Genomic DNA, 110,926 nt, shown 5'->3' on the forward strand with positions numbered 1-110,926 from the left:
CCACATGTGCTTCGTCACCGCCGGCATGGGCGGCGGTACTGGCACCGGTGCTGCTCCCGTCGTTGCCCGCGCCGCACGCGAAAAGGGCATCCTGACCGTCGGCGTCGTCACCAAGCCGTTCCACTTCGAAGGCCAGCGCCGCATGAAGACGGCCGACTACGGCATCGAAGAGTTGCAGAAGTGCGTCGACACGCTGATCGTCATCCCGAACCAGAACCTGTTCCGTCTCGCCAATGACAAGACGACCTTTGCGGACGCCTTCGCCATGGCCGACCAGGTGCTCTATTCGGGCGTTGCTTGCATCACCGACCTGATGGTCAAGGAAGGCCTGATCAACCTCGACTTCGCCGACGTCCGTTCGGTGATGCGCGAGATGGGCAAGGCGATGATGGGCACCGGCGAAGCTTCGGGCGAGGGCCGTGCGATGGCCGCCGCCGAGGCAGCTATCGCCAACCCGCTGCTCGACGAAACCTCGATGAAGGGTGCCAAGGGCCTGCTGATCTCGATCACCGGCGGCCGCGACCTGACCCTGTTCGAAGTCGACGAAGCCGCGACCCGCATCCGCGAAGAAGTCGACCAGGACGCCAACATCATCCTGGGCGCCACCTTCGACGAAGACCTCGAGGGCGTCATCCGCGTGTCGGTTGTCGCTACCGGCATCGACAAGTCGGCGGCTGACATGGCAGCTGCACCGCTGACCATCCGCCAGGCGCCAAAGCCTGCTCCGCGTGCCGTCGAGGCAGCTCGTCCTGTCCTGCAGGCCGCCCCGGTCGAGCAGCCGCGCATGGAAGTGCGCGCCAACGACCCGGTCGCCGAGGCCATCCGCCTTGCCGAAACCAATGCTGCAGCGATGGCACAGCCGCGTCCCGCCGCTCCGCAGGGCGAAGAGTTCCGCCCGCAGAGCAAGCTGTTTGCGGCTCCGCCTGCCCAGCCGCAGGCGCAGCAGTATCAGCCGCAGTTCCAGCAGCCCGCACCGCAGCCGGTGGCCCAGCCGCAGGTGGCACCCCAGCGTGAGATGATGCAGCCGGCCCAGGTTCAGCCGCGCATGCCGCGCGTCGAGGACTTTCCGCCGATGGTGAAGGCGGAGGTGGAAGCCAAGGCACAGCCGGCCGATCATCATGAGGACCGTGGTCCGATGGGCCTGCTCAAGCGCCTGACCAGCGGGCTTACCCGCCGCGAGGAAGAGCCGGCACGCCTGCAGCCCGCGCAGCCGCGCGAGCCCAAGCTACGCCAGCCGGCACCCGAGCAGCGCCGCATGACCAGCCAGGAATCGCAGCTCTACGCGCCGCGCCGCGGACAGCTCGACGAGCACGGCCGCCTGGCACCGCAGGCACGGACTCAGGAAGACGACCAACTGGAGATTCCGGCGTTCCTTCGCCGGCAAGCCAACTGATCTGTGAACGACCGGTAACACTGTTTGAAAGGCGGGCGTCTCGACGCCCGCCTTTTGATCTGAAAAGATCAGCCAAATCATTGACTTGACGGGGCGAGTCGAAGCGTCCCCGCAGTTACACAGAGTAAGAAACCGTGATTTGGAGTCTATCATCCGGAAGACTATCTTCGCGCCGACTAAGGTCGCTTGGGCGGGTATTGTGGGGATGAGGTCCCGTCTGGCGAAGATAAGAGCCGTGCGCCGTGGTGTGGCGAAGCGGACGTGGTGAGTACGGGCATATGGGGATCGACTTGCAGGACTATCAGACAACACTCAAATCGCGTGTAACGCTCTCGGGCATTGGCGTTCATAGCGGCAAGCCTGTAGCTATCCATTTCGCGCCGGCAGACGCGGATACGGGCGTGGTGTTTCAGGTTGCTGACCGAGAGTTCCGCGCAATTGTGTCAGAAGTGGGTGCGACCGACCTTTGCACCTTGCTGGGTGACCCCGCGGGCCTCCACGTAGCCACGATCGAACATCTGATGGCCGCCCTGTTCGGCCTCGGTATCGACAATCTCCTGATCGAAGTTGACGGCGCTGAAGTGCCGATCCTCGACGGCAGTGCCGCGCAGTTCGTCGAGGCTATCGACCAGGCCGGCATCGAAGTGCAGGGCGTCAAGCGCCGCTACATCCGCGTTCTCAAGCCGGTGCGAATCGAAAGCGGCGCCTCGTGGGCCGAGTTCCGCCCCTATGGCGGCACGCGATTCGAGGTCGAGATCGATTTCGAAAGCCCGGCGATCGGCCGCCAGTCCTTCGCATCCGACATCAACGACGATATTTTCCGCCGCGAAATTGCGCGCGCCCGGACCTTCGGCTTCATGAAGGACGTCGAGCGGCTGTGGGCTGCCGGCTACGCACTCGGCTCGTCGCTGGAGAATTCCGTGGTCATCGGCGACGACAACCACATCATCAATATGGAAGGCCTGCGCTTCTCCAACGAGTTCGTGCGCCACAAGACGCTCGACGCGATGGGCGACCTGGCCCTTGCCGGCGCGCGCTTCATCGGCTGCTTCCGCTCCTATCGCGGCGGCCACCGGCTGAACGCTGCGGCCCTGCGCCGCCTGCTTTCGGACCGTTCGGCCTTCGAGATCGTCGAGACGTCGCGCCGCGAGCGCGGGCGTTCGGCTGAACTTATCGCTGTCAGCGCCGCAGTCCACGCGCCCTGGACGCTCTGACGGCAGGCAATGCGCCGGAAGAGTGGTGTGACCTTGTTGCACCACTCGGCCGACTAAATGGCATGCGTCATTGCGTGCCACAAAATTGCGCGATTGGCGGCTGATAGCGTTGCCCGGCAAAGCCAGTTGTGATCTATGGCCATTGCCTAAAAGCGAAACAGCGCCAAAGGGGCGAAACTCTGTGATGTCATTGATACGAGCCGATCGATCGAAATTGCGCGTGAAGCCTCTGGTTGTGGCGCTTTCGCTCATCGCTCCGATGCTTGCACTCTCCGGCTGCATGTCGGGTGAAGCTGATGTGGATCTGGCGACCTATGTCGAGCAGACCGAACCGGCCGACGTGCTCTACAATCAGGGCCTCGCCAACCTCAACGCCGGGCGCCTCAAGGAAGCCAGCCGCAAGTTCGAAGCCGTCGACCGCCAGCACCCCTATTCGGAGTTTGCGCGCAAATCGATGGTCATGGGCGCCTTCGCCAGCTATCGCCAGGGCTCTTATGAAGAGGCGATCAACTCGGCCAAGCGCTACCTTGCGCTTTATCCCTCGACCGACGACGCGGCTTACGCCCAGTACATCATCGGCCTGAGCTATTTCCGCCAAATTCGCGACGTGACGCAGGATCAGAAGGAAGCCCGCCGCACCATCGAGGCGATGACCGAGGTGGTCCAGCGCTGGCCGGCGTCGGAATATGTCGACGACGCCAATGCCAAGATCCGCTTTGCCCGCGACCAGCTCGCCGGCAAGGAAATGCAGATCGGCCGCTATTATCTTGAACGCCGCGAATTCATCGCTTCGGCAAAGCGCTTCCGCAACGTGGTCGAGAACTACTCGAACACGCGCCACATCGAAGAAGCGCTCGCCCGCCTGGTCGAGACCTATTACGCGATGGGCCTGACCTCGGAAGCCCAGACGGCGGCAGCCGTGCTTGGCCAGAACTATCCTGACAGCCAGTGGTACAAGGATTCGTACAAGCTGCTGCAGTCCGGCGGCCTTGAGCCTCGCGAAAATGCCGGCTCCTGGATTTCCAAGGCCGGGAAGATGTTCTCCGGCGCCTGATCAACATTAGATGCTCTCGCGCCTGTCGATCCGCGATATCGTCCTGATCGAACGGCTGGACATCGATTTCACGCCCGGTCTGTCGGTGCTGACCGGTGAGACCGGCGCAGGCAAATCCATCCTTCTCGACGCATTGTCGCTCGCGCTTGGCGCGCGCGGCGATGCCTCGCTTGTCCGCCATGGTGCTGCCCAGGGGCAAGTGACGGCGGTATTCGACGTGCCACGCAACCATCCGGCGCGCACGCTGCTTGCTGACAATGCCATCGACGACGACGGCGACATCATCCTCAGGCGCGTGCAGACCGCCGACGGACGCACCCGCGTCTTCGTCAACGATCAGCCGTCCAGCGTGACATTGATGCGCGATGTCGGCCGCGCGCTGGTCGAGATTCATGGGCAGCACGACGACCGCGCGCTTGTCGACGGTGGCGCACACCGCGAGGTGCTCGATTCGTTTGGCGGCCATGTCGGCGAGGCGAGGGCGACCGCCGAGGCGTGGAAGATCTGGCGCGGGGCCGAAACGGAGCTGTCGCGCCATCGCGCCCGCGTCGAGGCCGCCGCGCGCGAGGCCGAATATCTGCGCGCTTCGGTGACGGAACTCAGCAAGCTCGACCCACAACCAGGGGAAGAAAGCGAACTCGCCGAACTGCGCGCCGCGATGATGCGCGTCGAAAAGATCGCTTCCGAAATCCAAGATGCCCAGGACGTGCTTTCGGGCTCGTCGTCGCCGCTGCCGCAGCTGGCCAGCCTGCTCAGGCGCCTGCAGCGCAAAGCCGGCGAGGTGCCCGGCCTGCTCGACGAGGTGGTGAAGTCGCTCGATGAGGCGATGATCTCGCTCGATGCGGCGCAATCGGGTGTCGATGCTGCGCTTCGTGCCACCGAGTATGATCCGCAGCGGCTGGAGAAGGCCGAAGAGCGGCTGTTTGCGCTGCGCGCCGCCGCACGCAAGCACAATGTTGCCGTCGACAATCTGGCGCAGCTGCGCGACACGATGGTCGCCGATCTGGCCGATCTCGACGCTGGCGAAGAGCGGCTGCAGTCGCTGGAGGCGCAAGCACGGACCAGCCGCGAAACCTTTGACCGCATCGCCTCCAGCCTGTCAGAGCTGCGCAAGACGGCCGCTGAAGGCCTGCGCAAGACCGTCATGGCCGAGCTGCCGGCACTGAAGCTCGAGCGTGCCGAGTTCCTCGTCGAGATATCGAGCGAAACCGACAACCGCATGCTCGAAGGCATCGACCAGGTCGAGTTCTGGGTCCGCACCAATCCAGGCACGCGGCCAGGACCGATGATGAAGGTCGCCTCGGGCGGCGAGCTGTCGCGCTTCCTGCTGGCACTGAAGGTTGCACTTGCCGATCGCGGCTCGGCGCCGACGCTGGTCTTTGACGAAATCGACACAGGCGTGGGCGGTGCTGTCGCCGACGCCATCGGCCAGCGCCTGGCGCGCCTCGCCAACCGTGTGCAAGTATTGTCGGTCACGCATGCGCCGCAGGTCGCCGCGCGGGCTGCGACACACTTCCTGATCTCCAAGAAGGGCAATGCCGACCGCGTTGCCACCGGCATTCACGAGATGGACCGCCCGGCCCGGCAGGAGGAGATTGCCCGCATGCTCTCCGGCGCCTCGATCACCGAAGAAGCCCGCGCCGCTGCCGAACGACTGCTGCGCGAGAACGTCGACGCGACGTCCTGACCAGCCCCACGGCAAAAGTCAGGAGCTTTCGCGATCCTGCTGATTTGCGTGGGCTTTCGGTGAAACCGGCTCCCGTCTCGCGGCGTCCTGATTTATGGTGGCCGCGCATTTCAGCCGGAGCCGCACCATGTCCGAGAAACCAGTCGATTCGCTGAGCGAGGCCGAAGCCACGGCGGAACTTGCGCGACTGGCCGAAGAAATCGCCGGCCATGACCTGCGCTATCATGCCGAGGACGCGCCGACGATCTCGGATGCTGACTACGATGCGCTGCGCCGGCGCAATCTTGCCATCGAACAGCGTTTTCCGGGCCTGGTGCGCGAGGATTCGCCATCGAAGTCGGTTGGTGCTGCAGTCTCGGAGAAGTTCGGCAAGGTTGCCCATGTCGTGCCGATGCTGTCGCTCGACAATGCTTTTGCCGACGAGGATGTCGGCGAGTTCGTCGGCCGCATCAGGCGTTTCCTCAGGCTTGGCGCTGACGAACCGGTGGTGATCACGGCCGAGCCCAAGATCGACGGCCTGTCATTGTCGATTCGCTACGAAGCCGGGCGTCTGGTGACGGCAGCGACGCGCGGCGACGGCCAGGTCGGCGAGAACGTCACCGCCAATGCGCGCACCATCGCCGACATTCCCAATGTGTTGTCGGGCGACTTCCCTGACGTGCTCGAAGTGCGCGGCGAGGTCTATATGAGCCACGCCGACTTCGCCGAACTCAACCGTCGCAACGAGGAGGCTGGCAAGCCGATCTTCGCCAATCCACGCAATGCGGCTGCCGGCTCGCTGCGCCAGCTCGACACTTCGATCACCGCCAGCCGGCCGCTGCGCTTTTTCGCCTATGCCTGGGGCGAGGTGAGCGAAATGCCGGCCGATACCCAGATGGGCATGGTCGCCGCCTTCGGACGCTTTGGCTTCAAGACCAATCCATTGATGAAGGTCTTCGACAGCGTCGAAGGGCTTTTGTCGCAGTACCGGATGATCGAGGCCAATCGCGCGACGCTCGGCTACGATATCGACGGTGTCGTTTACAAGGTCGACCGTCTCGACATGCAGCAACGGCTCGGCTTCGTCTCGCGTTCGCCGCGCTGGGCGATTGCGCACAAATTCCCGGCCGAAAAGGCGACGACCACACTTCTTGGCATCGACATCCAGGTCGGGCGCACCGGCTCGCTGACGCCGGTGGCGCGGCTGCAGCCGGTGACGGTGGGCGGGGTGGTGGTGACCAACGCCACGCTGCACAATGAGGATTACATCAGGGGCATCGGCAATAGCGGCCAGCCGATCCGCGAGGGCCGCGACATCCGCGTCGGCGACACGGTGATCGTCCAGCGGGCAGGGGATGTCATTCCGCAGATCCTCGACGTCGTCATGGAGAAGCGGCCGGCGGATGCGCAAGCCTATCTGTTCCCGACGCGCTGCCCGGCCTGCGACAGCCATGCCGTGCGCGAGGAGGGCGAAGTGGTGCGCCGCTGCACCGGCGGCCTGATCTGCCCGGCGCAAGCTGTGGAGCGGCTACGTCATTTCGTTTCGCGCAATGCCTTCGACATCGAAGGGTTGGGCGAAAAGCAGATCGAGTTCTTCTTCCACGCCGAAGATCCGGCCCTGCGGGTGCGCTCGCCAGCCGACATCTTCACGCTGAAACGCCGGCAAGAGGGCTCGTTGACCAAGCTCGAGAACATCGACGGTTTTGGGGCGACCTCGGCGCGCAAGCTGTTCGCCGCCATCGACGACCGTCGCCAGGTCGAATTCTCACGCTTCCTGTTTGCACTCGGCATCCGCCACATCGGCGAGACCAACGCCAAGCGGCTGGCCCGTCACTACATCAGTTTCGACGCGTTGCGTGCGGCGGGCACTGCTGCGGTGATGCCCGAAGGCAAGGGCGACAAGGGCAATGCCGCCTGGCAGGAGCTGACCGGCGTCAACGGCATCGGCACAATCGTTGCCGAAGCAGTGGTCGAGTTCTTCGCCGAGGAGCACAACCGCCAGGTGCTCGATGCACTGTTGGCCGAAGTGACCCCGCTCGACGAGGAACGCATTGGCGACGTGTCCTCACCGGTCTCCGGCAAGACGGTGGTCTTCACCGGTTCGCTGGAAAAGATGTCGCGCGACGAAGCCAAGGCGATGGCCGAAAAATTTGGTGCCAAGGTGGCTGGCTCGGTTTCCAAGAAGACGGATCTCGTGGTCGCCGGCCCGGGAGCCGGATCCAAGCTCAAGCTCGCCAGCGAACTCGGTATCGAGGTGATCGACGAGGACGGCTGGTTCGCTCTGGTCAAGGCGGGCTGACAGACTTCATGCGTGCAATTGCCATCGACTTTGAAACTGCCAACGAGCAGCGCAGCAGCCCGTGTTCCATCGGCCTTGCCTGGATCGAAGACGGCGCGGTCGTCCGCGTCGAGGAGCGGCTCATCAGGCCGAAGGACATGCGCTTTTCGCGCTTCAACATCGCGGTGCACGGCATCCGGCCCGAACATGTCGAGGACGCGGCCGAGTTTCCCGAGGTGATGGAGGAGTTCGAAGACGATCTCGGCGATACGCTGGTGATCGCCCACAATGCGTCCTTCGACATGAGCGTGCTGAGGGCGACCTATGCGCTGTATGGCACCGCCAGTCCTGACATCGACTACATCTGTACGCTCAAGATGGCAAAAAAGGTGTGGCAGGAGCTTGCCTCGCACCGGCTCAACGAGGTGTCGCGCCATATCGACTTCTCGTTCAGGCACCATAACGCGGCCGAGGATGCGCATGCCTGCGGCGAGGTGGCGCTGGCGGCTGCGCGCAAACTGAACGTCTCGGCGCTGCGTGACCTGCCGGTCAAACTCGACATGACGATGGGCAGGCTCCATGCCGGTGGCAATTCGCCTTGTTCGGTCAAGCGGCCGCCGAAGGCCAACAAGCGCTGATCGTTGGCTCAACCGAATTGATGTGACACGCCAAGCCGGCTGACTTATTCAGACCTCCGCGCAGGGCTATGGAGCCTTGGTCGAGCTGCCCCGCGTTTCGACCTGCATCGTGCATTCAAATAGTCAAAGTTCGATCTGGGGCCGATGCGCCACGGAGGCCAAATGTCTGATCGTCGAGGTGAATTCTGGCAAGGCGTGCGCTTGAGCGTGCCGGTGGTGGTCGCTTCGGCGCCCTTTGCCATCCTGTTCGGGGCGCTTGCCGTCGACAACGGTTTCTCCGTCACCGAGGCGACGCTGATGAGCGCCAGCATCTATGGCGGCGCCAGCCAGCTTGTCGGTATCGAGCTGTTCGGCCAGCATGTCGCGCCGTGGCTGGTGGTGCTGTCGATCTTCGCCGTCAACTTCCGCCATGTGCTCTATTCGGCCGCCGTGGGCAAGCGCATCGATCATTGGCCATTCCTGAAGCAGGCCATTGGCTATTTTTTCCTCGTCGATCCGCAATATGCCGAGGCCGAGCGTAAGGGCGAGAATGGCGAGGAAGTGACCTTCGCCTGGTATATGGGCATGGCGCTGCCGATCTATGTGTTCTGGGTCGCAGAAAGCGCACTCGGAGCGCTGTTCGGCCGGCTGATTCCCGATCCGCATGCCATCGGGCTCGATTTCTTGCTGCCGATCTATTTCCTCGGACTGGTGATGAGCTTCCGCAAGCGGCCGCGCTGGCTGCCGATCGTCGTTGCCAGCGCCGTCGCCTCGATGATCGCCTACAAGACCGTCGGCTCGCCCTGGCACGTTTCCATCGGCGCGCTGGCCGGCGTGCTGTTTGCCGCCGCCATGCCGATCCGTCCCAACGAGCCGGTCACATCGGACGAAACGGCGGAGGTGGTGTCGTGAGCACGACGCTTTGGATCATCATCGCCGGTGCGGTTGCGACTTATCTGACCCGTATCGGCGGCCACCTCGTCATTTCGCGCTTCGAGCGCATCCATCCGCGTGTCGAAGCGGGGCTCAATGCCGTGCCGGCTGCCGTTTTGACCACGCTGGTGGCACCCGCCGCGCTGTCGGCGGGCCCGGCTGAACTTGCAGCGCTTGCGGTTGCAGCCGTTGTTTCGCTGCGCGGCGGCCTGATGACGATGTTTCTGGCCGGTGCCGCCGTGCTGATCGCACTCAGGCATTTCATCGGTTGAGCCATCCCGCCGCCAGGGGCGGCGGGTCAGCCGCCGGTCAGGCGATCTGTGCCGTTGCCTTTTCCAGCCAGGCAAGCGTTTCGCCGTCGAGCATCGGCCCGATCTCGGCCAGCACACGGGCGTGATAGGCGTTGAGCCAATCGAGCTCCTCGCGGGTCAGCAGGTCGGCGCGCAGCAGGCGCTGGTCGAAGGGCGCCAGCGTCAGCGTCTCGAAGCCGTGCACGGCGATGTCGCCGCCGGGCAGTTCGGTGGTTGGCGTCACCAGGATCAGGTTTTCCAGCCTGATGCCGTAATGGCCTTCCTTGTAGTAGCCGGGCTCGTTGGACAGGATCATGCCGGCGAGCAGCTTTTCCATGCCGGTCTTGGCGATGCGCTGCGGGCCTTCGTGGACGGCGAGGTAGGAGCCGACGCCGTGGCCGGTGCCGTGGGCGTAGTCGAGCCCATGCTTCCACAAGGCTATGCGGGCAAGGGCATCGATGTCGGCGCCGCGGGCGCCGGCTGGAAAGCGTGCGGTTGAAATGGCGATCATGCCCTTGAGCACGAGCGTGAAGCGCTCGCGCATTTCCTCGGTCGGCTTGCCTACCGGCATCGTGCGGGTGATGTCGGTGGTGCCGTCCTGATATTGCGCGCCCGAATCGAGCAGGAACAATTCGCCGTCGCCGAGCATGCGGCTCGTCGCTTTTGACACGCGGTAATGCATGATCGCGCCATTGGGGCCGGCACCCGAGATGGTGTCGAATGACACGTCGCGCAGCGGCATCTGCGTTTCTTCGCCGGTCTGGCGGCGGCTTTCTTCCAGTTTCGCGACCACGGCGATCTCGTCGAGGCTGCCCGGCTGCTGCCGGTCGAGCCAGCACAGGAGCTTGGCGACCGCCGCGCCGTCGCGGCGATGGGCGGCCCGCGAGCCCGCGATCTCGGCGGCATTCTTGGTGGCGCGCGGCAGGCGTGCCGGGTCAGGTGCCTGAACCACGGTGCCGCCATTATCCTCGATCAGGGCGCGCAGCCTGTCGGCCGCCAGCACCGGGTCGAGCGCGATCCTCGCGCCTGATTTGGCGAGAGCGGCGACGGCTTCCTCAAGCTTGCCCGGTGCTTTGATGTCGGCGAGTTGGGTCAGATAGGCTTCTTCGGTGCGGCCCATCTTGCGCTTGTCCATGAACACCGCATGCGTGCCGTCTGCGGCCAGTATGGCGAAACCCAGGGCCAGCGGCGTGTGCGGCACGTCGCCGCCACGAATGTTGAACGCCCATGCCAGCGACGACGGGTCGGTCAGGATCGCATGGGTTGCGCCTTCGCCTTCGATTGCCCCGGCGAGCCGCTTGAGCTTGTCCTTGGCCAGTACGCCGGCAAAGGCCTCGGGATGGATTTCAACCGGGGCCAGCGGCGCGTCGGGCTGGTCCTCCCATATCGCGTCGATGGGGTTGCGGGCGAGGGGGACGAGCATGGCGCCGACCTTCTCGGCCGAGGCGGTGAGCGCCTTGACGTCGCCCATGGTGTGCAGCCAGGGGTCGAAGCCGAGCCGGGCGCCCTTGGGCAGGCTCTCCCTGATCCAGCTGGACGGGGGATTGTCGATCAGGCTTTCGACGGTGAAGATGTCGAGATCGACCTCGTCGCGTACCTGCAGCGTGTAGCGGCCGTCGACAAAGATGTAGGCGCTGCGGGCGAGCACGATGGCCACGCCGGCCGATCCGCTGAAGCCGGTCAGCCATCGCAAGCGATTCGAGCGCGGCGGGACGTATTCACCCTGATGCTCGTCGGCCCGGGGCACGACGAAGCCGTCGAGCCCGTTGTCCTTGAGCCATTGCCGGAGCAGCGCCACGCGCGGCTTGCCGACGGAGGGGTCGCCGGCGGAATCGAAGGACTGGAACATGGTGGTTTCCCGGAAACTGATTTCCGGCGAACCTATCGTCGCGCGCCCCCGCTGGCAACGCTGCCGGCTTGTGCCAGGGCGGTCAGTTCTTGAGGTGGATCGTCACCCAGCCTTCCCGATGGAAGGTTTCGACGTGGCGGAATTTGGCGGCGACATAGGCTTCGACCACGGCGTCGTGCTGGCGATCGAGGATGCCCGACAGCACCAGAGAACCATTGGCCGCCAGATGGTCTGCCATTTCAGGTGCGAGTTGCATCAGAGGCTGCGCCAGGATGTTGGCGACGATCAGATCGAACGGGCCGCGCGCAGCGAAGATCGGATCGTCGAAGCCTTCCGCCGTCGCCGTCTCGACGTGGTCGGCAGCGCCGTTGAGACGCACATTGGCGGCAGCGACTTCGGTTGCGACGGGGTCGATGTCGGTCGCCAGCACCGGGATCGGCGCCAGCTTGGCAACTGCAATGGCAAGCACGGCGCTGCCGGTGCCGAGGTCGAGCGCATTGGTCGGCTTTTCCTCGGCGACGACCTTTTCGATCATCTCGAGGCAGCCGGATGTGGTGCCGTGGTGGCCGGTGCCGAAGGCGAGGCCGGCCTCGATCTCGATGGCGATCTGGCCGGGGCGCACATCCTCGCGATCATGGCTGCCATGGACGATGAAGCGGCCGGCTTCGACCGGCCTCAGGCCTTCGAGCGACTTTGCCACCCAGTCGACGTCGGGCAGTATCTCGCGGCCAAGCGCGCCCGTGTGGCCGGCTTCAGCTGCGACTTCGGCCATGCGCCGGGCAATGTCGTCGACATCGCCGTCGGCATAAAGCGACACTTCGTGGATGTCGCGGTCCTCGTCGATCTCGATCACGGCGATCGGCCAGCCGTCTTCCTCGAAAGCGGTTTCGAGGGCGGCGAAGATGCGGTTGGCAGCTTCGCGGCCGGTGATGAGGTGCAGCCGTGTCTGGGTCATGTCAGGTCCGGAAGAGGAGGGTCAGCCTTCCTTGGCAAGCCGCTTGAGCTTGGCAAGTGCGGTCTCTGGGTTCTCCTCATAAGCGATCGTGCCGAAGAAATCACCATTGCTCTTGAGCAGCAGCACCGACGCCGTATGGTCCATGGTGTAGTCGCCGCCTTCGGTCGGAACCTTCTTGAAATAGATGCCGAAGGACTTGGCCATGGCGGCGATCTTGTCGGGCGAGCCGGTGATACCGGTGATGCGGTCGGAGACGTTGCTGACGTAGCTGTTCATGACCTCGGGCGTGTCGCGCTCGGGATCGACCGAGACGAAATAGGCGCGGAGGTTCTTGCCCTCGTCGCCCATCTGTTTGAGCAGGCCGTCGAGCTCAAACAGCGTGGTCGGACAGACTTCGGGGCAATGGGTGAAGCCGAAAAACACGGCACTCGGTTGGCCGCGGAAGGCAGCCTCGGTGATCTCGGCACCCTTCTGGTCGACGAGCACGAAAGGTGCGCCGAAGGCTTTGCCGCCGCTGATTTCCTGAATCCATTTTCCGCCGCCGGGTCCTTGAACCCAGTTGTAGCCCATCCAGCCAAAGCCCGTGGCCATCAGGAGCAGAATGCCGGCGAGGATCGTGCGCATGATCGATTGTGATTCCATAGTGATTGGCTTGCTTTTCAGAAGCACCACGACATGCCGGCGTCGACGAGCGACATGAAGATGCCGGCGCCCTTGTCCAGCCATGAGGCGAAGGCAAGGCCCGATGCGGCCGCAAACGCGCCAAGACCCAGCGCTACCCACGCGGTCGTCTTGAGCGATATGGGCTGAGCCTGTTTCATCAACCCTTCATAGCGCGGCGTGTGATTTGCCAAAAGGGACATGTTGACGCTCCCATTCGGCCACGAAACACCATTTCGCGAGCGCCATACTTCGCTGTTGCCTTGTATCATGCGATCGGCTGACCCAAGTGTTGGCGACTACACCATTCCAGGAGGCTTTCATGCGGCGTGCCCTTTCCATTCTTGCCACGACGGTTGCGCTTGGTGTCGTTACACCCGCCATGGCCCAGCAGGTCGGCGAGGTTGGCGTCGACTGGCTTGGCAATGACATCATCGTCGAGGCGATCAAGGACCCGAAGGTGGAGGGCGTGACCTGCCACGTCTCCTATTTCGACCGCGGTGTGATCGACCGGCTGCAGAAAGGCAACTGGTTCGAGAACCCTTCTGATTCAGCCATTTCCTGCCAGCAGACGGGGCCGATCAGCATCGGCGAGATCGACCTCGACCAGGAGGGCGAGGAGGTGTTCAAGCAGGGCATCAGCCTGATCTGGAAGGAGCAGGTGGTGAACCGCATCTACGACAAGAACAACGAGACGCTGATCTATCTCGCCCATTCGCGCCAGGTGCAGGACGGCTCGGCCAAGATGTCGATGACGACAGTGCCGCTCTATGGCCAGAACGTCGTCTGGACCAAGGGCAAGCCGCAATAGCTTGCGAGGTCGATGGCGCGGGCGTAAATCCCGCTGATGGACACACCTGCCGACCTTCGCTTCAAGGATGACGAGCCGCGCATCCACCCGACATCGGAGCTCAAGGGCTGCCGCCTTGGCCGGCATGTTGCTGTCGGCGAGCGCGTCGTGCTGCGCGAGGTGGTTGTCGGCGACTATTCCTATTTCGAGCGCCATGCCGAGGCGATCTACACCAGAATCGGCAAGTTCTGCTCGATCGCCGCCAACACGCGCATCAACGCGCTCGAGCATCCGATGGAGCGGCTGACCACGCACAAGGTGAGCTACCGGCCCAACGAATATTTCCGTTATCTCGGCGTCGACGGTGATTTTCGTGAGCGCCGCAGGGCAAAGCCGGTGACCATCGGCCATGACGTGTGGATCGGCCACGGCGCGGTGATCATGCCCGGACTGACCATCGGCAATGGCGCGGTGATCGGCGCGAATGCCGTGGTGACACGCGATGTCGGTGCTTACGAGATATTCGCCGGCGTTCCGGCCAAGCGGCTGAAGCTGCGTTTTCCACCCGAAATTTCGGCCCGTATCGAGGCGCTTGCCTGGTGGGACTGGCCGCCCGAACGGCTGTTCGAGGCGATCCCCGACATGCAGAGCCTGCCGATCGAGGCGTTCCTCGACCGCTGGGAGGCGCGCGAGGGCTAGCCACGCCGCTGTGCACCCGGCGGAACCCGAAGCGGGCGCCGATTGTTTCCTTTCGCCAGCCGAAGGGAAGTTCCGATGTTCGAGAGAGTTTTCACCAGGATTGCCAACAAAGTGGCTTATGCCGCCGGCCTGCCGCTGACCTTCCTCGGCTGCGGTCTGATCGTTCTCGCCTGGGCGGCCTCGGGCCCGGTCTTCGGCTTTTCCGACACCTGGCAGCTGGTGATCAACACCGGCACCACCATCATCACCTTCCTGATGGTGTTTTTGATCCAGAACACCCAGAACCGCGATGGCGCTGCGATTCAGGCCAAGCTCGACGAGCTGATCCGCGTCGGCAGGGCGCAGAACCACTTCATCGGCATCGAGCATCTGACCGAAACCGAAGTCGAGGAAATCCGCCGCAAATGCGAAGAGGCGGCCAAAAAGCACGATGCCAAGGCGAAGGCGTGAGCGCGGCGCGGCATATGCGGCGTGTGAGGTTTTGGGAACAAAAACGTAGGCTAGGCCATTCCTGTCTCTGGTGTGAATGCACGTTCCACGCAGCAGCTTTCGGCTGCCTTGGGCGGTTGACGATTTCCCCGGTCGGGGACAAGATTGTGGCGGGTAGGGTTTGGCGTAGCGTGACTGATTGGCTGGACATCCTCAGAGAGCAGGCCGAGACCGGCGCCGAGATGGCGCGCGAGGTTCCAGCGACGCTTGCCAATCCCGATATCAGCCGCGATCAGGTCAAGAAGCTGTTTGCCGCGCTCGAGCAGCAGGCCGAATTCGTCGAGAAATTGCGGCGGGTGCTCGAGGCCAATGATTTCGAGCCGGAGGTGCTGGTAGCGGCGGAAAAGCTGGAAGACCGCTATGCCGAACTGGCGGCATCAGCCGCCGAACGGCTGAAGGCGATGAGGAGCGGCAATGAACCGGTTCGGCGGCAGTAGGCTGCTCGCCGGAACCCCTCAATGAAAAACTGACACGTGCGTCTGACCGGCCAGTGTTTGACGCGCTGTGGCGCGACGCGCGCTAAGCCAAGTCCGCCGCCCCTGTGGCGTTTGGGCAATGCAGCCGTAGAGCAAGGTCCGAAGTTGCGTGTGCCAATCAGGCCGGCGGCGAGCCAATGTGAATGGCCTTCCTGACTTCGGCGCGGAAATCCGGCGTGTCGTGTTCGCCGTGTACGGCGACGGCATGCTGGACGGCCGCGTTGACCAGTTCGTCCTCGCTGTCGGCCGCGATCGCCACCGTGCATTTCATTTCGCTCGGGAATTCACGGCAATCAATATATCTGCGCATCGTCTTCGCCTCCCTGCGATCCATGAATTAGCGCAATCTAATGTTATTCCTGCGCATGCAAGGCAGCAACCGGTAAGTGGCGCGCCCGACAACGAGGCCCCTTGCCGCGAATGCCGGCAAGGGGCTTTGCATGCGCGCCTGCGCTCGCTGCTCAGCTTCGGAATGCGGCCGCGCGTTCGAACGCCCACTGCCGGAAGGTGCGGGGCAGGCAGCCGGTCAGCTGCTCGACGGCGGGCAGCACCTGATAGGCGCTTTCAGGCGTGTTGACGTGCCAATCCACCAGGAACTCGATGAACGGCTCGGGCGTGCCGAGCGCCCGCCACTTGGCGCGCGCCTCGGCTTCGGAGAGCTCGATGAGCCTGATCGCCTTGCCTGTCGTCTCGCCAAGAGCATCGACCTTGTCCTGCGGCGTCAGGGCCTCGGGGCCGGTCAGGGTGTAGCTCTTGCCGGCATGACCGACAGCGGTCAAAGCGTTGGCGATCGACGTGCCGATATCGGCCTCGTGGATCATCGCGCTCCGTGCCGGGCCGAACGCCCTGACAACGCCTTCCGCCGCCACCGACTGTGCCCATTGCAGGGCGTTGGTCATGAACTCGACCGGAATGAAGAAGTCGGTCCAGGCGAGGCCACTCTGCTGCAATGCCCGTTCCAGCGCGCCGGGTTCCTCGCCGCGGAACGACGTCACGCGCTCGATGCCGGCGGCCTTGGCCAAGGCGACGACGGCTTCGGGATTTTTCATGTGCGCGCCGGCATTGGCATCGTAGTTGATCAGGTGCAGAGCTTTGGCGCCGGCGAAGGCGGCTACAAGGCTGTTGGGGTCGCCGAAGTCGCCTGCTACGACCTCGACCCCTTCCGGCAGCCTGGCGCTGCCGGGGTTGCGGGTCATGGCACGGACGCTGGCTCCGCGCTCGGCCAGCTCGCGAATGATTGCTCCGCCAACATTGCCGGTCGCTCCGGTCACAAGAATTGTCATCTGCAAGGCTCCTTGATGCGTGATCTGGCGCATTTGGCTGGTGCCCGGAGATGTCGCCTGGCGGCCCAATGCGGGGTTGACGACGCTTCCCTACAAGTTCAAGTGAACTTGAAGTCAAGCGCTCGATTTGCTTTAGTGGCCGGATGGAACAGCTGCTGACGATCAACCAGATTTCGAGGCGCTCGGGCGTCGCTGCCTCGGCCTTGCGCTATTACGAAGAGCGCGGGCTGATCGCCTCCGAGCGCGCCGGATCGGGGCACCGGCGCTTTCCGCGCTGGGTGCTGAGGCGCATCGCCTTCATCGTCTTCGCGCAGCGGCTCGGCATGTCGCTGGAGGAGGTGGGGGCCGAGCTTGCGCGGCTGCCTTCCGACCATGTTCCGACGGGGCAGGACTGGTCGCAGCTGTCGCAGCGCTGGACGCACCGCATCGACGAACGCATCAACGAGCTCAAGCGGCTGAAGATAGGGCTCACCGAATGCATTAGCTGCGGCTGCCTGTCCCTGGAACGCTGCCAGCTGGTCAATCCTGACGACCGCGCCAGTCGGCTCGGGCCGGGGCCAAGGTACTGGGTGGGGAAAGGCGGGTGAGGGGGGTACGAGGCGGCCTCACGCTGCCGGTAGCCGGATCTCAAACCTTGCGCCCTTGTCGGCGCTGGAAAGACGGATCGTTCCGTCATGCGCACTGAGTAAAGCTGTCACGATGCCGAGGCCGAGACCGGTCCCTCCGCTTTCGCGTCGGGTGGTGAAAAACGGCTCGAAGATGCGATCGCGATTGTTGGGCGACACGCCGTGGCCGTCATCGATCGCAGCGATGGTGACCATTCCGTTCGAACTGCTGGCTTCCACGACAAAGTGGCTCGCGCCGTGGTGCAGCGAGTTGTCGACAAGATTGGAGAGGATTGCCGCACCGTTTTCGGGGGAAATGGCGATGCGAGTGTCGGCGCCGGACGCCACAGATATGTCGACACCATCGACTGGAGCGAGGTGGTCGAATATCTCAGCAAGCGACGTGCTCTGGCCGGACAAGGCTGGATTATCGGCGCGGGCCAGTTCGATCAGGCGGCGAACAAGTCGATTCAGCCTGTCGGTATCAGCGACTATGTTGTCGAGGAACCGCGTCTTGGTGGCAGGATCCATCTGGTCGCTTGCGTCGCGGAGCAATTCGGCAGCGCCCTGGATTGCCGTCAGGGGTGATTTCAACTCGTGCGAGACGTGGGTGGCGAAGGTGCGGATCGTTTCGTTTCGAATCTGTAGCTTGCGGGCCATGTCGAGGAAAGCTCTCGACAGCTCCGCCATCTCGCGCGTGCCGTGATGGGCGAGAGGGCGGATGGCACGGGTTTCGCCCTCGGCAATGCGGATCGTTCGCTCCATCAGGTCGTGCATCGGGCGGGTGATCGTGCGGATGAAGACAAAGGCGATCAGCAGTGTGACACCAATCACGAGGGCCGCTGCCGCAACGGCGCCATGCGAGAACATGGCGGGCTCGGCAGCAGGCGCGAAGCGCTCCTGGTAGAGCTGGAAGCAGAACAGCCCCAGCAGCGGCAGTGCCATGACGGTGGCCAAGATGGCCAGCACGACGAGGCTGATCGAAGGGCGCCACTTGTCCTTCAAGCGCCACACCGCCCGAGCCTGAAGCCTATGCCATGAACGGTCTCGATCACGTCCGTGCAACCTGCTACCGCAAATTTGGCGCGGATATTGCGGACATGGCTGTCGACGGTGCGATCCGAGATGTGGATGTGGGCGGCATGGCTGGCATCAATCAGCTGATTGCGGTTCAGCACATGTGTCGGTCTCGTCATGAGCGCCGTGACGATGGTGAACTCCGTTGAGGTGAGATCGATTTCCCGGTCGCCGAAATTGACCGTGTGCCGCGACCGCTCGAGCACAAGGTGGCCGTGACTTAGGCTTGCCGGGATAGGGACGCCCGGAGCAGCGGAGCGCGCACGACGAAGGATGACGTTGACGCGGGCCACCAGTTCCCTCGGGCTGAAGGGTTTGGTGACGTAGTCGTCGCCACCCATTTCGAGGCCGAGGATGCGGTCGATCTCCTCGTCGCGAGCCGACAGGAACAGAACTGGCACGTCGGAAATGCGCCGGAGCCGGCGGCATAGCTCGAGCCCGTCCATTTCGGGCAAGCCGACGTCGAGAACGATCAGGTCTGGCAATCTGCGCTCGACGCGCTCGAGTGCGGCCATGCCGTCGGCTACCGGCTCGGTCTCCATGCCGGCCTTGTCGAGGGCAAAGCAGATCACGTCGCGGATATGGGGATCGTCGTCGACGACGAGGATGTGGCGAGGCATCGTCGTCACTGCGGCGCTGCCGCTGCGCCAGGAAGCGGGGAGGACTGGCGGTTGAGATAGGCTGCCAGCCTGAAGTTGCGGAAGCTCCAGGCACGCCAGTTCTGCTGCTGGGCGCGGAACTGGTCCGCCTCGTAGTGGCGCGAGACGAGGCTGGTCCGCGCGGCCGTGCCCATGTCACCTGTGCGGTTGAGCATCATGTCAATTGCCGGGATTGCCTGAGGCCCAAGCGAGCGCAGATAAAACCAGTCCAATTCCGATCCTCCGTCCGACATTTCACGGCTGTGGCTGACATTGTAATGGGCGATGATTGCGGCGAAGTTGACAAAGCAACTGACGTAGAGAACCGCAGAAAGCGTCAGCATGTTGACACCCAGAAGCCATTCATTCGACTTTTCAAGCGCGATACGCGCCATGATCAGGAGGATGCCGGTGGCGACCAGCCCCATCCACACGAAGGCGGCGACGCGCCAGTAGGTCAGCGAATAGGCGCCGATGTAGAGGTCGAGCCGCAAGATGGACGAGATGACAAGGACGACGTTCTGCGCCGACCAGAGATAGACCAGGGCGCGGATGCGTCGATTGGCTGAGGTGGCGCTGCCAGGCCTGAGAGCAGCAAGCACGAAGATTGCGGCAAGCAGTGCGGTGACGATCAGCGCATAGGCTCCGCGATGGGCATAGGCGGCGTAGGTGAGGCCCGCGGGCAACTCCATGCCGCCCCACAGATAGGCGCCGTCGAGCACTGTCTGTAGGGCAAACAGGGTTGAACACGACCAGGGCGCGCAGGATCGCTGCTATGCCGAAGATCGCCTGCTCCACAGTGGTCGTCGGCCTGTCGTCCTTGTCGGGTACGGCGGTCCCCATGGTCGAGGACCTGCGGGACCATCGGGGCAATCTCGGCCGGAGGAAAGCCCAGACGAGCCCGACCACGATGAGCCAGAAGGAAAACCGCCAGATGTCGAGAAGGTCGAGAATGGCGCTCAGATCGATCAGCGATATCCAGTAGCCGATGACAGGGTTCGCGATGCCGAACAGCAAAGCGAACACTGCCCCCAGCGCGATTGCCAGCGTCCATGCCGCAAGATTGCCAAAGCGCAGACCCTTGCGGGGCCCGGCCGCTTTGCGCAAACGCGCGATGTCGAACCCCATGCTGAACGGGACCGTCACGAGAAAGCCGGCGATCCGCTTCAAAACGTTCGTCGGGCCGGATCGCAGGCGCGCGGAGATCGATAGCGCAAGGGCCGACAGGGCAAGGGTCGCGACGGTTGACGAAAGTGGAGTGACTTGTTCGGCAAGCGGGGCAAGGGCGACCACAGCGAGCGCCATCTTGGCCGCAAGCGATCGGGGATGCGGCGCCTTGGCGTGGAAGGCGATCGCGGCTGCGCCGACAAGGGCAGCGAAGATGAAGAAAGAGATGTTGATGGGCTGCCTGAACAGCAGAAAATCGGCCGCCGCCGTCAGCAGCAGGGCGGCGCCGACCTTGGTGGGGACGGCGGAGAGGGACTGGCTGAGGGTCATAGGCGGCGCCCGGCGCTGGAGGTCTGGTCTGTCGTCCGGGATGCGGCCGCAAAGGGCAGGACTGCTGCCTGTACGGACGGCGGACTTGGATCGGCCAGCCACCATGCTTCAGCGAGCAGCCGTCTGGGCAGTTGGCAGGGCGTGCGGAAGGTGGCGTTCGATGTCGTTTGCATGCGACATGTGTCGCCCTCAATCGGGCACGCATCGCGGCCCCAACGAGGAGATGTTCAGGAGTTTCTTGCAGATTTTGTGCAGGGGCCAAGTTGGCCTGTTGGAACCTTGGCGACCCTACAGTTCGCCCGGCTCGGAAACGGTGAACCTCACACCGCGTTCACAAACCCGTCCAGCACCTTCTTCTGGCCGGCCTTGTCGAAGTCGATGGTCAGCTTGTTGCCGTCGACGACCGATATGTTGCCGTTGCCGAACTTCTGGTGGAACACCCGGTCGCCAACTGAGAAGCGCGAGGGTTCGGTCGAAACCGACTTGGCGATCAGTTCGCCTTCGATCATGCGGCCCTTGACCGAGCCGCGGCCGGCGCCGAAGCCTGAATCGGTCTCGCCATAACCGATGCGCTCGACCGAATGGCCGGAGCGCGAGCCCCAGTTGCGGTCGGTGGCTTCGGTGCGGTTCTGCTGGGCGCGCTGCCAGCCCGGCGTGGCATAGGTGTTGGAGAAGGATTTTTCGCCAACGCTGTCGAAACGCGAGGCGCCGTAGGGGTTTTGGCGCCCGCCGCCATAACCGCCATAGGAATTGCCGGCGTCCGCCACTTCGACATGCGCCTCGGGCAGTTCGTCGAGGAAGCGCGAGGGGATCGTCGATTGCCACAGGCCGTGAATGCGGCGGTTGGAAACGAACCACAGATGGAGATTCTTTTTGGCGCGGGTGAGGCCGACATAAGCGAGGCGGCGCTCTTCCTCCAGGCCCGAGCGGCCGCCCTCGTCAAGCGCGCGCTGGTGCGGGAACAAGCCTTCCTCCCAGCCGGGCAGGAACACGGTCTCGAACTCCAGGCCCTTGGCCGAGTGCAGCGTCATGATGTTGACGGCGTCGAGCTCCTCGTTCTTGTCGGCGTCCATGACGAGCGCGACATGCTCGAGGAACGAGCGCAGCGACTCGTATTCCTCCATCGAGCGGATCAGCTCTTTCAGGTTCTCGAGCCGACCCGGCGCTTCGGCCGAGCGGTCGTTCTTCCACATGTCGGTGTAGCCGCTCTCTTCGAGAATGGTCTCGGCGAGTTCGTTGTGCGGCGTGTTGTCGAGGGCCTTTTGCCAGCGCTCGAAATTGGCCGCGACTTCGCGCAGGGCAGCGCGCGGCTTGGGCTTGAGCTCATCGCTTTCGGCGAGGTTGCGGGCGGCTTCGAGCATCGGCACGCCGAGCGCGCGCGCGGTGTCGTGGACCTGGCGGATGGCGGCTTCGCCGAGGCCGCGCTTGGGGGATGTTGACGATGCGTTCGAAGGCGAGGTCGTCGGCACCCTGGGCGACGACGCGGAAATAGGCCATGGCGTCGCGGATTTCCTGGCGCTCGTAAAAGCGCGGGCCGCCGACGACACGGTAGTTGACGCCAAGGGTGACGAAACGGTCTTCGAACTCGCGCATCTGGAACGAGGCGCGGACGAGGATCGCCATGTCATTGAGATTGTGCTTCTGGCGCTGCAGCTGTTCGATGGTCTCGCCGACAGCGCGGGCTTCCTCCTCGGAATCCCAGGCGGCGTGAACATTGACCTTGCCGTCCTCGGGATCGTTGCGATCGGTGAACAGCGTCTTGCCGAAGCGGCCCTCATTGTGGGCAATGAGATGGGAAGCGGCACCGAGGATATGGGCGGTCGAGCGGTAGTTGCGCTCCAGCCGGATGACGACGGCGCCGGGGAAGTCCTTGTCGAAGCGCAGGATGTTGTCGACCTCGGCGCCGCGCCAGCCATAGATCGACTGGTCGTCGTCGCCGACGCAGCAGACATTCTTCTGGCCGGGGCCACCGGTTTCCTGCGCAAGCAGGCGCAGCCACATGTATTGGGCGGTGTTGGTGTCCTGGTACTCGTCGACGAGGATGTATTTGAAGCGCTTGTGGTATTCCTTCAGCACATCGGGATAGGCACGGAAGATGCGGATCGGGTGGCACAAAAGGTCACCGAAATCGCAGGCGTTCAGCGTCTGCAGCCGGTCCTGATAAGCCTTGTAGAGCTCGCGGCCCTTGCCGTTGGCGAAGGCGCGCGCGTCGCCCTCGGGGATTTCCGCCGGGCCGAGGCCCTTGTTCTTCCAACCGTCGATCATCATGGCGAACTGGCGCGCCGGCCAGCGCTTGTCGTCGAGGCCCTCGGCCTGGATCAGCTGCTTGATCAGCCGGATGACGTCGTCGGTGTCCAAAATGGTGAAGTCGGAGCGCAGGCCAGCCAGTTCGGCATGGCGGCGCAGCATCTTGACGCCGATGGAGTGGAACGTGCCGAGCCACGGCATGCCCTCGACGGCTTCGCCGACAAGCACGCCGATGCGCTGCTTCATCTCGCGCGCCGCCTTGTTGGTGAAGGTGACGGCGAGGATCTGGCTGGGGTAGGCGCGGCCCTGGCTGAGGATATGGGCGATGCGGGTGGTGAGCACACGCGTCTTGCCGGTGCCGGCACCGGCGAGCACCAGAACGGGACCTTCGGTTGTTTCAACGGCGAGGCGCTGCTCGGGATTCAGGCCCTTGAGGTAATCGGCGGCGGCAGGCGCCTGGCGCGCGGCCATGGCACGCGCGGCGATACCGCTGGGCGCGGGCGCGCTGGCGGGCCGGGACGGCATTGCGCCGGGCTCGTCGAAGAAGGGCATGTCGTCCGGAAAGTCTGACATTTGCCCCGAATGTAGTGATTCGGGGCGGAAAGGCCAGAAGCGTCTCTGTTTTGTTCTGGTTTGTGCCGGGGAAAGAGGCGGTTTTGCGCGGGGCCTGCACCCGGACGGACATTCAGGGCGAGCCTGCCGATGAAGTTCTGACGGCTCTTTAACCGCTGTTTTGGTAGGGAAGCGGCGGTCTTGACCCAAAGGCGGCGGCAGGGCTAGCGTGGCTGACGGTTTGATGTGGCCGGCAGCCCGCGCCCCGACAAGGGGTTTGGCGAACACATCGGACGCTTCCGTCACCTGATCCCGAGGGATGGTGAGAGCATCGGCAATGCGGGCACTGATGGGATTTCTCGCCACAACCCGAGGATCGGAAGATCATGCGAACCTATCGTGACGCCAAGGCGATGGCGAAGGCCATGCGCGAAGCGCTTGCCCAAAAGAACCTCGATGTCAGCCACAGCGAAGCACTCGAGATCGTCGCCCGGCAGTTCGGCTTGGAGACGTGGAACATCCTGTCGCGCAAGCTGGACAAAGCGGAAGAGCCAACGGCCGGTGCTGTGAGCTTCACCCAGCCGGTACCGATCTTCCGCATCTTCGACGAGGACAAGGCGAGGGGTTTCTACGAAGGCTTCCTCGACTGCACTGTCGACTGGGAGCATCGCTTCCATCCCGGCGCGCCGCTCTACTGCCAGGTGTCGCGCGGTGGGTTGAAGCTGCATCTGTCGGAGCATTCGGGCGATGCCAGTCCCGGTGCTACGGCGGTCTGCTACCTGAAGGGCGTCGAGGCGTTCCAGAAGGGGCTGATCGCCAAGAACTACAAGTACAACCGGCCCGGTCTGCAGCATCAGGATTGGGGACTGGAGTGCGAGGTGATCGACCCGTTCGGCAACCGCATCCGCTTCATGGAAAGCCAGGACTGAACCGACGACGGCTTTCGCGGGCATCCCTGCACTGCGAGGCGCGCCGGGATGCTGCACCCTTTTCAGGCGAAGGACGACCGCATCAATGCCGGCATCGACGCCTACAAGGCAGCACTGGAGAAGGCGGGCAAGGAATTCCAACTGATCGTCTATGACGGTGCCCAGCACGCCTTCAACAATGACACATCGGAAGCGCGCTACGACAAGGAGACGGCGGATCAGGCCTGGGACCGGACGGTCGCCTTCATAAGGAGAAGCTGGCCTGAGCGGACAGCCGCTTGATGAGCCATGGGAGCCCGCGCCTGACGGCGGCGCGGGCTTTTTCGCCTCAATACCCTAGAGCCCGAAATGGCCCTTCAGCGCCGGTACCGCGTCGACCAGGCCGCTGACCGCCTTCGGACCGGCTGCGCCTTTGGCCTCCAGAAGCAGGGTTTCACCGGCCTGCTCGATCTGGGTCATGTCGAGGCCGAGCGAACGCAACTGCGCGATGCCGTTGACCATGGCGCCAGCCTTTTCGCCGAACGAGGCGCCGAGCAGCGAGGTCAGCGAGCCGACGAGGCCGCCGGTGCCGCTTGCGCCAGCCATGACATCGTAGCTGTGGGCAAGCTCGTCGGCGCCGGCGATCTTGGTGAAGATGCCAGCACTGGCGACGCCGCCCGACTCATGCTCGAGCACCGAAAAGATGGTGCCGACGGCCTTTTCGGCGACCGCCGGATCAAGCTTCAGCCTTGATGAGACGGTATTGACAATATCCTGAGCATTCATCGCGCGTCTCTCCTCAGCCCTGGGCCTTCAGCTTGGTGTTGCACTGGCTCCAGAACTGCGGCCACTTGGCGCCTGCGGGCAGGGTGCCGGCCTGCTTTTCGCTCTGCCATTCGATCGAGCACTCATGGATGCGCTGGCGGAAGGCGACTTCGCCCGCGGTCAGCGGCTTGCCATTGGCCGATTTCGTCGCCATCGCCGACTTGACCGAGGCGAGGTTCGGTTCGGGCGGCGCAGCGCTCGCATCTTCGTTGTCGTTCTTGATGCTGGCGCTGCAGTTCGAAAGGAATGCCGACCATTTCTGGCCATTGAGTGTGCCGGCGGCCTTTGCCGCCTGGTATTGCGAACTGCAGATCTGCTGGGTGGTCTGGTGGCCGGCTGTTGTGCCTGAGACGGCCGCGGCGGTCCTGGTGGTCTTGGGGTTGGCGGGCGCCAGCGCCGACGCCTGCTTGGCCTTGGTGGCGGGCACCGTTGCCGGTGCGGCGGTGTTGTTCATCGCTGCGCTGCATTTGGACAGGAATTGCGGCCACTTCTGACCATTCAGCGTGTTGGCGGTCTTGGCGGCCTGGTACTGCTCGCTGCAGGCCTTGGTTGTTGATTGTGCGGCCGTCGCACTGGCAGCGAAGCCGGGCGTGGCTAATGCCATGAAGGCGGCACTCGCCACGCCGACTGCGCAGCCAAGAACAGTTCTGGGTTGGATCATTGTCTCGTCCTCCTTGCGGACACAGCTACGCCCTCTCGGAACGAACCACTCGTCCCGACCAGAACGTGCTCATCGAGGCATCGGAATGCGCCAGTGGATCGTCGAACGGCTCGGCGAAGACGCTGCAAGCATGGCGAGGCCAGCGTGGGTTAGCTTGGCCCCGATTGTGGCGGCACTATCGAGACCGCATCACCTGACGAAAATTTAAGATTCGGGAAAGTTCGGCGTAAGGATTCAAGCCACGCCGCGCTTGGAGCGGGCTTGGCGCAAGATGACGCGCCAGCGCAGCATCTCGATCGGAATCGGCCCGTTGTTGTTGGCGATCTGGAACAACTCGTTATTGATGTTACGGAGCGAACGCCAGAAATCATAGTCGCTGATGCGGGGGTCGCAGGCGAGCTTGTTGGCCGTCGCTTCGATGTCAGTGTGCATGCCTTGCCTCAAGCCGTCCGGTGCCCGCCGCCGCGACTCAACTTCGCTGCGTGGGATTGTCGGGGCCAGGGTGCAGCCGATCAACGAACCTCAGGCTGTGATGCAGGTTATGAACAGGTAAGGTTAATCGCCTGTGGCCTGGTGGCCACTATGCCGGCCTGCGTTTGATGCCGATCGCGCGGCCGGCGCGCTCGGGCATCGGCAGTTCGGCGTGGGCCGCGCGCATCGCAGCGAGGGCGGCCGTGATGTCTTCGGGGAAGGGCGCGACCTTGGGGCCGTTCATGTCGACATGGAGCGACAGGGTCTCCGACGTCGCCGACAGCCAGCCGTCGACGTGATGCAGTTCCTGGTAGACCCGGAAGCGTTTCTCGTCGTGGTCGAGCAGGTGGAAGGTGGCGGTGACCTTGTCGCCGAGATGCAGCTCCCTGACGTAGCAGACATGGATCTCGGCGGTGTAGGTGGTGAGCTTGCGGTCGCGGGCGTAGGCAGCGCCCATGCCGAGCAGGTCGAGCGCTTCCTCGCCGCCGCGGTCGAACAGCACGTTGTAGTAGGCCATGTTCATGTGGCCGTTGTAGTCGAGCCAGGCTTGCTCGACCTCCATGACGCGCGAGACGAACGGGACTGGCATGCGTGAACCTCTTCGCGTTGGCCTTTGGTGGCGCTGGACAAACCGCCAAGTGTGGCAGATTACCCGAGCATAAGGTGCCGGCAAGGCGCCAGGCTGTTCCAAACGCGGAGGAAAACATGGCTCTGAGCGACCTGAAGGCGATGGCGCGGAACGAGGCGGGTATCGCGGCGGCGCTGGGTATCCTCAAGCAGCGGTTCGGCGAGCGCTTCCAGACCGGGCAGTCGATCCGCGAGCAGCATGGCCACACCACCACCTATCTGCCCAACCAGGCGCCCGACGGCGTGGTGTTTGCCGAAAGCACTGCCGACGTTCAGGATGTGGTGCGGGTCTGTGCTGCGCATCGCGTGCCGGTCATCGCCTTTGGCACCGGCACCTCGCTCGAAGGCCATGTGAATGCGCCGGCGGGCGGCATTTCGGTCGACACTTCGCGCATGGACAAGGTGGTATCGGTCAATGCTGACGATCTCGACTGCACGGTCGAGTCGGGCGTGACGCGCGAGGCGCTGAACAATTATCTGCGGGACACCGGCCTGTTCTTCCCGATCGATCCTGGCGCTAATGCCAGCCTGGGCGGGATGGCGGCGACGCGGGCCTCGGGCACCAATGCGGTGCGCTACGGCACGATGCGCGAGAACGTGCTGTCGCTCAGGGCTGTGATGGCCGACGGCAGCGAGGTGACGACCTCGCATCGCGCACGGAAAAGCTCGGCCGGCTATGACCTGACCAGGCTTCTGGTCGGATCGGAAGGTACGCTCGGCATCATCACCGAAGTGGCGCTCAAGCTGCAAGGCATTCCGCAGGCGATTTCGGGCGGCGTCTGCCCGTTCCCGACAGTCGAGGCGGCGTGCCAGGCAGTCATCACGACCATCCAGATGGGCATTCCGGTGGCGCGGATCGAGCTGGTCAACGCGCTGCAGATGCGGGCGATGAAGATCTATTCCAAGCTCGACTACCCCGAAAGCCCGTGCCTGTTTCTCGAATTTCATGGTTCGGATGCCAGCGTTGCCGAGCAGGCGGAAAGCTTTGGCGAGATCGCTGCCGAATATGGCGGCGGGCCGTTCCTGTGGACCAAGGTGGCGGAGGAGCGGGCGAAGCTGTGGAAGGCGCGCCACGATGCCTACTGGGCGTCGCAGACACTGCGGCCGGGGGCACGGGCGCTGTCGACCGACGCCTGCGTGCCGATCTCCAGGCTGGCCGAATGCATCGCCGAAACCGAGGCCGACATCGAGCGGTTGGGGTTGGTAGCTCCCATTGTCGGCCATGTCGGCGACGGCAATTTCCACACGCTGGTGCTGATGGACCCGAACGATCCGGCCGACATCGGCCGCGCCGAGGAGTTCGTGAAGCGGCTGGCCGAGCGGGCGATATCCATGGATGGCACCTCGACCGGCGAGCATGGCATCGGCCAGGGCAAGATGGGGCTGATGCAGCGTGAGCACGGCCACGGCGTTTCGGTGATGCGGGCGATCAAGGCCGCGCTCGATCCGCTGAATATTCTCAACCCGGGCAAGGTCTTGCCTGCGGCAGAGTAGGCGTTGACTGGCAGGGGCGGTGCTGCTAGTTCGGCGCCGTCCAACAAGGGATCTTATGCGCAGAGACTTCAATCGCTGAAACGTCGGCCCAGTGCTGGCGGAGGCCGAGAGGCAATGCGTCGGCCCGAAAATCGGAACCGATTTTCGGAAAGCACGATGCATCGGTTTTGGCTTTAGAGCGTCCTTTGCGCGTCCGTTCGGACGCGCGGCGCTCCGTGCGGGCGCTTGCGCGCCTTTCTCTGATACGTAAGTTCCTAGGATCATTCCATGACACTCGCTCACGGCGCGACCATCCGCGCCTATTCCAACACGACCGATCGCAACCGCCTGGCCGACATCTGGCTCGAGGCTTCGCGGATCGGGCATCCGTTCCTGACCGAAACGGATCTGACCGAACAACTGGCCAAGGTGCGGGACATCTACCTGCCGCAGGCGGAGAACTGGGTGGCCGAGATCGACGGCCGACCGGCCGGCTTCATCGGCCTGATCGACAGCTTCATCGGCGGGCTGTTCGTCGACCCGGCAGCCCATGGCCATGGCTTCGGCAAGGCGCTTGTGTTGCACGCGGCGAAGCTGAAGGGCTCGCTCGACGTCGAGGTCTATGCCGACAACGAAGCGGCGGTTGCCTTCTACAATCGCATCGGCTTTGCCGAAACGCTCAGGCACGATCAGGACGACGAGGGGCGTCCGCTCAAGGTAATCCGGATGCGCCGCCCGGCATAAGCTCGGCTTGACCCCGCCCTGGTTCGGGCGGACAGTCCGGTTGCCCAGGCTTTGGGCAACCGGACTGTGAAAGGCGAGGACCAGAACATGGCGGTTTCCAGGAAGCAGGAAGAACGCGCTCTCAATGAAGACGAGTGGAAGCTGGTGCAGAATTCGCACCATCCGGTGGTGCAGGAGCTGTCAGATGCCGAGCTGCGCGACCTGTTGAAGGCGGTGCGCGAACGGCGCGACCGGGCGCAAGGCGAGGCCAATCGCAAGCGCCGCGAGATGCGCGGCAAGGCAGCCGCAAAAGGCGCACAGCCAGCAACCAAGGATCACGGCACCAAAGCAAAGCTCGGCGTGCTGGCGATGAGCATGCGGCGCCTCAACGGCGAGCACGAGCGGCGGCGCCAACTGGCAGCCCGCATCGACCTCGTCGAGAACGCGCGCCGCGCCTTGGCGCTGAGCAAGGAAAAGAAGCCGGCGCGCGGCGCCGATTTCAACACGCGGCAGGCGCATCTCGGCATGCGGGCGGTGGAGAACAGCAGGGCCAAGAGCCTTGTCAGGTCGATGGAGCGCGGGCGCCTGCGCAAGGCAGCGGCCGTAGCCCAGGCCAAGCGCGACGCGAAATAGAGCGATTCAGGTGAGGCCGGCCTGCAAATGGCCGATACCTGCGCTTCCGGTACTCACGTAGCTGAATGTACGCTCCGTTCCGGTTCTCGGTATCCGCCATTTTCGGCTCGGCCTGGCCTGAATCTTTGCGCCTTCGTTGGGCCGCATGCAGCGACCGGCGAGGAAAGTCGGGCTGATGCGGTGTGACCGTTTTTCACGGGACAGGGCGCGCACAGCGTTGACGTGCTGCAGCGCACAGCCCAACATGCCACCAAATGACCACGCTCCTGCGCTAGTCGCCTGGGCCGCATGAAAAGATTTGCCCCGAGGCAATGCTCGCTCGCCTGTTTGTAATATTTGGTGGACTGTTCGTACTGGCGCTGTGTGCGGCGCTGGTGGGGCCGTATTTTGTCGACTGGTCGGGCTACAAGGCCGAGTTCGAGCGCGAGGCGAGCGCCATACTTGGCCGCAAGGTTTCGGTTCAGGGCGAGGTGACGGCGCGGATCCTGCCATTTCCCTCGGTGACCTTCTCCGACGTGACCGTTGGCGGTGGCACCGGCGGCAACAATGCGATGACCGTCGAAACGTTCTCGATGGATGCCGAACTGGCGCCGCTGCTGAGCGGCGAGTTCCTGATCTATGACATGCGGCTGGTGCGGCCGAAGGCGATCATCGACGTCGCCGCCGACGGGGTTGTCGACTGGGCGATCCGCCCATCGGCGCCGTTCGATGCCAAACAGATCTCGATCGAAAAGCTGACTGTTACCGAAGGACAGGTGCGGCTGCGCCACGCCGCGAGCGGGCGCGACCATCTGCTGTCGGAGATCAACACGTCGGTGTCGGCCAAGTCGCTGTCCGGTCCGTGGCGGGTTGACGGTTCCTTGCGCATCGACGGCATGAAGACACAGCTGTCGGCCTCGACCGGCTCGGTCGACCCGACCGGCCAGATGCGGCTCAGGGTGCGTGCCACCCCGGAGCGCTATGGCTTCGTGCTGGAAAGCGATGGCAATGCCTCGATGGACAAGGGCAGGGCGCTTTATGCCGGCGGCTTCAGCATCATCGAGACCCAGCCGGAGCCTGTGGCAGCCAAGGACAGCGAAAAGCCGAAGACGCCGGCAATATCCGTCGAGCCGGGCTTCCGGCTGAAGGGCAAGTTCGCGCTCGATCACGCCAGGCTCGGCGTCGAGGAATTCCGCTTCGAAAGCGGACCGCTGGAAGATCCCTATACCGCCGATGGTACGGCCGAGGTCGATCTCGGCGGCCAGCCACATTTTGCGATCACCGCCAACGGCGCGCAAGTGCGTTTCGACGAAGCGGTTGGCGGCGAAAAGGCCGGGGCGGGCTTTTCGGTTTCCGAGCGCCTGGCCGCCCTGGAAAAAGTGCTGGTCGAGCTGCCGCGCCCGACAATCCCCGGCACTGTCGACGTCGACCTTCCGGCGGTCGTTGCCGGCGACACCACCGTGCGCGAGGTCAAGCTTTCGGCGGAACCGGGCGAAGGCGGCTGGAGGCTGAAATCGCTGGCTGCGACGCTGCCCGGCCGTACGCGGCTCGAGGCCGATGGCTTCCTGCGCACCGAAGACAATCTGGGCTTTGACGGGCAGATGCTGCTGGCCGTGGGGCAGCCTTCGGGGTTTGCCGCCTGGATGGCCAAGGATGTCGACGAGGCGGTGCGCAAGCTGCCGGCGGCCGGTTTCAAGGCCAAGGTCAAGCTGACACGCGAACAGCAGACATTCGACGGCATCGAACTGATCCTCGGCAAGGCCAGGTTCACCGGTGAACTGGACAGCATGTTGCCCGACGACGCACGAGCGTCGGTGACGATGAAGCTCGACGGCGGCGAACTCGACCTCGAAGGCCTACGCGCCTTCGCCTCGCTGTTTGTCACCGACCAGGGCGCCAACCGCTTCGCTGATGCCGACCTCGATCTTGCGGTGAAGGCCGGACCGGTCAATTTTGCCGGCCTCAGCGCCGACACCGTCGATACCGCGCTGCGGCTGCGCGAGGGCGTGCTGGAGATCGACAAGCTGTCCGTCGCCGGGCTCGCCGGCGCATCGCTGAGCGCCACCGGGCGGATCAAGGATTTTCCCACGGCACCAACGGGCAATCTCGATGCCTCGGTGGTGGCGGTCGATCTGGCACCGCTGGTCGCCCTGGCAACCGCACAGGCGCCTGACAACAAGCTGCTGGCCGCACTTGCCTCACGTGCTGCGGCCTATCCGGGCCTGTTGGCCGATGCGCGGATCGATTTCGTTGCAAGTGCTGTCGAAAATGGCGACGGAACGACCGGGATCGCGCTGAGCGGGCAAGGCGAGGCCGGCGGTTCGGATCTGCTGGCGACGCTGTCGGCGCAGGCGATACCGGGCGCGCTTGCAAGCTCGCAACTGAAACTCGATTTTTCCGCCCGTAACGAAGACGGCACCAGCCTGCTGGCGCTGGCCGGGTTACCTGTGTTGCCGCTCGGCATGACCGGGCCGGCCGAACTTACGCTGACAGCGAAAGGTGCGGTGCAAAACGGCCTGGAAGTGAGCGCCAACCTCAAGGGCGACGACGCTTCGGCGGGTTTCACCGGCACGGTGGCGCTGCGCGACGGCATTCCGAGCCTCAAGGGCCGGGCGACGCTGCAGGCCGCCGACCTTGAGCCGTGGCTGATGACCTCCGGGGTTGCGTTGCCGGGCATGGGCACGGGCACGCAAGTGGAGCTTGCTGCCGATGCCAGCCTGGCCAATGGGGCTCTTGCGCTCGACAGGCTCGACGGCACTGTCAATCAAGGGGCTGTGGTCGGCAACCTCAAGGCCGAGCTGGACGAGGGGCTGCCGCATCTCAGCGGTTCGCTGACGCTCGATGAGCTGGACCTCGGGCCGTTTGCCGAAATGACGCTGGGCGCTGCGGCGCTGGAAAGCGAAAACGGGGCATGGCCGACAGCGGCCTTTGCGCCGAAACCCGTCGTTCCGTTCAGCGCCGACCTCGAAATCATCGCCGCCACGCTTCTGGCGGAACCGCTGGCGACAGCCAATGACGCGGTGCTGGCGTTGCAGATCGACGGTCAGGCGCTCAGGCTTTCCAATATCAAGGCCAAGCTGTTTGGCGGCGACCTTGGCGGGCTTGTCGAACTCAAGAACAATGATGGCACGGCGCTGATTTCTGGCCAGCTGAAGCTCGATGGTGCCGATGTCGCGGCGATTCCGGCGGCGGGCGAAGTCAGCGGCAAGGGCAATTTCTCGGCGACGCTGTCGGGCAGCGGCAAATCTATCGAAGGGCTTGTGGCGTCGCTGTCCGGCTCGGGCACGGCCGATGTCGGCGGGCTGACCTTGCCCGGTTTCAACCCCGACGCCTTCGCGCCGCTCATCGCCAGGGCTGACGCGCTGGGCCGCGACATCAATGCTGCGCGCGTCGCCGAATTCGCGCCCGAGATCGCGGGCGAGGGCAGCTTTGTTGCCGACAAGGCCGACATCGCCTTCACCATTGCCGGTGGCATCCTGCGCGCGCCGCCGCTGACGCTGAAGAACCCCGCGGCGACGCTGAATGCCGATTTGCGCGCCGATCTCAATGCCGGTGTCGTCGCGGCCAGCGGTTCGATCGCCTATGCACCCGGCAAGGAACAACTGGTGGGGTCGGAACCGATGATGAACTTCCAGCTCGAAGGCGAGCCGGGAGCAACGGTCCAGCTGTTCGACAGTGCGCCAATGGCGCAGTTCCTGACGCAGCGCGCCCTGGAAAAGGAGCAGGCCCGCGTCGAGGCGATGCAGGCGGTGCTGCTGGAAAAGCAACGATTGCGCCGCGAGACGCGCTACTTCGCGGCAGTCCAGGCCGAGCGCGAGCGGATCGCCGAAGAGGCGCGGCTCGCCGAGGAAGCGCGGATCAGGGCCGAGGAAGAAGCTAAGGCAAGGGCCGAGGCCGAAAGGCTGAGGGCCGAAGAAGAGCGGCGCGCCGCAGAGGCTGCAGCAAAGGCCCAGGCCGAAGCGGACAGGCAAAGGGCGGTGGAGCAGGCCGAAAAGGCCAGGCTGGCGCAAGAGAAGGCGCAGCTGGCAGCCGAACAAAAAGCGAGGCTCGACGCCGAGGAAAAGGCGCGGATTGCCGCTGAAAAGGCGAGACACGAAGCCGAAACGGCGAAGCCCGCGCCGGTGTCCGAGATCGAACGGGTGCCGTTGCCCGATGCTCGGCCGATGGCGGTGCCGGGTGAGGCGACCCCGGCAGAACCTGCGCCAGCGCCGGCCGAAGCTCCGGTGAAAAAGAAGATCGAACCGCTCAGTCTCGATGATTTCTTCAAATCGTTGCAGAGCCAGTAGGCGAGCTACGCTACTGGCTTGGCCGTCGCTAGCTTCGCTTGCTCCAGCACAAACAGCCTGAGCGCCGACGACAGATTGGCCTCGCGTGGGCGCAGGGCGTCGACCTCGGCGACGAGCGCGGCAAGGGTCATGCCGCGTGCTGCTGATATGGCGACGAGGTCGTCATAGAAGGGCTTTTCCAGCGAATAGCTGGTGCGGTGGCCGCGGATCGTCACCGAGCGCTTCTCGACTAGGCTCACCGGTCGGATGTCTCGGGCTCGCGGCGATGGCCGTCGACGAACTTGTCATTGCGCTCCGTGGCCAGCTGATCGCGCTGCTTCTCGGCCTTGGTGCGGCCGTGCAGGGCGCGATTCTGGTCGGCCAGCGTTTCGCGCCCGGCGCGCGCCTTTTGCTTCTTGAACTGGCGGAGATTGACGATGTCGGCCATGCGACCTCGCCTGGGGCTATTTCTTGCGGAAAGCGTCGAGTGAGACGACGTCGGCGCCCTTGCCGTGGGCCGGCTCTTCGACGGCTTCCTTTTCGGCCGCGCCGGTCTTCTTCTTCGGTGCGGGCTTGCGCTCGGCCGGCTTGACCACGGCAATCGGCTCGGGCTTGGCCGGAACTTCCTCGAGGGCCGGCGCTGCCTCGGCCTTGACCTCGAATTCGAGCTCGAAATTGACCGAAGGATCGTAGAAGCCGCGCACGGCGGAGAAGGGGATTTCGAGCTTTTCCGGCACGTCGGAGAAAGACAGGCCAACCTCGAAGCCGGTGTCGGTGACCTTGAGGTCCCAGTACTGGAACTGGATGACGATCGTCATCTGCTCGGGATAACGCTCATGCAGGCGCGAGGAGATGCGCACGCCCGGCGCGCCGGTCATGAAGGTGATGAAGAAATGGTGGTTGCCCGGCAGGCCTGTGCGCGCGACTTCCGCCAGGACCTTGCGCATGACGCCACGCAGTGCCTCCTGGGCGAGAATGTCGTAGCGGATCTGGTCTTCGGCCATATGTAGATGCGGGTCCGATTGAATCGTCTTCCTACCTGTAATCAAGCTTGAGGCCGGCGTAAACCGGATATAGCGCCGTATTTGAGGATTGGGATTCCAGCTTGCGTGCGCCTGAAACGCGGGAGCGGAAAAGGACGTCCTTCCAGCCCAATTTATGCCGGGCGTGCCTTGCCATAGGCGCGCAGGAAGCAGCGGACGGCGTTGGTTGCGGCAGCGCGCAATTGCTCTTCGGAGACGGTGTCGCCGAAGATCATCGCCATCTGCAGATCGGCATTGACCAGCGCCAGGAACTGGCGTGCGGCGACGTCGGGATCATCGAGGTCAAGCCAGCCGGCAAGGGCAAGGCGGGCGAATCGCGCGGCAAGTGCAGCCCAGGTCTTGGCCGGGCCATGCTCGCGCCAGCCGGCAAACAATGCGGGGTAGCGCTCGCCTTCGGTCTGCAAAAGCTTGCGCAGGAACTTGCCGTCGCGGTTGCACAGGCAGTTCTGGTTGAGCCGCACGGCAAATTCGACCAGTTCCGCCTCCAGGTCGACCGGCTTGTCGGGGAAGGTGGCGAGGGTTTCGAAGACGCCCGCATTGATGCGTTCGGTGATTTCCCGGACTACCGCGACCAGCAGGTTCTCCTTATCACCATGATGATTGTAGACGGTCTGGCGCGACACGCCGGCTTCCGCGGCGATGAGGTCGATGTTGGCGCCGGCGAAGCCTTCACGACAGAACACGCATGCTGCGGCATCGAGGATCGAGTGACGCTTGGCGGTGTGGCTGCGGGCGACTGCAATGTCAGGAGCGATGGCAGGTGTCATGGAATTTTTATATACAGGTGATTGACGATTTGGACAAGTCTGTCTAAAAATATTGACGCAACGTTGGGCGCCGGTTCGGGAGGAGTTCGGAATCTCGGCTTGCCAAACGTCCTTGGATTACACGTCGCCGTGTTTTCACGGTGGAAACCAGATCCGAAAGAATCGAAAGCCATGACACCCCAATTCCTCCGCGTCGCGGTCGTCCTCGGCCTTTTGTCGGCCATCGGCCCGTTTGCCATCGACATGTATCTCCCGGCGCTGCCGACCATTGGCGCCGACCTCAACGCTGGCACTGCCGCCGTGCAGATGAGCCTGCTCGTCTTCTTCTTGGCCATGGGGCTGGCGCAGATCGTCGTCGGCCCGATCTCCGACATGATCGGCCGCAAGGCGCCGCTCTATATCGGCCTGGTGCTGTTTGCCATCGGCGGCGTGGGTGCAGCACTTGCGCCCAACATCGAATGGCTGATCTTCTTCCGTGTCGTCCAGGGCCTCGGGGCATCTGCCGGCATGGTGGTGCCGCGCGCCATCGTGCGTGACCTGCACACCGGCACCGAAGCGGCACGGCTGATGTCACTACTGATGCTGGTGTTTTCGGTGTCGCCGATCCTGGCGCCGCTGACCGGTTCGCTGGTCATTGAGGGCTTTGGCTGGCGCGCCGTGTTCTGGGTCGTGACCGCTGCCGCGGTGCTTGCCCTGGTTCTGTTGTCGACGTCGCTCAAGGAAACGCGGCCCGTCGAACATCGCGCCGAAAGCTCGGTGCGCAGTGCGCTGAGTGGCTATCGCTTCCTGCTCGGTGACCGCAACTTCCTCGGCCTGACCTTCATCGGCGGCTTCGGTATCGCCAGCTTCTTCGTCTATCTCGCCAACTCGTCGTTCATCCTGATCGACCATTACGGCCTGTCGCCATCGGTCTACAGCGTGTTCTTCTCGATCAATGCGGTCGCCTTCATCGGCATGTCGCAGCTGACCGGTTTGCTGACCGAGCGCTTCGGTTTGCAGCGCGTGGTGCGGGTGGCGGTGGTCGGTTACGCCACGATGATGGTCATACTGCTTGCCGTCTTCGCCTCCGGCATCGATCGCCTCGACGTGCTCGCCGTGCTGCTGTTCATCGGCTACGGCTTCCTTGGTCTCGTCATCCCGACGACCTCGGTCCTGGCGATGGAAGAGCATGGCGAGATCGCCGGCACGGCATCGGCGTTGATGGGCACGCTGCACTTCGCCACTGGCGCTGTCGCCATGGCGGTCGCCGGCCTGTTCTTCGACGGCACGCCTTTGCCGATGGTGTTCGGCATCACCATTTCGGCGGTCATCGCATTTGTGCTCGCCCAGCTGACTCTTGGCCGCAGACGCGAAGTGGCCGTCGAAGCGCCAGCGGAGTGAATTTTTGGCCGAGGCCGGGCATATGTCCGGCCTCGCTCATTCGTGCTCACGCCATGGTGAGCCATTGTGCGCGCAATGTCGCCGCCGCTTCATACAGCCTTGATATCGTTTGTTTACTCTCGACTGATACAGTCTGATCCAGACCCCTGGACGTAGAGCCACGACACCCGAGGCGGCTGAGAAACTTGCAATTCATTCCTTCCGCCTTGCTGCTTTTGTTTGCAGCGACGTTTTTCTGCATCTGGCTGCTCGAGCGCCGGCGCCAGCATTTGCTACTGTTTTCGCTGGCCTTCCTGACGATCAGTGTGGCGACCGTCGCGCAGCTGGCGCTGTGGCCGGCTGATATCGGCTACAATACGATCGTCACCGCATCGCTCTATTCGGCTGGGCCGCTGTTTCTCGTTGAAGGCGTGCTTGCGCGCTCGGGCAAGTCGATGCCGCTGGTCGAGCATGCCGCCTGCTTCGCCGGCATCGTCGCGGTTCTCGCCTATTTCTACTACGTTCAGGACGATCTGCAGGTCAGGGTCTATGTGCTCAATTTCGGTATGGGCTGTATCTTCCTGAGCGGCGTGTGGAAACTCAGGCATCTGGTGCGTGGCAGCATTGTCGACCGCGCGATGCTGTGGCTGCTGTTTGGTCTGGCGCTGACCTTCTTCGCCCGGACCTTGCTGACGGGCGGTTCGGTTCCCACCAACAACATTGAAGCGTTCTTCGAATCCGAGTTCTGGATCTGGGCACAGTTCGCCATGTCGGTTCTCGGCGTGGCGATGGGCCTTGCCCTGGTCGTGGTGGCCAGCGCCGACGTCATCCTGGCACTGAAGGCCGAGCGCGACAGCGATCCGCTGACCGGGCTGCTCAATCGCCGCGGCTTGCAAGGCAAGATGCAACGATTGCTGGCGGGAGGCCGGCGCAGGCAGTTGAGCATCGTTGCCTGCGACATCGACCGGTTCAAGACGATCAACGACCGCTTCGGCCATGCCGCAGGCGACGTCGTGCTGTCGACCATTGCCGGCATCATCAGGGCGAAGCTGCGGGCGGGCGACATCGCGGCACGCACGGGTGGCGAAGAATTCGTCATCGTCATGACGGACGCTTCGGTCGACGACGCCTTCAGCTTGACCGAAAGGCTGCGCCGCGAGATCGCGAACGTGCGCTTTGCCGACATGCCTAAGGATTTCGCGGTGACCTGCAGTTTCGGCATTGCCCAGTTCCATCCTGGGGAAGGGCTCTGGGACGCCATCGGCCGCGCCGACAAGGTACTTTATGCCGCCAAGCGCGCCGGCCGCAATCGCACCTTTGCCGAAGGGCTGCAGTTGCCGAGCGCGGCCTGATTCGTCAGGTCATGTGCCAAGGGCGTTGTCGAGTATGTAGGCCAGCCGTTCTTCGACAGGGGCCTTGGGAAGCTCGACGAGATCGTAGCCGCAGGCGGCGTAGGTTTCGACCATGCTGGCATGCGTGCGCCGGGCCTCATCCTCATCCTGCTTGCGCTCGTTGTCCTGGGCGAAGATCTCGGGCCAATGCGGCAGGACGAACACCTTGCGGTTGTAGCGGAATTCCTCGGCGGCCTTTTCGACATGCGCGGGTACCTTAAGGCCAATGAGCCTGAGATAGCCGATGACGTCGGGGACGCCGCGATCGAAAAAGACGGGGCCGGGCGAAGCTGCGGCGAAGGCGTGCGAGCGCATCTCCCACGACAGCATGAGTTCGGCGAAAAGCGCGCGGTCGTGCCAGGGCAGGGCGATGCCTGAAATCGCTACCTGATCCCTGATGATGCCGCGGCCGGCCTCGACGGAGGTGGCGAAGCCGGCTGCAGCGAGGCTTTCAATCAATGTGGTCTTGCCCGAACCGGGACCACCGGTGAGCACGAAAAAGCGGTTGGAATCTCTGGACATGAAGCGTCTCCTGAAGAAACGGGAGCGGCCACGGCAAGCCGACGCCGCGCAGGTTCGATGACCACAGCGGCCCTTGTGCGTCCATTCAGATGCACGGGGCTTGCTCGAAACCTGACATGGCAAAGCCAGCGTAAGCCGGCAGCCGATTGTTTGGGGGAGGAGAGAAGTGGAGGTTTCTGTTGCCAGGTACCTCCGAACCCCGCCTAGAAGTGCGAACCTCTAGGGCTTAATTTGAAGCTATCGCACAGCTTACGCTGCGAGACGTGCTTCCGCATAGTTGTCGTTTGCAACTACAAGTTTAGCCCGATAACGGTGGTACTATGCCGGGCAAAAGTCCGATCTTTACACCCTCGTCGATCCTATTTCGCCCCCAGCAAAAACCGTCGTTCAATGGCACGGCAGCTTTTGGTGGAGGCGCCGGGTACCGCCCCCGGGTCCGAATGGCTTATTTCATCGGCAGTTTATCGCCATAGTCAGTCAAGCTGACGACCCGAATATAGGGAGGCCGGGTGAAAAAGGAAAGCCAGGAACGGCGAGTCATAACAGCCTTTCGCAACAGATTTATGAGGCCACGCGAACAGGCAGGGTTGACTCGCGCGATGCGCGAACCGAAGCTCCGGCCGCTGGGGATGTCCGTGATGCACCTGAACCGGTCAATGCCCGGGCCCCTGCGGGAGATGAGATCAATTCGTCGACGAGGGGAATTCCTATGACCGACTATCTTGCAGACGTGAAGAAGTACGATGCCGGCGCCAAGGAAGAGGTGGTGACCAAGATCGTCAAGCACCTGGGCATCGCGCTCCGGAACCGCGATTCTTCACTTGTCTCGTGCACCGATCCCAAAGAACTCGACCGCGTCAAAGCCGGCTGGATTGCCAAGAAGCTCGGCGTCGAGGACGCAAAGAAGGCGGACGGCGCACTGGAAAAGGTCTGCAAGGCGATGTCGGCCGACAACACCAAGAACCGCGTCACCTTCTATTATCTGGTGGCGAAGGAACTGGGCAAGCTCGGGTCGCTCTAAGCAGCGCTGAAAACGTCGATTGTCTCGACGCCGGGCCAGTGCCCGGCGTTGGCATTTTTGGGTATTGCCTGTGCGCTGGGGCAGACTGGGCGGTGCTTTCGTTGCCTGTGATGGCATTGGTCCGCTATGATCGGTGGCCCTCCGAATCGAGCCCGACCGATGCGCCAGTATCTCGACCTCCTCAGCCACGTCCTTGAAAACGGCAGCGATCGCGGTGACCGCACCGGCACCGGCACGCGCTCGGTGTTCGGCCATCAGCTCCGTTTCGACCTGGCCCAGGGCTTTCCTGTTCTCACCACCAAGAAGCTGCATCTCAAATCGATCATCTATGAGCTGTTGTGGTTCCTCGCCGGCGACACCAACATCAAGTACCTCAACGACAATGGGGTGACGATCTGGGACGAGTGGGCTGACGAGAACGGCGACCTCGGTCCGGTCTATGGCAAGCAGTGGCGCTCGTGGCCGACGCGCGACGGTGGCGAGATCGACCAGATCGAAATCCTGCTCCACCAGATCCGCAAGAACCCGAATTCGCGCCGGCTGATCGTCTCAGCATGGAATCCGGAAGAGGTCGACGCCATGGCGCTGCCGCCATGCCACTGCCTGTTCCAGTTCTATGTCTCCGACGGCAGATTGTCGTGCCAGCTCTACCAGCGCTCGGCCGACATCTTCCTCGGCGTGCCGTTCAACATCGCGTCTTACGCGCTTTTGACGATGATGGTGGCGCAGGTCACGGGGCTCAAGCCCGGCGACTTCGTCCATACGCTTGGCGACGCGCATATCTACCACAATCATTTCGACCAGGCGCGTGAGCAACTGACCCGCACACCGAAGGCGCTGCCGACGATGTGGATCAACCCCGAGGTGAAGGACCTGTTTGCCTTCCGCTTCGAGGATTTCCGGCTCGAGAACTACGTCGCCGACGCCACGATCCGCGCGCCGATCGCGGTTTGACAGGCAAGCCTCTTAGAGGTCGCGCAGCAGTTCCGTCGCCTTGGCCTGACCGACGTTGCGGGTCAACAGAACGGCTGCGGCAATCGATGCCAGCAATAGCACCAGCACCAATGCCAGATAGGTTGCCGGGATAGCCAAGGCTTCCGGTGCCGGGTCGAAGACGCCGGTCAGCAGCTTGACCAGCATCCAGGCAATCGTGAGGCCGGAGAGCAGGCCGAATACGAGCCCGCCAGCAGCCACCAAAAGGCCTTCGCCCCACAGGAATGCCGCCAGCTGATGCGGTTTTGCCCCGATTGCCGACAGGATCGCGAAACTGCGACGCCGGTCGAGGAAGCCGAGCCCGAGCATCAGGCCGGCGGCCGCAACCGCCATGCCAAGCGCGAAGGCGAGTTCGATCGCGGTGAGGCCGGACAGATCGACCGCGGTCAGGCTGGAGCCGATGATATGGGCGGCCGAACCGACATCCTTGACCTGTAACGCCGGATCGTCGGCCAGTGCTGCCGAGGCGGCGCGGGCGAGGGCCGTTGGATCGCCTTTCGCCCGCATCAGCACATATTCGCTGGTGTCCGAGCCGGTCATCCTGGCGATATAGGCGGCATTGGCGACGAGGAACGAGTCCTTCGGTGCGGTGGGGAACTCGCGCGTCACGCCGATGAAGATGAATGGCACTGGATGATACTGATGGTCGGCGGTGTTCAGCAACCGCAGCTTGATCGTGTCGCCGAGCGAGAGCTGGAAATCCTGTACGGTTTCTTGCGACACAAGAACGCCATTCGGCGTTTCGGCAAGGGTGGCAAGCATGTTAGCCGCCTTGCCACCGGCGAAATAGGCGTCGGGGAAATCGGTCGCGTCGTCGATAGCCACCGGGTCGATGCCGTAGAGATCCTGCAGGTCGGCGCCGACATAGGCAAAACGGTGCTGCATCGGGGCGACAGCGACCACGTTGGGCAGCGCGGCGAGCTGCGCAAGCCTGGCGCCGGCGGGGTTGGGGGCGGTGCCGAAGATGGTGACATCGGAACCGTTGGTCAGTTCGGCGTCGACGCGGGCCTGGGCGTTGTAGGTGGTGTTGAAAATCGCTGTCGAGACGGCAAAGGAGATGGCAAGTGCGGTCATCGCGATGCCATAGGTGATCCGCCTCGACTGATGCGAAAGAGCTGCCGCTACGACAGTCGAAAGCTTGCCCGCCACCGGTCGAAGCAGACGTTTCAGCACTGCGCCATTACCGCCGATGATCCGCGCCGAGATGCGGATCGCCAGCAGCGCCGAGCCGATCCAGAACAGGGCAGGCGCGATGAAGGCGTTATAGTCGACCGAAGTGGCGGCGACGCCCTCGGGCGCCAGCACGACCTGGTAGCCGGTGCCGGCTGACTGCCAGAAAAACAACAGCGCGCCGGCAAGCAGCACGACATCGAGCCAAAGGCGTTGCCACAGCGGGGTGCCTGCGCGCCCGACGGTGCGCCGCGACGCACTGACGCTCAGGCCGTGGCTGTCGCGCCAGGCTGGATAGAGGAAGGCAGCGAGTGCGAGCAGGAGGCCGACCGCGACCGACAGCCCAACGGCCGAAACGCCGAGCCGGGCGTCTCCGTCAAAGCGCAGCCTCGCGAAAAGTTGTGCCATGACCAGACCGAGCGTTATCCCGACCGCCGCAACCAGCAGCGCTTCGGCCGAGGTGAGCAACAGGATGCGGCGCACGCTTGCCCCACGCACCCTGAGCAGGGCCTGTTCCGCCCGGCGGTGACCCGCGCCGGCCGAGGCAACCGCGAAGGTCAACAGGCAGGCAAGAGCTATGCCGGGCACGCCGAGAAACAAGAACAGCACAGCCGCGTATAGCGAATCGCCGCGTACCGCATCGAGGCGCGCGCCAAGATTGTTGGCCACCAGCGCCTGTCCTGCCACAGCGGCTTCAAGGTTTCGGGCGGCACCTGTCACCATTGTCCATGCGTCGGCCGGGCTCGTGGGCAGATGGCCATGGTCCAGCTTGACGTGAAGCTGCGTGCGCGTCGTATCGGGCCGCACCGCCTGCTGCGGCGCAAATATCCGCTGCCACTCGGCGACCGGCAGGATGAGCACATTGTCGGGCGGCGCCTGCGGGGCTGCCTGCGGCGGCAGGCCTATGCCCTGAAACAGCGCGTCGGCATCGGGCAGCTCGACTACCCCATCGAGCCTGACCGTGACCGGCGGCAGCCCCACCGGCTGTATGGTGATAACGTCGCCGGGAACGACATGCAGGTTGGCGGCTGTCTGCTGTGCGGCCAACACGCCGCTTGCGCTGCCAGACAGCAGCCGGACTTCTTGCGGAAAATCCGTGAGGTAGCCTTCGTCGAAGGCGATCACCTTGCCGGGGCCGGTCGTTTGTACCGTACCGCTGGTGCTGGCTTCGAGCCGGTCCATGCCGGCATAAAGTACCTGTCTCATGGCAGAGACAGGGGCGGATTTACCAACGGCGTCGCGGATCGCGGCGTGATCGGCGCCGGGCACCGCCTCGACCTGCCAGTCGATCGGCACGCCAGATGCCGCGCGGCGCGTCATCGAGCTGCTGCTTTGAGCAAGGAAGGTCGACAAAGCGGCAAGCAGCGCGACGGTTACCGCGATGCCTGCCGCAACACCTAAAAGGCGTCCGTAACGCCGGCGCAGGAGGCCAACAAGCCAGAGGCGGTTCACGCGCGCCTCCGTTGTGGCTCAGCGGGATGCGAAAGCCGGCCACGATTGATCTCCCAGCGCAGGCTCATGCGTTCCGCCACCGCCTCGTCATGGGTGGCAATGATCAGCGCGGCACGGGCGTTGCGGATGAAATCCACGGTGAGATCGATGAAATGCTGTGCGGTGGCACTGTCGAGCTGGCCGGTCGGCTCATCGGCGAGCACCAGGCGTGGGCCGGTGACGAGCGCGCGCGCCATGGCGACCCGTTGGGCCTGACCACCGGAAAGCTCTTCGGGCAGCTTTTGGGCTAGCTCCGACAGCTCGAGCCGTTGAAGCACCGAAGCCGCCTTGGCATCGACATCGTCGCTGCTTTCCATCAGGACCAGCGGCAGGCCGACATTCTGCAAGACCGTCAGTGCCGGAAACAGGCTGGGCGTCTGGAACACGAACGCCAACTTGCCAGGCCGCAGCGCCTCGCGAGGGCCGAGTGCCGGCCACATGATGGTGCCGGTTGATGGCGAGTCGAGCCCACCCAATAGATGCAGCAGCGTCGTCTTGCCGCTGCCCGAGGCACCGACGAGCGCGATGCGGTCGCCTGCATCGATCCGGCAGCTGATATCATCAAGAACCAAAAGCTTGTCACGCGCGCCGTCGGCGAAGCGTCTGGAGATGCCGGATGCGACGACGAGCGGGTCAACCATTGTCGATCCGCCCATCGGCAAGCCGGATGACACGGTCGGCGCGCGCGGCAAGTGCCGCACTATGTGTCGCGATCAGTGTCGCCTTGCCGGCCACCCGCCTAGCCTCGAAATGCTCGAGCAGGCGCTGCTCGGCGTCCCGGTCGATCTCCGCCGTCGGTTCGTCGGCGATCAGCAGAGGTGGATCGGCAGCGAGTGCCGCCGCAAGGCCCGCGCGGGCGGTTTCACCGCCTGAGAGTTGCGACGGATAGCTTCGTGCACGCTCCGAAAGTCCGACCGCCTGCAGCAGCTCGTCGAGCCGCCGCTGATCTCTCTTGTTTGCCAGAAGCATCGACAGCCAGATGTTTTCCCGGACACTCAGGTGCTGGAAGAGATTGCCGGACTGCAACAGGATGCCGAAATTTGCTGCTCTGATCGTCGCACGCTCGGCTTCCGGCCGGCGCGTCAAGCGCTGGTCGCCGATCGTGACGTAGCCACCGTCAGGCTCGTCGAGACCGGTGAGGCAGGCCAGAAGCGTCGATTTTCCGCTGCCCGATGGACCGACCACCGAAACCATCTCGCCTGCCGACACAGTCAGGCTGATGCCGCGCAGCGCGGCCGTTTCGTCGTTGCCGAGATGGTAGAAGCGGTAGAGTTCGTGCGCTGCAAGGATGCTCATCTCAGCGCCACTGGAACGATTCCGACATCAGCTTCCACTGGTCGACATTGTCGGCGCCGAGCGGTGCGTAAAGCTCGAGCGCGATGAGCTTGCCTGCCCTGAAATAGAGGTAACGCTGGTTTTCGAGGCGGACCTGTTTGGAGGTCACCTGGTTGGGCTCCGAGTTCGAACTGTAGTCAATGCGAATGACATTGCCTGCCGGCAGCTTGACCGGCTTGACGCCATCGATCTTCACCGCGCGTTCCTGCTTTTCCATCTGGGGCAGATAATCTGTGCGCACGCTGGCGACCGTGGGCTGCACGTCGGTATCGGATAGCGTGACTACGACACCGTCGAGCTTGTCGACAAAACGCGCCCCGGTCGGCATGTCGGTTCGCGCCCAGCCCTCAGGCACCTTGAGCGTGTACCCGTCCTTGGAGCTGTAGTCGATGAAGACCTGACTGTCAGGGATATCGCCCGGAGGGTTCTTTTCGGCCTGAACCGCCTTTTCCGCGGCGATGGCGGGGGGCAAGGCGGCAAGGGTGCAGGCCGCCGTCGCGAACGACGCGAGCAGGCTCGACAGGATCGCGGTCCGAAGCATATCGAGAACACCTCACGTTTCGACGGCGGCCACCGCCCAATACAAGATGGCATGGTGAGATTACGGGCGCCTGGCCGCGCCAATACGCTTTGGTATGGTTGTTGTGTCTTGTCGGCAGCAATCTGGCGGTATCTTCCCGAATATGGACTAAGAGCTGGCGATAAAATAAAATGGAATCAGTGCGGTGCAGCCAGTTGTACGCCATATTTTGGTGACGATCCCTGCGAGGCGGAAGTGGTTGCGAGAGGCGACAGCAGATGGATGTAGCGATCTACGTGGCGATTGCCGAAAACGGCGTGATCGGGCGCGACAACGGGCTGCCGTGGAAGCTGTCGACGGACATGCAGCGCTTCAAGGCCGACACGATGGGCAAGCCGATCGTCATGGGGCGCAAGACCTGGGAGAGCTTTCCGAAGAGACCGCTTCCTGGCCGGCTCAACATCGTGATCACCCGCGACCCGGCATACCGGGCCGACGGCGCTGAAACTGTGCAGTCGGTCGAGGACGCCATCATTTTGGCGACCGCCAAGGGCCGCTGCATGCCCGGCGTCGGTGAAATCTGCGTGATCGGCGGTGGCGAGATCTATCGCCAGGCACTGCCCTTGGCCGACCGGCTGCATGTCACCCATGTCATGGCATCGCCCGACGGCGACACACGCTTTCCCGCGATCGATCCGTATATCTGGGCGGTCAAAAGCTTGGAGGAATTTCCTGCCGGCGAAAAAGACAGCCATGCGACACGCTATACGGTTTACGAGAAGCGCCGCGACGTGCATTGAGGGCGCAGCTTCATACATATGTAGTGAAATTCGAGGCACTTACGGCTCATCGCGTTGAAAGCGCTTGCTCGCATCCCTATAGATGGTGTCAGTAATTGCGCGGCCGTCTCAGGCGCGGCCGCCATAGTTCGCAGTTGAAAGGACATTCATGCCCTGGAACAATCAAAGTGGAGGCGGCGGCGGTGGCCCATGGGGTGGCGGCGGCGGCAATGGCGGTGGTGGTGGCCCCTGGGGCCAGGGACCGCGCCCGAGCGGACCGCAAGGTTCGCCTCCCGATCTCGAGGACATCATTCGCCGGGGCCAGGACAAGCTGAAGCGCGCGCTTCCGGGTGGCGGTGGCTCGAGCGCCATGCTGTTCGGCCTTATCGGCGCTGGCCTGATCGCGTTTTGGGCATTCCAGTCGGTTTACACCGTGCAGCCTGACGAACTCGCCGTCGAACTGCGTTTCGGCAAGCCGAAGCAGGAATTGTCGCAGCCGGGTCTGCATTTCCATTGGTGGCCGATCGAAACCGTCGAGAAGGTCAATACGGCTGAAAAGCTTGTCGACATCGGCGAAGTCCGCGGCAACACGTCGTCGGGCCTGATGCTTTCGGGCGACCAGAACATTGTCGACGTGAAGTTCTCCGTCGCCTATCAGGTCTCGAACCCGCAGGCCTATCTGTTCAATGTCTCCGAACCTGACATCATGGTTCGCCAGATCGCCGAAAGCGCCATGCGCGAAGTGGTCGGACGCCGGCCCGCGCAGGACATCTTCCGCGACGACCGCCAGGGCATTGCCGCCGGCGTGCGCGACATCATCCAGGCAACGCTCGACGAATATGGCGCGGGCCTTTCGGTCAACGCGATTTCGATCGAGGACGCCGCACCGCCGCGGGAAGTGGCCGACGCCTTCGACGAAGTGCAGCGTGCAGAACAGGACGAAGACCGCTTCGTTGAGGAATCCAACCAGTATTCCAACCAGAAGCTCGGCCAGGCGCGCGGTGAAGCGGCTCAGATCCGCGAAGACGCGGCTGCCTACAAGAACCGTGTTGTCCAGGAAGCCGAAGGTGAGGCCCAGCGCTTCATCTCGGTCTATGACGAATATGCCAAGGCGCCCGACGTGACCCGCAAGCGCCTCTATCTCGAAACGATGGAAAAGGTGCTTCAGGGCTCCGGCAAGGTGATCGTCGAGCAAGGCAGCGGCCAGGGTGTGGTGCCCTATCTGCCACTGCCTGAACTGCAGAAGCGCGCTCCGGCGGCGGGAGGCAACTAATGTCCAATCGTCTTCCCATCTTCGGCGTCTTCGCCGCCATCATCCTGTTCCTGATCTGGTCGTCGATCTTCGTGGTCAACGAACGCCAGCAGGCAATCGTGCTGCGCTTCGGCGAGATCGTCGACGTCAAGACCCAGCCCGGCATCTACTTCAAGGCGCCGTTCTCGATGTTCGAAGCCGACAACGTGCAGGTCATCGAGGACCGCGTCATGCGGCTCGACCTCGACGACATCCGCGTCCAGGTTTCGGGCGGCAAGTTCTACGACGTCGATGCCTTCATCGCCTATCGCATCAACGATGCACGCAAGTTCCGCTCGACGGTGTCGGGTAGCGTGGAACTGGCCGAACAGCGGCTGCGTACCCGTTTCGACGCGGCCTTGCGCCGGGTCTACGGCGTGCGTGGCTTCGAATCGGCGCTCTCGGAAGAGCGTGCTGCGATGATGCGCGAGGTTCGCGACCAGTTGCAGCCGGACGCGACGTCGCTTGGCCTCGAGATCCAGGATGTCCGCATCCGCCGTACCGATCTCACCCAGGAAGTGTCGCAGCAGACCTTCGACCGAATGAAGGCCGAACGTCTGGCCGAAGCCGAAAGGCTGAGGGCACGCGGCCGCGAAGCGGCACAGCGTATCCGCGCCCGTGCCGATCGCGAAGTGGTCGAGACGGTTGCAGAAGCGCAGAAGGAATCGGAAATCCTGCGCGGTGAAGGTGAAGCCCAGCGCTCCGCCGTGTTCGCCAACGCCTTCAACCGCGATCCCGAGTTCTTCGACTTCTACCGTTCGATGAGCGCTTACGGCACCGCGTTGAATGCTGACGGCACGACCATGGTGCTGTCGCCGGAATCGGAGTTCTTCCGCTACTTCCGCAGCCCGGACAGCAACAAGCCAACGCCGGCGCCTGCCGCCGGCGCCCCCGCCGCCAGCAACTAAGCAGTGCGGGATTTTATCGTCGCCATGGGCCTGGTTCTCGTCATCGAGGGCCTGGTCTATGGCGGCTTTCCTTCCGCGGCCAAGAAGATGGCCGCCCAGGCAGCCGAAATGCCCGAAGCGTTGCTCAGGATCGTCGGCCTTGCCGCGATTGTCATCGGCGTCGGCATCGTCTGGCTCATCCGGGGATAACGGACGATTTATTCCGTGCCGGTAGCAATGGCCGCAAACAGGCCTTATTTGTTTTCATCATGACGCTTCGCGTTCGGACGGCCCGGCGCGATCAATGCCCTGACAGCCCCGGGAGGCTTCCCTGATGATTTCCACGCCCCTTTTGCGCGCCATGCGAAAGGCCTCTCTGGCCGCCACCACAGCGCTGATGATCGGTGCCGCGGTCGCACCGTCCTTCGTCACACCAGCCCTGGCGCAAGGCCCCGAGTTCGGTCGCCAACCTTGCCGAGGGCCTGCTCGGCGCTGTCGTCAACATCTCGACCTCGCAAACCGTCAAGGGCAGTGGGGGGGAGGGCGAAAACGCCGTTCCGATGCCGCAGCTGCCCGAGGGCTCGCCATTCCAGGATTTCTTCGATGAGTTCTTCAAGAACCGCGAAGGCCAGAACAATGGCGGCGCGCAGAAGGTGCAGTCGCTGGGCTCGGGCTTCGTCGTCGATGCCGAACAAGGCATCGTTGTCACCAACAACCACGTCATTGCCGACGCCGACGAGATCGAGGTCAATTTTTCCGACGGCTCGAAGCTCAAGGCCGAGCTGGTCGGTACCGACACCAAGACCGATATCGCCGTTCTCAAGATCGACGCCAAGGCCAAGAAGCTGACGGCGGTGAAGTTCGGCGATTCCAACAAGATGCGGATCGGCGACTGGGTGATGGCGATCGGCAACCCGTTCGGCCTTGGCGGCACGGTGACCGTCGGCATCATTTCGGCGCGCAATCGCGATATCAATTCCGGCCCCTATGACGACTTCATCCAGACCGATGCCGCAATCAATCGCGGCAATTCGGGCGGACCGCTGTTCAACATGGAAGGCGAGGTCATCGGCATCAACACGGCGATCATCTCGCCGTCGGGCGGTTCGATCGGCATCGGCTTTTCGATTCCGTCCGAGATCGCATCGGGGGTGGTCGACCAGCTGAAACAGTTCGGCGAGACCCGCCGCGGCTGGCTCGGCGTGCGCATTCAGCCGGTGACCGACGATATCGCCGAGAGCCTGGGCATGGCCACCGCCAAGGGTGCGCTGATTGCCGGCATCATCAAGGGTGGGCCGGTCGACAAGGGCGAGATTCTGCCCGGCGACGTGGTCATCAAGTTCGACGGCAAGGACATCGTCGAGATGCGCGACCTGCCGCGCATCGTCGCCGAAAGCCCTGTCGGCAAGGCTGTCGATGTGGTGATCGTGCGCAAGGGCGTCGAGCAGACCGTCAAGGTGACGCTCGGCAGGCTCGAGGATGGCGAGAAGCTGGCCGAAGGCGAGGACGCCAAGCCGGAAGAAGGTGCCGACCAGGGCGCCGAGGTTGCGGCCGCAAGCGTCCTTGGCATGACCATCGGTGAGCTCAACGACGACGCCCGTGCCAAGTTCGGCATCGCCGCCGAAGTGTCGGGCGCTGTGGTGACAGCGGTGGCCAAGGATTCGGCCGCGGCCGAACGCGGCATCGTTGCCGGCGAGGTGATCACCGAGATCGCCCAGGAATCGGTGTCGACGCCAAAAGAGGTGATGGACCGGATCGCCGCCCTCAAGGAACAGGGCCGCAAGAACGCGCTGTTGATGCTTGCGTCCAAGACCGGCGAGCTGAGGTTCGTGACGATCCGGATGGATTGAGTCCGGAAACTCCGACAAGCCTCAGAGATAAGAAAAAGGCGGCTAGTTGGCCGCCTTTTTCTGTTGCCATTCGGCTTGTGACAGCCGGTAGAAAACGTGGCGCTTCAGTTCCGGATGGGTGTCGGGAACGCGTGGATGGTCGAAGTCACGGGACGGATCCGGCTGCATGCCGAGCCGCTGCATGACGGCTGTGGAGCGGTGGTTGTTCGAAACCGCGAAGGACACAACCTCTTTTTCGCCGACGATCTCGAAGGCGTAAGCGAGCCAGGCCGCCGCCGCCTCGGTGACGTAGCCCTTGCCCCAATATTCCGGGGCGAGGCGCCAGCCGATTTCCAGCGTGCCCTGGGGGATGAATGGCTCGAGGTCGGTGCGCAGGATGCCGACAAAGCCGATGCATTCGCCTGTTGCTGCGATTTCAGCCGCCGCAAAGCCAAAACCGTCGTGGTCGATGATGCCGCGCAGTTTGTCGAACAGCGCGTCGCTCTCCGCGCGGGTGCGGCGCATGCCGAAGAACTCCATCACCTGCTCGTCCGAATTGATGCGGTGGAAGAGGTCGCGGTCGCGTTCTTGCCAATTGCGCAGGATCAGACGTTCGGTGCGGATCGGGTTCATCTTGAAAAGTCGGCGTGGCTGTAGCCCTGGAGGTAGAGCAGGGCGGTGAGGTCGGCATTGTCGATGCGGATTTTTGCCTCGGCGGCCACCGACGGCTTGGCGTGCAGGGCTACGCCCGAGCCGGCGAGGCGGATCATGTCGAGATCGTTGGCGCCGTCGCCGACCGCGACGGCATCGGCCGCCGTGAGGCCGAGGCGCGCGGAAATCTCGTTCAGCGCGTCCGCTTTGGCGGCGCGGCCGAGGATCGGCTCCGCGACCTTGCCGGTGAGGCGGCCATTGGCCTCGATCAGATGGTTGGCGCGGTTTTCGTCGAAGCCGAATTTGGCCGCGATGCGCGAGGTGAAGACGTCGAAGCCGCCCGAGACAAGGGCCGTGTAAGCGCCATGCGCCTTCATGGTGCGGACCAGCGTCAAACCGCCGGAAGCCAGCGTCAGCCTGCTGTCGATGATGCTGTCGATGACCGAGGCATCGAGGCCGGCAAGAAGCGCCACGCGCTCGCGCAGGGCCGGCTCGAAGGCGATCTCGCCGTTCATCGAACGGGCGGTGATGTCGGCGACGCGATCCTTGACGCCGATCTCGTCGGCGAGCTCGTCGATGCATTCCTGGTCGATCATGGTCGAATCCATGTCAGCGATCAGGATCTTTTTCCTACGTTCAGCGTTGTCCTGGACGGCGAAATCGATGGCCTCGCCGGCAAGGGCTGAGGCGAGTGCCGCATGCGCGTCGTCGGCGGAAAGTCCCGTTGGCAGCGCGATGTCGCAGGCGACAGCCTCGGCCAGCCACACAATGGCGCTTGCGCCAAGGGCGCGGCAGGCCTTATCGGCAAGGGACGGAGCCAGCAGAGCGCGGTCCGGATGGGAAATCAGCGTGGCGATCAGCGGCATCGAAAATTCCGGAACTGGCGAGGGGCGCATCAAGAACGCGACCCTGATAGCCGGGCCGACCGCCAGCGGCAAGTCGGCGCTGGCGCTCAAGCTTGCCGAGCGCGACGGTGGGGTCATCGTCAATGCCGATTCGATGCAGGTCTATGGTGTGCTCAACGTGCTGACGGCGCGGCCTGCTACCGACGACCTGGCGCGGGCGCGTCACTTCCTCTACGGCCATGTTTCTCCGGCGACCGCCTACTCGACCGGCACATGGTTGCGCGACGTTGCCGTGCTGGCCGACAGCGGGATATTTGGCGAAAAGTCACCGATCTTTGTCGGTGGCACCGGGCTCTATTTCCGGGCGCTGGCCGAAGGCATTTCGGAAATGCCCGAAATTCCCATCGAGATCCGCGACCGCTGGCGCTGGCGCCTCAACGAGGAAGGCGCGCCAAGGCTGCACCGCGTGCTGATGAGCGTCGACAGCACAGTCGCCATGCGGCTCAAGGCCAGCGACGGCCAGCGCATCGTGCGTGCGCTGGAGGTGCTGGAGGCATCGGGCCGCTCGATCCTGAAATGGCAGGCCGACAAGGGCCACCCGATGATCGACCTCGCCACGGCGCGTTTCATCGTCATCGAGCCGGAGCGCGAGCTGCTGATCAAGCGCATCGACCAGCGCTTCGATAGGATGATCGAATTGGGCGCGCTGGACGAGGTCAAGGAGATCACGGCGATGCGCATCGGGGCGGACCTGCCGGCGATGAAGGCGATCGGCGTGCGCGAACTGGCGGCGGCGATGGCCGGCGAGATGAGTTTTGACGAGGCGATCGAGCGGGCCAAGATCGCAACGCGTCAATATTCCAAGCGGCAATCGACCTGGTTCCGCAACCAGTTCGGGCCGGAGTGGCAACGGATTGGCGGCGAGGCCGGGCGGACTTCCGAGGGGGCTGATGCATAGGAAGTGCAGACCTGGATTAACCGTCCGTAAGGCGCGGCATGACATAACGCCAGCTGGGGTTCCACTAGGATCATCATGCGCTTTCACCGGGCTGAAGCGGCGTTTTTCATCTTCAGTGCGCTGATCTTGTCGGCAGCGCTGGGGATTTTCTATGCCTGGAGCCAGATCCAGGGGGCGGCCGAGGCACTTTATACGCCCGGCTGGCTCCAGAGCGTCGAGGCGGTCGAGCGACTGCTGTTCATGATCGCGCTGCTGTTGAGCGGCACGCTGGTCTACGGCGCGTTCTTCATCTTCCCGCAGATCCGTACCCAGGTGAAGGAAGGCGGCGAGTTGCGCGAGATGACGGCGTCGCTGAGCGAGCGTTCGCGCAACCTTGAGCAGGCAGCACTCACCGACGGCCTGACCGGCATGCAGAACCGGCGCTATTTCGATGATGCGCTCAAGGAATATCTCGGCGAATTCCGCCGCATCGACAGGCCGGTCGGGCTGATGATCCTTGACCTCGACCACTTCAAGCAGGTCAACGACACCTATGGCCACGACGCCGGCGACGAGGTTCTACGTTCGGTCGCCAAGTGCCTGAAGAGCATGACGCGCTATCACGACGTGGTGGCGCGCCTCGGCGGCGAGGAGTTCGCCATCGTTGCACCCAACATGGACATCGAGCTTTTGCAGCGCTTTGCCGAACGCATGCGCAAGGCGATCGCCGGCATGGCGATCGAGACGGGCGGCGCGCAGCTCAATGTGACGTCGAGCTTCGGCCTCGCTTTGTGGGACCGCGAGGAAACCGCCGAAGAGTTCTATCGCCGCGCCGACAAGCAGCTCTATGAAGCCAAGCGGCAGGGCCGCAACCGCGTTTGCGCGTGAAATCCTATCGCTGAACTCGTAATGCCGGCCGCCTGACGTGGCTTTCTCCGCTTCCGGTGCTCACGGACTTGTTGTCCGCTCCGCTCCGGTTCTCGAAACCCACGCCATTCGGCACGGCCTGACGAATTCCCCGATAGGAATAGGCGCGGCGGAGCCGTTAGAGAAAGCTTTCCAGGCTCGCCAGTAAACGTTTCGGCGCTTCCAGCTGTGGCATGTGGCCGACATCGGGGATCGTTTCGAAACCTGCCTGCGGCATAAGCGCGTGAAGGGCCTTCGCCCGCTCAAGCGGGATCCAGGGATCGTCTTCTCCCCAGATGATCGTCACCGGGCAGCGCACCTTTCCGAACAGGGGTTCTATCTCCGCCGTGTAACGCTCGTCGGCCTGGGCAAACTGCCTGTAAAAGCTGGCGGCTCCGTCGTCCGTCAACCATGGCTCGACCAGGCCGTAGATGTCGTCGTCGGCGACAGCGCCGACCAGTGCGCCCCTGATGTAGGCCTCCACCAGCGCCCGGTGGATGTGGGCGGGCAGACCCTGGAAGGCCTCGACATGCCTGCCCATGTGATCGAAGAATGCCGAGCCCCAGGGACGCATCGCCACGACGTTCATCAAGACGTAGCGGTCGTAGTCGCAGCCAAGCAGAAGATGCGCTCGCAAGGTGGTGGCGCCACCGAAGTCGTGGGCAATGACTGACGGGCGCACGAGCCGCCAGTGCGCGAGCATCTCGGCGAAAATCTCGCCCTGGACATCGAGCGAAGTCCGCTGCGCGGCGGCTTTGTCCGATTGCCCGTAGCCTGGCATGTCGTACCAGTGCACTCGGTATCGCCGCGCCAGATCAGGGATGATCCGGTGCCAGGAGAAGGACGACCAAGGCCAGCCATGCGCGAGCACGAGATCGGGGCCATCGCCGGCGTGGCCGGCGCTTATGCGGCCGGCGCTCGTCGAGACCGTTTCGGAGAGTGTCCAATCGCCCATGCGCTTTTCTCCACGGTGTGCCGAGCTCTCATGGTTGCCGCAGCGGCGGCAGATGTCATGGCTCAGCGCCGGATGGCGACTGCGCCAGACTGCGACGGAATTCACCTACCATTGGGCTTGGCTCGAACTTGCCGCTGGACGTCATCGCCGAACGACGCAACACTGATCCTGCCGTCGTCTAAATGGCTGCGGCCGCATCAGGGCAGAGGAGGACGCGGAATGGACGATTCAGACCGGTGGCGAAGCATGGCGAGCGCGCCAAGGGACGGAAGCCGGATCCTGGTCACCGTGCGGCCGTCCGAACAGGGGCCGGCGGAGGTCGACGTGGCCTATTGGGCCCGGCCCGATGCATTTGGCATCGAAGGCTGGCGCGCCGGGGATTCCTATCCGGGTTGCATCATCGGCTATGCCGATCCGGAGCTGAAATGCTGGATGCCGCTGCCGAAAGCCAACCTGAGCAAGAATTCTCCGGAGATGCCCACGCCCTGGGAAGGCGAGGACGAGGAACAGCTGGACGGGTCCGGCATCTGAGGGCTGGCGTGCAGGCGGCGCGCCGATGACGCGTCCTCATGCTGGGGCTGGCCGCACGCCAAGGCGGCGTCGGTCGGCTTGCATTTTCGGCTCGATCTGACCTGGCCAACTCCGGCTGTGAACCTGTTCAGCCCTGCGGTGGGCGACCACCGAAGGTCGACGGGCGCAGGCCAAAGCGGGTGTCGAAATCGTCGTCGGGCTGCGGCTTGGCCGGTGGCTTGCGGTAGTCCGTGTCGCCGGCTTGGCGCTGGGCGTCGACGATCTCGGCAAAGCCGAGGGCGGCGGCCTGCGGCTTGGGTACGTTGCGCAGGCGCTCGACCACGGCGACCAGATCGACGTCGTCGCCATTGCCGGTCGGTGCTTCGGTGGCCCGCTTGCCGGTGCCGGGGATGAGTTCGTCCGACAGCTTTTCGAATTTCAGCCGCATGGTGGTGGCGACACCTTCGCCAAAGGCGATGGCCTCGCGCTGGCCCATCGACGACAGGAATGAAAGCGTCGAGGCCGAGGAGTCGGCGATGGCCGAGCGAATGATCGCCTGGTCCTGCTCATTGGCGAGGCGCATGGCGAAGACCGTCGAGCATTGCGACAGGATGGTCGGGTCGAGCTCGCCCGGGCGCTGGGTGACGACGCCGAGATAGCAGCCATATTTGCGGCCTTCCTTGGCGATCCGCGACAGCGCGTGCCGGGTCGGCGCGAAGCCGAGCCGATGGTCGGCCGGCATGTAGCGGTGGGCTTCCTCGCACAGCAAAAGCAGCTTGAGGCGGCCTTCGCTCCACAAAGCGAGGTCGAAGGCGAGGCGGGCGAGCACCGAGCAGACCGAATTGACCACTTCCGAGGGCATGCCGGCCATCTCGAAGCAAGTGACCGGGCGGCCCAGCGTCGGCACGCGGAAGATGTTGCCGATGGTTTCGTGGATGGTGTCTTCGATCAGCCTGGAATGGAACATGAAGCGGTAGCGCGGATCGGCAAGTGCCGACTCGATGCGTGTCCTGAGCGACTTCAGGATCGGCCGTTCGTTCTTCGATTCGAGCAGGCCCATGCGTTCGTCGATCTGCTTGATCAGGTCGGCCATGCGGTAAGGCACCGGCGTGTCGGCGGTCAGCGCGTCGACGCCACGGCGCAGGAAGGCGCCGCCTTGCGGGCTGCGGTAGAGGTTCTTGGCGGCCGGGATGAGGTCGCGCAGCACGTCGATCTCGTCGGCGTCGGTCTCGCGGCCGCGAAACAGCACCTCGGCGAATTCCTCGAGGCGAAACAGCCAGAACGGCAGGTCGAGCGTGTTGGAGTCGACCTTGACGCAATATTCAGGCAGCGACGCCGCGAATTCGTTGTGCGGGTCCATGATCAGCACGCGCAGGTCGGGGCGGGCGGCGATCGCCTTGCGCAGCAACAGCGAGACGGCGGTCGACTTGCCGACGCCGGTGGTGCCGACGACAGCGAAGTGGCGGGCGAGTGTCTCGTCGATGGCGATGCAGGCGTCGATGGTATCGTCCTGCGACAGTTGGCCAATAGTGACGGTGCGGCGGCCGGCAAGATCGTAGACCGCCTGCAGGTCGCGACTGCGGATGCGATGGGCGACAGCGCCGATATAGGGATAAGCGGTGATGCCGCGGTCGAACACCGGGTGGCTGTCGGGGCCTGCATCGCGGACCTCGCCGATCAGCTCGACATTGACCTCGATGGGGTTGTCGCCCTCGCTGCTCCAGGATCGGTCGGACTTGGCGATGGAGTAGACAAGGCCGATCGTGCGGGTTTCGCCGAGGTTGATGCAGATCATGCGACCGACGGTCCACAGACCGCTCGCATCCGCGATGCCGCCTTCGGCATAGGCGCTGATGACCGCGCGGGCACCGTCGCATTGAACGACATGGCCAAGGATGCGGGCGTCGTCCTGCTTGGGGTCGCGCCGCTCCTGCGAGGTGGTTTCGCCGCCTTCGGCCTGACGTTCGAAGTACATCGCAGTAAATCCCCTAGTTCTGACCAGACAATAGCCCAATGCCGTTAAGGTCGCGTGATGGTGGATGGTGTAGCGATGGTTAAGCGCAACGATCGAATTGGCGCTTTTTGCCCGCTGCCTGACGTTGCGGAAAATTTGCCGCCGCCCGGTTGACAGCGCGCCGTCTCGCGCACTAACGTCCGCGCCCATGAATACGACACTCATTCTCGTAGTAGGATCGCGCATGGGCAAGACGGTGTAACCGTCGGGCGAAATCCCCCATGCGCGAATGTGAAGGCTCCCTCGGGGGCCTTTTTTATTGCCCGAAACAGGACTAAACGAGCAGCAACCGCCGAGAACGGCGAAGGAAAGACGGGACGGACCGATGAGCGGACATAGTGACAGCGGACGACGCGAAATGACCGGCGCCGAGATGGTGGTGCAGGCGCTGAAGGACAATGGCGTCAAGCATCTCTTCGGCTATCCCGGCGGCGCCGTCCTTCCGATCTATGACGAGTTGTTCCAGCAGGACGACGTCCAGCACATTCTGGTGCGCCACGAGCAGGGCGCGGGCCATGCCGCCGAAGGTTACGCGCGTTCGACCGGCAAGGCCGGCGTGATGCTGGTGACGTCGGGGCCGGGTGCCACCAATGCGGTGACGCCCTTGCAGGATGCGCTGATGGATTCGATCCCGCTGGTGTGCATCACCGGCCAGGTGCCGACCTCGCTGATTGGCTCGGATGCTTTCCAGGAATGCGACACCGTCGGCATCACCCGTCCCTGCACCAAGCACAACTGGCTGGTGAAGGACGTCAACGATCTTGCCCGCATCATCCATGAGGCGTTCCATGTCGCCACCACCGGCCGTCCGGGCCCGGTGGTTGTCGACATCCCCAAGGACGTGCAGTTCGCGCGGGGCATCTACACGCCGCCGCAGACAGCACCGCGCACCTCCTATCAGCCCAAGGTCCAGGGCGACCTGGAGAAGGTCAAGGAAGCCGTCGCGCTGATGGCCGAGGCCAAGCGGCCGGTCATCTATTCGGGTGGCGGCGTGGTCAATTCCGGCCCCGAGGCCAGCCATCTGCTGCGCGAGCTTGTCGATCTCACCGGTTTTCCGATCACCTCGACGCTGATGGGCCTGGGTGCCTATCCGAAATCGGGCAAGAACTGGCTCGGCATGCTGGGCATGCACGGCAGCTATGAAGCCAACATGGCGATGCATGACTGCGACGTCATGATCTGCATCGGCGCACGCTTCGACGACCGTATCACCGGTCGCCTCAATGCGTTTTCGCCCAACTCCAAGAAGATCCACATCGACATCGACCCGTCGTCGATCAACAAGAACGTGCGCGCCGACGTGCCGATCCTCGGCGATGTCGGCCGTGTGCTCGAAGACATGGTTCGGTTGTGGCGGGCGACCGCCAAGGCCGACAAGAAGACGCTGTACCCATGGTGGGAGCAGATCGCCAAGTCGGCGCGCGCGCGACAGCTTCGCCTACAAGCACAACAGCGACGTGATCATGCCGCAATATGCGGTGCAGCGCCTGTATGAGCTGACCAAACATCTCGACACCTACATCACGACAGAGGTCGGCCAGCACCAGATGTGGGCGGCGCAGCATTACGGTTTCGAGAAGCCAAACCGCTGGATGACCTCAGGTGGCCTCGGCACGATGGGCTACGGCCTGCCGGCGGCGCTGGGCGTGCAGATCGCGCATCCTGAATCGCTGGTCATCGACATCGCAGGCGACGCCTCGGTGCAGATGTGCATCCAGGAGATGAGCTGTGCTGTGCAGTATGACGCGCCGATCAAGGTCTTCATCCTGAACAACCAGTATATGGGCATGGTGCGCCAGTGGCAGCAGCTGCTGCATGGCAACCGGCTGTCGCATTCCTACACCGAAGCGATGCCCGACTTCGTCAAGCTGGCGGAAGCCTATGGCGGCCATGGCATTCGCTGCGACAAGCCCGACGAGCTCGACGACGCGATCAAGGAGATGATTTCGGTGAAGAAGCCGGTGATCTTCGACTGCCGCGTGGCAACCCTCGCCAACTGCTTCCCGATGATCCCGTCGGGCAAGGCGCATAATGAGATGCTGCTGCCTGATGAAGCGACCGACGAGGCGGTGGCCAACGCCATCGACGCCAAGGGCCGTGAACTGGTCTGACCGAACCGCGTGCGGCCTTCATGCAAGGCCGCACAATCAACGAGTTGGCGCAATCGCCTGAGATCGAGATTCATCTTATGAACGCACAGCTACAGCCCACCGGTTCGGCCTATTTCATCGCCAAGGAAACCGAAAAGCCGGAAAACCACACGCTATCGGTGCTGGTCGACAACGAGCCGGGCGTGCTTGCCCGCGTCATCGGCCTGTTTTCCGGCCGCGGCTACAACATCGAAAGCCTGACCGTCTCGGAAACCGAGCACGAGAAGCATCTGTCGCGCATCACCATCGTGACGCGCGGCACACCGCATGTGCTCGAGCAGATCAAGCACCAGCTCGAGCGCATCGTGCCGGTGCATCGCGTCGTCGACCTGACCGTGACGGCGCAGGAACTGGGCACCGGTGGTGCGCTGGAGCGCGAGCTGGCGCTGGTCAAGGTTTCGGGCACCGGCGACGCCCGCGTCGAGGCGCTGCGCCTGGCCGACGCCTTCCGCGCCAAGGTGATCGACGCCAACACCGAACACTTCATCTTCGAGCTGACCGGCAAGGTGTCGAAGATCGAGCAGTTCATCGCCATCATGAAGCCGCTCGGCCTCGTCGAAGTCTGCCGCACTGGCGTGGCGGCGATGAACCGTGGCCCGCAGGGGATGTGAGGACAGGACACGGCTCCCTGGCCTCGCCGTCGTTGTGGCGGGGCCGTCGCCGGCATCCTGGGTTGAGGTGATTGCAAGAACGTCCGGGCGGTGTAGTTTCCGGGCGTTCAAGCTCAATTCCCCGGCCTCAAGATGAACGACCTGACCGACCCAAACCTCTGGAACAAGATTGCCAGTTACGACTTCGACGATCCGCAAGCCGAAGCTCCGTTCTCGGTGCGGTTGGCCCGGGAAAATGGCTGGACTCCGGGGCGTGCGAAGGCGGCGATCGATCAATACAGGCGCTTCATCTACCTGGTCTGTATTTCGGACGACGTGCTCAGTCCGTCGCCCGACATTGACAAGGTCTGGCACCTGCACCTGACCTACACCAAGGACTACTGGAAGCGCTTCTGCGACGAGACGTTGGGGCAGGAGGTTCATCACTATCCGAGCCGAGGGGCGAGCGAGAGCCAGGGAGCCCTGCGCGATGCCTACGCCCGGACCCTTGAATTGCTGTCCGAGGAGTTTGGCGAGGCCCCAGTTGCTGCCGTGTGGCCTGGTGTGGACGCCAGGGAGCTGGCTGTCGTGACCGGGGCGCTCGGACCAGGATCCGCAGTCTTGCCAGCGGCGGAGATCGTCTTCGGGATCGCCTTGATCCTGGTCGTCATCGGGGTCTCGCTGCTCTGGAGCCTTGGGCTGATCGGAAAAGAGATAGGCGTGGGCCTCTGCGTGGCAGGCCTCATCGCCGCGGCGTCGCTTCTGCCGATCAGGCGTTGGCGCCGGCGCAGGTCTGGGGCCAGCGATAGCGGTGGCTGCGGCGGCGGTGGCAGCAGTAGCGACGGCGGAGACGGTGGCGGTTGCGGCGGCGGCGATTGAGGGACGCACCGGCGTACAAACGGCAAAACAAGGCAATCCATGCCTTCGCTGGCCCAGCGGCCTGGGTAAAGTGGACGTTGCTGATATGCCGACATAAGGTCAGTTATGCTGACATAATAAATTAGAGGGTTGGAACGGTGAGTTACGACGCATTCCTCGCATTGCTGGTCTATGCGTTCGTGACCTCGATCACGCCAGGGCCGAACAATTTCATGCTGCTGGCCTCGGGCGTGAATTTCGGCTTCGTCAAAACCATCCCGCATATGCTCGGCATCGGTTTTGGCTTCCTGTCGTTGCTGCTTGGGGTCGGCTTCGGGCTGGGCGCGGTGCTGACGGCGTTTCCGGGGCTGCATTTGGTGCTCAAGATCACGGGCGGGGCCTATCTGCTCTATCTCGCCTGGCGCATCGGCATGTCGCGCTCGCTCGGCAAGGACGGGGATGCGAAGGCGCGGCCGATGAGCTTTCTCGAGGCGTCCGCCTTCCAGTGGATCAATCCGAAGGCCTGGGTGATGGCGGTCACTGCGATGGCGCTTTACACCAGCACCGAAGCGCCGTTCCTGTCGGTGCTGATCATCTCGGGCGCCTTTGCCCTGGTGAACCTGCCAAGCGTGTCGACCTGGGCCGGCTTCGGCATGGCGCTGCGCGGCTTTCTCGCCGATCCGGTGCGGCTGAAATGGTTCAACATCGCCATGGGCGTGCTTTTGGCGGCGACGCTGTGGCCAATGCTGAAATAGTCAGAACAGCTCGATCGCCGGCCGCGTCAGCATCAGCCAGAAGATGGCAATGACGCTGAAGAAGGCCGGGAAACCGCAGATGAACCAGATGCGGTAGAGCCTGAAATAGCGCGCCGGCAAGGCCTTGCCGGTGGCGGCGGCGGAGCGGGCGAGATTGCGCAGCTTGATCTGGATAAACACGACCGGCAGCCAGAACAGGCCGGTCAGCACATAGAGTGCGAGTGACAGGACGATCCAGCGCTCGGTGAGCGGCCAGCCAACCTCGTATGCCAACCAGGCGCCTGATATCGGCTGCAGGATGACCGCGGTGGCGGTGAAGACCGTGTCGGCGATGACCACCGTGCCGGCGACATGGGCAATTGTCGCGGGATCGCGGGTGCGATGCGCCATGACCATGAAGAAGGCGATGCCGGCACCGGTGCCGAATAGCACGGCGGCGCCAAGGACATGGGCGAGGCGGAGAAGCTCTTCCACGGCTCAACGCTCGTCCAGAATTGCAAGAGCCACCAATGCAAGCACAATCGACGGCAGGACCTTGACCAATGGGCCGAGCGGATCCGCCCACAGACTTGGCGACAGAACGGTCGCGGCAGCCAGATAAGCGATGGACAGGGCGACCATGCCGTTCAGCGCCGGTCTGGCATAACGGCGCGTGGCAACGCCGAGGCCCAGGGCAATGTCGGCAAGGCCGGTGACAAGGGTGATAGAAGTGGCGAGGGCCTTGGGTGTGCCGGCGGCGACAAGATGCGCCGCCGAGGCGTCGAAGCGCAGCAGCGCCACGGTGCCCGACAGCAGCCAGAACAGGCAAAGCGTTGCAAACACCAGCGGCTTGAGCAGATAGAGCCGGGCGAACCAGAGGTCCTGCACGCCGGCGGGATATGCGGCCAGCGTTTCGTCGAGGGAACGCAAGCTTCGGCCAGAGCCGGTCGCATGGCCCGTGACCCCGCCGGCCGCGACTTCCAGTGCGGTCGAGCGCAATGGCGAGCGCCAGCCGAGCCGGCCAAAAAGATCGGCAGCACCCGAGGTGAGGCGGGCAAGGATACCGGGGAGGGCAAGCACGGGCGTCGGTGCAAGGCCCAGCCATTGGCGGTGGATGGCGACGGCGGCGGCAAGCGACAGCGTTTGCGGGACGGCGAGGTCGAGATCGCTGCCGGCGGGGATGTTGCCTGATAAAGCGTCGAACACGGTGTCGGCGACATCGTCGAGCGAAACGAACTGCATCTGGCTCTCACCAAAGACCAGCGGGGTGACGAGCGGAAATGCCGCCAGCGCGCGCAGCAATGCCGAACCGCCATGAGCCGTGCGGCCGATGACCACGGCAGGGCGGAGGATGACGAAGGGCTGGCCGGAATCCCGCAGTGCTGCGTCGGCCTGCCTTTTGGTGGCGAAAAATAGGTTTTCGCCGGCCGCGCCATCAGTGCGCGCCGAAATCTGGACGAACATGCGCAGCGATGAGCTGGCGGCCCGGTACAGCGCGCTCATGGCGCTGAACTGAACGGCGGCGACGTCGTCACGCGGACCGTCCTGCAACGCGCCGGCGCAATTGACCACGGCGTCGATGCCCGACAGCAGGGAGCGCCAGTCATCCGGCCGCGACAGGCCGGCGATATCGGCCTTGACCCAGGCGATGTCGGGATAGCGGCGCGCAGCGATTGTTGTGTCGCGCGCCAGCGCCACAACCGAAAGCCCGCGCGTGGAAAGCGACCTAGCCACCGCCGTGCCGATAAAGCCATTGCCGCCGAGAATCAGAACCCGCATGCCGCGACGATAGCCAGCGTGTGGGTTGTGGCGCAAATGCCGCCTGGCCCAAGGCCCGTGGCTTGCGCGGTCGAGTTGACGGACATAGCCTTGCACCATGTCGCACGATCATCCCCACGACCACCATCACGACAACGAACTCGACCCCATGGCGGCGCGGGTGAGGGCGCTGGAAACGATCCTGACCCGCAAGGGGCTGATCGACCCGGCAGCGATCGATGTCATCGTCGACACCTACGAGACCAAGATCGGGCCGCGCAACGGCGCTGCCGTGGTGGCGAAAGCGTGGAGCGATCCTGCATTCGCCGACTGGCTGAAACGCGATGCCACGGCAGCGATCGCCTCGCTCGGCTTCACCGGTCGCCAGGGCGAGCACATGCAGGTCGTGTTCAACACCGACGAGACGCACAATCTCGTCGTCTGCACCTTGTGCTCCTGTTACCCGTGGTCGGTGCTTGGCTTGCCACCTGTCTGGTATAAGGCTCCGCCATATCGTTCGCGCGCGGTGATCGATCCGCGCGGCGTGCTGCAAGAGTTCGGGCTGGTGCTACCTAAGGACAAGAAGATCAGGGTCTGGGATTCGACGGCCGAGCTGCGCTACCTCGTCGTGCCGCAGCGGCCACAGGGCACCGACGGATGGAGCGAGGAGCGGCTCACCGACCTTGTGACGCGCGATTCGATGATCGGTACAGGCCTTGCCAGGGAGGCGGCATGAACGGCCCGCATGATCTTGGCGGCCAGATGGGGTTCGGCCCGGTCGCGCCGGAGAAGGACGAGCCTTATTTCCACGGCGAGTGGGAGAAGCGTGCGCTTGGCGTGACGTTATGCTCGGGGGCAATGGGTGGCTGGAACATCGACGAAAGCCGGCATGCACGCGAGAGCCTGCACCCGGCCGATTACTATGCGTCGAGCTACTACGAGATCTGGATCAAGGCACTGGAGATGCTGCTTGAGCGGCACAACTTTGTCACCGCGAGAGATCTCGCGGCGGGCGACGCCGTCGATTCGGCAGCCGAACCGAAGCGGGTGCTGAAAGCTGAAAACGTGCCGGCGGTGCTGGCCAAGGGCGGGCCATGCGACAGGCCGGTTGCCGCGCCGGCCCGCTTCGCCGTCGGTCAACATGTGCGGACGAGAAACGTCCACCCCACCGGCCATACGCGGCTGCCGCGTTATGCTCGCGGCAAGGAGGGTATCATCGACGCGGTGCGCCAAGGTTTTGTCTTTCCCGACAGCAATGCACATGGCCAGGGCGAAAACCCACAATGGGTTTACACGGTGGTGTTCTCCGCTGGTGAATTGTGGGGCGAGGGCGCGGACCCGGCGCTCGAGGTCAGTATCGATGCCTGGGAGAGCTATCTTGAGCCGGCCTGACGTGCCCGCCGGGATGGACGAGCCGGTGTTCTCGGAGCCGTGGCAGGCCGAGGCCTTCGCCATGGTGGTGGCGTTGCATGAGCGCGGCCTGTTCACCTGGGCGGAATGGGCCGAGCGGTTGTCAGCCGAGGTGAAGCGGCCGGAAGCGGCGCCCGACGGCAGTGACTACTACGAGCGTTGGCTTGCGGCACTCGAACGGCTGCTGGCCGAGAAGGGCTTTGCCGGGCGCGATGAGGTCGATGCGGTTGTTGCCGCCTGGCAGCGTGCCGCGCATGCGACGCCGCACGGCAAGGCGATCCTGCTGGAGAACGATCCGGAAGCAGGCCGCCGCTAGCCTTGATCCGAACGACGTCATTCCGTCAGTCCGACCAGCAACTCGCGGTAGTTGTCAAAAACCAGATCCGGCCCCCTGGCGCGCAATGAAGCGCCCGTATTGTAGCCGAAGGTGACGACTCCAGCCGCAATTCCGGCACTTCGAGCCGCCTCGATGTCACGGACCTCGTCGCCGATGGCGATGACACGCCGTTTGTCGATTCCGAGGTGCTTGATGACAGACCTGAATTTGGCATTCTTGCCCCAAAGGGACGCCCCACAAGCGAAGTGGCTGACATGGGCCGCGGCTGGCCCAAGTGTGCGGCGAATGGTGTCCTCGCCATTGGAGCTGACAATGGCGATCGCGATGTCGCGCCCGGCCAAGGCAGCGAACATCGGTTCGACGCCAGGGAATAGCGGGACTGCTTCGCGGGCCTGTGCGCTGAGCTTGCGCATATGCATTGCGATGGCTGGTATCTTCCACATTGGAACGCCCAGGCGGGCAACGATCTCGCGGGTTCCAAGAGCACGCAATTCGTCGATCTCGCTCGGCGAAGCCTCTCGAAAGCCGAACTGCCGCGCGGTTTGATTGAGTGTTGAGCAGAACCAGGGAAAGCTGTCGGCCAGCGTTCCGTCGAAATCGAATATTGCGAGCAAATAGGCAGACATAGGACACCGTCGCTTGTTGCGCGGTCATGCCTTCGGTCCGCGCGGACGTCAATCCATCACGAGGCCGGCGACGGATGGCGGAAAAGGGCTTTGCCGATAGGACGAGGTCAATGTGATGACCTCGGACTCGCAGCCGCAGGCAACGCCGCATGGCCAGCCGATCTTGCTGGAGGGGGGATCGAGCTCGTTACTTAGAGTTGCCGTTCCATCCTGTGCACAAGATGCGTTTTTTCACCGAGCTTGAAATCGGGAATGCTTGCGAGCAGACGAAAACCCTCGCGCTGCCAAAAGGCGCGGCCACGTGTGTTTTCATCCAGCACCGCGATCAGAAGCCGTCTTGCCTGCCGTGTTCGCGCGATGCTCGTCATGTGTTCGACAAAAATGCGACCAAGGCCCATTCCGCGGCTGTTTGCGGCTATCAGCAGCAGCCCGATATAGGCATCGTCAGCTTCGGGGTATCCAAAGGCCAGGTCGGAAATCGCGACGAGCAGGCCGTCGGGCTGGAACAGCCCAAGCTTTTGCGATTTCGCGACATCGGCACCGGGCGGGCAATCGGCGAAGAATTCGGCAACTGTCTCGTCATTCGGCACCAGACCCGTTTCCATCGCCACAAAATCGGCGGCACTGTCGTACAGGTCGCGGACTGCCTGGGCATCGTCGCGCTGAACCAGCTGGCGAATTTGCGCAATCTCAAAATCAGACGGCACGGAAAGTTCCTTTGACAGGTCTAAAGGCACGAGAGGGTCGCGAAACCAGCACACCCAATCACGAAGCTGGGCAAGCTGGCAGTTGGCAAGCTCCTGTTAACCCAAATCCCTTGCCCTTCGCAGCCGAATCCTGTCAGTCAACCGCATGGAATTCTCTCCTCAGCAGGACGATGCGCTGCAGGCCGTGGCGCGCTGGCTCAAATCCGGAAAGCCGCAGCTTTTCCGGCTGTTCGGTTATGCCGGCACCGGCAAGACGACGCTTGCGCGCTATTTCGCCGAGCATGTCGATGGCCAGGTGCAGTTCGCCGCCTTCACCGGCAAGGCAGCGCAAGTGCTGCGCTCGAAGGGCGCGACCAACGCCCGCACCATCCATTCGCTGATCTACCGGCCAAAGGGCGAAGAGGCGATTGCCGACGAGACGACCGGCAAGACCTCGATGTCGCCGACCTTTTCGCTCAATCGCCAGAGCCCGATCGCCAAGGCCAAGCTGGTCGTCATCGACGAATGCTCGATGGTTGACGAACAACTCGGCCGCGATCTGTTGACCTTTGGCACGCCAGTGCTGGTGCTGGGCGACCCGGCTCAGTTGCCGCCGATTTCGGGCGGCGGTTTCTTCACCGAGCACGAGCCGGATTTCCTGTTGACCGAGATCCACCGCCAGGCGCGCGACAACCCGATCCTGAGGCTGGCGCTCGACGTGCGCGAGGGGCGCGAGTTCATGCGCGGCGACTATGGCACGGCCCAGGTGATCGGCAAGGAAGACGTCAATCAGGACCTGGTGCTCGACGCTGACCAGGTGCTTGTCGGCACCAACCGGACGCGCAAGCGCTACAATCAGCGGCTGCGTGAGCTCAAGGGCTTCACGGCGGGTTATCCGCAGGCCGGCGACAAGCTGGTGTGCCTGCGCAACGATCCGGCCAAGGGCCTGCTCAACGGCTCGTTGTGGAAAGTGATGACCTCGTCGCGCGAGACGGTGAAGCCCGGCATCAATCTGCTGGTCTCGCCGGAAGAGGACGATCCTGATCGCGGCGTCGCCAAGATCAAGCTGCTGAAGCAGGTGTTCGAAAGCCCCGACGAAGAAATCCCGTGGGGGACCAAGAAGCGCTACGACGATTTCGACTATGGCTACGCGCTGACGGTGCACAAGGCGCAGGGTTCGCAGTGGAACAATGTCGTGCTGTTCGACGAGAGCTGGGCGTTCAAGGATACGCGCCAGCGCTGGCTTTATACGGCGATCACGCGCGCGGCCGAGCGCCTGACCATCGTACGCTGAGCGTTTCAGCTGGCCTGACCTGAAACCCGGTGGGCTTGCTCGCCGTCAGACCACGATCTCGAAAAGCACTGCGGTCGCGTCGTCCGAGACCTTGAAGCGCGGGAATTGCTGGCCGTCGGGGTCCTCGACCTGCTCGATGTGGCGAAGCTCCTGCAACAGCGGGGCAAGGCCGGTGTCCGCTGCGGCGCGGACGAATTCAGCGATGTCGTAGCGGCCATACTGGTCGACAAGGGCAGCGAAGCCGTCGGAGCACAGCAGGCCCCTTACAGGCACGGTAGCTGTAAGCTGCTCGGTGACGAGATGATCGGCAGCAGCAGGCTCAGTCCCCAGCGTCCAGACAGAACCGCCGGGGCGGTTATAAGCGGCACGGCGCCGTCGCAGCTCCTCGCGCACCACGGGCGCGTCGGCGAGCGCCTGATGGGTGGCGAAGCCGCCTGAAAGAGCGATGGCCGTGCGGGCGCCGTCGCGTTCGTTGGCATAGGCGGCCTTGATGGCGCTGGTTTCAAGTACCGTACCATCCGCATCGAGCAGGAACAGCCGGCAGTCGCCCAGACCATGCGTGACGAGTGTATCGCCTTCGACCCGAACCATCTGGAAGCTGGCGATCGGCAAATTCCATGGCTCGATCGGCAAGGCGTTGGCCGCCTCATGCACGACATTGGCGGCGCGCTGGTTGAGTTCGCGCACGACATCCGTGACCGAGCGGCCGTTGCGGACCAGTTCTTCGAAGGTGCTTTGGGCAAAACGGGCGAGCCAGGCGGCGTCCGAACCGTGCAGGCCAACAATGCTGGTGCCGCCGAGGCCGGTGGCGCCGTCGATAACGAAGGCGCAGGTGGCGTTGCCACCGGCACTGTCCTCATTCGGGCGCGAAGGTGAGCCGGGGGCGGTGATCGAATCGATGATGCGGATATTGGGCATGATTGCAGCTGTCTGGCGCGTGGCCGTGACCGGAGTGTGACCACAGCCTATTCGATCGGGCTTGCGCCAAGCCATTGCCATGCCTTGGCCTCGTCGGCATCGGCGAAATGCTTCGTTTCGATCGCAGTGAGCGGGGCAAACAGGCCGACCACCGGTCCCATCCAGGCGGGGCCGCCAACCAGCGCATAGCGTCTGATATGATGCAGCGCCTTCATCTTGCCCTTGAAGGTCATCGGGTCGAACAGGGCTGACCAGTCGAAGCCGTCATAACCGCTGGCGCGCAGCAGAACGTCGATCTTGTCGTGGCCTTCATAGGCGGCGTCGAGCAGGCCATAAGCGTTTTCGATGTCGGCCTGGGTGAAATGGCCGACGATCTCGAAGGCGAAGACCTCGTCGTTGTCGGTGTCGATGCGCCGGAAGGGCGGCGGGGCATCCATTGATTTCATTGGCGTGTCCTCGTTGGCTGCAGCAGCTTCAAGCTGTGCATGATCCTTTCCGACAATCGAATTCGATTGTCGGGTCATGCACAAACGGCGTCGACACTGGAACACATAAAAGCGCTCTCTGTTCCCGCCCAAGCCGTGATAGGTGGCATGTGTCGTTCTTGCTGTGAGTTGCCGATGCCTGCCAAGCTGTCCGTAAACGTCAATGCAATCGCCATGTTGCGCAACCGGCGCGATCTGCCCTGGCCGAGCGTGACCGGTCTGGGCCGCATCGCGCTTGCCGCCGGCGCGCACGGACTGACGGTGCATCCGCGCCCCGACCAGCGCCATATCCGCTTCTCCGACGTGCCCGAGATACGGGCGCTGATCGATGACGAATTTCCCAAGGCCGAGTTCAATATCGAGGGCTATCCGAGTGAAGACTTCCTCGAGCTGGTCGAAAAGCACCAGCCGGAACAGGTGACGCTGGTGCCGGACGATCCGTCGCAGGCAACGTCCGACCATGGCTGGGACTTCGTCGGGCAAGCCAGGCTGCTCAAGCCGGCGGTGGCGCGCCTGAAGAGAGGCGGCTTCCGGGTTTCGCTGTTTGCCGACGCCGATCCTGCCGCGATGAGTGCCGCGCGCGATACCGGCGCTGATCGGATCGAGCTGTTCACCGGACCTTATGGCGCTTGCTTCGATGATTCGGCAAAAGCTGCCAAGGAGTTGGAAAAGCTTGAAAAAACAGCCGAGGCGGCGCTCGCCGCGGGCTTGGCCGTCAATGCCGGGCATGACCTCGTTGTCGACAATCTGCCGCTGTTGATGAAGCGCATCCCGAAACTGGCGGAAGTTTCGATTGGCCACGGGCTGACGGCCGATGCGCTGGAGCATGGCATGGCTGGTACAATTAGGCGCTATCTCAAGGCCTGCGGGTGGTAATATCCCTGTCAGTCATGCGTTGCCTGCATGGGCGGAACATTAGCTGCCGCAAAACAGCTGTTGCTTTTGCAACATGGCAAGCGTAGAGCCCCGCGGCTTCACGGAGAGTCGTTTATGACCGATGCCGGCGCTGACAAAGCGGGAACAAGCGGGCAGGCGGTCCAGACGGGCGGCCACTCGCAGGATATGAGACTGCTTGTGATCGGCGCGCTCGGCGTCGTCTTCGGCGACATCGGCACGAGCCCGATCTACGCATTTCGCGAGGCGCTGGTGGCGTCGGCAGGCGGCCAGGTCGCTTCGCGCGAGGACATCCTTGGTGTCTTGTCGCTCATCATCTGGGCGCTGACGATCATCGTCACCATCAAATATGTCATGTTCGTGCTCAGGGCGCACAACAGGGGCGAGGGCGGGACGCTGTCGCTGATGGCGCTGGCGCGGCGTAGCCTGCCCAAGCGTTCTGGCATCATCCTGGCGCTCGGCATGGTTGGCGCGGCGCTGTTTTACGGCGACGCGGTGATCACACCGGCGATCTCGGTGCTTTCGGCCGTCGAGGGCATGAACGTCGTCACGCCTGCGTTCCAGCCCTATGTCGTGCCTTTGACGCTGGTGATCCTGGCAGCACTGTTTTCGGTGCAGCGCTTCGGCAGCGGTAGTGTGGCGATCGTGTTCGGGCCGATCACGCTGGTCTGGTTCCTGGCCATCGGCTATTCGGGCATCGTCCATATCGCCGACGATCCGGAAATCCTTTGGGCAGTCAACCCGATCTACATCGTCGAGTTCCTCACCAATCAGCCGGAAGTGTCGTTCGTCACCATCGGCGCTATCTTCCTTGCCGTCACCGGTGCCGAGGCGTTGTATGCCGATCTCGGCCATTTCGGCCGCCGGCCTATCGTGCTGGCCTGGCTGTGCATCGTCTTTCCGTGCCTGCTGCTCAACTATGTCGGCCAGGGCGCGTTCGTGCTCAGCCATAACGGCACTGTCGGCCATCCGTTCTTCGAGATGAACGAGGGCTGGATGCTGGTGCCGATGGTGGTGCTGGCAACCGCAGCCACGGTCATCGCCAGCCAGGCGGTGATCACCGGGGCCTATTCGCTGACGCGCCAGGCAGTGCAGCTCAACATGCTGCCGCGGCTGGTGATCCAGCACACCTCGGAGACGACGCTGGGCCAGATCTACATGCCGCGCGTCAACCTGCTGCTGGCGCTGGTGGTCATGCTTTTGGTCGTTGGTTTTGGCGAATCGAGCAAGCTGGCTTCGGCCTATGGCATCTCGGTGACCGGCAACATGCTGGTGACGACGCTGCTGCTGTCGGTGGTGATGCTGCGCATCTGGCGCTGGCCGGTTGCCGTCGTTGTGTTCGCGATCGCGGTTTTCGGCCTGATCGACATTGGCTTCTTCGCCTCCAACATCGTCAAGGTGTTCGAAGGTGGCTGGGCGTCGCTGGCCGTTGCTTTCACCATCGTGCTGGTCATGTGGACCTGGGTTCGCGGCAGCCGATACCTGTTCGACAAGACGCGCAAGAACGAGATCCCACTCGACTTCCTCGCCAGCAGCCTGATCAAGAAGAAGCCGCATCTGGTGCCCGGCACGGCGGTGTTCCTGACCAGCGATCCAGACAGCGCGCCGACGGCGCTGATGCACAGCCTCAAGCACTACAAGGTGCTGCATGAGCAGAACGTCATCCTGTCGGTGGTGACCGCGCAGCAGCCGATCGTGCCAGACAGCGAGCGCGTGAAGATGGAGCAGGTCAACGAGCTGTTCATGCGGGTGAAGCTGAAGTTCGGCTACATGGAACAGCCCAACATTCCCAAGGCGCTGGCCATTTGCCGCAAGCAGGGCTGGAAATTCGACATCATGACGACGTCGTTCTTCCTGTCGCGGCGTTCGCTGAAGGCGTCGCCCAATTCCGGCATGCCGGTGTGGCAGGACAGGCTGTTCATCGGCCTGGCGCGCACGGCGGCGGACGCGACCGAGTACTTCCAGATCCCGACCGGACGCGTGGTCGAGGTCGGCACGCAGGTGTCGATCTAGGCCTGGTTCAAAGCCCCAGGGACGATGTGAAGCATTGCCAATGCGCGGGCCCATCCGTGAACCTGTATTGCGGAGGGATGGGCAGATGACCGGTCGAAAACTTCATGTCGCAATCGCCGGTGCCGGACCGGCCGGGCTGGCAGCGGCACTGTACCTCAAGCGTGACGGTCACCGCGTCACCGTCTATGAACGGTTTGCCGAACCGAAGCCGCTGGGATCGGGGCTGATCCTGCAGCCGACGGGCCTTACCGTCCTCGACGATCTCGGCTTGTTCGACGAAATCTCAAAGCTTGGCAGCAGGATCGACCGGCTGCACGGCACTGACGCCGAAAGCGGGCGCACAGTGCTCGACGTGCGTTACGATGCGCAACCGGGCGGACGCTTTGGTATCGCCGTGCATCGCGCCGCCTTGTTCGGCGTGCTCTATCGGGCTGCTCAGCGTGAAGGCATCGAAATCGTCACTGAGGCCGAACTTGACGCGGTTGAGCTCGGTCAGCAAACGCGGCTTGTCGATGCCAAGGGGCGCGGCCTTGGGGCGTTCGACCTCGTCATCGACGCCAGCGGCGCGCGCTCGACACTGCGCCGCAACGCGGGCTTCACCACGGAATCCAAGCCACTCGCCTATGGCGCGTTCTGGGCCTCGCTTGACTGGCGTGGGGCAGGTTTTGACGAGCATGCGCTGACGCAACGCTATCGTCGCGCCAGCGTGATGATCGGGGTGCTGCCGATCGGTCGCGCCGAGGCGGACGGGCGCAAGATGGCGGCGTTCTTCTGGAGCCTGAAGCCGGCCGATGCCGAGCCCGTGCAAAGCCAAGGGCTGACTGCCTGGAAGGCCGAGGTGGCAAGGCTTTGGCCGGAATGCCAGACCTATCTCGACCAGATCGCGGATTTCGACCAACTGACGCTGGCCCGCTACGGCCACCACACCCTGGCGCAACCGGCGGCGCGGGGCTTTGCCGTCATCGGCGATGCTGCCCATTCGACCAGCCCGCAACTGGGGCAGGGCGCCAACATGGCCTTGCTGGATGCTGCCGCGCTTGCCCATGCCTTGCGGCAGGCAAGCGACGTCGATGCAGCACTTGCGGCTTATGTCCGCGCCCGGCGCCGGCATGTCAGGCTGTTCCAGATGCTGTCGCTGGCCTTCACGCCGTTCTACCAGTCGGATTCGGTGCTGCTGCCGGTCCTGCGTGACCGGCTGGTGGCGACGGTGGCCAAGCTGCCGCCGGCACCGCAGTTGCTGGCCTCGATCGTTGCCGGCACGCTGATCGATCCGTTCGCCTCAGCCGGTCTCACGGAGGCGGACTGGACGGCGCAGGGCGAAGAAAGGCCTGCCCGGATCCCGGCTTGAGCCATGCTGCGGTTGTGGCTACGTTGCGTCACATTCAACCGAGGAGCGTGCGATGCCGGGACTTATGCTGCGTGGAATTCGAAAGGCCGTGGCAGGGTTGGCCCTGCTTGCCCTCGGCTGCATGCCGGTGCTGGCCGATGCGACGGTTCCGACCGCCGACATCGAAGGTTCCGCCGACAACGCGCTTGCGAAGCGCTACGAAGGCTCGTTCATCGTCTACCACCAGAAGCTCGACTACACCGATTTCAGCGTGCCGCTGGCGCCGCTGAAGGCTGATCCCGATCCGGACAAGCGCGACAAGAACAACAACCGGCTGTTCAAACCGGAGAAGGCGGAAGAGGTCGAAGGTTCGCTCACCCGCCTGTTTTATGTGCTGCCCGACGGTCGTTCGCCGCTCGAAGTGCTGCGCAACTACCAGGACGTGGTGCAGGCGGCGGGCGGCGAGGTGGTGTTCGAATGCAAGAAGGAGGAATGCGGCGGCGACGCCTCGCGCTCGGCTTCCAGCGGCGGCGGCGACATGAGCCTGATGATGAACTTCTTCTACGACAGCGACCTTGGCGTCGAGGCATTTTCGAACGCTGCCTGCGTGGCGTCGTCTGGCGTTGCCGACCAGCGCTACTTCACCGCCAAGGTGCCGCGCGACGGCGGCGACGCCTATGTCACGGTGCAGACCTTTCAGTTGCTCGATGACCTCTACTGCAAGGAGTTGAATGCGCGCACGATCGCCATCGTGCATGTGCTGGAGCCCAAGGCGCGCGACAAGAAGATGGTGTTGGTGGAAGCAGCCAAGATGGCTGACTCATTGTCGACGAGCGGCGGCATTTCGCTCTACGGCATCTTTTTCGATACCGACAAGGCCGACATCAAGCCCGAATCCGAGCCAACGCTGAAGGAGATCGCCAAGCTCCTGGGCGACAACCCGGCACTGGCCGTCGCCGTGGTCGGGCACACCGACAACCAAGGCAAGTTCGACTACAATATCGACCTGTCCAATCGCCGGGCGGCTGCGGTGAAGGCGGCGCTGGTTTCGCAGTTCGGCATCGATGGCGGACGCCTGACGGCGGCGGGCGCCGGCATGATGGCGCCGGTCGCCAGCAACGACAACGATGAGGGCCGGGCCAAGAACCGGCGCGTGGCGTTGGTCAAGCTGAACTGATCTGCGGGGCGGGAGCACCGCGACCGAACGGCGGCCGATTGAGGGGGATGAATGGGGACCGATGATCAACCGGCGCGACCCAGGTTGCGCGGCCTGCACCGCGCGTCGGCGCTTTTTATCGCGCTGTTTGTGCTGTTGCACATGACCAATCATCTCGCCGGCTTGGGCGGGCAAGAGACCCATATCGCCTTCATGGCCGAGGCGCGGCAGTTCTACCGGCAGCCATTTGTCGAAGTGGTGCTGGTTTGCCTCCTCCTGTGGCAGGTCGGCAGCGGGTTGGTCATGCTGGTGCGTGGCTGGGCCGGGCGCAAGGGCGCAGTTGCCTGGCTGCAGGCCGGATCAGGCGGCTGTCTCGCGTTTTTCCTGATCAACCACGTCGCAGCCGTCATCGCCGGACGAACGGTCCTTGGCCTCGATACCGACTTCCGCTTTGCCGCTGCCGGCTTCTTTGTGCCGCCCTGGCACTGGTTCTTCGCGCCGTACTACTTTCTCGGCGTGCTGGCACTTTTCGTTCATGTCGGCTGCGCGGCCTATTGGAGCTTTCTGGCAAGCCGCCCCGCACTCGGGGCAACCTTGCTTGGCGGCCTTGCCGGGGTAGGTGCGCTGTTTGCGACGCTGATCGTGCTGGCGCTGTCCGGCGTGTTGTATCCTGTCGCCATTCCACCGCGCTATCTCGCAACCTATGGGCAGTAGGCAGCTGTTGGGCCGGATCAGGGGATGATCCGGCGCTGGCGCAGCTCGCTGAAGGTGCGCATGAACATCTCTTCGGTGTCGACGAAGTCGTGAAAGCCGAAGCGGCGCGCCTTGCTGCCATCGCTGAAGAAATCATAGTCCCAACTGAAGACGAAGTCGGCGAAACGCCATGACGACACGTCGCTGTAAGGTGTGTCGGCCAACCCGTGCCGGGCTTTCATCTTGTCCCACAGCGGCTGCTTGTCGGCCATGATTGTATCGAGCGACATCGGCAAAGGCGGTGCCGTGTCGAGGCCGAAGCTTGAGGCGATCTTCGGCCACATCTCGTTCCAGCGAAACAGGTCGCCATTGGTGACGTTGAAAGCCTGGTTGGCGCAGCGTTCGTCTGTTGCCGCCCACACCGTGGCCCGTGCCAGCAAGCCGGCGTCGGTCATCTCGATGATCTTGTCATAAGCGCCTGGCTTGCCGGGAAAGCGCAGTGGCAGGCCGAGTTCCCTGGACATCGAGGCATAGACGGCAATCGCGATCGCCAGGTTCATCGGATTGCCCAGTGCCTGGCCGATGACAACCGAAGGGCGCAGCGCCGACCAGCTCCAGCTTTTGCCTTTCTGCCTGTCTTGCAGAAGGTCCTGCTGGTCGATGTTGAACTCCGGCGGCATGTGGTTGGCGTCGGTCTCGCGTGCCGGTGTCTTGAACGGCCCAAGATGCGCGCCATAGACCTTGTAGCCCTGCATCAGGCTGATGTGGCGCAGGTTCCTGGCGATCGGCTCGACCGTATCGACGACGTTGCGCAGCATGGCGACATTGGGCTCGACAAGCTCCGCCCAATTCGGCCGGTCCTGATAGGCGGCATAGAAGATGTGAGTGACCTCAGTCAGGCCGCCCAGCTTTTCCCCGACGTCCTTATGATCCAGCAGGTCGACCGCGATATGGCGGATCTGACCCTGGTTCGCGCCGCCGCGTCGCGACAGTCCGATCATGTTCCAGTTTCCGAGCGTGGCCAGGTGGCTGGCCAGATTGCTGCCGATGACGCCATGGGCGCCGACGATAAGTGCTGTGTTGTGTTTCATCATCCAAATCTCCGTGTGACAGCTGATATGGACGCGGCATACAGGATGAAATAGATGTCTCTGAAGCGAAGGATTTATGACTTGAAGTCACAATGATGCGGGTGGACGTCAATCGCTTCGGCGAAATGGAAGTGTTTGCCCGGGCGGTGGAGTGCGGCGGATTTTCGGCGGCGGCGCGCGCGCTGGCAATGTCGCCGTCGGCTGTCAGCAAGCTGGTTTCGCGGCTGGAAAGCCGGCTTGGCGTGCGACTGGTCAATCGCTCGACGCGCCGCCTGCAACTGACGCCGGAAGGCTGCGCCTTTTATGAGCGCTGTGTCGTCATCCTTGCCGACCTCAGGGAGGCCGAGCAGTGCGCGGCAGCCGGCGAAGCGCCACGCGGACGGCTGCGCATCAACGCCAACGTGCCCTTCGGCACGCATTTCCTGTTGCCGCTGCTGCCCCGGTTCCTGGCCCGATATCCTGATATTTCGGTCGACGTCGCCTTGTCCGACACGGTTGTCGACCTGCTGGAAGCGCGGGCAGACGTGGCGATCCGGGCCGGGCCGATGAAGAGTTCCAGCCTTGTCGCGCGCAAGCTCGGCGCGACCCGCATGACGATCGTCGGCGCGCCAGCCTATTTCGCGACGCGGACAATGCCGCGCAGCGCCGATGACCTGGCACAGCATAATCTTCTCGGGCCGTCCTATGTTCGCAGCATGCCGGGATGGCCAGTTGTCCAGGACGGCATCGTTGTCGAGGTCATGCCGACCGGCAATGCGCAGGCCAGTGATGGCGAGGCATTGAGCATTGGCGCTGGCCGGGCTTGGGCTTGCGCGAATGGCGGCGTTCCAGGTGCGCGACGATCTGGCGGCCGGCAGACTGGTCGCCGTGCTCGAAGACGCCAATCCCGGCGACCTTGAAGACGTCCACGCTGTTTTTCTGGGCAGCGGCGGCCCGGTGCCGGCACGGGTCAGGGCGCTGCTCGATTTCCTGGTCGAGACCGTCGATCTCGGTGGTTCCGGGCGCGGCTGAGCGCGTTCAGCGCGGATTCGGCTACACGACATATGGGCCGGCTTCTAAAGCTTCAGGCAATTGTCCAGGGCGACAATCGTCGCACGAGCGAACTTAGCCATTGCGAGGTCAATAATTTTGCGGCATAAGCCGAACCGTAACGTACGGTACGGCTTGTTTGAAACGAGCCGGCGTGACGTGGCAGGCCGGGAACGATGTTGCAGACAACCACCGAGATGATGGAAGGCGAGGGGCCGACGGCGCGTCAGCAGGACGTGCTCGATGCGGTGCTGCGCCTGCTCGTCGAGGAGGGCGACAGGCTGACGATGACCGCCGTTGCGCGGCGGGCTAGCTGCTCCAAGGAAACGCTGTACAAATGGTTCGGTGACCGCGACGGCCTGCTGACCGCGACCGTGCAGTGGCAAGCCTCGAAAGTGCGGGTGCCGCCGGTCGACCGCAAGGGTCTCGACCTCGTTTCGCTGACTTCGAGCCTCAAGCGTTTTGCCTCTGACTGGCTGCGGGTGATTTCCAGCGACACGTCGATCGCGCTCAACCGGGTGGCGGTCGTGCATGCCGGATCGGACAAGCGCGATCTCGGCGCCATCGTGCTCGAACGCGGCCGCTTCGCGCTCGGCCGGCGGCTGAAGCCGGTGCTCGAAGCCGGCCGCGAGGCGGGGCTTCTCGAATTCGACGACGCCGAAACGGCGTTCCGGACCTTTTTCGGGCTGGTTGCCCGGGACGTGCAGATCCGTCTGCTGCTCGGCGACCGGCTGGATCTGACTGATGCGGAGATCGACGGCGACGCCGCGCGCGCAACGCAGCAGTTTCTTGCTCTTCATGGAGCGAAAACCGGGCCGAAGGCCCTCTGACTTACAACCGGGAAGGAACCCACCAATGCGTGTCTATTACGATCGTGATGCCGATCTCAACCTGATCAAGGGCAAGAAGGTCGCCATCATCGGCTACGGCAGCCAGGGCCGCGCGCACGCGCTCAACCTCAAGGATTCGGGCGCCAAGGAACTCGTCGTCGGCCTCAAGGCCGGTTCGGCGACCGCCAAGAAGGTCGAGGCCGACGGCCTCAAGGTGATGACGGTTGCGGAAGCCGCCAAGTGGGCCGACCTGATGATGATGGCGACGCCTGACGAACTGCAGGCCGACATCTATCGCGACGAGATCGCGCCGCACATCCGCGACGGCGCAGCGATCGCCTTCGCGCACGGCCTCAATGTGCATTTCGGCCTGATCGAGCCGAAGAAGACCGTCGACGTGATCATGGTCGCGCCGAAGGGTCCGGGCCACACCGTGCGCGGCGAATACCAGAAGGGCGGCGGCGTGCCGTGCCTGGTCGCCGTTCACCAGGACGCTTCGGGCAACGCGCTCGACCTCGGCCTGTCCTACGCCTGTGGCGTTGGTGGCGGCCGTTCGGGCATCATCGAGACCAACTTCAAAGAAGAGTGCGAAACCGATCTGTTCGGCGAGCAGGTCGTTCTCTGCGGCGGTCTTGTCGAGCTGATCCGCGCCGGCTTCGAGACGCTGGTCGAAGGCGGCTATGCCCCTGAGATGGCCTATTTCGAGTGCCTGCACGAAGTGAAGCTGATCGTCGACCTGATCTATGAAGGCGGCATCGCCAACATGAACTACTCGATTTCCAACACCGCAGAGTGGGGCGAATACGTCTCGGGTCCACGCATCATCACCGCCGAGACCAAGGCCGAGATGAAGCGCGTTCTGAAGGACATTCAGACCGGCAAGTTCACCTCCGACTGGATGCAGGAATACCGTTCGGGCGCTGCTCGCTTCAAGGGCATCCGCCGCATGAACGACAGCCACCAGATCGAAGAAGTCGGCGCCAAGCTGCGCGCGATGATGCCCTGGATCGCCAAGAACCAGCTGGTCGACAAGACCAAGAACTAAGAGCGATCCACGGTTTTTCTTCTGCGCGCCCTCCGGCTCTGCCCTGCGGGCGCGCGGGAGATCGCCAAGAACCGGCAGGTCGACAAGGCGAGGAGTTAAGAAGTCCATCCCAACTCTACCCTGCCGGCCGCAGCCTTCTCCGCTTCCGGTGCTCGCGGACTTGGTGTCCGCTCCGCTCCGGTTCTCGAAGGCCACGCCATCCAGCGCGGCAGCGTGAATTGGCGCTAGACTTCTACGGCGTTCGAAGCGGGATGAATCAAAAAAGCCGGCGGAGCGATCTGTCGGCTTTTTTCATGCGACGGGGTTTGTCAGCCGTAATGCCAGTGAGGCTTGGGTTCGGTGCCTTCGAACTGGACGCCGATACGGTCGGTCTTGCGCCAGCGCACGATGCATCGATAGGCGATGCCGTCGACAGGCACATAAAGCAGGAACTGGTCGGGAACGCGGCTTTCGAGCGCGATTTTGATCTCAGCGCCGTTCAGATGCATGTTGCGGATGGTGCAGCGGATCTCCGAATTGGTGATCCCGGTCAGGATCGCCGCGCCCTTGAGGACGCGGTTGCGACGCTCCCGGCGCAGTTCTGTTTCGGCGATCTCGGCGTTGTCGACAGTCATGCATTCTCAACCCAGAATAGAAAATCCTCCCGGTATTCTTCGTTCTACACATCATATGTAAACAACAGCTTGTTGTGGCGGAAAGCCGTTGTTTAGCTGTTCATTGCATTTGATAGAAAAACGGCGCCGCTCGCGCGACGCCGTTTCCGTTGTTTTCGATCCTGCCTCAGCTATAGGGCGACCAGCATTGCCGGCGCGGGCCGTTATAGGGCTGGAAGGTGTTGTCCCAAGCCCGATACGTGCGATAGCGGTCGTAGCACCACTGGACGTGCGCCGAACCTCCGCCACGATAGACGCGGCGCGGCTGGACATAGCGTGGCTGGTAGTAGCGCGGCTCGTAGTAACGGTAGGCCGGAATGCCGAAATTCAGGTAGATGCCGGTGCCGAAATGGCGCCGATGCGGGCGGTGGCGCCAGCGCCAGTCGTCGCTCCAGCGATCACTGCGCCAGTTGTTGTGGCGCCAGTTGTCGCCACGCCAGTTTTCCCGGCGCCAATCGTCACCGCGCCATCCGTCGCGTCGGCCGTAGCATCCGCTTCCTGGCGGGCAGAAATGGCTCTGGGCGGGGATGATGTTCTGCGTCGCCTGCGGAACAACCGATGGCATCTGACCCACGCTGGCTGGCGAAGCTGACGCAGCCAGCGGCAGGCCGGTGACAAGACCAAGCGCGACAAGCCCGGAACGTGCAAGGGATGAGAGGTTCATGATCGTCTCCTGATGTCCGAATCCCAAAGGCTCCATGCCCCCAAATTTCGATGGAGATCAGGCATATTCTGCCTTTCTGCCTGAACGGGAAATGAACGCACGCGGTTCCCCGCGGACTTGCACCTGGGCTCTTGTGTTTGCCCCGACATGAAGGCAATGCTCGCGACATGTCGCTGCGCCTTGCCACCTTCAATGTCGAGAACCTGATGAACAGGTTCGATTATTCCGGCTATCGCAATCAGCTCAACGAGGATCGAACGCTCGCTTTGTTCGAGATCCACAGCGAGGCCGAGTACCGGTTGCTCGAGCAGGCACGCGCCATCGCGCATGCCGACGACATGCGCCAGCTGACGGCGCTGGCGATCGCCGAGACCCGCGCCGACATCATCTGCCTGCAGGAAGTCGACAACATCGAGGCGCTGAAGGCCTTCGAATACGGCTATCTGTTCAAGATGGTGGGGCAGGGCTACCAGCACAAATACACCACCTCAGGCAATGATTTCGCGTGGCATCGACGTCGCGGTGATGATGCGGGCGGAAACATCGCACGGCGAGCCGATCGAGTTCGTGCGCATGACCAGCCACGCGCATGTCACCTTCGAGGAGTTTGGCCTGCACACGCCTGAGCTTGCGGGACTTGGCCAGGAGCCGTTCGAGCGCATTTTCCGGCGCGACTGCCTGGAGATCGACGTCAAGATCGGCGGCAAGCCGCTGACCATCTATTCGGTGCATTTCAAGTCGATGGGCTCGCCGCGCAACGGGCTGAATGGACGTGATGCGACGATGCCGGTGCGTGTCGCCGAGGCCAAGGCTGTCAGGCGGATCATCGAGGACCGGTTCGGCAAGGACCATACGGGCGAGAAACGCTGGGTGATCTGCGGCGACATGAATGACTATCGCCAGCGGCTGGTGATCGGTGGCGACGCCTATCAGGGCTACAATTTCACCGTCGCCAACGAGACCGCCTCTTGTCTCGATGTCTTCCTGGGCGACGGCTTTGCCGAAAACATCGTCGAACGACGCCCCGAGATGGAGCGCTGGACGCTCTATCACACACGCGGGCCGCTCGAGCGGCATCTGTGCCAGCTCGACTACATCCTGTTGTCGCCGGCGCTGGCCCGGACCAATGCGCAGGCCATGCCTGACATCGTCCGACGTGGCCAGCCCTGGCGCACCATCTTCCCGCCCGGCCAGGAGGTGGAACGTTATCCGCGCGCCGGCTGGGACCGGCCCAAGGCTTCCGACCACTGCCCGGTGGCCGTGACGCTTGGCATCACCTGAGAGATTTCCTTGGCATTCGACATTCCGCGTAACCAGATCCTGCCGGTCGACGTTGTCGACGTGCGCCTCGATCCCGAGCCGCATCCGTTCGAGCGCGACAATGGCGAGGCCATCGCCGCCAACTGGACGGCCGAAAAGGCGCTGAGGCCGGCGGTTTTCGACGGCACGGTGGTGCTGCTGTCGGAACTTTCCTATGCGGCGAACCGACTGACCGGGCGCTGCCACGCTATCCGCTTCTCAACCTTCATGCTGTGGCGCAAGCTCAAGGCGGTGACGAGCGCCGAGCATGCCTTCGCGCACGCCATGCTGATCTCGAGCGACAATGCTCTGGTGGCGATCCGCATGGGCGCGCATACGGCCAATGCCGGCAAGGTCTACTTCGCCGCCGGCTCGTTCGAGCCGGAAGATTTTCGCGATGGGCTTGTCGACCTCGATTACAACATGGCGCGCGAGGTGCGTGAGGAAACTGGCCTCGATCTTGGCCAGACCAGCCGCGAGGAGCGCTGCTATGCGCTGTCGGTCGAAAGCGGCACGGTGATCGTGCGCTGTTATCGCGCTGCCGAGACGGCTGATGAACTCGCCGAGCGCATCAAGCGTTTCGTGGCGGGCGATCCGGACCCCGAGATCGAAGGGCCGGTGGTCATCCGCGACATGCACGATCTGCCGGAAGGACTGATGCCGCATATGCGTCCGCTGGTGGAATGGCATTTTTCCAAGAGCTGACTTTGCCGCGGTTCGCGGCAGAGAAGTATTGCCGGAAGTCCTTGCTTGCCTGATGCCGCTAAGTCACAAGTTGGCGCAGGTTTATCTGCGGCACTTCGGGGGGGATTCGATGGTCAGGCTTTTTTCGCGTGCGCATTTCTTGTCCGGCGCTGTCGCGCTGGCTTTGTTTCAGAGTAGCACTGCCGGTGCGCTCGACAGCACTGCTGCCGCCAAGGTTGTCGTGACTCCCCTGGCGTCGACGACGGTGACCGCCAACGGACAGCCGATCGTGTTGCCGAACAAGAATGTCCAGGTGCTGGTCTCTTCCTTCGAGATCCCGCCCGGGGCGTCGTTGCCGGTGCACATGCACCCGTCGGCGCGTTATGCCTATGTGCTCGAGGGCCAGTTGCAGGTGACCAATATCGAAACCGGCAAGAGCACCAGCTACAACAAGGGCGACTTCATCATCGAGATGATCGGTACGTGGCATCAGGGCGCAAATGTCGGTGCCGAGCCTGTCAAGCTGCTGGTCATCGACCAGGTCGAGGAAGGCACGGCAAACACGCTGCTGAAGAAATAAGTCCGGGCTATTCGTGCCTGAGCGCCTCGATCGGGTCGAGGCGCGCCCCGCGCAAGGCCGGGAAGAAGCCGAATACCATGCCGATGAGGGCCGAGAAGCCGACGGCAAGCAGCACCACCGCAAGGCTTGGCGCAAACGGAATCGACAGTGCCAGCGAGGCAGCACCGGCGAGCGCCAGACCGATGGCGATGCCGATCAGCCCGCCGAGCAGCGACAGCACCGTTGCCTCGACCAGGAACTGGATCAGGATGTGCTTTTCATGCGCGCCGATGGCGAGGCGGATGCCGATCTCGCGGGTGCGCTCGGTAACCGACACCAGCATGATGTTCATGATGCCGATGCCGCCGACAAGCAGGCTGACGCCGGCGACCGCGCCGAGCATGCCGGTCATCGTCGTGGTGGCGCTGGCCATCGCATCGGCGATCTGGGTCATGTCACGGACCGAAAAATCGTCCTCGCGATCGGCGGTGACCCTCCTGACGTCGCGCATGATGTCTTCGATGCGGGTCTGAACCACCTGTGTGGGCGTGGCATCGTCGGCGGCGACGTAGATCGTCTCGATGTCGCGGTTGCCGGCGATGCGGCGCTGGAAGGCCTGGAGCGGCATCAGCACGACATTGTCCTGGTCCTGGCCAAAGCCGGAGTAACCCTTGGCTTCAAGCAGGCCGACAATCTTGCAGCTGACGCGACCGATGCGGATGACGGCACCGTCGGGATCGCCTGAGCCGAAGAGCTGCTGGCGCACCGTTTCACCGATCAGGCAGACATTGATGCCGCCGCGCACCTCGGACTCGCTGAACGGCCGGCCCGAGGTGACCTTCCAGTCGCGGGCGTCGAGATAGGCGTTGTCGGTGCCGGTGATGGACGAGGTCAGGCTTTCGGTGCCGAAGACGACGCGCACCTGTTTCTGCGACGCAGGCGAGACGGCACGCACACCTTCGAGATGGGCGGTCAGGGCCGCGACCTCCTTTTCGCCCAGCTGCCGGATCGTCTGCTGCGGCCCCGATCCGGGTGCTGCGGGGCGACCGGCGCGGACGATCAAAAGGTTGCTGCCGAGCTGCGAGATGTCGGCCTTGACCTTCGCGGTGGTGCCGCTGCCGATGGTCAGCATGGCGATGACGGCAGCAACGCCGATGACGATGCCAAGAAGCGTCAGGAACGAGCGCAGCGCGTTGCGGCGGACCGAGCGAAGGGCGAGGCGGACGGTTTCCCAGATCATCGCTATGCCGCCTCGAGCGTCTTGGTGTCGGAGGCGATATGGCCGTCGCGAAAGGCGATGGTGCGGCCGGCATAGGCGGCAATGTCGGCCTCATGGGTGACCATGACGATGGAGAGGCCGGCATCCTCGTTGAGGCGGGTCAGCAACTCCATGATCTCGTGGCTGCGGGCGGTGTCGAGATTGCCGGTCGGCTCATCGGCGACGAGAAGGGTGGGGCGGGTGACAACGGCACGCGCGATCGCCACGCGCTGCTGCTGGCCACCGGACAGTTCGGCGGGCGTGTGGTGCTCGCGGCCTTCCAGGCCGACCTCGGCAAGCGCCTTCATGGCAAGCGCGCGCCGTTCATGGGCGGGTACCCCGCGATAGATCAACGGCAACTCGACATTCTCAGCCGCCGTGGTGCGGGGCAGCAGATTGTAGCCCTGGAAAACGAAGCCGACATAGAGGTTGCGCAGCATGGCGCGCCGGTTGCGATCGAGCCGGCCGGCGTCGGTGCCCATGAAGCCGTAGCGGCCCGAAGTCGGCGTATCGAGGCAACCGACGATGTTCATTGCCGTCGACTTGCCGGAACCCGACGGACCCATGATGGCGACGAACTCGCCCTGACTGATCGCCAGATCGATGCCGGCCAGGGCGCGCACCTCGGCCTCACCCTGGCCATAGGTCTTCCAGACCTTGTCGAAGACGATGAGCGGCGCGGTATCCATGACCCTGCTCAATTGGCTCTGGCGGAAGACGAGGCGGTGATGACCGCATCGCCAGCTGCAAGCCCGGAGGTGATCTCTGTGCGGTCGCCGTCGGTCGAGCCGGCCTTGACCCGTACGGCAACCGGCGCGCCTTTCTTGAGCACGTAAAGCGTGCGCGAGCCGTCGGCGGGGGTGGAGGCGGGGCGGCTGCGGTCGGTCGGTCCGCGGTTGGGGCGACCGAGGAACAGGTTCTGCAGGCTGAAGCCGCCGCCACGGGCAACCGGCGTCGGCCGGTAGCGGAAGGCGGTGGCCGGCACGGTGAGCACGCCCTTGGCTTCGCGGGTGACGATCGACACAGTGGCGGTCATGCCCGGGCGCAACAACAGCTCGTCATTGCCGACGTCGAGCCAGGCATTGTAGGTGACAACGCCATCCGTGGTGACCGATGCATAGGCAATGTCGCGGATGGTGGCATCGAAGCTGCGGTCGGGGAAGGCGTCGACGGTGAAGCGGGCGTTCTGGCCCTTTGCCACCGAACCGATGTCGGCTTCGTCGACGGCTGCCTTGAGCTCCATCTGGGACAGATCGGCGGCGAGCACGAACAGCACAGGCGCTTGCATGGACGACGCCACCGTCTGGCCCGGGTTGACCGAGCGCGTCAGCACGACGCCGTCGATGGGGGCGTAGATGGTGCTCTTGGCAAGGTCGGCTTGCTGCAGCTTGAGGTCAGCCTGGGCGATGGCGAGGTTGGCCTCGGCCATGTCGAGCGCGCTCTGGGCCCGGTCACGCTCGGCGGTGGCGGCTTCGAGCGCCTGGGTGGTGGCCATGCCCCGCTTCGTCAGCTCCTCGGCGCGGGTGAGCGCCTGGGCATTCTGGGACAGTGTGGTGCGCGTGTCCTCGACCTTGGCGGCGGCCGCCTTGGCCGAAGCCTGGGCACGCTCGATCTGGGCCGAAAGCCGGGTCGTGTCGAGGGAGGCAAGCACGTCGCCCTTCTTGACCTGCTGGTTTTCAACGACCGCGACCGAACGGACCACGCCCGACAGCTCGCTCGAAATGTCGACCTGGGTGAGGGGCTGCAAATTGCCTGTCGCCGACACCGCGACGGTCAGGTCGCCGATTTCGGCGGTTTGGGTGGTGTAGACCATCCGCTCCGAAGGTGCGGCAAACCAGGAATAGCCGGCATAGGCGCCGGCCGCGGCGACAAGCGCCACAAGCAGCCACAGCCAGCTTCGGCGCCGGCGGGTGGCGCGGCCCTTGCCGTCGAGGCCGAGTGCCACCTCTATCGATAGCGTGCTCGCCTGTTGCGGGCGATTTGCAAGCTGGTCCAAGCCAGACCCCTTCAATGGTCCCAGAAAATCCGCCCAGAGCCTGCTCTAAGCTATTTGATCAAGCATGATCTTGTCTGAAACCGGGATGCCAGTTTGACGATCATGCTTTAAAATCACAGATCGGCTGTGTGGTCTCGGAATTCAAATTAAATTTCGCTCATGTTGCCGACGTCAGAAGGAGCAAACATGACGGGCGGACGCAAGTATTTTATCTATGACGTCTTCACTGAGGACAGGCTGGCCGGCAATCCACTTGCCGTGGTCGTCGATGCCAAGGGGCTGAGTACGGCGGATATGCAGGCCATCGCCAGGGAGTTCAACCTGTCGGAGACATCCTTCGTGCTGCTGCCGGAGAACCCGAAGCACAAGGCGAGGGTGCGCATCTTCACGCCCGACTATGAGATGCCGTTTGCCGGCCATCCGACGGTCGGCACGGCGATTGCGCTGACCGAGATGGCGCAAGGCAACGATCTCGCCGGCATCTTCGTGCTGGAGGAGAATATCGGCCTGGTGCGCTGTGCGGTGAACAAGGTCGGCGACGGCCTGTTCGCCGAATTCGACCTGCCGAAGCTGCCGGAGCCGATGCCGCTTGCCGCAACCGCCGATGCCGTTGCCGCAGCCCTTGGCCTTGCACCGCATGAGATCGGCTTTGAGAACCACCGTGTGTCGTTGTGGTCGGCCGGCGTGCCCTACATCACCGTGCCGGTGGCCGACATCAAGGCCGCAGCCCGAATCCGCTTCGACAACGAGGCGTGGTTCACCTTTTCGCCGCGCAAGAGCGATGCGGCGGTTGCCAGCGCCTATGTCTATTGCCGCGAGACGGTGGGGCACGACAACGCCTTCCACGCCCGCATGATCGTGCCGGGCAGCCCATCCTATGAAGATCCGGCAACGGGATCGGCAGCCGCCGCCTTTGCCGGCGCGATCATGGAGTTTGACAGGCCGACCGAAGGCGCGCAGCGATTCTGGATCGAGCAGGGAATCGAAATGGGCCGGCCTTCCAGAATCAGGCTGGAACTCGAGGTCTCAGGCGGCAATCTGGTCTCGGCGCGTATTGGCGGACATGCGGTGAGGGCGGCCGAAGGCATTCTGCTGGTCTGACACAAGCTATTTTTGCCGACTGAAAGAAAAAGCAGCCGGTGGGGTGGACAGCGCAAAATGCCTTGGCTATATGCCGGCCACGGTCGGTTCGCCGGTCGGTGTGGGTGCGTAGCTCAGTTGGTAGAGCAGCTGACTCTTAATCAGCGGGTCACAGGTTCGATCCCTGTCGCACCCACCACTTCTCTCCCTTCCCATTGCTGAAATTGATGGCCTGCACACATCGCATTGGCGCGGATGTTCGCGGTTCCTTTGTGGATGCGCGGCTGGGACAGCGATTTACACAGGCTTCTGAGCGTCTGTTTCGCTTGCCGGCTCTTTCTTGCCGATCATGGGTGGACAGCGCCAAATGGTATGGCTATATGCCGGCCACGGTCGTTGAAACGGCTATGTGGGTGCGTAGCTCAGTTGGTAGAGCAGCTGACTCTTAATCAGCGGGTCACAGGTTCGATCCCTGTCGCACCCACCACTAATTTTTCATAGATTACAATCTTCTGTGATCGCTGCTTCAAATAAGGGGTTGCAACAGAGGGATGGCTGCTTCCAACGTGAGGTCGTCCCAGGTTGGCCAGGAAACAACTGTGCCTCTTGTTCGTCATGAATCTGCAGCAACTGCGGGTTTCGCTTGCTTGTGCTTTAAGCAACGCAAGTGGCGCTCTCCTTGTGCGATCTGGATTCCAGACCATGAGCGCCTTCGCCACGACGGGCTCCGCCATTTCAAGTTTGGGTCGAAATGAATGGACGCCCTGCATCGAAAAGCGCGCAGGAGTTGAGTAAGGATGCCTTTTAATTCGATCATTCTTAACAAAGGCGTGCCAAAGGCGCGACCATTGGAAGGAAAAATGTGGGCAAAAAAATCGTACAGACAAGCATCTCAATGCTATTGTAGAAACGCAGAATCGAGTTGCTGGCACAAAGGCGACCGCGTATTCCGAAATCCGGAACGGAATGTTTGAGGGTTATTCTCGAATGAAACCTGTAATCATTTTTGGCGCTGGAGATATAGCCGAGGTTGTCGACTATCTGTTCAGAGAGACGCTCGGGCGAACGGTGGCCGGGTTTACCGTCGACAGGGAGTTTGTGAGCAGCGAGGCAGTATTCGGCAAGCCGCTAGTTCCGTTCGACGAAGTGACCGCTCGCTTTCCTCCCGACCAATTTGATGGGTTCGTAGCACTATCCTACAATCGCATGAACGTACTGCGAGCACAAAAAGTGGAGGCTATGCGTTCGGAAGGCTACGCTTTGACAAGCTATGTTAGTCCGCGTGCCACCGTCCTTACAGACAAAATCGGCATGAACTGCCTGATCTTCGAAGATAATACTTTGCAGCCGTTTTGCCAGATAGGCGACAACGTGACACTATGGAGTGGCAACCATATTGGCCATCACTCTGTTATTGAAGACAATGTGTTTATTTCATCTCACGTAGTCATCTCTGGCGGCGTGAGGGTAGGGAGAAACAGCTTTATTGGTGTGAACTCCACTGTGGTCGACCACATTGAAATCGCACCATTCACCTTGCTCGGGGCTGGTTGCCTTGTTCAGCAAAGCACGGATCCTGAAGGTGTCTATGCGCCCTCTGCTGCGATTGAAAAACGCAAGGTTCCCTCAACGCGTCTTCGTAACATTTGACCATGGACTATAAGGCGAGACAGATTTGGCGTCCGCTTGGTCGCGTTGTCGAGCCGCTACCCGCTGGCGATTGGTGGGTCAGCCATGCCAGCTATCCGACTGTTCTCAAGTGTGTTGACGGCTCGTTGGTGGTCTATTTCTCGGTCAGGGATGCGGCCAACAGATCGTCACTGGCTTGTGTCAATCTGTCTATAGATGGCGACCGGTTTACAATTGAAGGCACGGCCCGCGGTCCGTTGCTTATGCCTGGTCCGCGCGGCAGTTTCGATGCAGATGGAGTCACGGCCACTTCATTCATACAGGATGGTGACCGACTGCTTGCATATTACTTAGGGTGGACCGTTGGGGTCTCTGTTCCCTTCACTAACACGATCGGCGTCGCCGAAGCGCAAGCCGACGGCAGCTTCGCGCGCCTGTATGCTGCTCCGATCGTCGGGAGAAGTCTGCAAAACCCCTTCACGCTGGGCTATCCTTGGGTCGTAAGAACTCAGCGTGGATTTGAAATGTTCTTTGGGACGCACCTTTGCTGGGGAGCGAAAGGTCTTGCCATGAGCCACGTTATCAAACGGGCCGTCTCAACGGATGGCATCTATTGGGAGCAGGAAGAGGGGGTGGTTGTGCCGCTGGCTGGAGCGGATGATCCTGCGGAGTTTGCTATTTCACGCCCGACCGTGATGCCTGAGTCTGACGGTACGATTTCTATGTGGTATGCCCGTCGGAGGCCGCATTATTGCATTGGATATGCCACCTCGTCAGATCAGGGGCTGACTTGGCAGCGAAGAGACGAGCTTGTGACCATAGCCGGCACTCCAGAACCTTGGGAATCCCATGAGAGAACTTACCCCTGCGTGTTCGATCTCAAAGGGGAGCGATACATGCTCTACAATGGAAATGGCTATGGTCGCACCGGTTTTGGCTTGGCGAGGCTGGAAAACTAGTGGAGCTGTAGGTATGGCGGGCCCTCTGTCATCGTTGAAGACGCAATTTTGAGCCATAACCTAGAGAGTTCTGCATGGAGCGTGTGAATTTCAATGTCCCGACCTTAGTCGGCAAAGAAATCGATTATGTTATCGAGGCGGTGCAGGCTAGGCATCTCTCTGGGAACGGTTTGTTTTCAAAGCGCTGCCAAAGTATGATCAGCGAAGTGGTCGGCGGCGGGAAAGTTCTCCTGACCCATTCTTGCACAGCGGCTCTGGAGATGGCCGCTATCCTCTCAAATGTTGGGGATGGCGACGAAATCATAATGCCATCCTATACGTTCACTAGCACTGCCAATGCCTTTGTGCTGCGTGGAGCTAGGCCTGTCTTCATCGATATCAGGGAAGACACTCTGAATATGGACGAAACACTAATTCAGCAGGCGATCACCTCGAAAACCAAGGCGATCTGCGTTGTTCACTATGCTGGCGTCTCCTGCGACATGGACGTCATCATGGAGGTTGCCGAGCGGCACGGACTAATTGTAATCGAAGACGCCGCGCAGGCCTATCACGCCACGTGGCGTGGGAGGCCTCTTGGAAGCTTTGGCCATTTTGCGGCGCTGAGTTTTCACGAGACAAAGAATATCATTTCCGGCGAAGGTGGTGCACTTATCGTCAATGATCCCAAGGCTTGGGAGCGGGCGGAGATCATCTGGGAAAAGGGCACAAATCGTGCCAGCTTTTACCGTGGTGAGGTTTCGAAGTATACTTGGGTGGACGTTGGTTCTTCATTCTTGCCGAACGAACTGACCGCCGCATTCCTGTGCGCACAACTTGAAAACAGCCTGGATATCACCGAACGGCGCTTGGCGGCATGGCGGCGCTATCATGCATCTTTCGAACTGCTTGAAGCCAAGGGCGCGCTACGTCGCCCGATTGTCCCACAGGCAGCTGGTGCTAACGGACATATCTACTACACCCTTTGCAACGAGGGTGCCGACCGCGACGCCGTTCTTCGGCAGATTGCCGCATACAACGTTTCAGCTGTCATTCATTATGTTCCGTTGCATTCCGCGCCAGCGGGCGTCAGCTTCGGCCGCACTGCAGGCCCGATGACGAAGACCGATGCTCTTTCGGCGCGGTTGATCCGCGTACCCCTTCATCCCGGTATTACTCTGGAACAGCAGGACGCGGTCTTCAGCGCCGTCAGCGCTGCGCTGGCATGATCTGCCTAGTCCACTAGCTGAAAGAACAATCGCTTGAGTCGAACGGTCGTTATCACTCAGTCGAACTACATTCCTTGGCGCGGCTACTTCGACATGCTTCGCCTCGCGGATCAGGTCGTGCTTTTGGACAGTGTCCAGTACACCCGGCGTGATTGGCGCAATCGCAATAAGATTAAGACGCCACAAGGGGCTAGCTGGCTCAGTATTTCCGTCGAGGTAAAGGGCAGGTACAACGAGTCGATCGACCAAATCCGCATTGCCGACATGACGTGGGCACAGAACCACCGGCGGGCAATCTCGCTCGCTTATCGTCGAGCACCGCATTTCGGTGCACAAGGCCAGTGGGTTGACGATTTGCTTGCCAGAGTAGCCTACGAAACGCGCCTGACCGATGTGAACGAAACACTAATTCGTGCGATTTGCGAGAAGCTAAAGATTGGTACCAGTATTTGTAGGTGTACCGACCTGCTGTCGTTGGAAACGATGGCAGGTATGGACCCGTCTGAACGGCTGGCAGCTTTGGCCGAACGTGCGGGCGCTACGCGATATATCAGCGGACCTGCGGCGAAAGCCTATCTCGACCACGAGGCCTTTAACAAACGCGGTATTGAGGTAGGCTGGATGGACTATTCTGGTTATCCGCCATATCCGCAGCTTTGGGGTGATTTCGAGCCGGCAGTGAGCATTCTCGACCTCATTCTCAACACTGGGGATGATGCAACCCACTATCTTGAAAAGACTATCTCATGAATCTGTGTGTTCGTCCCCGGGCACGAGGTGGGGACCCGCGATGACCCAGTTTCCAAGGGAAGCGATCCTCGCTGAAGCCAGTTCGTACTACACTGCCAAGTTGGCCCAGCACGGCGCGACGCCGCAGGGTGTGGATTGGAATGGCGAATTGTCACATCACGTCCGCCATCACCAATTCCTTCGGCTCCTTGCCCCCGATCCGGCAGCTTCTGTGCTGGATTTGGGCTGCGGTTATGGCGATTTCCTGGTTTTCCTTCGGCAGAGCGGGCACAACGGACAGTTCATCGGATATGACGTTTCGTCAGCGATGATCGCGGAAGCCGAGCGGTTGCATGGTATTGGCGAAGACCGTCTATGGCATGTGGGCGCGGAGCCCACCGAACCAGCAGACTATGCCACCGCAAGTGGTATCTTGAATGTAAAAGGAGAAATTCCGACGGCTGAATGGGATGCATATGTGCGCGACACGATGCTCTTGCTCGGGCGTTCGTCACGTCGGGGATTTGCCGCCAATATGCTTAGCCTGTCGAGCGATCCAGAGAAGCGTCGCAGCAATCTGCACTATGTAGATCCGACCGAGATGCTGCGATTCTGCATGCAGCACTTTGGACGTTCTGTCGCACTCTTGCAGGACTACGGCCTATATGAGTTTACGATCATCGTTCGTCATACGTGACAACCCATCTGGCAGATCGACCAGAGAGAGGTGTTGCAGGATGTGGACTACAACGCGCCCACAATACAGATCGACTTGGTTGAGGAATGGAGCGTCTTCTCTGCCGGAGTAGCGAGTGTCTTGTAGGAACAGAATTGATGCAAAGATTGGAAGACAATCAATGAATGCAGTAACGCCAATGCCACGCTATGGCATACGTGAGCAGATACAATCGGAAACGGCTCTGGACACGGCCAGTGAATCCTTAAGGCTTCTCGGGTATGCGATTGTCGACGGCGGCTATGATGCGGGCCAGCTTGCACGCTTTTCTGACGCATTCGACGGTGCTCTGGCCAAGCTCTATGCCAAATACGGCCTCGAAGCTCTGGCGGCGATGGACGAGCAAAACACGATACGCATATTGATGCAGATGGACCCACTATTTCTTGAGCTCGCCATGAATGCGAATGTTCTTGAAATATGCAAACGGCTGATTGGCGGCACCATTGTCCTCAATCAGCAGAATGGTGTGGTCAATCCACCTCTTGGCGCGCGCTATAACCAAGGTGCCTATCATCGAGATCTACCGTATCAGCATTTCGTTTCGACGCGACCGCTCGCCATCAATGCGCTGTTTTGCCTTGACCAGTTCACGACAGATAATGGCGCCACATTTGTCGTGCCTGCATCACACAAGCAGGAGGCATTTCCTTCAGACCTAAGCCTGCCGGGCTTCCAGGTGCAGGTCGCCGCTCCGGCGGGGTCTTTCATCGTGCTTGACTGCATGGTGTATCATGTCGGAGGTGTCAACCGCACAGCCAAACCGCGTCGGGCTGTTAACCACGTCTATACTATCCCGTTGATCAAGCAGCAAATCTCGTTGCCAACGGCCCTCGGTGAGGACTTCACGCAAGACCGTGCGACACGCAGTCTACTTGGCTATGATTTTCAAGTGCCAATCGATGTGGAGCATTACTATGGTAGCCGCCAGAGATAAGATGCGCCTCCGGCCATGCGCTTGTTTTAGGGCTTGATTCGCCAGACAGCGATGGTGCCGACCTTGAGTGAAGTGGTAGCGCCGTTCTTATCCCACGAAGGCATTTCTGTCTGCTGCGTCACATAGAAGCCGATGCCATTCCGCTTAAGTCTCTGCCGCGCGTCAGCCGCATTGGCTAGGCGGTGAATGGCGTCGAGCTCTGCCAGCCGGGCATTGACCATTTCCACGCGCGGAGATCCGGAAAGACGATAAAGCCCAACCCGCGAAAGATAGGCAGGAACACCGCTGACAGCCATCATCACGGTTGGGATATCGAACAGCTGTTCCTGCAGTGGTATGTTTGCTACCGCAATACTCTCTCCGCGCTGGCCTTCGCGTCCGATCCAACGAGCGGCTTCAATGACGCCGGGCATGACTTGGAGGTGGTCATAGGACGTCCCCCAGGCGAAGCGGCTGATCTTGGCACTGGGCATCCACAAGGCGGTCGAAACAAGTGCAAGGCAAGCGGCGATAGCTGCGGGGAGCGCTGAAATAGTTGGGCGACAGAGCTGAACCGCGAATTTGGCAGTCCAGATCATCGTCAGAACAAAAACCAGCACGAAGGCTCTCTGGCGAAAATCGCTGTAGTCGCCATGAAAGGGAGTGGGCGCCAGTGTCATCATGATACAGGCGTATGGGAGAAGCGTAACGGGAAGGAGGTCCGCTTCCTCCAGCTTGTCGCGCCGTGCGGCCATAAGAAGAAGCCCGGCCACGAAGGTTAGCAACCAGATTCCGGCCATTCCGCCCAACGCCAGAAGCAGGCCGAATGGCAGAGCTTGCACCGGCCCCAGTGTTTGCATGAGGTAAGGATACAACCCGTCGTAGTTTGTCGGCCCGGCCTGTGTGTGCAGGCTTTCGATGAAGCGCAGCAAAAAGGTGCGATAGCCCAGAACGGTGGTTTCCGGACGGGAAATCCAAAGAAGCGCCGTCGGCAAAGCAAGGATGCCTAGCCCTATAAGTGGCCAGCGGAAGCGCCGTAGCGGAGGTGGCAGGCAGGCGACGACGACCACGGCAAACGGCACCACCAGCCATATGAAGATATGGGCACGCAGCAGGAAAGTGCTGGCAAGAAGACCGAGCGCAAGGGCAAGCCGGGAAAGCCCGGCATGACGGCTCCAGTCGACAAGGAGGGCAGCTGCAGCAAGTCCGGCCGGCAGAGCATAGAGCGTGCCGGGCGAGGTTTCCATCATCCAGTGAAACGAAAAGAACCCCTGCTTGAGGCCATAGGCAGCCGCATCCGGGACCAGCGCAAAAAGAGCAAGTGCCAAGGCGCCGCCGGCAAGTCCCGCCAATGTTCGACCAAGCGCGAAGACGCTAAGGCTAGTAAGGAAAATGCCGACCGGGAGCCAGAAGGCGGCGATCACGTCGACCGGACTAAAGCCGAACAGCCGTACGATCAGGCCCGGCAGCGCGTAGCTTACGAAGTGATAGAAAGTCGGCGCAGTATCGACCAGCCCGGACAGTCCGCGGCCGACCATACGCGGATCGCCGAATTCGCCAATGGTGCCCGCATGGATAAAGATGTCGAGCCAAAGCCGTAACTGATCGTGGGCGAGCAAGGCATACCGAGCGGAGCTGTCGAGTGACCAGATGAGGGAGAAACCCGCGGCTGCCGCCATTGAGAAATACCATGCGGGCGTCCGATCGACTTGGGGCGGGGCATCGGTGCTGGCTGAATATCCGGCAACGCCGGCCACGAGCAATGCTGCCGGCAAAAGGATCGGAATGTTCATGAGGTAGACCGGAAGGGCGAGTGCATAAGCTACCACGACCATGCCAATCAGGAGCTGCAGATCGACGCTGAGCGACACGTGCAGAAGGGCGGCAACAAGCCGACCCCAGCCGATAGCGACAATCATCAGGCAGATCGTTGCGAGGCCCAGCAAAGGGCCTCCGTTGAAGGCTACGACCAGCCCTCCGAGGGCGGATAGGATTATTGCGGTAGGCAGGGAATTTCTCCTATGCCAACATCACTGCTCGATGCTCGGCCCCCCTGGTGATGCGCCGCTGGACAGGAATCGGAAGCTAAAATCACTTGGACCGTCCTTGGGGATGACCGAGGCGTGTAGTCAGTCCTATCGAGGATGTCGAGCCCGTGACGGCCGACATGGATGTATCCACAGTTTTAGCGCGGCCCCGACGTCTAATACCAGCTTGGGTGTAGCCTCGATTTTGGTATTCTGACATTGCAAATCGCAGCCTTGCCCAAAATTTGGGCTTGCTTGCAATGTGCTGCACGACTGGAGATATGGGCTATCTCCTGCGTTGCTCCCAAGGCAGCTAAAAAGGCATGTTTCCTCGGTGAGGAGCTCAGAAGTTTCTAAGGCAATTTGGCGTGATCTCACAAGTTTGACATTTGAGGCTCTTCTTTAGATGGTTTCGTCAATAGCTCGGCATTTAATAGACTCTACCTTTGGAAAAAATTGGACATGAGGAAAGTCCTGTACGGTGTACCTAGTTCGAACATAATCCTTGATGTGAAGTTTGTCGTGTTGTTGGCCGTTCTGGGGTCAGTTTTCGTTTGCGGCCTTGTTCAGGTGCACCCGCCCGTCGGCTGGGTCGATCCTGGTCTCTACATACATTGGTTCCTGACGCCTGAACGTAACATCTCTTTTCCGGGAGCCGATTATCATGGATCCCGCCTGCCATTTATCTTGCCTGGAGCGTTTCTTTATTCGGTGTTTGATGCCGTTACGGCGCAGGCCCTGCTGGTTGCGCTCTTCTACGTGTCGGGATTGGTTGCTATCTACACCCTTGCTGCGTCGCTATTGAAGACACATGCGGCCCGTCTTGGTGTCACCTTGTTCTTTGCGTTCAATCCGCTGTGGATTGCCGCTTTCGCCCGTGGCTATGTCGATGGACCGGCTATGGCGATCGGTCTTGCTGCTTTGTCTTGTCTAATGCAGCGCCGTCCTTCTCGGCCGCGCATCACCCTCATGGTATCGGGGGCACTGCTACTGGCTGCCATCTGTCTTCATCCGCTCGGCGGCGGCATTGCCGGGCTGACAGCCGTGCCGATCCTTTTGCTCCGCGCAAGGAGTATCAAACAATGGGTGCTTGAGCAGGTTTTCATGCTCGCCGGTGCATGCGCGGCATTCCTGGCGCTGGGTGTGGGCGGCACGTTGCTGGGCTTGCCGTTCTTCTTTCCCAGCATGTCCATGTCTGCCATTCAGAAGGCGTTTGAAGGCCAGGGCGACAGCTTCTTGCTGCCGTGGCTTGAGTGGGCTCCGGGCGCCAGCCGTCTTGTCATACTACCGTTGATCGTTCTTTCGGGTGTCGCAGCGATCACATCGAGGCAGGCAGGTTGGTCGGTCGGCCCGTCTGACCGCCTGGCCGGCCGCCGGATGGTGGCCGCAGTCCTCACGCCGAGCGTTCTGCTCGCGCTTTTGGTTCTGAATTCAGTTTTCTTTCTACAATACTCATTTTATGCGAGTTACTTCTTTCTGCCGCTGATCCCTGGCGGCATTCTGCTCGCCCATCGTATCGAGGTAGCTGAGCCGGACGCGTTCGACCGATTGCTTCCCGCCATAACCGCAGTTGGCGTCCTCTTCATCCTTGCGGGGCAGCAATTTCGGCTGGTATGGCGCGACATGTCCTCTGTACCCGTTGCTGTTTGGGGCGTTCTTGCCATCCTCATCCTGATGTTGCTGGTGGTTGTCATGATGGGCAGGAGCCGTGCCACCTTATTGCTGGCTGTCGGCATTCTCGGCTTGGCGGGCGCTACAAATCGCGATACAGCGACAGTGTTCAGCCTTGCCGATGCGCCTGATCTAAAGGCGCATCATGACGCACTTGGCCAGATGCAGGCGTGGCTGGGGCAGTCGAAAGTGACTGCCGGACCTTATCTCATCTGGTTCGACCGCGAGGGTTTTGCCAAAGTGCGAAACCTTACCGATCGTGATTTTTATCCGCTCGTTTTCGCAGGGCAGAAATCCAACTTAAACATGCTGGATTCTCTGGCGGCAACTCTTGGATGGGATGCCGCCGCTATCGGTTTCGATATGCCCCATCTCCAAGATCTGGCAATGGTCTCTGGCTCGCACTTCGTGTTGAGAGGCGTCCCTTTTGTGGCAAATTATGTCCACCTGATAACGTTTTGTCCCGAGCTGTCTGCCTGTGAAGAGGGAGTGGCTTCTCTGCAGGATGTTGGCGTCATCACCAGTTCAACCAAAAGCCTGGAAATCAATGTTGTCGGGGTGCCGCGTGTTGTGATTGCGTTGACGGCCCTGAAACCAAGTCCGCAGCCGACGCTCAGGCGAGTACGTGAGGTCCTCGAAGAATTGTTTTTGTCGGGGCCGAATGCAGAGGTGTTTCGCACCAGGCAGGTGACAATAAACAAGATATCCAATTTGGAGTGCGATGGTGGACCTGAGCATATGGTCTGCAGTTTTCGATTTGAACTGAGCACGTTGGAACGCAGAACTGCTCAGCTTGTTTTTCGAAGAGAGGGCCTTGTATGGACACGCATCTGAATGCGGAGCTGGTAGCGATGAGGGTGAAAATTGAGCGACGAAGCAGCTTGCTCCTTTCGGAAATGCCAACTATTTCCATGCTTTCTTTGTAGGTGCCTTGGTGTCGATTCAGCAGGGCCTTGGGTGGTGGAACTCAAATGGTGAACGAGCGGCATCGTTTTGACGTACCGAATGGTTGATGCCTTTCGGCGTTTATGGCTGGTTGTAATTGCGGTTTTAGCCGTCGCTTTTACCTTTTATCAGTTTGACTTGCCCGCTTTGGCAAAGGTCCTGCCAACGATTCCTTTTGGCTTCCTGTTGTTGCTTATGTCCGTGGTGACCTTGAGCGTTTTTGCGGTGTGTTGCGTGCGTTGGATAGCCATAAGTCAGCTTCCGTGGAGCCTTTCGGTTTTTGCCAGGGTTTATTGCTATATCTCCTTCGTGATAGGTGCTTCGATCGTTACCCCGTTTCAGCTGGGAGAGTTGCTGAAGATCAAATTCGCTCATCAATCAGGTTTGAAACTGGGCAAGTCGGCGGTCAACATCGCCCTTGAGCGTATTCTTGATCTTGCGACCATAGCAGCCTTGGGAGCTGCGGGTTTCATACATCTGCATACGGGGTCGGTGCCTCTGTCAATCGGCGCCGTGGTGGCACTTATCGCGGCAGGACTCATGGCACCGATGATGTTGCAAGCGTATGTCGGGCGGCTTGGCGAAACGCCGTGGGGAGCCCGGATGCGGGCGTTGGTTGGAGAAAGTCTGCCGATCGGAAGGCTTGCGATCGTAGGTTTGGCGACGATCCTAAAATGGGGCCTTACGCTAGTAGCCTGGGTACTGATTGTTCGCACGGTTTATGTTGACTTCTCTATCTGGCAGGGAGCGTTTCTTGTTGGCGCCGTGACTATGATCTCCATACTGTCCATGGTTCCAGGAGGTGTCGGGGTTCAAGAGTTATCTGTTCGTGCCATCCTTGTCGGAATGGGCGCAGAGCCATCGCAAGCGGAAGCTGCTGCGATCATACTGAGGCTGTTCACGCCTGTGATGGTTTTTCTTGGCCTTGCACACCTTCCATTCCTTTATCGAAAATCTGATCCTACTGGAGGGAAAGAGCCTCATGGCTGAAAAAGCGGGCATCTTCTCAATTCTGCGCCATCCGCTCGTCTATGAGACGGTTCAGCAAATATTTCAGGCTGAGCGTAATCGTCGATGGTTTGCAAAGACATACGTGAGGGCTAAGCCTGGCGACCGTTTGCTGGACATTGGTTGTGGCCCTGCTCATCTTGTGGAGCATCTTCCGGAGGTGGACTATATTGGCTGGGAGCCGAATCCTGCCTATGTCGAAACGGCCAGAAAAAAATATGGAACTCGTGGAAGTTTCAATGTTGGTTATTTTGGCGAAGCAGAGGCGTCTGCGTTGGGAAGCGTCGACGTTGCTGTTGTAAGTGCGGTACTACACCATCTTGACGACTCTCAAGCCAGAGAGCTTTTTACTTTACTTAGAAGAGTAGTAAAGCCTGGTGGTCGCGTGGTGACATTGGACCCATCTTTTCGCGACAGGCAAAATCCAATCGCGCGGTTTTTGGTGCGTCTCGATAGGGGGATGCATCCGCGTTATCCCGATGCTTACATGTCGTTAGCATCTCACGCATTTACCCAAGTTGGTGGCGATCTAGTAGACCAGCGCTTTCCACCTTACACTTTCTGGTTAATGACGGCGAGTTGAAGATCTTTGGTGTGAATCGTCAGGTGTTGTTTCTGATTTTCAAATTGATATCTACCTTTTTCATTGTTTTGGAGAATGTATTGGTTGCACTTATGGTGCGATGCTTGTGCGAAACGACAAAAATTAACGGCGGCGGCTCGCGGAGTTGCTAATGTCAAAGCCTGTTCTGTCGATCGTTTCCACGCTCTACCTCTCCGCCCCCTTTCTTGCCGACTTCATCGAGCGTGCTTGTAAGGCGGCGGCTGAAATGGGCGAGGCATACGAGCTCATTTTGGTGGACGACGGATCTCCAGACGAGTCATTGCAGATCGCTATAGACGCGTCTCGCACAAATCCGAACATCCGCGTGATCGAGCTATCGCGCAATTTCGGCCATCATGCGGCCATCCTAAGTGGCCTCGGCTTTGCTCAGGGTGAGCATGTATTCTTGGTCGATTCCGATCTTGAGGAACCGCCAGAGCTCTTGCTCCGGTTTGCTACGGTGATGCGAGAAACCGATGCGGACGTCGTGTATGGCTACCATGAGCAGAGGACAGGGTCGCGCTGGAGGCAAGTTACCAGTGGCACGTTCTGGCGTATCTTCAATGCGCTGTCGGAAAGCCAGACTCAGGAAAACATCTGCCACGTGCGCCTGATGAAGCGGGATTATCTCGATGCGCTGCTGTCGCTGCGGGAGCGCAATCTCTTCCTTGGTGGCCTTTATTCTTGGGCGGGTTTCAAGCAGGTCCCAGTCCAAGTCGATCGCCAAATCAACCGTCCGGTATCCACTTACAATATTTCGCGACGAATCGATCTGGCGGTCCGCTCAATCGTTGCATTTTCCACTCGCCCATTGAAACTGATCTTCATACTTGGTTCCAGTATTGCGCTGCTATCGATGCTGGTGGCGCTGGCTTTCCTTCTTCTAAAGATCTATTGGGGTGACAGGATGTTGCTTGGATTTTCCTCGATCATCATTTCGATCTGGTTCTTGGGCGGGCTTACAATCATGTCGCTCGGCATTATCGGCCTGTACATCGGCCAGATTTATGTGGAAACGAAAGCGCGCCCCCGAGCCATCATTCGCAGAGTCTATCAGCGCGATCCTTCGTCGAGACCATAGGCATCCCAATTTGTGTAGCAAGCCACCAAAACGAATTGCCTGGGCGGTGAGCGGTCAGGGGCGGGGATGCATCGCAGTACAGGCCGCCATCGACCGCGGCTTGATCGACGCAGAGATCGGTCTGATCGTCACGGATCGCCCATCGTCCATTGCCGATTTTGCTCGAGCGAGGGACATACCCTGCGTTCTCATAGAGCCCGATGTTGTGCCCTTTCACCCGAATCTTCTCGATGTTCTGGCAACGCACCGTTGCGAATGGATGGGGCTGACGTTCAACAGATTGTTGTCTGAGGCTGTGCTCGACGCGTTCGGAGGCCGAATCTTCAATGTTCATTTCTCTTTGCTACCAATGTATCCAGGCTTTGGCGCCCGTACGAAGACGCTGACAGCTGGCATGCGCATGACGGCCGCGACAATTCACCTGATCGATGCCAACCCCGACAATGGCATCATCCTGGCGCAGGCGGCGTGCGCAGTGACTGCTTCTGACACGCCCCCCACGCTTGGCTTGCGCATGTTCGAAGCCGTTCTACCGCAGCTGCTCCAAGTGGTGCGCTCGATCGCTTCAGATGAGCTGACTTTTGAGCGCGGGGCCGGGCTAACATGGCCCAGGGCGCATATTGCGCCCAGTGCCCCGACCTATGTCTTCCCATTGATAGACGCTGATCTGGAACAGTTTGCCGCCAACTTCTGCCGCAACCTCCAGCTCTAGTGTCCAATTCATTTTGCCATAAGTATGCAGCCGTCTTTGGTACAAAAACTTGGCTAGCGGCACGGTCAGGTTTCTGTTTCCTAGCAAAGGTAGCAGCCTTCATCTGTCACATGTGTCGGCAGGTCTCTCTTGCGAGTCGAGAATGTCGATCAATGTGATGTTGAAGTCGAAAGATCGGCTATTGTAGGTCTTAGTGTCATGCACGCGGCATTGGATGCCGGCCTGCCCGAGCGCCCTAATGGCCGCCTCGCGCTTTGCCGCATCCTGCTCGATAACGACCATCGTAACATTCTTGCCGAGAAGCATTGGCGTCGGCTTTATGGATTGCCCCAGCTTGAGTTCGGCCATGAACAGTGCACGATCCCAAAGACGAAGCGATGCCAGCGTGTCGTAGAAGGTCAAGGCCATCTGGGCGTCGCCGAAGCGCAGGTGCCGCGCAAGTTCTGCCGAACGTCCGTCTCGTGTGGAGAACTCCGCGCGATCGAACCAAAATATCGGCTCCCGGCCGTCGAGGGCCTTCGAATTGATCAGCGAACGGACAAAAACTGCTCCAAGGTAGTATTCGGCATTGTCGATCGTATTTTCTAGGCGGTAAAGCGTCCGCGTGTCCTTGTTGATGGCCAGTGAAAGCCCACTCAACGACAGAAGTACGATCAGCATAACAGCCGGGAACGCGGCCAGGCGGCGCAGCGGTGTTAGTATCAAAAGGCACACAACAATGCCGAAAGAGGTGAGGGGCAGGAGGTCTATATTGAGGCTCTTCGGCGCTAGTGCCTGCCAGATTGCAGGAGCGAACCAGCACGAGCCCGCCATGATTGCCGTTGCTGTGATCGCGATCGCTAGGCGAAGTTTCCTGCTCGCTGGCAGCAGTATCGCCGCGATTGCACCGCTGCTGATGGCGATGCCTGGTAGAGCCAAGCCGGCATAAAAGGCCGACTGAGTGACGCTGCCGTCGAACACCAAATCGAACGTAGGAAGCAACGCTGCAGAGGCACAGGATATCAGCATTGCCGCCACATTGAGCCGGCGTTGTTCCGTTCCGGCGCGCGTGACTACGAGAACGACAAGCAACATGGCATTGACGAAACCGGGCAGAAGGCGGGTAGTGACAGGCAGCCAGTCCACAATCTGGATGCGGTAGTTGGCGCCGATTCCGGAAACTGATGCATTAACAATCCAACTCAGCGATAGGAAGGCACTGGCGCCAAAGCCGATCTGATAAAGAACGACGACGAAGAAAGTCCATGTCAGCGCTGCTCCGACAAGACCACCGGCGACGAAGGCAACGGGCCGCGAGACAACGTCGGACCATTTGAGAAATATGAAAAACAGGATGATCAGGCCCACTGGAGCAGCCGCAAGCGTGTGCGCAAGGATAGCGAGCGTCGAAAAGATGCCGGCAATCACCAGCCAGATGAATCGTTGTGAGGCGCCCCAGGCCGCGAGCACCCCGAAAACGCAGAGCGAATAGGCAACTAGGGCGGCATCGACATAGCCCGCAGTGTTTGCCAGCAGGTAGATCGGATTGTAGGCGAGACAGGCAACCGCCACGGTGGCGGCCATGCGGCCCCATAATAGTCGCACGCCGGTGTAAAGGCCTCCAAGGCCGAGCAAGTAGAAGCCAACAACGATGAGAAGTTGGGCCTGCAGCGCCGGCAGCGCCATGTGCGCCAGCACGTTGGGCAGGACATAAGAAACTCGCAGCGCCTGGTAGTTCCAGCCATAGGCCCTGACGATGTCGAAGAAATCCATCGAAAAGCCGAGATATATCCCAGGATCGACCCAACCTGCTGGCAGAAAGTTTTGAATAGGCGCCAGAAACAAAAAAAGTGTCGGCAAGCATATGACAATAAGGATATCGAAAAGCCAATCAGCTGACCTATTAGGTACATTTTCTCGCATGTGACGCAGTCTGCCTACTCGGTGTATCGTTTGTTCCCCCCGGCGGGGCCCAGAATTTGAATGGCATGAAAAAGAAACATTCGCCAGCGAGCGTCCACCTTATCCGACACAACGCTCTACAGGGTTGCAGTCTGATAACAAATACAATCCGCCAGAAATTCTCTTTCAGGTTATTTTCGCCTCGGATTGCAAAAAGGCAGTAAGATTTGTTAATCAGTTGACCTCTGTTTGCGATGCATGTGTCGATTCGCAAAGAATACAATCATCTAGGAGTTTACCGCATGACGGATAGCGCGGATACGATCATGCGACCGCATATCAGCGTGGTCGTTCCTTGCTTTGGGTGTACCGGGACGCTCAAGCCGCTGCATGAACGTCTGACGGCGGTGTTGGAGCGATTGACGGAGCGTCACGAGATCGTCTTCGTCGATGACCGCGGCCCACAGGATCAGTGGCCCGTATTGTCGGAAATTGCTGCGCGTGACAATCGAGTGCGTATCGTGCGCATGTCGCGTAATTTTGGCCAACAGATTGCCATCACCGCTGGTCTTTCGGAATGTAGCGGCGACTACGCAGTTGTGATGGATTGCGACCTTCAGGATCCTCCCGAATTCATCCCAGATCTATGGCGCGCTGCCCAAAAGGGGTTCGATATCGTTTATGCGAGCCGCTACCTCGGCGACCCGGCTGGCCGCCGAATGGCGAACCGTCTTTACTTCTGGGTTATGAACGTTGTCGTTGGATACAAAGCCGATCCTGGGTTGGGTTCTTTCAGCCTGCTCTCCCGGCAGGTAATCAACGCCTATCTGCGCTTCGAGGAACAGGAGCGCCACTATCTCTTCATTCTGCGGTGGCTCGGCTTCGATTCCGTAACACTGTCCTATGAGCGGAATGCACGCACTGTAGGCTCGTCCAGCTATACGCTGAAGACGCTGCTGAGCCATTCGATCCAGGGCTTCTTCTTTCAGTCGACCGCGCCGCTGTTGTGGATCTTGTGGCTGGGCCTAGTGAGTGCTGGTGGCAGTGTTGCACTCGGCATCTTTTTTCTCGTTAATGCCGTGTTTGGGAACCCGCCAGAGGGCTTCACTGCACTGATTACCGTTAATCTGATGATCGGTAGCGTTCTTTTGACCTGCGTAGGTGGGCTAGGTCTGTATGTTTCGCGGATCTTCGAGATTGTCAAAGGTCGGCCGCTCTACGTAGTCGATCGGTCCGCGCCGCCCAAGGAATGAAGCACCGGGCTTGGTCCCTCTCCTGTCTACCGGAGATCTCTGTGCGAAAGGGTGAGACATGTGTCTAATAACAAAAAAGCAAGGGTCCCTACTGATGCCGATCGTGGGAGGGGCAAACCGCGCGACCGCTTCCTCCCAGTTGTTAACTGACCAAATTGCTCGCGGGTTGTCACGCAAGACTTCCTTTTTCGCGAAGGGAATGCCGCAATCAAGTAAGTCTCGCCACAAGAGGTGACTTGCGTTGAGCGGCAGTCTTCTTTGTGTGGTATACTCACTGCTTCGCACGTTATCAGATAGTGCTTGAAGTGGATACAAAGACTATGGAGAAGCCGTACGCCTTCACGTGCCTTAGATAGCGGCTGACGTAGTGCTTCACGCATTTGCGGACGTCACGATGGGCAAAGAAGCGAAGGTTTCGGCTGAGGTGATTACTTTGCAACCGCCTGACCTCGCGTATCCCTTTCAAGATGAGTTCCACGTTGGCGCCTAATTCTAGCCGCCAACCCATCGTTCAGCATAGGCAAATCATCCTATTTGAGTTGCTTGGTGTTGATCTCGATCCTTTAACCGTGGACGATGTTGAGTTTCCCTAATACGTCTTCAGCAGAAAATTTTGGAGCATCGCTAGGTAGGTCATTTATCGTACATTTTATTGGTGTAATTTTCCCAATATTCTTTTCCGCTCTATCGATCGTGTGCTCTATCGCGTCAGCTATCGTCTCCGAGGTAAGCTCGGTGAGTCCTATAATGTTGTCGCTTCTCTTGGAGAGATCTTTGCTTTCATAATTGTTGGTGATTGTGAAAATACCCGCGTAGGCCATCTCGAGTGGAGGGTAGCTGGGGTGGGGGGATACCATAAGAGAAACACCCACGGAGGCACGGCTTAGCAAAGCGGCATAGGCATCCAGTGGCATTTTGCCGGTGATCTCTACACTACCCAGGTGTTCCGCCAGGTGGCTAGGAAACGTCTCGCCGATACAATAGATTTTCCATTTGGCTGCAAGCGTAGGGTTGCGCCGGGCCCATCTTCCTATTCCGTCTATGCCAGCCTCAAAGCAGTTTCTGGTTGCTGACGGTCTAGAATAGAACAAAAGAATTCGTTCGCGTTGCACCGTCTCCAGGGCTGCCGCTACCCCGTCATTCGGGCGATACGGGAGGACCCATTTATGAGGAAATTTATGCCGTTTAAGCATAAAATCTGTCAGTTCCTCAGAGTTGAATATCGCTAAAGTGTCATCTGGCTTTCTATAAGTTGAATCCGCCAGAGAGTATCTAGTCGACCAGGCATAAAAGCCAGGTTCGTAGTCCTGTATCAGGTAGATAACTCGATTGTGTTTGCCGAAAAGTATCTTTTGGTTCTCTTGCATTCGATAAGCATTGATAGCTGTCCACCATGCCGTCGCGACAAATACATCCTCATGCGTCAGTTCAAGAGGGTTGAAAGCGCGATCCTTGCAATCTACGACAACCTTGGACTTTCGTTCCTCATGTCCAATTTTCTGTATTTCATATGCTTGCAGTCTTTCTGGCAAAGTTTCATTCACATGAGCATCTGTGACTAGAATGCGGCAGTCTGCGGCTGGATGGGCTGTCGCCAGTTCAAGGAACACTTTCAAAGCCGTATCAATACCTCCAAAGATGTCCGCCGAGTTGAGTGACGGCACAAGGAGATTCAGGCGTGGCCCCGAAGTGTCGGAAATCACAGTTGTTATCCTTTCGGATTCTGGAACTGCGATTGCAACGGCTGGGAGGTAATCTTGATCCGAAGTCAGCAGGGGCCGAAACAATGGGTCTTTCGGTCGCCTTTTAGCGGCAAGGCTCTGCAGGCGTGTTCTTTTCCACTTGTATCCGGAGGCCTCGACAAAGAAAAGGATCGATCGCTCGATGGCGTGTGCCAGCGTGCCGTCGACCTGTCCTTGATCATCAGGGAAGTCCAGCCAGTCGAGCTCGAGGTCTAGTAGTTTGCTCAATGCTGCGGAACGTGCCCAATACATCGATCCTGACGGGAATTCTAATGTGTGATTGGCATTCAATTTGACACCTGCCTTTTGCAATAGATCCTTGGCAAGGTCAAAATCGTAACCCCAATTGATGGCGGATTTTACGAACTCAGCATGTTCTGGATAGACGACGCCGACTTTTGGATCGGATAGCAAGTCGAGGTTGGATGAGACGATCTCCGGACTTCCAGCAAGCGAAGTTAAGAGATAGTCACGCCACTCTATGTAGGAATTCCCAGCATGTAGTGATTTTTTTGAATGTATATGCAAGAATATGGGGTACTTTTTGTAAACATCCCTGAATGCAATTAATTGTGGTGCGATATCCCTACCTCTGTTTGGGACTACTCTGACGTCAATCTCCAAGAAATCGACATTTTTTGGTATTGCGTCTAGAATTTTTTTCCTTTTTTCTTCGCAATCGGTTGATATAAAAAGACCTATTGGATGATGTATATTGCGAATATATATCATCATGGAGTCGAATATGTCTGGATAAAAGACGTGAGCAATAACAGCGATTCTATCGAATGCGTTTTGTCCACTGCGTGGGTGAAATGGGATCGCGATAATTGGGTTGGTACTATCAGAAATTCTGCGTGCCTGAATCGCACCGATCTCATTAGCTTTGCCCGCCAGGGCGAACGGGCTATTCGCGCCACGCTGTCCTCCGCGATACGCACGTCGCGCTGAGCGCGAAAAGGGATGCCGAAGGATCGCTTTGATATTCGTCTGTGCCCGTGATTTTGCCTTTGCTTTCCTTGGTTGATTTGGAGATGTACCCAGTATTTTTGCTTGTCGGTAAGCCTTGCGTCGCTCCGAACGGGTCGGATAGCGCAATAGCGCGGCTGCATTCGCGGCGAATGAAGATTTGCCTGTGCGACGCAGTGCGCAGCCAAGTTCACGAAATGCCGAGACGGTGCGCCAAGCCCAACCGAGTTTCAGTTCTTCAATTCGGCGTGCCTTCTGAGCGCGTTCAGAAAACGCATTCCTCAATTTGGTGATGTCAGCATGCACGGCTTCGGCGGAACGCATCTGTTGATCGGGAACATGATGCTTGGCATTTGTCTGCGCTGCTTCATCCTGATTGTCGGGCCTGTTAAAAAGCAGGCTACTTTTCACCTCTGGCAAAGGACCGTTGGAAGCGACGGCCACGAAATAATGGGTAGACGGCACGCCGTCCTGCAACCGAAACGCTCGCCCATCCTGGCTTTCATAGCCAACTATTGCGGCGGGAACTGCGTCAACCGCCAACACAGAACCATAGATCGCCCGCTGATTAAGAGTGATCACATTGGAAAACTGCGTGCCAAGGGCAGACAAAAACTGCTCGCGATCCAGTTCACGCACGTGGAACGGATTATGGTGATCGTTCTGTTCGGTGTAGACGGTCCGATTGGGAGATGAGATGACCACAGTGCCACCGGGACGCAGAACGCGAGCAATCTCTGCCAAGAAGGCCTCGTGTCCGTCAAAGTGCTCAATCGTCTCGAAGCTCGTGACAACGTCGAAACTTGCGTCGTCGAAAGGAAGCTGAGTGGCGTCGGCGGCGACAAAGCGGAGGACGGAAGTTCCGTACGTTCGGTCAGCATAGGCTACAGTATCGGCATCGACGTCGACACCAACAACTCCAGAGGCGACCTGCGATATAAGATTGCAGCCGTAGCCTTCGCCGCAAGCAACATCAAGAACGTTCTTGTCGCGACAAAAATCCAAAGCAAAAAGATAGCGATGATAGTGCTCGTTCTGGATATTACCAGTTATACTTGAAACATACCTCTCGCCGGTCATCTTCATTTTTTCCATTGGATTCGGGAAAACGAAGATTTCTTGATTATTTCTCGTTTTTTTCTTGGTCATGATTTTTTGTGCGCCAATGGTGTGGGTGCTCGTGTCACGATGCCTGCCGGGCAAATATCCGCTGCGATTTGCTGCGACGGGAAAAAAGGGTGATAGCCTATGATGTCAGCAATTGTCATGCCCGCGTCCCGACCAATTCGGTTACCATAGTCGCGACCCGCTCCTGCCATTGCCCCGCGCGGAAGTTGAAATCGCAGGAGAAGGCCTCGGAATTCAGCTCCGAGTTTGCCGGCCGCACAGCTTTCGCTCGTCTTCCTGCTGGTCGACGCCGGTATGCGCCGCCGCGTTGATGACCATGTCTGGTACGACCGATTTCAAAACCGGAGCGAACGGCGCCGGGTTGTCAAGATCGAGATCAGGCCGGCCGACAAGCCCGATCTCCGCCTGGCCTGGCCCGCGCGCGGAAGTCGCGAATGCAAGCGGACGAGAACGAAACGAAGAAAACAGCGACGCGTATCTCCCATTTGATGTTTGGTTCATTTCAATGCGCAGGCCTCTCATCAGATCCGAAACGACCAGAACAGGCAGGCGAGTGTAGCTGCGCCGAAGAGGGCGAAGAACAGGCTGCGCAGCAGGACGTTGCGGCGGAGTTCGTTCATGGCCAGGTGGCAGCCGACGATCGCTAAGACGAACAGGAATCGCCAGTCGAGCAACACCCAGGGCGCGCTTGCTTGACCAAAAATCCAGCGCGCGGCGAGGCAGCCGACAATGGTGGCAAGCAGCGCGATGACAACCCAGTGGATCGTGTCGGCGGCATGGAGCAGCACGATGCTCGCCGCCTTGAGCGGCAGGATCATCATCAGCATCGCGGCGAAGAAGTAGATTGCCGCCAGAGGCATGAAGGTGTCGGCGCTGGTGATGCCGTCGAGGCGCTTCACGCCGATGACGCCGAACGGATAGCCGTGCCGGGCAACGGCGAGGCTGAGCGCCATCAACAAGGCCGCTAGAACGGCAACGAGGGCAAATGAGGCTGCTGCCTTGTTCATGGCGGTCCCTGAAGGTTGCGAATCGGAGTGCCTCCCTGCCTAGCGCAGCAAAACCGGCATTTCCAATGCACAAGCGCGCCAATGTCAGCCGAGCAGGACAAGCGGCTTCTTTGCGGCCGGCCGGGTTCGAAGCGGTGAGCTCTTGCGAGGCGCGGTCGCGACAGCTTGATTTGCAGGCGTTGCCTCCGGGAGGCGCTCTAGGTGCTGCCTGAATGCTGCCTGATTGCCGATGCATCCCTTGGGTTGAAGGGACCTGCTGGTCCGCGCGCTGGAGAGGCGCGATGGATCGTTTTTCGCCGCCGCGCATTGTAGGGGCGGTGGGGACACATATTCGGGAGTTATTGGTGATGATGAAACTCGTCTTGAGTTCTTGCATTATTGGTGCCGCTGGTAGCCTGCTCGCAAACCGAACAGGGTGCCGCCATTGGCGGTCTTGGCGGCGCGGCGATCGGCAGTGCCGTTGCCGCACCGGGAAACCGGGCCGAAGGCGCGCTCGTTGGCGGCGCCGTTGGTGCCGTTGCCGGTGCCCTGATCGGCCGGGCGAATGAGTTCAACCGCTGCCGCTATCGCGACCGCTATGGCCGGACCTATCTCGCCGAGTGCCCGCGCGGCTATTACTGAGCCGGCTATCCCATTCTTGCTGTCCCGAAGGCGCTTAAGGCACCTTCGGGACATTCTTTTTTTGGGCAGGAAAAGCGTCGCACCAGGCCTGAGGGAAGGCGACGGCGAGCCGTAGTCTTAGCATATCTTATTGTAATTGCTTTAGATTTTATCTCCCGTGCATACGGCGGCAATTGCAAAGAGGTGTTGCGGTGCGCTCTCTCCGACATCGGGATTGCGGACTGAGAGGGAAAAAATTCTCAGCTCCGTCAGGCCCGGGCAAAGCCGTTCCACAATCTCGTCAAAATTAGCAATCGACAAAGTCTATTAGTTTTATAGACTAAGGGCATGATGGAGATTGCGATGGCACAGACCCAGTATCTCTCGAACAGCCGCGTCGCCGAGACGGCGGCTCCTGCAGGCAAGCCTGCCAGCATTGCGCAGCTTGCGTCCTACCTGTTCTTCACGGTGTCGTTCGGTTTCACCGCGGCGGTCGTGGTTGGCCTGATCCACTAGGCTGTCCCTAGAATGACGCCCCGAGGCGGGCGCGCAATGCCTTCTCAACCCAACTGAAGAAAGTTTCCCCAGTAACGCGTGAACCGGCGCGGGCGGCGCCAAAAACTGTTCCTGACAAGATGAAGGAGTTTGCGATGCAGATCGACTTCACCCATTGCCCGGGCGGCGTTGCCGACAAGGATGAACTTCACTCTTCCTTCTTTTCCGACACGGCCCTGGCCGTGCAGCGGCTACGGCTGCTGGAGCAGTCCGGCTTCGACCGTGTCATGATCGACGACATGGGCGGGCTGCTTGCCAATATGGACCTGGCGTCGCTGGCTTTGCGCAGCACGCAGACAATCGGCGTCCTGGTGTCGCATTGGCCCGGCATTATCGCGCCCGTGGTGGCAGCGCGGCAGTTTGCAGCGCTCGACCAACTTGGTAACGGGCGGCTGGCCCTGCGTGC

At 61.7% G+C, this 110,926-nt stretch carries 106 protein-coding genes, 2 tRNA genes, 1 other RNA gene and 5 pseudogenes (2 of these 114 running past the window's edge); 69 read left to right on the forward strand and 45 right to left on the reverse strand.

The genetic code is table 11. The features are described from left to right. The 8 genes from ftsZ to ACHMW7_RS14155 all read left to right on the forward strand — a co-directional run. Positions 1-1,393: the 3' portion of a cell division protein FtsZ gene (gene ftsZ / locus ACHMW7_RS14120; RefSeq protein WP_395450830.1), read on the forward strand. The gene continues 296 nt to the left of window position 1, outside the view; only the last 1,393 of its 1,689 coding nucleotides appear in the window; its start codon lies off the left edge, out of view; its stop codon occupies positions 1,391-1,393. Positions 1,394-1,671: 278 nt separating this feature from the next. Then, entirely contained in the window at positions 1,672-2,607 is a 936-nt protein-coding gene (lpxC, locus tag ACHMW7_RS14125; RefSeq protein ID WP_395450831.1) for a UDP-3-O-acyl-N-acetylglucosamine deacetylase, read from the forward strand. Between the two features lie 184 nt (positions 2,608-2,791). After that, positions 2,792-3,661: an outer membrane protein assembly factor BamD gene (locus tag ACHMW7_RS14130; RefSeq protein ID WP_395450832.1), complete on the forward strand. Its 870-nt coding sequence runs from the start codon at positions 2,792-2,794 to the stop codon at positions 3,659-3,661. Positions 3,662-3,671: 10 nt separating this feature from the next. After that, positions 3,672-5,348, forward strand: a complete 1,677-nt coding sequence (gene recN, locus ACHMW7_RS14135; RefSeq protein WP_395450833.1) for a DNA repair protein RecN — start codon at positions 3,672-3,674, stop codon at positions 5,346-5,348. Between the two features lie 127 nt (positions 5,349-5,475). Then, positions 5,476-7,626, forward strand: a complete 2,151-nt coding sequence (gene ligA / locus ACHMW7_RS14140; protein ID WP_395450834.1) for an NAD-dependent DNA ligase LigA — start codon at positions 5,476-5,478, stop codon at positions 7,624-7,626. Between the two features lie 8 nt (positions 7,627-7,634). Beyond that, positions 7,635-8,243 (forward strand): 3'-5' exonuclease, encoded by a 609-nt coding sequence (locus ACHMW7_RS14145; protein WP_395450835.1) that lies wholly within the window; start codon positions 7,635-7,637, stop codon positions 8,241-8,243. 162 nt (positions 8,244-8,405) lie between these two features. Further along, positions 8,406-9,134, forward strand: coding sequence for an AzlC family ABC transporter permease (locus ACHMW7_RS14150; protein WP_395450836.1), 729 nt, complete (start codon positions 8,406-8,408; stop codon positions 9,132-9,134). After that, a complete protein-coding gene (locus tag ACHMW7_RS14155) occupies positions 9,131-9,427 on the forward strand; it encodes an AzlD family protein (protein WP_395450837.1) in 297 nt (98 codons plus the stop codon). The genes ACHMW7_RS14150 and ACHMW7_RS14155 overlap by 4 nt, the downstream gene beginning before the upstream one ends. Before the next feature lie 37 nt (positions 9,428-9,464). On the opposite strand, the gene ACHMW7_RS14160 is transcribed toward ACHMW7_RS14155, so the two are convergent. The 4 genes from ACHMW7_RS14160 to ACHMW7_RS14175 all read right to left on the reverse strand — a co-directional run bounded on the left by ACHMW7_RS14160 (position 9,465) and on the right by ACHMW7_RS14175 (position 13,112). Beyond that, positions 9,465-11,294 carry an aminopeptidase P family protein gene (locus ACHMW7_RS14160; RefSeq protein WP_395450838.1) on the reverse strand — a complete coding sequence of 610 codons (1,830 nt, stop codon included), beginning with the start codon at positions 11,292-11,294 and terminating at the stop codon, positions 9,465-9,467. 82 nt (positions 11,295-11,376) lie between these two features. Next, positions 11,377-12,249, reverse strand: coding sequence for a 50S ribosomal protein L11 methyltransferase (locus ACHMW7_RS14165; RefSeq protein WP_395450839.1), 873 nt, complete (start codon positions 12,247-12,249; stop codon positions 11,377-11,379). A 21-nt stretch (positions 12,250-12,270) separates the two neighbouring features. After that, positions 12,271-12,876 (reverse strand): SCO family protein, encoded by a 606-nt coding sequence (locus ACHMW7_RS14170; protein ID WP_395451326.1) that lies wholly within the window; start codon positions 12,874-12,876, stop codon positions 12,271-12,273. Positions 12,877-12,908: 32 nt separating this feature from the next. Beyond that, the gene (locus ACHMW7_RS14175) at positions 12,909-13,112 is read right to left on the reverse strand and encodes a hypothetical protein (RefSeq protein WP_395450840.1); all 204 of its coding nucleotides are present in this window, start codon (positions 13,110-13,112) and stop codon (positions 12,909-12,911) included. 119 nt (positions 13,113-13,231) lie between these two features. Between ACHMW7_RS14175 and ACHMW7_RS14180 the strand changes: the two genes are divergently transcribed. From ACHMW7_RS14180 to ACHMW7_RS14195, 4 genes are all read left to right on the forward strand, one after another. Beyond that, a complete protein-coding gene (locus tag ACHMW7_RS14180; RefSeq protein ID WP_395450841.1) occupies positions 13,232-13,720 on the forward strand; it encodes a CreA family protein in 489 nt (162 codons plus the stop codon). 36 nt (positions 13,721-13,756) lie between these two features. After that, positions 13,757-14,398: a DapH/DapD/GlmU-related protein gene (locus ACHMW7_RS14185; protein WP_395450842.1), complete on the forward strand. Its 642-nt coding sequence runs from the start codon at positions 13,757-13,759 to the stop codon at positions 14,396-14,398. 75 nt (positions 14,399-14,473) lie between these two features. After that, complete coding sequence (locus ACHMW7_RS14190; RefSeq protein WP_395450843.1) at positions 14,474-14,848, forward strand: low affinity iron permease family protein; 375 nt, start codon at positions 14,474-14,476, stop codon at positions 14,846-14,848. A 170-nt stretch (positions 14,849-15,018) separates the two neighbouring features. Next, a complete protein-coding gene (locus ACHMW7_RS14195; RefSeq protein ID WP_395450844.1) occupies positions 15,019-15,324 on the forward strand; it encodes a hypothetical protein in 306 nt (101 codons plus the stop codon). Between the two features lie 157 nt (positions 15,325-15,481). On the opposite strand, the gene ACHMW7_RS14200 is transcribed toward ACHMW7_RS14195, so the two are convergent. Both ACHMW7_RS14200 and ACHMW7_RS14205 read right to left on the reverse strand, forming a co-directional pair. Next, the gene (locus ACHMW7_RS14200) at positions 15,482-15,673 is read right to left on the reverse strand and encodes a DUF1059 domain-containing protein (RefSeq protein ID WP_310317219.1); all 192 of its coding nucleotides are present in this window, start codon (positions 15,671-15,673) and stop codon (positions 15,482-15,484) included. Between the two features lie 151 nt (positions 15,674-15,824). Continuing rightward, the gene (locus ACHMW7_RS14205) at positions 15,825-16,646 is read right to left on the reverse strand and encodes an NmrA family NAD(P)-binding protein (RefSeq protein WP_395450845.1); all 822 of its coding nucleotides are present in this window, start codon (positions 16,644-16,646) and stop codon (positions 15,825-15,827) included. A gap of 143 nt (positions 16,647-16,789) precedes the next feature. On the opposite strand from ACHMW7_RS14205, the gene soxR reads away from it, so the two are divergent. After that, a complete protein-coding gene (soxR, locus tag ACHMW7_RS14210; RefSeq protein WP_395450846.1) occupies positions 16,790-17,233 on the forward strand; it encodes a redox-sensitive transcriptional activator SoxR in 444 nt (147 codons plus the stop codon). Positions 17,234-17,251: 18 nt separating this feature from the next. Here the strand turns inward: soxR and ACHMW7_RS14215 are convergent, their stop codons facing one another. Genes ACHMW7_RS14215 through ACHMW7_RS14225 form a run of 3 tightly spaced genes read right to left on the reverse strand, consistent with a single transcriptional unit; the run spans position 17,252 to position 19,688 of the window. Beyond that, entirely contained in the window at positions 17,252-18,265 is a 1,014-nt protein-coding gene (locus tag ACHMW7_RS14215; RefSeq protein WP_395450847.1) for an ATP-binding protein, read from the reverse strand. Further along, the gene (locus tag ACHMW7_RS14220; protein WP_395451327.1) at positions 18,253-18,948 is read right to left on the reverse strand and encodes a response regulator; all 696 of its coding nucleotides are present in this window, start codon (positions 18,946-18,948) and stop codon (positions 18,253-18,255) included. The genes ACHMW7_RS14215 and ACHMW7_RS14220 overlap by 13 nt, the downstream gene beginning before the upstream one ends. 5 nt (positions 18,949-18,953) lie before the next feature. Beyond that, complete coding sequence (locus ACHMW7_RS14225; protein WP_395450848.1) at positions 18,954-19,688, reverse strand: DUF4173 domain-containing protein; 735 nt, start codon at positions 19,686-19,688, stop codon at positions 18,954-18,956. 53 nt (positions 19,689-19,741) lie between these two features. Between ACHMW7_RS14225 and ACHMW7_RS14230 the strand changes: the two genes are divergently transcribed. After that, the gene (locus ACHMW7_RS14230) at positions 19,742-19,951 is read left to right on the forward strand and encodes a hypothetical protein (protein WP_395450849.1); all 210 of its coding nucleotides are present in this window, start codon (positions 19,742-19,744) and stop codon (positions 19,949-19,951) included. Positions 19,952-20,783: 832 nt separating this feature from the next. On the opposite strand, the pseudogene ACHMW7_RS14235 reads toward ACHMW7_RS14230, so the two are convergent. Then, positions 20,784-23,283: pseudogene (locus tag ACHMW7_RS14235) on the reverse strand (ATP-dependent helicase). 365 nt (positions 23,284-23,648) lie between these two features. Between ACHMW7_RS14235 and ACHMW7_RS14240 the strand changes: the two are divergent. Both ACHMW7_RS14240 and ACHMW7_RS14245 read left to right on the forward strand, forming a co-directional pair. Beyond that, positions 23,649-24,191 carry a glyoxalase superfamily protein gene (locus tag ACHMW7_RS14240; protein WP_395450850.1) on the forward strand — a complete coding sequence of 181 codons (543 nt, stop codon included), beginning with the start codon at positions 23,649-23,651 and terminating at the stop codon, positions 24,189-24,191. 48 nt (positions 24,192-24,239) lie between these two features. Next, the gene (locus ACHMW7_RS14245) at positions 24,240-24,473 is read left to right on the forward strand and encodes a dienelactone hydrolase family protein (protein WP_395450851.1); all 234 of its coding nucleotides are present in this window, start codon (positions 24,240-24,242) and stop codon (positions 24,471-24,473) included. A gap of 54 nt (positions 24,474-24,527) precedes the next feature. Here the strand turns inward: ACHMW7_RS14245 and ACHMW7_RS14250 are convergent, their stop codons facing one another. From ACHMW7_RS14250 to ACHMW7_RS14265, 4 genes are all read right to left on the reverse strand, one after another. Beyond that, positions 24,528-24,956, reverse strand: coding sequence for a hypothetical protein (locus ACHMW7_RS14250; protein ID WP_395450852.1), 429 nt, complete (start codon positions 24,954-24,956; stop codon positions 24,528-24,530). A gap of 13 nt (positions 24,957-24,969) precedes the next feature. Next, positions 24,970-25,656, reverse strand: coding sequence for a hypothetical protein (locus ACHMW7_RS14255; protein ID WP_395450853.1), 687 nt, complete (start codon positions 25,654-25,656; stop codon positions 24,970-24,972). 234 nt (positions 25,657-25,890) lie between these two features. Next, positions 25,891-26,088, reverse strand: a complete 198-nt coding sequence (locus tag ACHMW7_RS14260) for a hypothetical protein (protein WP_395450854.1) — start codon at positions 26,086-26,088, stop codon at positions 25,891-25,893. Positions 26,089-26,236: 148 nt separating this feature from the next. Continuing rightward, positions 26,237-26,716, reverse strand: coding sequence for a thioesterase family protein (locus ACHMW7_RS14265; protein WP_395450855.1), 480 nt, complete (start codon positions 26,714-26,716; stop codon positions 26,237-26,239). A 116-nt stretch (positions 26,717-26,832) separates the two neighbouring features. Here ACHMW7_RS14265 and ACHMW7_RS14270 point away from each other — a divergent pair, with 116 nt between their 5' ends. The 4 genes from ACHMW7_RS14270 to ACHMW7_RS14285 all read left to right on the forward strand — a co-directional run bounded on the left by ACHMW7_RS14270 (position 26,833) and on the right by ACHMW7_RS14285 (position 33,848). After that, positions 26,833-28,248, forward strand: coding sequence for an FAD-binding oxidoreductase (locus ACHMW7_RS14270; protein WP_395450856.1), 1,416 nt, complete (start codon positions 26,833-26,835; stop codon positions 28,246-28,248). Positions 28,249-28,515: 267 nt separating this feature from the next. Then, positions 28,516-28,971: a GNAT family N-acetyltransferase gene (locus ACHMW7_RS14275; RefSeq protein ID WP_395450857.1), complete on the forward strand. Its 456-nt coding sequence runs from the start codon at positions 28,516-28,518 to the stop codon at positions 28,969-28,971. An 87-nt stretch (positions 28,972-29,058) separates the two neighbouring features. Further along, a complete protein-coding gene (locus ACHMW7_RS14280) occupies positions 29,059-29,583 on the forward strand; it encodes a hypothetical protein (RefSeq protein ID WP_395450858.1) in 525 nt (174 codons plus the stop codon). Between the two features lie 311 nt (positions 29,584-29,894). Further along, the gene (locus ACHMW7_RS14285) at positions 29,895-33,848 is read left to right on the forward strand and encodes an AsmA family protein (protein WP_395450859.1); all 3,954 of its coding nucleotides are present in this window, start codon (positions 29,895-29,897) and stop codon (positions 33,846-33,848) included. Positions 33,849-33,853: 5 nt separating this feature from the next. On the opposite strand, the gene ACHMW7_RS14290 is transcribed toward ACHMW7_RS14285, so the two are convergent. From ACHMW7_RS14290 to ACHMW7_RS14305, 4 genes are all read right to left on the reverse strand, one after another. After that, a complete protein-coding gene (locus tag ACHMW7_RS14290; RefSeq protein ID WP_395450860.1) occupies positions 33,854-34,087 on the reverse strand; it encodes a ribbon-helix-helix domain-containing protein in 234 nt (77 codons plus the stop codon). Then, complete coding sequence (locus ACHMW7_RS14295; protein WP_395450861.1) at positions 34,084-34,275, reverse strand: DUF4169 family protein; 192 nt, start codon at positions 34,273-34,275, stop codon at positions 34,084-34,086. The genes ACHMW7_RS14290 and ACHMW7_RS14295 overlap by 4 nt, the downstream gene beginning before the upstream one ends. Before the next feature lie 16 nt (positions 34,276-34,291). Further along, positions 34,292-34,831, reverse strand: coding sequence for an SspB family protein (locus ACHMW7_RS14300; protein ID WP_395450862.1), 540 nt, complete (start codon positions 34,829-34,831; stop codon positions 34,292-34,294). Positions 34,832-34,983: 152 nt separating this feature from the next. Further along, positions 34,984-35,637, reverse strand: a complete 654-nt coding sequence (locus ACHMW7_RS14305; RefSeq protein WP_395450863.1) for a TetR/AcrR family transcriptional regulator C-terminal domain-containing protein — start codon at positions 35,635-35,637, stop codon at positions 34,984-34,986. Between the two features lie 171 nt (positions 35,638-35,808). Between ACHMW7_RS14305 and ACHMW7_RS14310 the strand changes: the two genes are divergently transcribed. Both ACHMW7_RS14310 and ACHMW7_RS14315 read left to right on the forward strand, forming a co-directional pair. Continuing rightward, complete coding sequence (locus ACHMW7_RS14310; RefSeq protein WP_395450864.1) at positions 35,809-37,017, forward strand: multidrug effflux MFS transporter; 1,209 nt, start codon at positions 35,809-35,811, stop codon at positions 37,015-37,017. A gap of 185 nt (positions 37,018-37,202) precedes the next feature. Then, positions 37,203-38,348: a diguanylate cyclase gene (locus ACHMW7_RS14315; RefSeq protein ID WP_395450865.1), complete on the forward strand. Its 1,146-nt coding sequence runs from the start codon at positions 37,203-37,205 to the stop codon at positions 38,346-38,348. Positions 38,349-38,357: 9 nt separating this feature from the next. Here ACHMW7_RS14315 and ACHMW7_RS14320 read toward each other — a convergent pair whose 3' ends face one another. Then, a complete protein-coding gene (locus tag ACHMW7_RS14320; RefSeq protein WP_395450866.1) occupies positions 38,358-38,909 on the reverse strand; it encodes an AAA family ATPase in 552 nt (183 codons plus the stop codon). A 165-nt stretch (positions 38,910-39,074) separates the two neighbouring features. Further along, positions 39,075-39,435, reverse strand: a transfer-messenger RNA (tmRNA) gene (gene ssrA, locus ACHMW7_RS14325). A 183-nt stretch (positions 39,436-39,618) separates the two neighbouring features. Here ssrA and ACHMW7_RS14330 point away from each other — a divergent pair. Together ACHMW7_RS14330 and ACHMW7_RS14335 are read left to right on the forward strand one after the other, a co-directional pair. Beyond that, a complete protein-coding gene (locus tag ACHMW7_RS14330; protein WP_263006640.1) occupies positions 39,619-39,930 on the forward strand; it encodes a DUF2853 family protein in 312 nt (103 codons plus the stop codon). 159 nt (positions 39,931-40,089) lie between these two features. Continuing rightward, entirely contained in the window at positions 40,090-40,884 is a 795-nt protein-coding gene (locus ACHMW7_RS14335; protein WP_395450867.1) for a thymidylate synthase, read from the forward strand. A 12-nt stretch (positions 40,885-40,896) separates the two neighbouring features. On the opposite strand, the gene ACHMW7_RS14340 is transcribed toward ACHMW7_RS14335, so the two are convergent. The 4 genes from ACHMW7_RS14340 to ACHMW7_RS14355 are packed head-to-tail and all read right to left on the reverse strand — an operon-like array spanning position 40,897 to position 45,460. Then, entirely contained in the window at positions 40,897-43,545 is a 2,649-nt protein-coding gene (locus ACHMW7_RS14340; protein WP_395450868.1) for an ABC transporter permease, read from the reverse strand. Beyond that, on the reverse strand, positions 43,542-44,225 hold the full coding sequence (locus ACHMW7_RS14345; protein ID WP_395450869.1) for an ABC transporter ATP-binding protein: 684 nt from the start codon (positions 44,223-44,225) through the stop codon (positions 43,542-43,544). The genes ACHMW7_RS14340 and ACHMW7_RS14345 overlap by 4 nt, the downstream gene beginning before the upstream one ends. Continuing rightward, entirely contained in the window at positions 44,218-44,880 is a 663-nt protein-coding gene (locus tag ACHMW7_RS14350) for an ABC transporter ATP-binding protein (protein ID WP_395450870.1), read from the reverse strand. Before ACHMW7_RS14350 ends, ACHMW7_RS14345 begins: the two co-directional genes overlap by 8 nt. 1 nt (position 44,881) lies before the next feature. Further along, on the reverse strand, positions 44,882-45,460 hold the full coding sequence (locus tag ACHMW7_RS14355) for a hypothetical protein (RefSeq protein WP_395450871.1): 579 nt from the start codon (positions 45,458-45,460) through the stop codon (positions 44,882-44,884). A gap of 257 nt (positions 45,461-45,717) precedes the next feature. On the opposite strand from ACHMW7_RS14355, the gene ACHMW7_RS14360 reads away from it, so the two are divergent. The 5 genes and pseudogenes from ACHMW7_RS14360 (at position 45,718) to ACHMW7_RS14380 (ending at position 50,246) form a co-directional block, all read left to right on the forward strand. Then, positions 45,718-46,239 (forward strand): dihydrofolate reductase, encoded by a 522-nt coding sequence (locus ACHMW7_RS14360; protein ID WP_395450872.1) that lies wholly within the window; start codon positions 45,718-45,720, stop codon positions 46,237-46,239. A gap of 148 nt (positions 46,240-46,387) precedes the next feature. Then, positions 46,388-47,491 (forward strand): FtsH protease activity modulator HflK, encoded by a 1,104-nt coding sequence (gene hflK, locus ACHMW7_RS14365; RefSeq protein WP_395450873.1) that lies wholly within the window; start codon positions 46,388-46,390, stop codon positions 47,489-47,491. After that, on the forward strand, positions 47,491-48,417 hold the full coding sequence (gene hflC, locus ACHMW7_RS14370) for a protease modulator HflC (RefSeq protein WP_395450874.1): 927 nt from the start codon (positions 47,491-47,493) through the stop codon (positions 48,415-48,417). The genes hflK and hflC overlap by 1 nt, the downstream gene beginning before the upstream one ends. A gap of 3 nt (positions 48,418-48,420) precedes the next feature. After that, entirely contained in the window at positions 48,421-48,606 is a 186-nt protein-coding gene (locus ACHMW7_RS14375; protein ID WP_395450875.1) for a DUF2065 domain-containing protein, read from the forward strand. 124 nt (positions 48,607-48,730) lie between these two features. Next, positions 48,731-50,246: pseudogene (locus ACHMW7_RS14380) on the forward strand (DegQ family serine endoprotease). A gap of 42 nt (positions 50,247-50,288) precedes the next feature. Here ACHMW7_RS14380 and ACHMW7_RS14385 read toward each other — a convergent pair. Together ACHMW7_RS14385 and serB are read right to left on the reverse strand one after the other, a co-directional pair. Continuing rightward, positions 50,289-50,858 (reverse strand): GNAT family N-acetyltransferase, encoded by a 570-nt coding sequence (locus ACHMW7_RS14385; protein WP_395450876.1) that lies wholly within the window; start codon positions 50,856-50,858, stop codon positions 50,289-50,291. After that, positions 50,855-51,742, reverse strand: a complete 888-nt coding sequence (serB, locus tag ACHMW7_RS14390; RefSeq protein WP_395450877.1) for a phosphoserine phosphatase SerB — start codon at positions 51,740-51,742, stop codon at positions 50,855-50,857. The genes ACHMW7_RS14385 and serB overlap by 4 nt, the downstream gene beginning before the upstream one ends. Here serB and miaA point away from each other — a divergent pair. Together miaA and ACHMW7_RS14400 are read left to right on the forward strand one after the other, a co-directional pair. Further along, a complete protein-coding gene (miaA, locus tag ACHMW7_RS14395; protein WP_395451328.1) occupies positions 51,732-52,679 on the forward strand; it encodes a tRNA (adenosine(37)-N6)-dimethylallyltransferase MiaA in 948 nt (315 codons plus the stop codon). The genes serB and miaA overlap by 11 nt on opposite strands. A gap of 75 nt (positions 52,680-52,754) precedes the next feature. Beyond that, positions 52,755-53,546: a GGDEF domain-containing protein gene (locus ACHMW7_RS14400; protein WP_395450878.1), complete on the forward strand. Its 792-nt coding sequence runs from the start codon at positions 52,755-52,757 to the stop codon at positions 53,544-53,546. A gap of 157 nt (positions 53,547-53,703) precedes the next feature. Here the strand turns inward: ACHMW7_RS14400 and ACHMW7_RS14405 are convergent, their stop codons facing one another. Next, on the reverse strand, positions 53,704-54,519 hold the full coding sequence (locus ACHMW7_RS14405) for an alpha/beta fold hydrolase (RefSeq protein ID WP_395450879.1): 816 nt from the start codon (positions 54,517-54,519) through the stop codon (positions 53,704-53,706). Positions 54,520-54,738: 219 nt separating this feature from the next. On the opposite strand from ACHMW7_RS14405, the gene ACHMW7_RS14410 reads away from it, so the two are divergent. Then, positions 54,739-55,050 (forward strand): hypothetical protein, encoded by a 312-nt coding sequence (locus tag ACHMW7_RS14410; RefSeq protein ID WP_395450880.1) that lies wholly within the window; start codon positions 54,739-54,741, stop codon positions 55,048-55,050. Positions 55,051-55,177: 127 nt separating this feature from the next. Here ACHMW7_RS14410 and ACHMW7_RS14415 read toward each other — a convergent pair whose 3' ends face one another. After that, positions 55,178-57,004 carry an ATP-binding protein gene (locus ACHMW7_RS14415; protein ID WP_395450881.1) on the reverse strand — a complete coding sequence of 609 codons (1,827 nt, stop codon included), beginning with the start codon at positions 57,002-57,004 and terminating at the stop codon, positions 55,178-55,180. A gap of 397 nt (positions 57,005-57,401) precedes the next feature. Here ACHMW7_RS14415 and ACHMW7_RS14420 point away from each other — a divergent pair. From ACHMW7_RS14420 to ACHMW7_RS14435, 4 genes and pseudogenes are all read left to right on the forward strand, one after another. Beyond that, a pseudogene (locus tag ACHMW7_RS14420) lies at positions 57,402-59,154 on the forward strand (acetolactate synthase 3 large subunit). A 77-nt stretch (positions 59,155-59,231) separates the two neighbouring features. After that, on the forward strand, positions 59,232-59,804 hold the full coding sequence (gene ilvN / locus ACHMW7_RS14425; RefSeq protein ID WP_115731472.1) for an acetolactate synthase small subunit: 573 nt from the start codon (positions 59,232-59,234) through the stop codon (positions 59,802-59,804). Positions 59,805-59,936: 132 nt separating this feature from the next. Beyond that, the gene (locus tag ACHMW7_RS14430; RefSeq protein ID WP_395450882.1) at positions 59,937-60,662 is read left to right on the forward strand and encodes a glycine-rich domain-containing protein; all 726 of its coding nucleotides are present in this window, start codon (positions 59,937-59,939) and stop codon (positions 60,660-60,662) included. A 137-nt stretch (positions 60,663-60,799) separates the two neighbouring features. Continuing rightward, positions 60,800-61,396 (forward strand): LysE family translocator, encoded by a 597-nt coding sequence (locus ACHMW7_RS14435; RefSeq protein WP_395450883.1) that lies wholly within the window; start codon positions 60,800-60,802, stop codon positions 61,394-61,396. Here the strand turns inward: ACHMW7_RS14435 and ACHMW7_RS14440 are convergent, their stop codons facing one another. Beyond that, the gene (locus ACHMW7_RS14440) at positions 61,397-61,870 is read right to left on the reverse strand and encodes a DUF2269 family protein (protein ID WP_395450884.1); all 474 of its coding nucleotides are present in this window, start codon (positions 61,868-61,870) and stop codon (positions 61,397-61,399) included. Positions 61,871-61,873: 3 nt separating this feature from the next. Then, positions 61,874-63,154, reverse strand: a complete 1,281-nt coding sequence (locus tag ACHMW7_RS14445) for an SDR family oxidoreductase (RefSeq protein WP_395450885.1) — start codon at positions 63,152-63,154, stop codon at positions 61,874-61,876. 97 nt (positions 63,155-63,251) lie between these two features. Between ACHMW7_RS14445 and nthA the strand changes: the two genes are divergently transcribed. The 3 genes from nthA to ACHMW7_RS14460 are packed head-to-tail and all read left to right on the forward strand — an operon-like array spanning position 63,252 to position 64,859. Next, the gene (nthA, locus tag ACHMW7_RS14450; protein ID WP_395450886.1) at positions 63,252-63,869 is read left to right on the forward strand and encodes a nitrile hydratase subunit alpha; all 618 of its coding nucleotides are present in this window, start codon (positions 63,252-63,254) and stop codon (positions 63,867-63,869) included. Further along, a complete protein-coding gene (gene nthB / locus ACHMW7_RS14455; RefSeq protein WP_395450887.1) occupies positions 63,866-64,525 on the forward strand; it encodes a nitrile hydratase subunit beta in 660 nt (219 codons plus the stop codon). Before nthA ends, nthB begins: the two co-directional genes overlap by 4 nt. Further along, positions 64,494-64,859, forward strand: a complete 366-nt coding sequence (locus ACHMW7_RS14460; protein ID WP_395450888.1) for a nitrile hydratase accessory protein — start codon at positions 64,494-64,496, stop codon at positions 64,857-64,859. Before nthB ends, ACHMW7_RS14460 begins: the two co-directional genes overlap by 32 nt. A 17-nt stretch (positions 64,860-64,876) precedes the next feature. On the opposite strand, the gene ACHMW7_RS14465 is transcribed toward ACHMW7_RS14460, so the two are convergent. After that, positions 64,877-65,506: an HAD hydrolase-like protein gene (locus ACHMW7_RS14465; protein WP_395450889.1), complete on the reverse strand. Its 630-nt coding sequence runs from the start codon at positions 65,504-65,506 to the stop codon at positions 64,877-64,879. A gap of 191 nt (positions 65,507-65,697) precedes the next feature. Further along, positions 65,698-66,243: a GNAT family N-acetyltransferase gene (locus ACHMW7_RS14470; RefSeq protein ID WP_395450890.1), complete on the reverse strand. Its 546-nt coding sequence runs from the start codon at positions 66,241-66,243 to the stop codon at positions 65,698-65,700. A 115-nt stretch (positions 66,244-66,358) separates the two neighbouring features. Here ACHMW7_RS14470 and ACHMW7_RS14475 point away from each other — a divergent pair, with 115 nt between their 5' ends. Further along, entirely contained in the window at positions 66,359-67,486 is a 1,128-nt protein-coding gene (locus ACHMW7_RS14475) for an ATP-dependent RecD-like DNA helicase (RefSeq protein WP_395450891.1), read from the forward strand. Positions 67,487-67,531: 45 nt separating this feature from the next. On the opposite strand, the gene ACHMW7_RS14480 is transcribed toward ACHMW7_RS14475, so the two are convergent. Together ACHMW7_RS14480 and ACHMW7_RS14485 are read right to left on the reverse strand one after the other, a co-directional pair. Then, on the reverse strand, positions 67,532-68,404 hold the full coding sequence (locus tag ACHMW7_RS14480; RefSeq protein WP_395450892.1) for a hypothetical protein: 873 nt from the start codon (positions 68,402-68,404) through the stop codon (positions 67,532-67,534). Between the two features lie 47 nt (positions 68,405-68,451). Next, a complete protein-coding gene (locus ACHMW7_RS14485; RefSeq protein ID WP_395450893.1) occupies positions 68,452-68,850 on the reverse strand; it encodes an STAS/SEC14 domain-containing protein in 399 nt (132 codons plus the stop codon). Positions 68,851-69,024: 174 nt separating this feature from the next. Here ACHMW7_RS14485 and ACHMW7_RS14490 point away from each other — a divergent pair, with 174 nt between their 5' ends. The 5 genes from ACHMW7_RS14490 (at position 69,025) to ACHMW7_RS14510 (ending at position 74,993) form a co-directional block, all read left to right on the forward strand. Continuing rightward, complete coding sequence (locus ACHMW7_RS14490) at positions 69,025-69,765, forward strand: pyridoxine 5'-phosphate synthase (RefSeq protein WP_395451329.1); 741 nt, start codon at positions 69,025-69,027, stop codon at positions 69,763-69,765. Positions 69,766-69,879: 114 nt separating this feature from the next. Next, positions 69,880-71,796, forward strand: a complete 1,917-nt coding sequence (locus tag ACHMW7_RS14495) for a potassium transporter Kup (RefSeq protein WP_395450894.1) — start codon at positions 69,880-69,882, stop codon at positions 71,794-71,796. Positions 71,797-71,881: 85 nt separating this feature from the next. Further along, on the forward strand, positions 71,882-73,144 hold the full coding sequence (locus ACHMW7_RS14500; RefSeq protein ID WP_395450895.1) for an FAD-dependent oxidoreductase: 1,263 nt from the start codon (positions 71,882-71,884) through the stop codon (positions 73,142-73,144). Between the two features lie 52 nt (positions 73,145-73,196). Further along, entirely contained in the window at positions 73,197-74,300 is a 1,104-nt protein-coding gene (locus tag ACHMW7_RS14505; protein WP_395450896.1) for an OmpA family protein, read from the forward strand. A 51-nt stretch (positions 74,301-74,351) separates the two neighbouring features. After that, a complete protein-coding gene (locus ACHMW7_RS14510; RefSeq protein WP_395450897.1) occupies positions 74,352-74,993 on the forward strand; it encodes a hypothetical protein in 642 nt (213 codons plus the stop codon). Between the two features lie 17 nt (positions 74,994-75,010). Here ACHMW7_RS14510 and ACHMW7_RS14515 read toward each other — a convergent pair whose 3' ends face one another. Beyond that, on the reverse strand, positions 75,011-76,066 hold the full coding sequence (locus ACHMW7_RS14515) for an SDR family oxidoreductase (protein WP_395450898.1): 1,056 nt from the start codon (positions 76,064-76,066) through the stop codon (positions 75,011-75,013). A gap of 89 nt (positions 76,067-76,155) precedes the next feature. Between ACHMW7_RS14515 and ACHMW7_RS14520 the strand changes: the two are divergent. The 3 genes and pseudogenes from ACHMW7_RS14520 to ilvC all read left to right on the forward strand — a co-directional run bounded on the left by ACHMW7_RS14520 (position 76,156) and on the right by ilvC (position 78,967). Continuing rightward, a pseudogene (locus ACHMW7_RS14520) lies at positions 76,156-77,074 on the forward strand (LysR family transcriptional regulator). A gap of 215 nt (positions 77,075-77,289) precedes the next feature. Next, positions 77,290-77,922 carry a TetR/AcrR family transcriptional regulator gene (locus ACHMW7_RS14525; protein WP_395450899.1) on the forward strand — a complete coding sequence of 211 codons (633 nt, stop codon included), beginning with the start codon at positions 77,290-77,292 and terminating at the stop codon, positions 77,920-77,922. Positions 77,923-77,947: 25 nt separating this feature from the next. Further along, positions 77,948-78,967, forward strand: a complete 1,020-nt coding sequence (gene ilvC, locus ACHMW7_RS14530) for a ketol-acid reductoisomerase (RefSeq protein WP_395450900.1) — start codon at positions 77,948-77,950, stop codon at positions 78,965-78,967. Between the two features lie 308 nt (positions 78,968-79,275). Here ilvC and ACHMW7_RS14535 read toward each other — a convergent pair whose 3' ends face one another. Continuing rightward, positions 79,276-79,581: a PilZ domain-containing protein gene (locus ACHMW7_RS14535; RefSeq protein WP_395450901.1), complete on the reverse strand. Its 306-nt coding sequence runs from the start codon at positions 79,579-79,581 to the stop codon at positions 79,276-79,278. A 166-nt stretch (positions 79,582-79,747) separates the two neighbouring features. Continuing rightward, complete coding sequence (locus ACHMW7_RS14540; protein WP_395450902.1) at positions 79,748-80,284, reverse strand: BA14K family protein; 537 nt, start codon at positions 80,282-80,284, stop codon at positions 79,748-79,750. A gap of 167 nt (positions 80,285-80,451) precedes the next feature. Between ACHMW7_RS14540 and ACHMW7_RS14545 the strand changes: the two are divergent. The 3 genes and pseudogenes from ACHMW7_RS14545 (at position 80,452) to ACHMW7_RS14555 (ending at position 82,847) form a co-directional block, all read left to right on the forward strand. Then, a pseudogene (locus ACHMW7_RS14545) lies at positions 80,452-81,565 on the forward strand (endonuclease/exonuclease/phosphatase family protein). A 9-nt stretch (positions 81,566-81,574) separates the two neighbouring features. After that, a complete protein-coding gene (locus ACHMW7_RS14550) occupies positions 81,575-82,288 on the forward strand; it encodes a hypothetical protein (protein WP_395450903.1) in 714 nt (237 codons plus the stop codon). A gap of 109 nt (positions 82,289-82,397) precedes the next feature. After that, a complete protein-coding gene (locus ACHMW7_RS14555; protein WP_395450904.1) occupies positions 82,398-82,847 on the forward strand; it encodes a cupin domain-containing protein in 450 nt (149 codons plus the stop codon). Positions 82,848-82,854: 7 nt separating this feature from the next. Here ACHMW7_RS14555 and ACHMW7_RS14560 read toward each other — a convergent pair whose 3' ends face one another. From ACHMW7_RS14560 to ACHMW7_RS14570, 3 genes are read right to left on the reverse strand one after another with little or no spacing between them, the layout of a single operon-like run. Continuing rightward, complete coding sequence (locus tag ACHMW7_RS14560; RefSeq protein ID WP_395450905.1) at positions 82,855-84,066, reverse strand: ABC transporter permease; 1,212 nt, start codon at positions 84,064-84,066, stop codon at positions 82,855-82,857. A gap of 2 nt (positions 84,067-84,068) precedes the next feature. Continuing rightward, positions 84,069-84,773: an ABC transporter ATP-binding protein gene (locus tag ACHMW7_RS14565; protein ID WP_395450906.1), complete on the reverse strand. Its 705-nt coding sequence runs from the start codon at positions 84,771-84,773 to the stop codon at positions 84,069-84,071. Between the two features lie 8 nt (positions 84,774-84,781). After that, on the reverse strand, positions 84,782-86,080 hold the full coding sequence (locus ACHMW7_RS14570) for an efflux RND transporter periplasmic adaptor subunit (protein ID WP_395450907.1): 1,299 nt from the start codon (positions 86,078-86,080) through the stop codon (positions 84,782-84,784). A 186-nt stretch (positions 86,081-86,266) separates the two neighbouring features. Here ACHMW7_RS14570 and ACHMW7_RS14575 point away from each other — a divergent pair, with 186 nt between their 5' ends. From ACHMW7_RS14575 to ACHMW7_RS14615, 9 genes are all read left to right on the forward strand, one after another. Next, entirely contained in the window at positions 86,267-87,181 is a 915-nt protein-coding gene (locus tag ACHMW7_RS14575; protein WP_395450908.1) for a PhzF family phenazine biosynthesis protein, read from the forward strand. A gap of 102 nt (positions 87,182-87,283) precedes the next feature. Next, positions 87,284-87,359 (forward strand) — tRNA-Lys (locus tag ACHMW7_RS14580). 212 nt (positions 87,360-87,571) lie between these two features. Continuing rightward, a tRNA-Lys gene (locus ACHMW7_RS14585) sits at positions 87,572-87,647 on the forward strand. A 500-nt stretch (positions 87,648-88,147) separates the two neighbouring features. Continuing rightward, complete coding sequence (locus tag ACHMW7_RS14590; protein WP_395450909.1) at positions 88,148-88,810, forward strand: acetyltransferase; 663 nt, start codon at positions 88,148-88,150, stop codon at positions 88,808-88,810. Positions 88,811-88,812: 2 nt separating this feature from the next. Then, positions 88,813-89,748 carry a hypothetical protein gene (locus tag ACHMW7_RS14595; protein WP_395450910.1) on the forward strand — a complete coding sequence of 312 codons (936 nt, stop codon included), beginning with the start codon at positions 88,813-88,815 and terminating at the stop codon, positions 89,746-89,748. Between the two features lie 74 nt (positions 89,749-89,822). After that, the gene (gene rffA, locus ACHMW7_RS14600) at positions 89,823-90,956 is read left to right on the forward strand and encodes a dTDP-4-amino-4,6-dideoxygalactose transaminase (protein WP_395450911.1); all 1,134 of its coding nucleotides are present in this window, start codon (positions 89,823-89,825) and stop codon (positions 90,954-90,956) included. Positions 90,957-90,989: 33 nt separating this feature from the next. After that, positions 90,990-91,706 carry a WbqC family protein gene (locus ACHMW7_RS14605; RefSeq protein ID WP_395450912.1) on the forward strand — a complete coding sequence of 239 codons (717 nt, stop codon included), beginning with the start codon at positions 90,990-90,992 and terminating at the stop codon, positions 91,704-91,706. Between the two features lie 40 nt (positions 91,707-91,746). After that, positions 91,747-92,382 carry a class I SAM-dependent methyltransferase gene (locus tag ACHMW7_RS14610; RefSeq protein WP_395450913.1) on the forward strand — a complete coding sequence of 212 codons (636 nt, stop codon included), beginning with the start codon at positions 91,747-91,749 and terminating at the stop codon, positions 92,380-92,382. Between the two features lie 160 nt (positions 92,383-92,542). Beyond that, positions 92,543-93,358: a phytanoyl-CoA dioxygenase family protein gene (locus ACHMW7_RS14615; protein ID WP_395450914.1), complete on the forward strand. Its 816-nt coding sequence runs from the start codon at positions 92,543-92,545 to the stop codon at positions 93,356-93,358. A gap of 26 nt (positions 93,359-93,384) precedes the next feature. On the opposite strand, the gene ACHMW7_RS14620 is transcribed toward ACHMW7_RS14615, so the two are convergent. After that, positions 93,385-95,283, reverse strand: a complete 1,899-nt coding sequence (locus ACHMW7_RS14620; protein WP_395450915.1) for a hypothetical protein — start codon at positions 95,281-95,283, stop codon at positions 93,385-93,387. A 543-nt stretch (positions 95,284-95,826) separates the two neighbouring features. Here ACHMW7_RS14620 and ACHMW7_RS14625 point away from each other — a divergent pair. The 5 genes from ACHMW7_RS14625 (at position 95,827) to ACHMW7_RS14645 (ending at position 101,385) form a co-directional block, all read left to right on the forward strand. Beyond that, a complete protein-coding gene (locus ACHMW7_RS14625) occupies positions 95,827-97,869 on the forward strand; it encodes a hypothetical protein (RefSeq protein WP_395450916.1) in 2,043 nt (680 codons plus the stop codon). 171 nt (positions 97,870-98,040) lie between these two features. Next, positions 98,041-98,970 (forward strand): lysylphosphatidylglycerol synthase transmembrane domain-containing protein, encoded by a 930-nt coding sequence (locus ACHMW7_RS14630; RefSeq protein ID WP_395450917.1) that lies wholly within the window; start codon positions 98,041-98,043, stop codon positions 98,968-98,970. After that, positions 98,963-99,571, forward strand: a complete 609-nt coding sequence (locus ACHMW7_RS14635) for a class I SAM-dependent methyltransferase (RefSeq protein ID WP_395450918.1) — start codon at positions 98,963-98,965, stop codon at positions 99,569-99,571. Before ACHMW7_RS14630 ends, ACHMW7_RS14635 begins: the two co-directional genes overlap by 8 nt. 151 nt (positions 99,572-99,722) lie before the next feature. Then, positions 99,723-100,673 carry a glycosyltransferase family 2 protein gene (locus ACHMW7_RS14640; RefSeq protein ID WP_395450919.1) on the forward strand — a complete coding sequence of 317 codons (951 nt, stop codon included), beginning with the start codon at positions 99,723-99,725 and terminating at the stop codon, positions 100,671-100,673. Next, the gene (locus ACHMW7_RS14645) at positions 100,600-101,385 is read left to right on the forward strand and encodes a phosphoribosylglycinamide formyltransferase (RefSeq protein WP_395450920.1); all 786 of its coding nucleotides are present in this window, start codon (positions 100,600-100,602) and stop codon (positions 101,383-101,385) included. Before ACHMW7_RS14640 ends, ACHMW7_RS14645 begins: the two co-directional genes overlap by 74 nt. Positions 101,386-101,484: 99 nt before the next feature. Here the strand turns inward: ACHMW7_RS14645 and ACHMW7_RS14650 are convergent, their stop codons facing one another. Further along, positions 101,485-103,137, reverse strand: coding sequence for a hypothetical protein (locus ACHMW7_RS14650; RefSeq protein ID WP_395450921.1), 1,653 nt, complete (start codon positions 103,135-103,137; stop codon positions 101,485-101,487). 431 nt (positions 103,138-103,568) lie between these two features. Here ACHMW7_RS14650 and ACHMW7_RS14655 point away from each other — a divergent pair, with 431 nt between their 5' ends. Beyond that, the gene (locus tag ACHMW7_RS14655; RefSeq protein ID WP_395450922.1) at positions 103,569-104,519 is read left to right on the forward strand and encodes a glycosyltransferase family 2 protein; all 951 of its coding nucleotides are present in this window, start codon (positions 103,569-103,571) and stop codon (positions 104,517-104,519) included. A 563-nt stretch (positions 104,520-105,082) separates the two neighbouring features. On the opposite strand, the gene ACHMW7_RS14660 is transcribed toward ACHMW7_RS14655, so the two are convergent. The 3 genes from ACHMW7_RS14660 to ACHMW7_RS14670 all read right to left on the reverse strand — a co-directional run bounded on the left by ACHMW7_RS14660 (position 105,083) and on the right by ACHMW7_RS14670 (position 109,365). Continuing rightward, complete coding sequence (locus tag ACHMW7_RS14660) at positions 105,083-108,379, reverse strand: rhamnan synthesis F family protein (RefSeq protein ID WP_395450923.1); 3,297 nt, start codon at positions 108,377-108,379, stop codon at positions 105,083-105,085. 213 nt (positions 108,380-108,592) lie between these two features. Beyond that, positions 108,593-108,880: a sugar nucleotide-binding protein gene (locus ACHMW7_RS14665; RefSeq protein WP_395450924.1), complete on the reverse strand. Its 288-nt coding sequence runs from the start codon at positions 108,878-108,880 to the stop codon at positions 108,593-108,595. Beyond that, entirely contained in the window at positions 108,880-109,365 is a 486-nt protein-coding gene (locus ACHMW7_RS14670; protein ID WP_395450925.1) for a hypothetical protein, read from the reverse strand. Before ACHMW7_RS14670 ends, ACHMW7_RS14665 begins: the two co-directional genes overlap by 1 nt. A 381-nt stretch (positions 109,366-109,746) precedes the next feature. Here ACHMW7_RS14670 and ACHMW7_RS14675 point away from each other — a divergent pair, with 381 nt between their 5' ends. The 3 genes from ACHMW7_RS14675 to ACHMW7_RS14685 form a co-directional block, all read left to right on the forward strand. Beyond that, complete coding sequence (locus tag ACHMW7_RS14675; RefSeq protein ID WP_395450926.1) at positions 109,747-109,986, forward strand: glycine zipper domain-containing protein; 240 nt, start codon at positions 109,747-109,749, stop codon at positions 109,984-109,986. Positions 109,987-110,328: 342 nt separating this feature from the next. Next, positions 110,329-110,481 (forward strand): hypothetical protein, encoded by a 153-nt coding sequence (locus ACHMW7_RS14680; protein WP_395450927.1) that lies wholly within the window; start codon positions 110,329-110,331, stop codon positions 110,479-110,481. A gap of 134 nt (positions 110,482-110,615) precedes the next feature. After that, positions 110,616-110,926, forward strand: the start of a protein-coding gene (locus ACHMW7_RS14685; RefSeq protein WP_395450928.1) for an LLM class flavin-dependent oxidoreductase. The gene runs 610 nt beyond the window's last position; the window shows 311 of its 921 coding nt (coding positions 1-311); it begins with the start codon at positions 110,616-110,618; the stop codon falls past the right edge of the window.

The organism is Aminobacter sp. UC22_36 (assembly GCF_044056035.1).
Taxonomy (GTDB): domain Bacteria; phylum Pseudomonadota; class Alphaproteobacteria; order Rhizobiales; family Rhizobiaceae; genus Aminobacter.

What these genes read in the sequence shown, in the direction of transcription:
- lpxC (WP_395450831.1), top strand. Translation starts at nt 1,672, where the DNA reads ATGGGGATCGACTTGCAGGACTATCAGACAACACTCAAATCGCGTGTA.
- ACHMW7_RS14130 (WP_395450832.1), top strand. Translation starts at nt 2,792, where the DNA reads ATGTCATTGATACGAGCCGATCGATCGAAATTGCGCGTGAAGCCTCTG.
- recN (WP_395450833.1), top strand. Translation starts at nt 3,672, where the DNA reads ATGCTCTCGCGCCTGTCGATCCGCGATATCGTCCTGATCGAACGGCTG.
- ligA (WP_395450834.1), top strand. Translation starts at nt 5,476, where the DNA reads ATGTCCGAGAAACCAGTCGATTCGCTGAGCGAGGCCGAAGCCACGGCG.
- ACHMW7_RS14145 (WP_395450835.1), top strand. Translation starts at nt 7,635, where the DNA reads ATGCGTGCAATTGCCATCGACTTTGAAACTGCCAACGAGCAGCGCAGC.
- ACHMW7_RS14150 (WP_395450836.1), top strand. Translation starts at nt 8,406, where the DNA reads ATGTCTGATCGTCGAGGTGAATTCTGGCAAGGCGTGCGCTTGAGCGTG.
- ACHMW7_RS14160 (WP_395450838.1), bottom strand. Translation starts at nt 11,294, where the DNA reads ATGTTCCAGTCCTTCGATTCCGCCGGCGACCCCTCCGTCGGCAAGCCG.
- ACHMW7_RS14165 (WP_395450839.1), bottom strand. Translation starts at nt 12,249, where the DNA reads ATGACCCAGACACGGCTGCACCTCATCACCGGCCGCGAAGCTGCCAAC.
- ACHMW7_RS14175 (WP_395450840.1), bottom strand. Translation starts at nt 13,112, where the DNA reads ATGTCCCTTTTGGCAAATCACACGCCGCGCTATGAAGGGTTGATGAAA.
- ACHMW7_RS14180 (WP_395450841.1), top strand. Translation starts at nt 13,232, where the DNA reads ATGCGGCGTGCCCTTTCCATTCTTGCCACGACGGTTGCGCTTGGTGTC.
- ACHMW7_RS14185 (WP_395450842.1), top strand. Translation starts at nt 13,757, where the DNA reads ATGGACACACCTGCCGACCTTCGCTTCAAGGATGACGAGCCGCGCATC.
- ACHMW7_RS14190 (WP_395450843.1), top strand. Translation starts at nt 14,474, where the DNA reads ATGTTCGAGAGAGTTTTCACCAGGATTGCCAACAAAGTGGCTTATGCC.
- ACHMW7_RS14200 (WP_310317219.1), bottom strand. Translation starts at nt 15,673, where the DNA reads ATGCGCAGATATATTGATTGCCGTGAATTCCCGAGCGAAATGAAATGC.
- ACHMW7_RS14205 (WP_395450845.1), bottom strand. Translation starts at nt 16,646, where the DNA reads ATGACAATTCTTGTGACCGGAGCGACCGGCAATGTTGGCGGAGCAATC.
- soxR (WP_395450846.1), top strand. Translation starts at nt 16,790, where the DNA reads ATGGAACAGCTGCTGACGATCAACCAGATTTCGAGGCGCTCGGGCGTC.
- ACHMW7_RS14220 (WP_395451327.1), bottom strand. Translation starts at nt 18,948, where the DNA reads ATGCCTCGCCACATCCTCGTCGTCGACGACGATCCCCATATCCGCGAC.
- ACHMW7_RS14230 (WP_395450849.1), top strand. Translation starts at nt 19,742, where the DNA reads ATGCCGAAGATCGCCTGCTCCACAGTGGTCGTCGGCCTGTCGTCCTTG.
- ACHMW7_RS14240 (WP_395450850.1), top strand. Translation starts at nt 23,649, where the DNA reads ATGCGAACCTATCGTGACGCCAAGGCGATGGCGAAGGCCATGCGCGAA.
- ACHMW7_RS14245 (WP_395450851.1), top strand. Translation starts at nt 24,240, where the DNA reads ATGCTGCACCCTTTTCAGGCGAAGGACGACCGCATCAATGCCGGCATC.
- ACHMW7_RS14250 (WP_395450852.1), bottom strand. Translation starts at nt 24,956, where the DNA reads ATGAATGCTCAGGATATTGTCAATACCGTCTCATCAAGGCTGAAGCTT.
- ACHMW7_RS14255 (WP_395450853.1), bottom strand. Translation starts at nt 25,656, where the DNA reads ATGATCCAACCCAGAACTGTTCTTGGCTGCGCAGTCGGCGTGGCGAGT.
- ACHMW7_RS14260 (WP_395450854.1), bottom strand. Translation starts at nt 26,088, where the DNA reads ATGCACACTGACATCGAAGCGACGGCCAACAAGCTCGCCTGCGACCCC.
- ACHMW7_RS14265 (WP_395450855.1), bottom strand. Translation starts at nt 26,716, where the DNA reads ATGCCAGTCCCGTTCGTCTCGCGCGTCATGGAGGTCGAGCAAGCCTGG.
- ACHMW7_RS14270 (WP_395450856.1), top strand. Translation starts at nt 26,833, where the DNA reads ATGGCTCTGAGCGACCTGAAGGCGATGGCGCGGAACGAGGCGGGTATC.
- ACHMW7_RS14275 (WP_395450857.1), top strand. Translation starts at nt 28,516, where the DNA reads ATGACACTCGCTCACGGCGCGACCATCCGCGCCTATTCCAACACGACC.
- ACHMW7_RS14280 (WP_395450858.1), top strand. Translation starts at nt 29,059, where the DNA reads ATGGCGGTTTCCAGGAAGCAGGAAGAACGCGCTCTCAATGAAGACGAG.
- ACHMW7_RS14285 (WP_395450859.1), top strand. Translation starts at nt 29,895, where the DNA reads ATGCTCGCTCGCCTGTTTGTAATATTTGGTGGACTGTTCGTACTGGCG.
- ACHMW7_RS14295 (WP_395450861.1), bottom strand. Translation starts at nt 34,275, where the DNA reads ATGGCCGACATCGTCAATCTCCGCCAGTTCAAGAAGCAAAAGGCGCGC.
- ACHMW7_RS14300 (WP_395450862.1), bottom strand. Translation starts at nt 34,831, where the DNA reads ATGGCCGAAGACCAGATCCGCTACGACATTCTCGCCCAGGAGGCACTG.
- ACHMW7_RS14305 (WP_395450863.1), bottom strand. Translation starts at nt 35,637, where the DNA reads ATGACACCTGCCATCGCTCCTGACATTGCAGTCGCCCGCAGCCACACC.
- ACHMW7_RS14310 (WP_395450864.1), top strand. Translation starts at nt 35,809, where the DNA reads ATGACACCCCAATTCCTCCGCGTCGCGGTCGTCCTCGGCCTTTTGTCG.
- ACHMW7_RS14320 (WP_395450866.1), bottom strand. Translation starts at nt 38,909, where the DNA reads ATGTCCAGAGATTCCAACCGCTTTTTCGTGCTCACCGGTGGTCCCGGT.
- ACHMW7_RS14330 (WP_263006640.1), top strand. Translation starts at nt 39,619, where the DNA reads ATGACCGACTATCTTGCAGACGTGAAGAAGTACGATGCCGGCGCCAAG.
- ACHMW7_RS14335 (WP_395450867.1), top strand. Translation starts at nt 40,090, where the DNA reads ATGCGCCAGTATCTCGACCTCCTCAGCCACGTCCTTGAAAACGGCAGC.
- ACHMW7_RS14345 (WP_395450869.1), bottom strand. Translation starts at nt 44,225, where the DNA reads ATGGTTGACCCGCTCGTCGTCGCATCCGGCATCTCCAGACGCTTCGCC.
- ACHMW7_RS14350 (WP_395450870.1), bottom strand. Translation starts at nt 44,880, where the DNA reads ATGAGCATCCTTGCAGCGCACGAACTCTACCGCTTCTACCATCTCGGC.
- ACHMW7_RS14355 (WP_395450871.1), bottom strand. Translation starts at nt 45,460, where the DNA reads ATGCTTCGGACCGCGATCCTGTCGAGCCTGCTCGCGTCGTTCGCGACG.
- ACHMW7_RS14360 (WP_395450872.1), top strand. Translation starts at nt 45,718, where the DNA reads ATGGATGTAGCGATCTACGTGGCGATTGCCGAAAACGGCGTGATCGGG.
- hflK (WP_395450873.1), top strand. Translation starts at nt 46,388, where the DNA reads ATGCCCTGGAACAATCAAAGTGGAGGCGGCGGCGGTGGCCCATGGGGT.
- hflC (WP_395450874.1), top strand. Translation starts at nt 47,491, where the DNA reads ATGTCCAATCGTCTTCCCATCTTCGGCGTCTTCGCCGCCATCATCCTG.
- ACHMW7_RS14385 (WP_395450876.1), bottom strand. Translation starts at nt 50,858, where the DNA reads ATGAACCCGATCCGCACCGAACGTCTGATCCTGCGCAATTGGCAAGAA.
- serB (WP_395450877.1), bottom strand. Translation starts at nt 51,742, where the DNA reads ATGCCGCTGATCGCCACGCTGATTTCCCATCCGGACCGCGCTCTGCTG.
- ACHMW7_RS14400 (WP_395450878.1), top strand. Translation starts at nt 52,755, where the DNA reads ATGCGCTTTCACCGGGCTGAAGCGGCGTTTTTCATCTTCAGTGCGCTG.
- ACHMW7_RS14405 (WP_395450879.1), bottom strand. Translation starts at nt 54,519, where the DNA reads ATGGGCGATTGGACACTCTCCGAAACGGTCTCGACGAGCGCCGGCCGC.
- ACHMW7_RS14410 (WP_395450880.1), top strand. Translation starts at nt 54,739, where the DNA reads ATGGACGATTCAGACCGGTGGCGAAGCATGGCGAGCGCGCCAAGGGAC.
- ACHMW7_RS14415 (WP_395450881.1), bottom strand. Translation starts at nt 57,004, where the DNA reads ATGTACTTCGAACGTCAGGCCGAAGGCGGCGAAACCACCTCGCAGGAG.
- ilvN (WP_115731472.1), top strand. Translation starts at nt 59,232, where the DNA reads ATGAACGCACAGCTACAGCCCACCGGTTCGGCCTATTTCATCGCCAAG.
- ACHMW7_RS14430 (WP_395450882.1), top strand. Translation starts at nt 59,937, where the DNA reads ATGAACGACCTGACCGACCCAAACCTCTGGAACAAGATTGCCAGTTAC.
- ACHMW7_RS14445 (WP_395450885.1), bottom strand. Translation starts at nt 63,154, where the DNA reads ATGCGGGTTCTGATTCTCGGCGGCAATGGCTTTATCGGCACGGCGGTG.
- nthA (WP_395450886.1), top strand. Translation starts at nt 63,252, where the DNA reads ATGTCGCACGATCATCCCCACGACCACCATCACGACAACGAACTCGAC.
- nthB (WP_395450887.1), top strand. Translation starts at nt 63,866, where the DNA reads ATGAACGGCCCGCATGATCTTGGCGGCCAGATGGGGTTCGGCCCGGTC.
- ACHMW7_RS14460 (WP_395450888.1), top strand. Translation starts at nt 64,494, where the DNA reads ATGCCTGGGAGAGCTATCTTGAGCCGGCCTGACGTGCCCGCCGGGATG.
- ACHMW7_RS14465 (WP_395450889.1), bottom strand. Translation starts at nt 65,506, where the DNA reads ATGTCTGCCTATTTGCTCGCAATATTCGATTTCGACGGAACGCTGGCC.
- ACHMW7_RS14475 (WP_395450891.1), top strand. Translation starts at nt 66,359, where the DNA reads ATGGAATTCTCTCCTCAGCAGGACGATGCGCTGCAGGCCGTGGCGCGC.
- ACHMW7_RS14480 (WP_395450892.1), bottom strand. Translation starts at nt 68,404, where the DNA reads ATGCCCAATATCCGCATCATCGATTCGATCACCGCCCCCGGCTCACCT.
- ACHMW7_RS14485 (WP_395450893.1), bottom strand. Translation starts at nt 68,850, where the DNA reads ATGAAATCAATGGATGCCCCGCCGCCCTTCCGGCGCATCGACACCGAC.
- ACHMW7_RS14490 (WP_395451329.1), top strand. Translation starts at nt 69,025, where the DNA reads ATGCCTGCCAAGCTGTCCGTAAACGTCAATGCAATCGCCATGTTGCGC.
- ACHMW7_RS14495 (WP_395450894.1), top strand. Translation starts at nt 69,880, where the DNA reads ATGACCGATGCCGGCGCTGACAAAGCGGGAACAAGCGGGCAGGCGGTC.
- ACHMW7_RS14500 (WP_395450895.1), top strand. Translation starts at nt 71,882, where the DNA reads ATGACCGGTCGAAAACTTCATGTCGCAATCGCCGGTGCCGGACCGGCC.
- ACHMW7_RS14505 (WP_395450896.1), top strand. Translation starts at nt 73,197, where the DNA reads ATGCCGGGACTTATGCTGCGTGGAATTCGAAAGGCCGTGGCAGGGTTG.
- ACHMW7_RS14510 (WP_395450897.1), top strand. Translation starts at nt 74,352, where the DNA reads ATGGGGACCGATGATCAACCGGCGCGACCCAGGTTGCGCGGCCTGCAC.
- ACHMW7_RS14515 (WP_395450898.1), bottom strand. Translation starts at nt 76,066, where the DNA reads ATGATGAAACACAACACAGCACTTATCGTCGGCGCCCATGGCGTCATC.
- ACHMW7_RS14525 (WP_395450899.1), top strand. Translation starts at nt 77,290, where the DNA reads ATGATGGAAGGCGAGGGGCCGACGGCGCGTCAGCAGGACGTGCTCGAT.
- ilvC (WP_395450900.1), top strand. Translation starts at nt 77,948, where the DNA reads ATGCGTGTCTATTACGATCGTGATGCCGATCTCAACCTGATCAAGGGC.
- ACHMW7_RS14535 (WP_395450901.1), bottom strand. Translation starts at nt 79,581, where the DNA reads ATGACTGTCGACAACGCCGAGATCGCCGAAACAGAACTGCGCCGGGAG.
- ACHMW7_RS14540 (WP_395450902.1), bottom strand. Translation starts at nt 80,284, where the DNA reads ATGAACCTCTCATCCCTTGCACGTTCCGGGCTTGTCGCGCTTGGTCTT.
- ACHMW7_RS14555 (WP_395450904.1), top strand. Translation starts at nt 82,398, where the DNA reads ATGGTCAGGCTTTTTTCGCGTGCGCATTTCTTGTCCGGCGCTGTCGCG.
- ACHMW7_RS14560 (WP_395450905.1), bottom strand. Translation starts at nt 84,066, where the DNA reads ATGATCTGGGAAACCGTCCGCCTCGCCCTTCGCTCGGTCCGCCGCAAC.
- ACHMW7_RS14565 (WP_395450906.1), bottom strand. Translation starts at nt 84,773, where the DNA reads ATGGATACCGCGCCGCTCATCGTCTTCGACAAGGTCTGGAAGACCTAT.
- ACHMW7_RS14575 (WP_395450908.1), top strand. Translation starts at nt 86,267, where the DNA reads ATGACGGGCGGACGCAAGTATTTTATCTATGACGTCTTCACTGAGGAC.
- ACHMW7_RS14590 (WP_395450909.1), top strand. Translation starts at nt 88,148, where the DNA reads ATGAAACCTGTAATCATTTTTGGCGCTGGAGATATAGCCGAGGTTGTC.
- ACHMW7_RS14595 (WP_395450910.1), top strand. Translation starts at nt 88,813, where the DNA reads ATGGACTATAAGGCGAGACAGATTTGGCGTCCGCTTGGTCGCGTTGTC.
- rffA (WP_395450911.1), top strand. Translation starts at nt 89,823, where the DNA reads ATGGAGCGTGTGAATTTCAATGTCCCGACCTTAGTCGGCAAAGAAATC.
- ACHMW7_RS14610 (WP_395450913.1), top strand. Translation starts at nt 91,747, where the DNA reads ATGACCCAGTTTCCAAGGGAAGCGATCCTCGCTGAAGCCAGTTCGTAC.
- ACHMW7_RS14615 (WP_395450914.1), top strand. Translation starts at nt 92,543, where the DNA reads ATGAATGCAGTAACGCCAATGCCACGCTATGGCATACGTGAGCAGATA.
- ACHMW7_RS14625 (WP_395450916.1), top strand. Translation starts at nt 95,827, where the DNA reads ATGAGGAAAGTCCTGTACGGTGTACCTAGTTCGAACATAATCCTTGAT.
- ACHMW7_RS14630 (WP_395450917.1), top strand. Translation starts at nt 98,041, where the DNA reads ATGGTTGATGCCTTTCGGCGTTTATGGCTGGTTGTAATTGCGGTTTTA.
- ACHMW7_RS14635 (WP_395450918.1), top strand. Translation starts at nt 98,963, where the DNA reads ATGGCTGAAAAAGCGGGCATCTTCTCAATTCTGCGCCATCCGCTCGTC.
- ACHMW7_RS14640 (WP_395450919.1), top strand. Translation starts at nt 99,723, where the DNA reads ATGTCAAAGCCTGTTCTGTCGATCGTTTCCACGCTCTACCTCTCCGCC.
- ACHMW7_RS14645 (WP_395450920.1), top strand. Translation starts at nt 100,600, where the DNA reads ATGTGGAAACGAAAGCGCGCCCCCGAGCCATCATTCGCAGAGTCTATC.
- ACHMW7_RS14650 (WP_395450921.1), bottom strand. Translation starts at nt 103,137, where the DNA reads ATGGATTTCTTCGACATCGTCAGGGCCTATGGCTGGAACTACCAGGCG.
- ACHMW7_RS14655 (WP_395450922.1), top strand. Translation starts at nt 103,569, where the DNA reads ATGACGGATAGCGCGGATACGATCATGCGACCGCATATCAGCGTGGTC.
- ACHMW7_RS14660 (WP_395450923.1), bottom strand. Translation starts at nt 108,379, where the DNA reads ATGACCAAGAAAAAAACGAGAAATAATCAAGAAATCTTCGTTTTCCCG.
- ACHMW7_RS14665 (WP_395450924.1), bottom strand. Translation starts at nt 108,880, where the DNA reads ATGAGAGGCCTGCGCATTGAAATGAACCAAACATCAAATGGGAGATAC.
- ACHMW7_RS14670 (WP_395450925.1), bottom strand. Translation starts at nt 109,365, where the DNA reads ATGAACAAGGCAGCAGCCTCATTTGCCCTCGTTGCCGTTCTAGCGGCC.
- ACHMW7_RS14680 (WP_395450927.1), top strand. Translation starts at nt 110,329, where the DNA reads ATGGCACAGACCCAGTATCTCTCGAACAGCCGCGTCGCCGAGACGGCG.